The organism is Sphingopyxis sp. (assembly GCF_965279725.1).
Taxonomy (GTDB): Bacteria; Pseudomonadota; Alphaproteobacteria; order Sphingomonadales; family Sphingomonadaceae; genus Sphingopyxis.
The window spans coordinates 620103-735445 of sequence record NZ_CBDIIL010000002.1 but is presented as its reverse complement, the minus strand read 5'-3'; the positions used below and the strand labels follow the sequence as shown (position 1 = coordinate 735445).

Here is a 115343-nt window from a genome sequence, read left to right as displayed (position 1 = left end):
GTCCCGAACAATGCCTGTTCGGATCCGAATGTCCGGGGGTCGGGTCGAAAATTGCCGGCAGCGACGGGCGGACGATGGACGACATCGCCCCGACTATCGCCGGCTTCGACTGGCTGAGCGACGCGCAGAAAAAGATGATCTTCGAAGATAATGCCCGCCGGGTGTTCAACCTCGACGTCTGATATTGGAGACTGTTCATGGCTCAGATCGTGCTCGGCATGTGGACCACCCACGGTCCCACGCTCTCGACGACGCCCGAGGAGTGGTTGCTGCGATTGCCGGCCGACCACGCAAACAAGGCGCATTGGTATCAGACCGGGCGTTACGACTTCGACACCCTGGTCGAGATGCGCCGCGATGAGGGACTGGCCGAGAAGAGTTCGCTCGCCGAGCGCACCAAGCGCAATGCCGCCTGCCGCGCCGCGATCGACCGGATGGCCGACGCTTATGCAGCGGCGAAACCCGATGTTGCGGTGATCTTCGGCAACGACCAGCAGGAATTGTTCAACGACGCACTGATGCCCGCTTTCACCGTTTTTAACGGCGATGCGATATGGAATGAGCCGTCGTCGCCCGAACAGGCGGCAAAGCACCCGCCGGGCATCCACGCTGCCGAATGGGGGCACAAGCCGCCCGCTTACACCGAATATCCGGGGCACCCGGAGCTTGCCAACTACCTGATCGGCGATCTGGTCGCGAACGGCTTCGACATCACCCGCGCCAGCCAGCTGCCGCGGCTCGACAATCATTGGCACAGCGGCATCGGTCATGCCTTCGGCTTCGTCTATCGGCAGATCATGCGCGACCAGGTGGTGCCGCACGTGCCCTTCATCACCAACACCTTCTTCCCCCCCAACCAGCCGACCGCGCGTCGCTGTTTCGAGATGGGACGCGCTGTTGGGCGTGCGATCAAGGCGTGGAAACCGGACGCGCGCGTCGCCATTTTCGGGTCGGGCGGCATGTCGCATTTCGTGATCGACGAGACATTCGACCACCAGATTTTCGCGGCGCTTGCGGCGCGCGATGCGGAAGGCTTGTGCGCGATCGGTGAGGACTGGCTGCAATCCGGTTCGAGCGAACTCAAGAACTGGATCGCGGCCGCCGGCGCGCTGTTCGAGACCGAGCTGTCCGGGGATATCGTCGATTATCAGCCGTGCTACCGGTCCGAAGCGGGAACCGGCACCGCCAACGGCTTTGTTTACTGGAACTGACATGAGCGATGATTTTGCCACCCGCCTGGCGCGGCTCGACGCCTGCGCCGTTTCGGATGCGCTCGACCAGCTTGGCTTGCCGCCGTCGGTGACGGGACTGGGATCGCGCGCCGCCAAGAGGCGCGTTTCGGGATCGATCATCACGGTGAAGCTCGCTGCAGGGAAACCGCCTGAGGGAAGCACGCCGCGCCACCTGTGCACCACCGCGATCGATCGCGCCGCGCCCGGGCAAGTGATCGTCGTTGAACAGCGCACCGGTGTCGAATGCGCCGGCTGGGGCGGTATCCTGTCGAACGCGGCGCGTGGGCGGGGCATTTCCGGCGTGATCGTCGAAGGGCTGGCGCGCGACGTCGATGAAGCCGCCGAAATCGGCTTCCCCGTTTACGCGCGCGGGTCGACCGCACGCACCGCGCGCGGGCGCATATATGAGAAGGCGACGGGCGAGCCGATCACCGTCGGCGACACCCTCGTCGCCACCGGCGACTGGGTGGTCGCCGACGGCAGCGGCGCGGCGTTCATCCCCGCCGACCGGATCGCCGCCGTGCTCGCTGCCGCCGAACGCATCGCCTCGCGTGAGGCCGCCATGACCAAGGCGGTTCTTGCCGGCCATCCCGTCTCGACCGTGATGGGCGGGGATTACGAACATCTATTGGAGACGCCGAAATGAGGATGGGCGAATGACCGACGCGAATGTGAAACGCGCGAGCAAGCTCGAAACCGCGACGCTCAGCGACGCGCTCGACAAGCTCGGCATCGCCGGCCAGTGCCTCGGCATCAAGCCGCTCGATCACAAGTTCCGACTGGCGGGCCGCGCCTTCACGCTGGCCTACGCGCCGGTCGGCCATCCGCTCGGTACGGTCGGCGACTTTATCGATGACGTGCCAGAGGGGTATGTCGTGGTGATCGACAATGGCGGTCGGCCCGACGCCACGGTGTGGGGAGACATATTGACCTTCACCGCCAACAAGCGCGGCCTTGGCGGCACCGTGATCGACGGCGCGTGCCGCGACACCCATCTCGCGCTCGACCTCGGCTATCCGATGTACAGCCGCAGCTATTCGATGCGCACCGGCAAGGATCGGGTACAGCTCGACGCGACCCAGGTGATCGTCACGATCGGCGACGTGCGGGTGTCGCCCGGCGATATTGTGCGCGGGGATTCGGACGGCGTCGTGGTTATTCCCGCCGACCGTGAGGGCGAAGTACTCGACGCGGCGGAGACGATCGACGCCGCCGAAATGCGCATCCGCGATGCGATCGCCGGTGGATCAAGATTGGACGAGGCGCGCCAGCAGCAGGAGTATCATCTGCTCCAACGCCGCGACGCCCAATGACCTACACCGCCGAACAACTGACCGAGGCTGGCCTTCTCGGCGCCGCAACCTTGCACGAGGCGGCAGGGCGGATCGGCGCGCTCCCGTCTGCGATCAAGCCGGTAGCGCCCGATATGCGGGTCGTCGGCCCCGCCTTTACCGTTCACGTCCCGGCGGGTGACAATTTGTGGATTCATCGCGCCCTTTATCAGGCCGCACCCGGCGACGTTCTGGTCGTCTCGACCAGCGGCGGATTGGAATGGGGCTATTGGGGCGATATCCTCAACGAAGCAGCGTTGGCGCAGCGGCTGGGCGGCCTAGTCATCGACGGCGGCGTTCGCGACGTCGCCGGACTGGCGATCGGAAATTTCCCGGTCTTTTCCAACGGAATCTGTCTGCGCGGAACGATCAAGGGCCATGGCGCGACGGCCTGGCTTCGTCGCCCGATCCGTATCGGCGATATTGTGGTCAAACAAGGCGACATGATCGTTGGCGATCGCGACGGAGTCATTGCACTGCCGCCAGTTGATTTCGCCGTCGCTTTGGTCGCTGGGGCGGATCGCCTGCGCGACGAGGAGACCAAACTCGATCGGATTCGAGGCGGTGAACGAACCGTCGACCTTTACGGCTTGGGAGCCGGCTAGCATCTGCGTCGCTGATTTCACGCGAAGGAAAGGACGGCTGGATCGCCAGCCCATGTTGCTTGCCTCGGTTACGCAGTGCGTATATTCACGCCGCTAAGAATATCCTCGGGCATTTGCCTGGGTTTTTAGGAAGCATGAACCCCACGCCATGACCAAACCTGCGATCGTCGCAAAGACAGTATCCACGAAAAGGGGACAGGGACGCCCCGTCCCCGGCGAGAACGACGTCGGACGCGAACGGCTGCTGACCGCGACGGAAAAATTGCTGCGCATATTGCCGCCGGCCCGCGTGACGATTGCGCGCATCGCGCAGGAAGCAAATGCCGACCCGGCGCTGATCCGCTATTATTTCGGTAACCGCACCGCGCTGCTTGTCGCGGTCGTTGATCGGGTCACCGCGCACGCGTCGCGCGGCGAGCCGTCAAAGGCCGAACCGACGGCCGCTTTGGCCGACCATATTGCGCGGACGGTTCAGCTCGTGCGCCGGGCGCCGTTCATGCACCGCCTTGTCATCGACGAACTCGCCGATGCGGGAACCGTCGAATCGCGCGCCCGGGTCGGCGCGATGAACCGCGATCTCGTGGAGTTTTACCGCGATATCTTGGGCGCGGACGGGGGGAAGGAACTTGCGCCGACCGATCCGCTGTTTTTGCATCTCGCTGTGCTGGGCGCGAGCGACTTTTTTTCGTCGGCCTCGCCGCTGGTGCGCGAGCTGGTCCCCGAAGGAACCGACATGGAAGAATTGACGGCCGCCTTTCAGACCTTTCTCGTCAAGCTGGTGCTCGATGGCTTGCGCAAGCGTGGAGCCTAGCGGGACGCCGAGGTCAAATCGTCTTTCATGAAGCTGACGGCCAGCACCCGAGGCCGTTCCACCGCCAGTGTCGCCCCCTGTGGCTCCGCTTCGCTCCACCTACGCCAACACTGGCGATGAGGGCGTCAATCCACCAACAAATAATCCGGACCACGCGGTGGGCGCTGGTCAATCCCCCGCCAGCTTCTGAGCGCGGATGTCCTTCTTCAGCACCTTGCCGACCTTTGAGCGCGGCAGATCGTCCCAGATTTCGAGTTCCTTGGGCGCCTTGACGCTGCCGATCGCGGCTTTGACCGAGGCGATGATCTCTTGCGGATCGGCGCTTTGCCCGATGCGCAATTGGACCACCGCGCAAACGCGTTCACCCCATTTATCGTCAGGCAGGCCGAACACCGCGCCGTCCTGAACCGCCGGATGTGCGAGCAAGGCCTGCTCAACCTCGGCCGAATAGACGTTGAAGCCGCCGGTGATGATCATGTCCTTGGCGCGGTCGACGATGAACAGGAAATTGTCGGGGTCGAGATAGCCGATGTCGCCGGTGCGGTGCCAGCCGTCCACCGTCGCTTCGGCGGTGGCATCGGGGTTCTTGTAATAGCCGTCCATTACCAGCGAGCCTTTGACGACGATCTCGCCGCGTTCACCCTGCGCGACGATATTATTTTCGCTGTCGAGGATCGCAACCTGGACCAGCGGTCCGGGCTTGCCCGCCGAGGACAAGCGGTGGCGCGCGATCGATCCATCTGCGTGGAAGTGATCGCTGGGCGCCATCATCGAGATCATCATCGGCGCTTCGGTCTGCCCGAACAGCTGCGCCATCACCGGGCCGATCTTGCCGATCGCTTCTTCCAGCCGCGCCGCCGAAATCGGTGCCGCGCCGTACCAGAAGCATTGGAGCGCGGAGAGATCGGTTCCGGGCAAAGCCGGATGGTCGATCAGCATATAGATCAGCGTCGGCGGCAAGAAGGTGTGCGTTGCCCGGTGCTCCGACGCGAGCGACAGAAACGCTCCGATATCGGGATAGGGCATGATCACGATCTCGCCGCCATGCGCCATGATCGGGAAGGCCAGCACCCCTGCTGCGTGGGTCAGTGGCGCCATCGCGAGGTACACGGGCCGTCCCTCGAACGGATAGCCCATCAGAGTCAGGGCGGTCATTGCCTCCAGATTACGGTTCGTCAGCATCACCCCTTTCGGATGACCCGTCGTTCCGCCGGTGCCGGGGAGCATCGCAAGGTCGCTGACAGGCGCCGCCGTGAATGGCGTGTCGGGGACGCCGGCCAGCCACTGATCGAGCGAGGGTGCGAAAGACTGCTCCGCGTCGAGGCAGACGAGCAGCTCGAGCTTGGGCAGATCCTTGCGCAGCGTATCGACCAGGTCGGCGAATTTCGAATGGAAGAACAAAGCGGCGCAGTCGAAATTGTCGAGGACGAAGGCGTTTTCGGCGGCTTCGTTGCGCGGGTTGATCGGGCACCACACCGCGGCGGCGCGCGAGATGGCAAAGACGCAGGCAAAGGCGACCGGATCGTTGCCCGACAGGATCGCGACATGCTTGCCCGGGGTGATCCCCGCGCCGTTCAGTCCGCGCGCAACGCGGTGGGTCAGCGCCTGCACCTCGGCGTAGGACAAGCTGTTGCCGTCCATCGTCAGGCAGTCGACGTCGGCTCCTAGCGACGCCCCCTTGTCGAGCCAGTCAACCAGCCGCATCGCCGCCCTCCCTTCAATCGTCGACCGTGACGATCGGTTTCAGGACCAGGCCGAAAGCGCGCAGCGTGCCGAGGATTTCATGATGCCCGAACGCCTGGCAAGCCGACGCGAAGCCCACGCGGCGCGGCGGCTGCTGGAGGAGATTCATCGCCGCCCACGCCTGCATCAACCCGGTCTGCTTATAATTGCAATTGCCGTGGATCAGCACATGTGCGCGGCCGAGCGGGCCCGAGGCGTAAACCGAGTCGATGCTGGTGTTGAGCCGCGGATTTTCGCGCGGCGGCATGTCACCCTGGACCGATTCCGCCATTTTCGCGAGCGCCGCTTCCTGTTCCTTGAACGGCAGCGGTTTGATGTCGGTATCGATCATCTTGGTCATCGCGACGACATTGTCCATGACCTCGCGCGCGAACACCCCGCCATAGACCTTGACTGTCGAAACCCGCGGATCCTGTTTGAACCAGATCGGGTGCGACGTGCCGCCCCACGGCAAAGTGAGCGCGGTCGCGTGCTGGCCCGGAACCTGGCACTCGGTCGCGGTCAGCGTCGGCCACTGAACATATTGATTATTTTCAAGATAATACCAGTCAGCCTTCAGGATCGTGAAGATCGTCTGGACCGAGGCATAGGTCGGGAAACCTTTCCACAGCACCAGCATGTCGAGCGTGTCGAGGCCGGGCATCGTTTCCAGCGCGATATTCGCCGCGATCTCGCCCGTTGTGTACATCTGCGCGACGCACGGGGAAAGCAGCAGGCCCTTCTTGGCGAAGGCCTCGCCCCATTTTTCCTGCGCGAGCAGCATCCAGTCCTGCTCGCCGGTGGTGTCGAGGTAATGGCAGTCGGCCGCCAGGCACGCCTCGACCGTCTCGGGGCCGTATTTGATGAACGGGCCGACCATGTTGCACACGACCTTGGCGCCCTTGAACAGCTTGGTCAGCGCCTTGACGCTGTGCTCGACCTCGACGACTTCATAATCGGCGGTCTCGATGCCCGGGACCTTGTCCATCACTTCCTGTACGCGTTTTTTGTCGCGCCCCGCGGCGATGAACGGAACACCCAGCTCGCGCAGATATTCGCAGACAAGGCGGCCGGTGTAGCCCGATGCGCCATAGACGATGACTGGTTTCTTCTCGCTCATATCCTGTTCCCGCTCCGCTTGTTAAGATGATGAAATTCAGCTGCCCATGCCGCCATCGACCGACACGGCGGTGCCGGTGACGAACCGGGCCGCGTCGCTGCATAGAAAGACGATGACGTCGGCCATGTCGGCAATTTCGCCCAATCGCCCCAATGGCGTTTGCGCAATCACGCCGCCGACGGCTTCTTCGGCGCTCGCAAACAGCCCGATCTCGGCCATGTCGCCCGCCAGCTTGGCGCCCATCGCGGTCGGGACGAGCCCCGGACAGACGCAATTGACGCGCACGCCATAGCCAAGCTTGCCCGCTTCGGCGGCAGCGATGCGGGTCAAGCGATCGACCGCGGATTTGGTCGCCGAATAGCCGCCAATCCCGGGAAAGGCGATCGTCGCTGCAACCGATGCGATGTTGACGATCGCGCCGCCCTGGCCGGCGGCACCGCCCGGTTTCATCGCGCGAAACCCATGTTTGATGCCGAGCGCGGTGCCGACGATGTTGACGTCGCACATGCGTTTCAGGTCGTCGGCCGACTGGTCGATCAGCAGCGACGAGATTTCGATCCCGGCGTTGTTGATGACGATGTCGAGCCCGCCGATGCTGCTGATGGCCTGATCGATCGCGGCGCTCCATCCGGTGTCGGAACGGACGTCGAGTGGTACGAAGATCGCGGTCGCGCCCGATGCCTGGAGCGTTTCGGCGCAGGCGCGGCCGCCGGCCTCGTCGATATCGGCGATGACCACCGCTGCCCCGGCGTCGGCGAGCGCGCGGGCGGTACCCGCGCCGATGCCTGCGGCGGCGCCGGTAATCAGCGCCTTGCGGCCCGAAAGGTCGAACTTGTTCATGGTCGCTTCTCCGTCACGTCGCCATCAAATCGCGATATAGCCGCCGTCGACCACCAACTCGCTGCCGACCATATAGGCGGCGTCGTCGCTCGCCAGGAACAGCAGCGGGCGGGCGATTTCATAGGGGGTGGCCATGCGGCCGAGCGGGATCGCCGCGACGGTGGTCGCCGCAAAATCCGCCGCCGCATCGCCCAGCCCTTCGACGGCGTCGGCGACCAGCTTCGTTTCGCAATAACCGGGATGGAGCGAATTAATCCGCACCGGCCACCCCTGGCGCGCGCAATTGACTGCGGCGGCCTTGGTGAACATCGCGACGCCGGCCTTGGTCGCATTATAGGCCGGGAACAACGGTTCGGCGATATTGGCGGCGATCGAAGCGACATTGACGATCACCCCGCCTTTCTCCTTCATCGCAGTGATCGCGGTTCGGGTACCCAGAAAGACGCTTTCCAGGTTGATTGCCATCAACCGGCGCCAGTCATCGACGCTGGTTTCTTCTACGGTCTTCAGGAACGCCGCGCCGGCATTGTTGACCAATATGTCGAGATTCCCGCGCGCAGCGACGATCGCACCGATCACCTCGGTCCATTCGGTTTCGTCGGTCACGTCCTGGCGGCGCGCCTCGACGTCGAGCCCGGTCTGACGCAGCCGCTCTGCCGCATCGACCGCTTCGCCTTCATCGATGTCGGTGATCGTCACCGCTGCGCCTTCGCTCGCAAACTGCTCGGCCGCCGCGAGGCCGATGCCACGCGCTGCCCCAGTAATCAGGACGGTTTTGCCTTCGAAACGCTTCATGTCGTCATCCTTTCTGCCGAAGGGGGACGCGGGGATCGGCAGGCGAAAAAAATACCGCCAATCCCCGCGACCGAAGCGATCAGAACTTCGCCGTCACTTCGACGCCATAGGTGCGCGGCGTGCCGCGGTTCAGATAATCGAGGCCGAAGATATCGATGTTGAGGCCGTAGCTATAATAGAATTTGTTGGTCAGATTCTTGACCCACAGGCTCACGGCATAATTGCCATGCTCGAACGTCAGACGGCTGTTGACCAGCCAGTATCCCGGGTTGCCGCACGTGATCGCGGGACCGGCGGGGCGAACATTGCCCGGCGCACCGGCACGGTCGCAGGGGTTCTGGTCATAATCGCCGAACGGGTCGAAATAATATTTTCCGGTATAGGCCGCGTCCCCGCGCAGCGTCAGCTTGTTATTGCCATCGTCGATCACATCCCAGTCGAACCCGGCCGAGAAAGTACTCCGCGGCGCGTTGGGGAACGGGTTGCCGTTGACGTTGCGTGTCGGGCTCGACGGATCGGCAGGATCCAGCACATTGCCCTTATATTTGCTGCGCAGCAGGCTCATCGACGCATCCAAGCGAAGATTACCGGCCGCCTGCACCGTCAGTTCGGCCTCACCGCCAAATAGCCTGCCATTCGCGCTGCGGGTAAAGGTGGTGGCGCCGATGACCTGCGTCACCTGGTGGTTCTTATAATCATAATAGAAACCCGCGAGGTTCAGTTGAACGCGCCGATCGAGGAAGCGCATCTTGAGCCCGCCCTCATAGGCGTTGATCTGTTCGGGCTGGATGTAATAGACCTGATTGGTCCCCTGATAAGCAAGCCCGTTGAAACTGCCACTGCGGTAACCGCGGCTGTAGTTCAGATAGCCCATCATATCGTCGGCGAATTCATAGCTCACATTGACGCGGCCAGTCAGGCGATTGGCCTTTTCGTTTTGCGCGAGCGCCGGGGCGCTTGGATCATAGGGGAAGGTATAGGGGATGGTGCTGGCACGGATCGTTCCGCCCAGATCGTAAAGCACCGTTCGCCCATTCAGATATTTGACCTTGTCCATTGTGTAGCGCAGGCCAACGCTGACCGTCAGTGCATCGGTCAGATCATAGCTGCCGTCGAAATAGATCGCCGCCGACGGACGTTTGATTGTATAATTTTGTTCGCCGCTGATCGGGCCGAAGGGTGGCGCCCCGGCGGCGCGGCACGCCGCCGAAATCGCGCCGCCAAAACCACCGCCACCCGAATTATTGACCTGGATATCGGTCAGCAGCGCGATCAGCGACCTCGCGTCCAGAAAGCCGTTAGGATTGCCCGTCGGCACGGCAGAACAATTGGCGGGATTGGTCGGATCGAGAGCGGGATTTACCGCGAAAGCGGGAACGAAGGCGGCGGCCTGCGGCGCCGAAACCGGCGCGTTGAAGAAGGAATTGGGTACACCCGCGCCCTGCAGGATTGGTTTCAGCACGCCGAAGAAATCGATCTCGTTGCGCGTGTCAATCTTGTCGACGCCATAATAGAGACCGGCGACGAGGTTGAGCCGGTCGCCCTTGTAGTTGAAGCGTAAATCTTGATTGAAGTTCGTGCTCTCTGAATTGTAGCGCAGCGCGCAGACGGTGTTCGGCGAACCATCGCAGTCGAAGGGCGAGTTGCGATATTTGCCCCTGTCATAGCCGGTGATCGAGGTAACCGAGACGGTGTCGCTAAGCTCGACCGCGATGTTGAGCGCCACGCCTCTGGACGAAGTGAAATAGCGTCCGCCCGTGTCGGCGGCGACCTCGTTCTTACCGAGCGGCGCGCCGCCGTTCTGCGCCGGATCGAAACGCGAATAGCCGAGCACGTCGCGACCACCGTCGAGCTGGCCCAACGCATAGGGGTTCGGCGCGAGCGGATTGTCGCGCGCGAAATAGCCTTTCAGATTGATGTCGATCGTGTCGGAGGGTTTCCAGCGCAATGAGACGCGACCAGCAACCGTGTTGGTGGTGCCGACATCGCGGTCCTGAACGGGATTATACTGCCAGCCGTCGCCCTTGGCGAAGGTTCCCGCGACGCGGATGCCCAGCTTATCGGGAATCAGTGTTGCCTCGAGCGCGCCTTCAATCGTCTTGGTGTCGTAATTGGCATAGCCGACGGTCAACGTGCCAGTGCTGGCGCCGAGTTCGGGCTTGTTGCTGAAAAAGCTGATCGCGCCGCCGGTGGTGTTACGGCCATAAAGCGTGCCTTGCGGCCCGCGTAGCACTTCGACCCGTTCCAGATCGTAAAGCTGTTGCCCGTGGCTGGCGCGGAAGCTTTGATAGACTTCGTCGACATAAACGCCAACCGGCGACGCCGTGGAGGCGGAGAATTCATTGGCGACCGACACCCCGCGCAACGAGAAATTGGGTTGGGTGCGACCATAGGGCGTGGTGATCTGAAGACTGGGTACAAAGCCCTGCAAATCCGATGTTTCGCTGATCCCGCGCGATTCCAGTTCCTCGCCCGCGAGTGCCGAGATTGCAACGGGTACATCCTGAAGGTTCTGCGCACGTTTCTGTGCTGTAACGACGATCTCCGCGATCCCGCCGCTTTCGGCCTCGGGTGCCGACGCTGCGCCCGTTTCCTGCGCATAGGCGGCGCCATGCCAGCCGATCAGCATCGTGGTGGACAGGCAGGTCGCCAGATAAGCTTTCTTCGTCACATCTTCTCTCCCACGGATTGCGGCCCGGTTCTGTGCGGGGCCGTCGATGGAGCAGAGGCTATGGCGGGAGCGGCGGCCGCGACAGGCCGGACGGCGGGGGGAGCGATGGGGGGGATGGCTGCGTGACGCTTGCCGAGCGGGCTCGCGCGGCGTAGCCAGAGGGGATAAAGGAAGGGCACAGACATGACCGTCCAACCGGGATCGAGGATCGAAACAAAGGCGCTGCTCCGGGCGGTGCCGCCACCTGTTCGCCCGCGCTTTATCCCGCGCCACTATGCGCCGCCGCGCTTCCCGCCTGATCTTGTCGGCCTGGAACGGCGGCAACGCTGGCTCGGCGCGCTCGCGCGGCATGAGCTGTGCATCGTCCGGGCGCCCGCGGGTTATGGCAAGACCGCCTTTTGCGCCGCCCTGAGCGCGCAGGCGCGCGAGGAAGGCTGGTCGGCAGGCTGGATATCCTTCGATCGCGCCGACAAGGACGCCGCCGCTGTCGACCAGCTGTTCGAAGCGGTACGGCTGGCACGAGGCGCCATTATGGCCGATAATATGCCGGCGTGTGATACAGCATCGCCGGCAAGGCTGGCCGACGCGCTCGCCGAGCAAATCGACGCCGCGAGCCAGCCGTTGCTGCTGGTCCTCGACGATATCGACCGGATCGTCGACGCGCGCGCCATCGACGTGCTGAATCAGCTTCTCTGCCATCCACCGGCGCAATTGCGGCTCGTGCTCGCGAGCCGCGCCCTGCCTCCGGTCGAGATCGGAAGGCCGGAACGGCGGGGCATGATGCTTCGCATTGGCGCCGCCGAACTCGCATTGACCGATGAGGAACTGGGCACTTTCCTGGCTGGTGCCGGCGTGAAACTCGACCCGAAGCACCGCGCAGCGCTTAATGATTTTCTGCGGGGCTGGCCCGCGGGGGCGCGGCTCGCGGCGCAGCAGCCCGACGGGCTCGCCGCTGACGATGGCTGGCGCGACTTGACCAGCCGGATCGATGCGCAATTCGGCGCGCTGATCGACGATGTTTCCGACACGGCGCAAACCTTCCTCCACCGTATCGCCGTCGCGCCGAAACTCGACGTCGGCCTTGGCCGATTGCTGAGCGGGAAAGCCGATACCGACAAGCTGCTCGCCAACCTCGCCGCGCAAGGCTTGTTCATCGAAGCGTCGATGGACGGCGGCGGCTGGTACAATTTCCATCCCGCCTTTCGCGCGGCGCTATTGCGGCGCACCGACCAAGGTGAGCAGGCCCAGTTGCACCGCGCCGCCGCGCGCTATTATGCGGCGCGGGGATTGATGGCCGAAGCGGTCGATCAGGCGCTGGCCGGCGGCGATATCGATCATGCCGGCGCGTTGATCGCCGAGATCGCGATGCCGATGCTTGAACGCGGAATGAGCGGGCGCGTGGCCGGCTGGCTCGGGCAATTGCCACGCGCGCTGATCGCCGAAACCCCGGCGCTCGTCCACTCGGACGCATGGCTGGCCGTGCTGACCGGGCGCGTTGACGCGGGCAACGCGCTGGCCGCGCTCACAGTGCGTGGCACCGAAGCTGAAGCCGAAGCGGTCAAACTATTCTATCGCGCTTATGTTGGCGACCGGCTCGACGAGGTGGCCGAGGCCTGCGACCGGATTTTGGCTGCGCCAGACGGGCTTTCGGATTTTGCCGTCGCGATGGTCCGCGCGATGCGCGCGCACGGCGCGTTGCGACGCGGCCTGTTCGGGCTTGTCCATGATTCGGTCCGTCCGCTGATGTCGCGTCGTTTTCACGGCTCGCTCGACCTGCCGCTAGCGCTTGGCGTCTGCGCTCGGGCCGCCGTGTCACGGGCCCAGGGTCGGCTTGGCGAAGCGGAGCGGGTGCTGCGCGACACGCGGCGGGCGGGAGCCGAGCCGAGCCTCGCGGCGGCGCTCATCGACGCGGCGCTCGCGCGTTACTGCTACGAACGCGACGATCCGGTCGAAGCGGCGGCCTTGGCGGCCGCGGCGCTGCCGCTCCTCGAACAGGGGGTGTTTCAGGATGCGTTGATCCACGCTTTCTTTGTTGCGATCCGCGTCGCGGCAAATGCGGGAGTGGTCGACGAAGCTGCGGCGCTGATTGACCGCGCCGAATTCATCGCCTTCGACCGCGGCTGGATGCCGCTCAAGGCGCTGTGCGTTGTCGAACGCGCGCGCCTGCGTCTGCCGCAAACGATCGATCCCGAAGCGGTGGTCGCGCTGGTCGACGAGGAAGCGGCGGTCATCGATCCGCTCTCGGTGCCGGGGCGCGCCTTTGCGCTGCTCGCCGAGATGCGCGCTTATGAGGCGATCGCCAATGGGGATCGGCCGCGGTTGACGCTGGTCGCCGAGCGGTTGCTGCAACTCGCGTCGAATGCCGACGACAGCGAGTTGCGCACCGCAGCGACGCTGTTCAACATCTTGCCGCAACTCAGTGGTCGGTGCGACAAAATGGTCGACCTGGAAACGGTGCGGTTCCTCAATCATGCCGCCAGCGTTGGGTTCCGGCGTACTATCGTCGACGTGCTCGACGTTACGGGGGTTCGCGGCGTGCAGAATTTCTGCAGCGAAGCTTATGCGTCCGATTGTTTCCTTGCGCTGCTGAAACTCGCCGAAGCGTCGCGGCGCAACCCCGCGCTGGAGGGCACACACGCGTCCGCGCCAGGCGAAGCGTTTTCTTTTCTAACCGAGCGCGAGATCGAAATATTGAGCGCGCTGAACGCGGGCGAATCGAACAAGGAAATTGCCCGCACCCTGCAACTGGCGCCCGAAACGGTGAAATGGCATCTCAAGAATGTGATGCGAAAGCTGCGCGCCAACACCCGCGAAGAGGCGGTGCAAAATGCCTCGACTTTGGGTTTGAAGCTGATCGAGATTACGCCGCGCCACTGACCTCCTGCATCGCCGCATTTATTCCCAAGGCTGAGCTGTATCATCGAACATGGGAGGATATGCGCAACCGAAACGCTTTGGCAACTTAGTCAGGTTTCTCACCAGGTCCCGCGGGTTGCCCTTTGGCGTGGTCGCTATGTGGTTGCTTCCTACCTTCGTGCCCTACGCCGCTGGCAAGCTGAGTTATTGAGCTTAAATGCGAGCCCTGCTGGGTTCGACCCAGCGACCTAATGACAGAAACACAATATATATTAATTTCAATAACTTAAATTCATTCGCGGCGTATGATAAACAACAACAGATCACAATAAACGCATGCTGTTTCCAACAGGCTATGGCAGCGATCGGCCAAAAGTGGCGCGGCAAATTGTCACGTGAGATGCCGACGGTCGTCGACGGTCGCTGCCTTCCGACGGCCTAGAATTTCACGCTCAACCCGGCGGTGATCCGGCGATCCGTGAGGCCTTGAAAGCACAGGAGCGCCTTGTTGTTCACGCAATATTGGTTCTGATCGCCGCGAAGCAGGTTGATTCCTTCGACCCCGACGTTGATGTGATCGTTGATGTCGTAGTTGATGCTGGCGTTCAGCTGCCCCCTGGCGCCGTTGATCAGCGGCAATCCGAAGAAGAACGGATCGTTCGACACATAGCTTGAACGCCACGTATAGCGCAGCCGCGCATTAAGACCGTATTTGTCGTAGAACAACGTTGTATTATAAGCATATTTCGACAGGTTTGTCAGCGAAATAAGGTCTTGGGAATTGGGATTTCCCAGCTGCGTAAAGACGGTGCGAGGGCCGTCGGCGACCCGATATTCGCGCGCCGTTCCGCCCGTCTTCTGATAGGTGAAATTGCCGATGAAACCGAAACCGGAGGCAAAGCCGAGCACATCCTCCCATGCCGAAAGATCGTGCTGAAAGGCGACTTCGACGCCGGTTTGCGTCGTGGTTCCGGGAACGTTGAAGGTCGAACTGCGCGGGACGCAGATGCCGACGCCCTGGACCGGGTTGTTGATGTTCCGGTTGGCGATCGGATTGTAGATACCGCCGCCCGGACACGACGGATCGATCGAGACGTTGAGATTGCCATTGGCGTCGAGGTTCGGCGCCGGATCTTCCTGCCGCTGTGCGAACAGGTTCGTGCGGCTTTTGTGGAAGAAACCGACGCTGATCAAGCTGGACGGGGCGAAATAATATTCGCCCGACAGATCGAACGACCATACCGCCTCCGGCACCAGATCCGGATTGCCCACCGCGACCGGTGTGTTCGCGCCGGTGCCGAAGGAAAAGGACGTCGATAACGTGTCGAAGTTGGGGCGGCGAATGTCCCGCGCGATGCCGGCGCGGACCAGCAACTTGTCGGCCGGTTCGAGGACGAGACTGAAGCGGGGCAGCAGGAAATTATACGAACTGCTGGCGACGGTTTGCCCCGTCACTGTGCCATTCGCGATGTTGTTTCCCGTTGAGGAGAGTTTGGTGTGCAGCCAGCGGAAGCCAGCGTTGCCGCGTACTGGCATCCCGGCGATTTCGCCTTCCATATTCGCCTGGAAATAGGCGGCGTTCGTGGTTTCCTTGATGCTGAAGAACCCCGCAAAGGATTCGGTCGGCGTGGCGAGCGATGCGACGGCGGGACCTTGGGTTCGCGCCGCGTTGCTCGCCGCAATGGCGGCATTCAGCGATTCCAGGACCTTGGCCGGATCGCGGAACGCGAGCCCGCCGTCGATGAGGAGGAAGTCGGAGAAGGATAGTTTTCGTCCATCGGCCGCGGAAAAATTACGGGGTCCGGGGATCAGAATGTCGGAAAACAGGTCACCTGACGGCCGGTTCCAGGCGCTCGTCGTGTTGGTCAGGCTGACATTGTTCGAAAATTCGCTGTTGACCGCGGACGTCCGGTTCCAGCGGTAGCCGAAGTCGAGCGATGTCACGAACGGGTTGAGATCGGTCGTGTCGTAGGAGAAATCGAGGCGCGCAGCCTTTTCCTCATTGTCGGTCGAATTGGCGCCCTGGGTGACCTGTTGCAGCTGATAATTGGCGGGGTCGAGCAACTGCGCCGTCGTCGGCGCAAAGGGACTGGCCTGATCGATGCCGAATTGCAGCGTGCCGCCGCGCAGGTCGAATTCGATCGGTACGCCATTGTCGATGCTGCGCCCGATCACCGGTTGGGGGCCGTTAGGGTTGATGAAATCGAGCGTCGTCGAGAAGTTCGGGAAATCGGATTTGGAGGTCGACAGCGACACTTCCGCACGCACGTTCAAATTGTCGGTCGCTTGCCATTCGGTGCCAAGGTCAAAGACGCGGCTCTTGGTTACGCGCGCGCCGGTATCGCTCGACATGCGCAGGTTGGGATCGATCACGCTTCCGGTTGTGCCGCCGATCCCGATGGTGCCGGCGACTGCCGCTTGGACCGTGCCTAGATCGACGGGGCCGTTTGGTCCGTTGATCGTTCCGAAATCGACGTCCTCGAATGCCGTGTTGTTCATTGCATCCACGACCGAGGGCGTTGCGGTACCCGATACCTGCACGCGATGGCTTTGCTGGCCGCGGTTCTGGTTATTGAGCGTCGCGTCGAAATAGAATTTCAGATCGTCGTTCGGCTTCCATTCCAGCGCGGCGGTGCCGTTGTAGGTTTCATATTCATAATTCTCGAGCCCCTGCTGCAGGAACTGGATACGCAGAAACGGAAAAGCCTCGGCGCTCAGGCTCGAGCCCGGCAGGACGAGCGCGTCGCGGTCGACGCGCGGCTTGAACGCGGCGACATCCTGGCGGGCGTAGCTGCCGCTGACGACGATGCCGATTTCGCCGATGCCGGTGTCCCACCGGTTGCCGAGCGTGGCGGACAGTCGCGGCAAGGTCGATTTGGAAAGGTCGCTATTCTCCATCTGCGCGCGCGCGGCAATCAGCGGATCGCGCAGGTCGAGCGGACGGATCGTCCGGAGATTGATTGTGCCGCCCACCGACCCTTCGATCGTCTGCGCGGTCGGAACCTTGGTGACTTCGACCGAGGCGATCAGCGCGGCGGGCAGATCTTCGAAACTGATGCCCGAACGACCGGCCCCCGATCCGATGGTTGAAACGCCGTTGATTTCGGTACGATTGGCATCGGTGCCACGGATTTGCACCGCGTTGCCGACCCCGGCTTGGCGCGTGATCTGAACCCCGGTGACATTTTCCAGCACTTCGGCAAGGTTCTGATCGGGCAGTTTTCCGATGTCTTCGGCCTGGATGACCTCGACGATATTGTCGGAGGTGCGCTTTTCGCCCAGCGCGTTGGCAAGGGAACTGCGGATGCCGGTAACGACGATTGCATCATCCCCCGCCTGTTCGGTGTCAGCGCTTTCCTGCGGCGCGGCATCCTGCGCAAACGCGGGGATCGCTGGCGCCGCCATGGCGGTGGTGCCGAGCAATGCCGCTGCGAAGTTGAATTTGCCGCGCGCCACGCGACCAAGGCTGCCCCGAATCATCCCACTCTCCCTGTTCGACTTTATTTGCAGGAAGGCTCGCTTTGTCCGACCAATATGTCAACCCATGATCTATACCTTTAACGGGTTGATATTGTCCTACCTGTTATATAGACCAGTCAGCAAGAATCATAAAAAGGGTGAGGCGCTGTGCAGGTAAGAGCCGCTTTGACATTGATATTGTTGGCCTCGGCCGCAAATCCCGCGCTGGCGCGCGACATGCTCGTGACCGATCAGGCGCAGTATAAGGCGGCGGTGAAAAAGGCGCAGCCGGGGGACTCGATCATCCTCGCCGACGGCGAATGGCGCGATTTCCAGATTGTCTTTACTGGCAACGGCAGCGCCGCCAAGCCGATCATGCTGACCGCGCAGACCAAGGGCAGGGTGGTGATCACCGGCCAGTCGAACTTGCGCATGGGTGGCCGGCATCTGTTCGTGTCAGGCCTGGTCTTCAAGAATGGCGCGAGCCCGACCAGTGAAGTGATCAGTTTTCGCCGCGATTCAAAAAGCCTTGCGACCGACTCGCGGATCACCGAGGTCGTCATCGACGGCTATAGCAAGGCCGACCGCCGCGCCGACGATATCTGGGTCGCGCTCTATGGCACCGGCAACCGCGTCGATCATTCGCATTTCGAAGGCAAGACCAACAGCGGCGTGACGCTCGCGGTGATCCGCCGTGCTGGCGACCCGCTCGATAATCGCCACCGCATCGATCACAATTATTTCGGTCCGCGTCCGCCGCTAGGCTCAAACGGCGGCGAGACGATCCGGATCGGGACCAGCGAGGAGTCGCTGTCGAACTCCAGTACGACCGTCGAACGCAACATTTTTGATCGCACCAGCGGCGAGGTCGAGATCGTCTCGGTCAAATCGGGCGGCAATATCATTCGCGAAAATCTGGTGCTCGAAGCGCAGGGTGCGTTCGTGCTGCGCCACGGCAACGGCAATCTGGTCGAACGCAACATCTTCCTGGGCAAGGGGGTGCCCGACACCGGCGGCGTGCGCGTCATCAACCGCGACCAGATCGTCCGCGGCAATTATTTCGAAGGGCTCGCGGGTACCTCTTTCAAAAGCGCGATCAGCGTGATGAACGGCGTGCCGAACTCGGTGATCAACCGCTATCATCAGGTGGCGAAAGCGCGGATCGAGGGCAACAGCATCATCGACAGCGCGCGCATCACTTTGGCGGCGGGTGCCGACGCAGAACGGTCGGCAGCGCCGGTCGACAGCAAATTCGAACGCAATTTGATTGTCGGTGCCAAGGGGCAGGACCCATTCCGCGCCGAAGGCGAGATCGGTGGCATCGCGCTGGCGGGCAATGTTGAGGCGAAGGTTGCGAAGCCGCTGCTGACCGCCGGTGTCGATCAGCGTGATGTGGCCCTCGAACGCGCCGCCAACGGCCTGCTATACCCTGTCAACCCCGCGCTCGCGGCGGTCGGTGCGCCGCGCGACCTGAAGCCGGTGACACGCAACGACGTCGGTACAAGCTGGTATCGCAGCGATGCCCCCGAAGCGGCCTTCGGCAGCGGCCGCAAGCAGTCGCTTGCTGCCGGCGCGTCAGTCGCACAGGCGCTCGCCGGTGCGCAGGCGGGCGATACGCTGACGCTCGCGACCGGCACCTATGACATCGCTGCGCCGCTGTCAGTGCGGCATCGGTTGACCATCGCCGGCGCGGAGGGTGCAAAGCCCGTGCTGCGCGTCGCGTCGCGTCTGGCGCAGATCGACGGCGGCGGCGGGTTGCGGCTCGAAAATCTGGCGATCGATGCGCGTGGTGCGGTCGGCGACGGCGCGCTCGTGACCGCCGCGACCGGCGTTGCCCCCAATTATTCGATCACGCTCGACGGCGTGTCGGTGCGCGGCCCTGGAAAGGGCCGGCTCGACGGTATCGCCATGGCGACAGGCACCTTCGCCGACGATGTCATAATCACGAACAGCGACTTCGCCGAGATGGGCGTCGTCGTCGCGGGTACAGGCGAGCAGGAGCCTAAGGGCTGGTATCCGATGGAACGGCTGACGATCACCGGCAGCCGTTTCGCGCGCGTTGCGATGGTCGCCGACCTGCTGCGCAAGGGGACCGACGAAAGCACCTTCGGTCCCTGGTTCGCGATGACCGGATCGAACGTTGCGGACAGCGGGCTCGACGGCGCGTCGTTGCGGCTGTCGGGCTCCCAACATGCGGATATTACGCAGAACAGCTTTGCCAAATCGGACGGCGTGCTCGTCATCCACTCGGTCGGCGCGCCCGAAACGCGGATCGCATCGAACAGTTTTGCCGCGACGCCAGCGCCGCGGGTCGAGGAACTGGTGTGGAAAGGTCCGCCGCGCGGGCAGGTCGCGGCCAATGTTGTGGAGGCACGCCCGTGACCCGGACCATCGCGCTTTTGCTTGCCGCCGCGGCGCTGTCGGCCACCCCCGGATGGGCGCAGACGCCGCCCGCGACTTCGGCGCAGGCATATGCACCGCTGTTTGCTGCCGAGATCGCGCGTGCCAAGGCGGGCTTCGAGGCGTCGATCAAGGCGGGCATTAACGTGCCGGTGCCCAAAGACCCCGGCGGCGGCTTCACCCACGAACAGCATAAGCGCAATTATCGCACCATCTTCGAGGGCGGTCAGCTTTTCCGCCTGACCGGCGAGGCGCGCTATCGCGACCATGTCCGCGACCTGCTGCTGGCCTATGCCGATCTTTATCCGACGCTTGGGCCGCATCCGGCGGCATCGAACCAGGTTCCGGGGCGCCTGTTCTGGCAGAGCCTCAACGACAGCGTCTTTCTGGTGAATGCGGTGCAGGGCTATGCCGAGATTCGCGATGCCCTGTCCGCCGCCGATCGCACGCGCATCGACGACGATGTGATCCGTCCGATGGCGCGCTTCCTGTCCGACGGATCGCCCGAGGTCATCAACCGCATCCACAATCACGCGACCTGGGCTGCCGCTGGCGTCGGCCTGTCAGGATATCTGCTCGGCGACCGCGACCTGGTCGACAAGGCGCTGCTCGGACTCGACAAGAGCGGCAAGGCGGGCTTCCTGCGCCAGCTCGATTTGCTCTTTTCGCCCGACGGCTATTATGCCGAAGGCCCCTATTATCAACGCTATGCGTTGCAGCCCTTCGTCGTCTTTGCAGCGGCTATCGCGGCGAATGATCCCGACCGCAGGATCTTCGAATACCGCGATGGCATTGTGCTGAAGGCGATCCGCACCGCGATCGACGTGACCCACGACGGCTATTTTCTGCCGATCAACGATGCGATGCCCGACAAAAGCCTGCGCACCGAGGAACTCTATCACGCCGTGGCGATTGCCTATGGCGCAACGAAGGATCCGACCTTCCTGTCGATCGCCGACTGGCAGGGGCGTACCGTGCTGACCCCCGCGGGCCAAGCGATGGCCGCCGATCTCGCTGCGGGCAAGGCAAAGTCTTGGCCGTTCGGCTCGTGGGTGCTCTCCGATGGCCCTGACGGGAAAGGCGGCGCGCTCGTGCTGCTGCGTACCAAGGCCGATCCGCGCGGCCCGCTGCTCGTCGCCAAAAACACTGTGCAGGGCATGGGGCACGGCCATTTCGACCGGCTCGGCTGGCTTTATTATGACGAGACCGGCGCCGTCGTGACCGACTATGGCGCCGCGCGCTTCCTGAATGTCGAGGCGAAACAGGGCGGGCGCTATCTGCCCGAAAACGACAGCTGGGCGAGCGCGACGATCGCGCACAACACGCTGGTCGTCGATGAGCAAAGCCATTTCGCCGGCGACTGGAAGACGGGCGAGAAATCGCCAACGCGCCAGCTCGCCGCCGGACTTGAAGGACCGACGCGTTATGCGATCGGCGAAATCGACAGCGCGTACGACGATGTCGCCTTCCGCCGCGCGCTGTTGCTGGTCGAGGTCGATGGCCTCGCCAATCCGCTTACGCTCGATATTCTCCGAGCCACTGGCAGCGGCAAGCATCGTTATGACCTGCCGCTGCATTTTTCGGGGCAAATCATCGACAGCGACATCGTATTCGACCGCAAGCTCGCCGAGCGGCCCGTGCTGGGCAAAGCCAATGGCTATCAGCATCTGTGGGTCGATGGCGAAGGCACGAAGGCCGGCAAGGCGCGGCTGACGTGGATGCAGGGCAGCAGATTCTACAGCTATCATATGCTGCCGCCCGCTGGCGCACGTTTCATCGTCGCCGAAAGCGGCGCTAATGATCCCGAATTCAACCTGCGGCGCGAGCCCGCGCTGATCCAGCGGGTTGATGGCGCGGCGGACGCGACCTTTGTCAGCCTACTCGAACCCCACGGCGCCTATGATGCGTCGGCCGAGACCGTCGTTGCCAGCAGCGCGCGCGTCGCGGCGCTCGAACATCGTCAAGACAAGGGCGTCGATATCGTCCTGATCACCCTCGTCGACGGCCGCCGCATTGCTTTGGCGATCGCCGAGGATGTCGCGGCGCTCGCGAAGCATAGCGTCGCCGTCGACGGCCGTACCCTCGCTTGGACCGGCCCCGTCGGCCGCCTCGACCTCGCCAAAACCGGAGCGAAGAAATGAGCAATATCAAAGGCCGTTTCCGCTGGTGCGTCATTGCCCTGATCGCGCTCGCCACCGTCATCAACTATATCGACCGCAACGCCCTCGCGGTGATGTGGCCCGAGGTGTCGAAAGACATCGGCGCCACAAAAGAAGATTATGCGCTGTTGGTGACGATCTTCATGATCTTCTACGCGTTTGGCCAGTCGCTGTTCGGGCGTATCTTCGATGCGATCGGGACGCGGATGGGCTTTGCCATCTCGATCATCTTCTGGTCGCTGTCGATCGCAGCCCACGCGCTCGTTCGCTCGTTGCCGTTGCTCGGTGCCTTGCGCGCCACGCTCGGCGTCAGCGAAGCGGGCAACTGGCCGGGCGCGGCCAAGGCCAATGCGCTGTGGTTCCCGTCGCGCGAGCGTGCGCTGGCGCAGGGCATCTTCAACGCGGGTGCGTCGCTCGGCGGCATCGTTTCGGCGCCGCTGGTCGCGTTGCTCTTCGTCTATTTCGGCTGGCGCGGGACCTTCCTCGTCATTGGTGTTTTGGGCTTTTTGTGGCTCATTCCCTGGCTCTGGTTCTACAAGGCGGATCCCGAAAAGCATCCCAGCCTCAGCGAGGAAGAACGCGAGTATATCCTTACCGGTCGCACCGAGGCGGGCCGCGATGAGGGGCGCCGCATCCCGCTCGGAGAGCTGCTGCGCTATCGCCAGAGCTGGGGCGTCATCCTGTCGCGCTTTTTCCTCGATCCTGTCTGGTGGCTGTTCGTGTCGTGGCTGCCAATCTATCTGGCCGAAACCTTTGGCTTCGACGTCAAGCAGATCGGCATGTTCGCGTGGGTACCCTTCGTCGGGGCGATGTTCGGCAGCCTGTTCGGCGGCTGGCTTTCGGGGCGGATCATCACCCGGGGCGGCGGCGTCCACAAGGCGCGCACGCTGACCATCGCCATCGGCTGCGCGATCATGCTGCCGGCGTTGCTGTTTACGATTGGCGCGGACGATCCGCTGACCGCGGTGCTGCTCATCGCGTGCATCCTGTTCGGGTTCCAGATGGCGATCGGCAATATCCAGACGTTGCCCAGCGACTATTTCGGCGGCGGCGCGGTGGGCAGTCTGGCCGGGATCAGCGGCACTGCTGCGGTCGCCGGCACGCTGATCACCACCTGGCTCGTCCCGGTGCTGACCAAGACGAGCTACGCGCCGATCTTCGCGCTGAGCGCGGCGATCGTGCCGATCTCCTTCCTCTGTTTCTGGCTGATCGGCGGACGCGTCGAACCGGTCGTCACCACACCCACCAACACCCAAGAATAAGGAAATGCATCACATGAATCTCCAGGGGAAAACCGCGCTCGTCACCGGCGGCGGACGCGACATCGGCCGCTCGGTCTCGATCGCGCTCGCGCGCGCCGGCGTTCGCGTCGCGATCAATTACAACAGCGGCCGCGAAGCCGCCGAAGATACGCTGAGAATGATCAAGGATGCGGGCGGCGATGCCTTTCTGATCCAGGCCGACGTCACCGACAGCGGCGCGGTCAAGGCGATGCTCGACGAGGTCGGCATTGCGTTCAGCGGCCGCCTCGACATCCTCGTCAACCTCGCGGGTGGCATGATCGCGCGCAAGACGCTGAGCGAAATGGACGAAGCCTTTTTCGACCAGGTCATGACGCTGAACCTGAAGTCGGTGTTCCTCGTGCTGCAGGCCGCGCAGCCCTTCCTCGGCGAAGGATCGTCGGTGGTGAACGTGTCGTCGCTCGCCGGCCGCGACGGCGGCGGCCCCGGCGCGTCGGTCTATGCGACCGCGAAGGGCGCGTTGATGACCTACACCCGCTCGATGGCGAAAGAACTCGGGCCGCAGGGCATCCGCGTCAACGCCGTCTGCCCCGGCCTGATCGGCACCAGCTTTCACGACATCTTCTCGAAACCCGAAGGCCGCGCCGCGACCGCGGGTAACACGCCGCTGCGCCGCGAAGGCCATCCCGACGAGGTTGCCGACACGATCGTCTATCTCGCGTCGCCGGCGGCAAGCTTCCTCGCCGGCGTCTGCCTTGACATCAACGGCGGGCTGGGCTTCTCCTGATGCGCCGGCTCGCCCTGACCGCCATCATGGCCCTGCTCGCGAGCGGGGCGCAGGCCCAGACTCGCGAGCGGACCGATGCGCCGCCGCTCGAGCCGTACAAGATCATCCTGGTCGGCGATTCGACGATGGCGCCGCACAGCGGCTGGGGCGGCGCGTTCTGCTCACGCCACGTCAAATCGTCGGTTGCGTGCGTGAACGCGGGTCGCGGCGGGCGGAGCACGCGCAGTTATCGTCAGGAAGGCGGCTGGGATATCGCAATCGCCGAGGCGAAGGTGCCGGGTTATCGCGGCACCTGGGTGCTGATCCAGTTTGCGCATAACGACCAGTCGAGCAAATCCGAACGCTGGACCGACGAAACGACCGAATTCCCCGCCAACCTGCGTCGCTTTGTCGAAGAGGTGAGGGCGGCGGGCGCGACCCCGGTGCTCGTCACCCCGCTGACCCGCCGCGAGTTCACGGACGGTAAGCTGAAGAATACGCTCGCGAGCTGGTCCGACCAGGTACGCGGCGTTGCCAAGGCGATGGATGTGCCGCTTGTCGATCTCAACGCGCTCAGCGCCGCGCAGGCGCAAAAGATGGGCGCCGAAACGGCGACCAGCCTCGCGCAGGAGTCGCCGACGGCGCAAGAGCTTGCCGCGGCGCAGGCTGGCACCACGTTGCCCGCGGCTCCCGCCCCGGCTTCACCGCCGCCGATCGAAGGCGACGGCGCGCGCGGACAGGTGACGCGCAAGTTCGACTACACCCACCTTGGCGACGTCGGCGCCGAAGTGACCGCCAAGCTCGTTACCGAGGCGCTGGCGCGCGCCGTGCCCGGGCTGGGAAGTCAGCTCGTTCGCTGATCGAAAGTGTATGGACAATTGGTTAGTCCAATTGTCCATACATCATGGTTGACAAAAGAACGTTAAACTCTGACAATATTGGTCAGAACAGAATCGACATATGGGAGAGACGAAGTGAATTCTCGCAATCACGCGCGCCTGCTGCGCGCCGCTTTGCTGACGAGCGCAGGCTCGACGTTGCTGATCGCCGCGATGCCGGTGATGGCGCAGGATGCGCCCGCTCCGCAGGTCGAAGGCGAAGAAGACGCCATCATCGTCACCGGGATTCGCGAGACGATCCAGAATTCGATCAACACGAAGCGTGCTGAAACGGCGATCGTCGATGCGCTGTCGTCGGATGATATCGGCGATATCCCGGCGATTTCCGTCGGGCAGGCGATCCAGACGATCACGGGGGCGACGACGCACCGCGAAAAGGGCGACGCGTCGGAAATCGCGCTGCGCGGGCTTGGCCCGTTCCTGTCGAACGCGACCTTCAACGGCCGCGACGCATCGAACGGCAGCGGTGACCGCTCGGTGAACTTCAACCAATTCCCGTCTGAGTTGGTCAACAACATCAAGATTTACAAGACCCAGCAGGCGAGCCTGGTCGAAGGCGGCGTCGCGGGGACGATCGAGATCGGCACGCTGCGCCCGCTCGATTTCGGCAAGCGCCGCCTGCAGGCCGATATCAAGGCGCAGTACAATCCTTACGGCGATCGCGTGATCGGATCGGGCGGGGGCGTCGGCTGGCGCGGAACGCTGAGCTATGTCGACCAGTTCGCCAACGACACGATCGGCATCGCAATCGGCGTCCAGCGCAACGACACCAACAATCCCGAAGAAACCTTTGCCGCAAGCTCCACCTGGACCGCGTGCCAGGCATCGCCGGTCGTCGCCAACAACAATTGCAATGAATTCACCCGCGACGAATATGGGCAGAATCTACCCTTCTACCTCGTCCCCAACGCGTATACGTTCCGCCAGATCAGCGAGACCGACAAGCGCGACGCGGTGTTCGGATCGATCCAGTGGCGCCCGTCCGACCAGTTCAACATCAACCTCGATGTCCAATATTCGGACCGGACCTTTGTCGAGAGCCGCCGCGACCTTAATCTGTCGGAGGGTCGTTATGGCCTGACGAACGTCATTTATGACGAAAATGGCATCGTCCAGAGCCTGAACGGGTTGACCTCACTCGAATCGAACGGGTCCGAGCTGTCGCGGTCAGAAGAATATCTGGGCGGCGGCCTGTCGGTCGAATGGCAGCCGAGCGACCGGCTGACCGTCACGCTCGACGGCAGCTATTCGCGCACCGTCCGCACCGAGATCGAACGTAACGTCCGCCTGCGCACCGACCCCACCGACGTCAACGGCGTGCGAACGGTCTTCAACAATATGCGCATTCCCTATACCTACGCGATCACGCCGGGCAGCTTCGTCCCAACGATCACGATCGACCCGCGCTTCGACCTCAACAACCACAATCTGTTCTGGGACGACGCGCGCTTCCGCCGCGACGAGAGCAAGCGGCGCAACGAAATCTACGCCGGCCGCTTCGACGTCGCCTATGAAATGGATGGCTTCCTCAGCAAGATCTCGGCGGGCGGCCGCGGGTCGCAGCTGACCTACCGCGACTATGATATGCGCAACGGCGACTTCAACCTGAACCCGGCGATAGCCGAGGACCGCCGCATCAATAACCTGTGCCGTCAGGCTTTTCCGCAAACCGACTATCTGTCGGCCGCCGATGGCAACAGCATCAACAGCTGGGCGACGTTCGACGTCGATTGCCTGTTCCGCGAATATATGGGCGCCGAAGATCCGGGTAACTTGCCGGACACCCGATCGGTCGCCAACCGCGACGTCACCGAACGCACGTTCGCGGGCTATGTGATGGCCGAATATGATGCCGATCTGGGCAATATGCCGATCCGCGGCAATGTCGGCGTTCGCGTCGTCAATACGCGCGTCATCTCCGATGGTCTGCGCAGCGACCTCAGCATCGTCACCAATCCCGACGGCTCGATCCGTCTCGTCACCTCGGGTGAATTCGACACCGTGACGATCAAGAGCCAGAACACCCGCATCCTGCCCAGCGCCAATGCGATTTTCGAGGTCGCGCAGAACACTTTGGTGCGCGCCGCGGCTTATCGCGCGATGTCGCGCCCCAATCCCAGCGCGCTCGGTGCCGGTCGCACGATCTTGCTCGAGGATGGCACCAGCTTTACCTCGGTCGAGGACGCGATCCGCAACATCACCGCCAACGGCAGTCCGCGTCTGAAGCCGTTGATGTCATGGAACGCTGACCTGGCGGTCGAATGGTATCCGAACAAGGACAGCCTGCTGTCGGCCACGGTCTATTACAAGCAGTTCTCCGGTGGCTTCCAGCCGGTGGTGTTCGACGAGGATTTCACGATCGATGGCCAAGCGGTGTCGATCCCGGTGACGCAGACGCGTAACAGCCCCGACAAGTCGCGCGTCTATGGCCTTGAACTGACCGCCGCGACGCGCTTCAGCTTCCTGCCCAAGCCGCTCGACGGGCTGGGCGCCAAGGTCAGCTACAATTACGCCAATTCGAACTTCAAGACGCAGGATATCCGGCTTGGCGATGTCTATGATCCCGAAACCGAGACGGTGTCGTCGGGCATCATCCCGCCGGCCGGCCTCTCGGGCTATTCCAAGCATGTACTGTCGGCGCAGGCCTATTACGAGATCGGTCCGGTGTCGCTGCAGGCGATCTACAATTATCGCGGCAAATATTTCCAGGATTTCGTCGGTGGCAACAGTCAGTTGCGCTATGTGGCGCCCAGCGAAACCGTCGATTTTCGTGCGTCGCTCGACCTCATGAAGGGCGTGTCGCTGCGCTTCGAAGCGCTCAACATCTTCAACGAGCCCAAGACGACCTATATGCCGGTCTATGGCAGCAGCCGCCAATATCATTATTATGGCGCGAAATATTTCATCGGCATCCGGGCGCGAATTTAGAACTAAGTTTGGTCATGGGCTTCAAACTTGTCATACCGGATTGTATGGACTTCCTAGTACCGACGCGGGGAGATGATTGACCATGGCCGAACGCCGCCTTTTCGAAGATGTTGTCGACACGATTCGGCGCCAGATTCTCGACGGAAGCTTTCCGCCCGGAACCCGGCTGCCAGGGGAGCGCGAGCTGTCCGAACGCTTCGAGGTGAGCCGGGTGACGATCCGCGAAGCCGAGATAGCGTTGCAGGCGACGGGCTGGATTCACATCCGCACGGGGGCGGGCGCCTATGTCGAGGCGATCCTGCCCGGCGACAATGCGATCTTGCCGAAGGTCAGCGCGTTTGAACTGACTGAAGCGCGTTCGCTGTTCGAGGCCGAAGCTGCGGCGCTTGCTGCGCCGACGATATCGTCGGAAACATTGGAGAAACTCGAAGAATTGCTCGAGGCGATGGCCGACGATAGCGCGAGCGAGGAAGAGATTAGCGCGATCGACCGCGAGTTTCACATGACGATCGCCGCGGCGTCGAACAACAAGGCGATCATTCATGTTATCGAAAGCCTGTGGCGGATGCGGATGGAATTGCCCGAGGTGCGTGTCAGTCACTCGCTGGTGTGCCGCAAGGACGGCAGCGCGCGTCAGGCCGAACATGCCGACGTCGTCGAAGCGTTACGCAAGCGCGACGGCAGCGGCGCGCGGCTCGCGATGCGCCGCCATTTCAATCGCCTCATCGAATCGATGCTCGACGAAACCGAAGAGCAGGCGCTGGTCGAACTGCGTCAGCGCTCGGCGGAAAGCCGCCAACGTTATCTGCTGACCGCCAAGCTCGCCTGATGGCTAGCCGGCGTCGTCCATGAGCGCCGGTTCGCGCGCGCAGGTCGCCGCCGCAGCCCTGTTTCAGGCACGATTGTCGGGCGTCGCCCTGCCGCATTTTCCTGCGCCGGTGCCGACGACGCTCGCCGAGGCCTATGACATTCAGCGCCGCCTGCGCGCGGCGTTGGGGGGTGCAGTACTCGGCTGGAAAGTCGGGCGCATTCCTCCGGCGCTGGTCGATTACTTTGGCGCGGTGCGGCTCGCGGGGCCGGTGCTGCGCATCGACGCGCTCGATGGCTCCACCCCCGGCACCGCCTCGATTTTCGGCGGCGGCGCCGCGGCGATCGAGTCGGAAGTGATGCTGCGGCTGAACGCGGTCCCTCAGCATATCCCCGCTACCGACGACGAAGCCTTCGCCTTCATCGACGACATCCGCGCCGGGTTCGAGGTTGCGAGTTCGCCGGCGCGCGACGTCCACGATCACGCGCCCTGTGGAATCATCGCCGACATCGGCATTAATAATGGCCTCCTGCTCGGGCCATCCCTCGGTCACGCCGATTTCTCGGCACTGATGGTGGAGACGCAAATCGACGGCGTGACGGTCGGGACCGGGCGAGCGATTGATGTGCTCGACGGCCCCTGGGGATCGTTCCGCTTTCTTGTCGATCTCCATCTGCGCAGCATCATCGAACTGGCGGCCGGGCAATGGATTTCGGCAGGCGCGATCACCGGGGTTCATCCGATTGCACTCGGCCAGACGGCAACCGCTCGTTTCGGTGATGGCGTCCAAATCGCCTGCATCGCCGCGGCGGAAGCGGGATTCAAAAAATGATGGCACCCCAACGGATTATCACCTGTTTCGGCGAGGTCGTCATGCGCGTCTCGGTTCCGCACGGCGAGTTGCCGCTGCAATCGGCGCGTTTCGAGGCGCATGTCGGCGGTGCCGAGGCGAATGTCGCGGTCGCGCTTGCCGCGCTTGGCCATCGCACCGCGATGATCAGCGCGGTGCCCGAAGGACCGATCGGCGACGGCGCTCTGGGCGAATTGCGCCGTCACGGCGTCGATGTCGGCCCCGTGCTTCGTCCCAAGGGCCGCATGGGTCTCTATTACTACCTCCCCGGGGGGCCGATGCGACCGGCCGAGGTGGTGTACGACCGCGCGGGTTCGGCATTCGCCGAAACCAGGCCGTGCGACTGGGACTGGGATCATCTGCTGGGCGGCGTCGACTGGCTGCATATGTCGGGCGTCACGCCCGCGCTAGGCCCGGACAGCGCCGAAGCTGCGCTCGAAGCGGTCGTTCGCGCGCGGGCGGCGGGGGTCGGCGTGTCGTTCGACGGCAATTGGCGCGGCCGCCTGTGGGACCGCTGGCCGTCCGACCCTCCGGCAATATTGAAACCCATCGTTGCGCAGGCGACTGTGCTGTTCGGTAATCATCGCGATGCGACGCTGCTGCTGGGCCGCGAGTTTTCGGGAGACGGTGAAGACCGGCGGCGCGAGGCCGCGCTTGCTTTGCTCGATCGCTTTCCTTCGCTTGAATATGTTGCGTCCACGGCGCGCGAAATTGTCGGCCCGGACATGCACCGGCTGACGGCCCGTATCGATACGCGCGACGATTGCGGGGCGACCGATCCCACCGTCGTGACGCCGGTGATCGACCGGGTCGGAACCGGCGACGCGTTCGCGGCGGGCGTTCTCGACGGTTTATGGACCGGGAAAGGCTTGGCGGACGCGGCGAAGCACGGCCTTGCCTTGGCTGCACTCAAACACGGGGTTCACGGCGATTTTGCGCCCTTCTCGCGCCCCACGATCGACCGCGCGTCTGACGTTGCGCGGGACATCGCGCGTTAGGGTAATCGCCATGCTGAGCGGCGCAGGTATGATATTCAACGCATTTGACCAGGATCAGATCGTTCGATTTCGGCCAGTTGCCGCGTTAGCCCGCGCTGCGTTCCACCGGCAGGCGCGCAACAATAGGGTGGCAAGCGGACGTTGCGAAATGCTTGCCGACGCGATATTTGATGAGGGTGCTCAGCGAGGGTTGAAAAGATGAAAGCATTTGCTTTGGCCGCTTGTGCCCTCCTGACAATGGCGTCCGGCCCCGCGATCGCGGAAACCGCAACGGTTAACGGAATTTCGCTCCACTACACCGTCGCGGGAACGGGTGAGCCATTGCTGCTGCTGCACGGTTTTGGCTCTTGTGCGGCCGACTGGGGCAGTATCGCGGAAAAACTATCCGCAACCTACAAGGTCATTTCCATCGATGCGCGCGGACACGGGCAGTCCACCAACCCGGGCGGCGTGTTCAGCCACGGTCAGGCTGCCGAAGATGTTCGTGCACTTCTGGATATATTGGGGATCAAGCAGGCGAGGGCCATTGGGTTCAGCACTGGCGGCATAACTCTTCTCCACCTCGCAACAGCTTTTCCTGACCGCCTCTCGAGGATGGTGGTTGTCAGTGGGACAAATTATTTTCCCGATGAAGCGCGCGCGATAATGCAATCTGCAGCGATGGAGAGCCTGCCGCCGGACGTTCTTGCCCGTTATCGACAATGCGCTAGTCGGGGGGAGGAGCAGGTGCGATCACTGGTCGGTCAGTTCCGTTCCTTGGGTTTTCGCGAAGATGATACGAACATCCAGGCCGCCGATCTCGCCAAGATCAAGGCCCGAACGTTAATCGTCCATGGCGACCGCGACATGTTTTTCCCCGTATCCATTCCGGTCAACATGTATCGGTCGATCAGTGGCTCTGCCTTGTGGATCGTACCCAATGGTGACCATTCACCCACGGCAGGTGCTGATGAAACAACCTTCGTCAACGAAGTCGCGGGATTCATGGCTAATTAGCGGGTCGCTGAGCCTGCTTTGTCGTGGATTTAATCCGTTGTTTCGCTTGCCAAACATGACGTCCGCCATCGCGCGTCGGCGTCCGGTGACGCTCGCATTGTCCTTCAGGAACATTCAACCGCATCCTGCTATTTTTAACCCGCTTCCGCAAACCAACGAACGGCGCCTAGATCCGCTCGATCACGATGGCCGACTCCATACCGCCCGCCTTATCGACCATTGCCGCGCCAATCTCAGCCATCTGAAATGCCCATGCTCGTTCGATTTCGATCCGGCACTACCGCGGCACGAGACCGGCAAGCTCTACAAGCAGGCGATCCGAAAGCGCTGTTGGTCCTGACGCAGCGGACTCTTGCGAACTACGATCAAAGCCGATTTGGGGATCGGTGCCGCCAATTTGCTCGAAGTAACGCGCTATTTCGTTCCCGGTGGTTGCTACCAATCCTCGTCCGGCACGGCATTTTCAGTTCCGACCAGGATGTGCATTCTTCCGACTCCACGGGCCGAAATCCCTAGCGTTTCCGCCTCAGTCAGCGCGGACAGGATATTCCGGCTTCCGCAGGAAAGCAGCAGATTGACGCCTTTGCCGAAACCTTCGGACGCTGCAGCGCGTAGCTCCGGCAGCTCTGCCAATCGATCCCGGAAGATGGCGATGTCGGTCACGTGATATTCCTTCGAGGCGGGAGAGGCTGATCGCATCGTCCAATGAATTAGTCGGCATTGGATATCTAAGCGTCAGGACAGCATAGACGCTTTCATCTTATGGAATATCGTGCGTCAGACGCACCTATCAATTGATTCACGTCGTTGCCGCGGCAAATCGTTCGATGTCGGCGATCTCAAATTTACGGCTGAACGCGGAAGCTTCGCAATCGGCCAATTGTGGCTGGCGGATCAGAGCAGCATAGCGCGAGAAAAACAGCGATTGATCGCGCTGCGCCTGAAATGGTGTTGCGTTCATATCGCAGGAAGCCAGAATCTGCTCATCAGGGGATGATCTGCGACAAATTGTCGGGCAGTAGGGGTCGTATGAGCATTGCCAATGATCAAGGGGCGCCGCGCCCGATGACTTCGACCTTCGGCACGCGGTTGATGCACTATTTCTATCCCGTTCATTACCAGCTGGGGATGGAGATGGAGCAGGCGATGTCGCAGGGGCGCGTCGATCGCATGCAGGCAGCGATGCTATGGATTATTCACGCAAAGGGCGCAGGTGGCTGGGTGGCGCGAAAAGATGTGTTTGAGCATCTGTCGCGCTGGTTCGAACTGAGCGAGGCGAAGATTTCACGGTTGCTGCGCGCCTTGTCGAGTGCCCCGCTGAATTTCATCGAGGTCGTTGAATCACCCGAATCGGCCCGACAGAAGATAATCCAGCTTACGTGTGAAGGCGCGCAATTTGTCGAAAGCATGACGGCCGCCGCCGTCGGGTATCTCGATCAACGCTTGGCGCATCTTTCGCCAGACGAGCGCGCCGAAGCGCTGGAGTTCATGTACCGCGTATTCATTCCGCCTGAGCCATTAAGCCCTGTGTCGCCACAAAATAGATAAGGCAATATAACATTTTCATCTTGAAAAGATTATGATCGTGTATCATGATCGGTTCTGACGAGCGCCCGTGAGACTCCGCAGCAAGCGGGAAGGGCCTCTTCGGGAGGATCATCATGTTGAAGCCGTTTCTGTGCAGCCAGACTGCCATCGCCGCGCTGTTGTTGGGGGCGAGCCCTGCCTTGGCGCAGGAGCAAGCCGACGCCGTGGCCAACGACGACGATATCGTTGTCACTGCCCAGAAGCGCGAAGAGCGACTGCAAGACGTGCCGGTGTCCGTCACTGTGCTCGGCAGCCAGACCCTGACCGCCAGCCGGATCGACAGCGGTACTGAAATTGCCCGCTTGGCGCCGAATGTCCGCGTCTCCGTCCTCGGCGATGAATCTCAGCCGAAGTTCGCGATCCGCGGCATATCGACCTCCGAATTCAATCTCAACGCCATCTCGTCGACCGGGGTGTTTTTCGACGAAGTCTATGTCGGCGCTTCATATCTTGGCGGGGCGCAGATTTTCGACATATCGCGCGTTGAAATCCTGCGCGGGCCACAGGGGACGTTGTTTGGCAAGAATACGACCGCCGGGGCGGTGAATTTCATCTCGCAGGCGCCGACCTTTGAAAATCAGGGCGTCGTGTCGGCGGGCTATGGCGAATATGATTATTTCGAAGTCAAGGCCGCGGGCGAAGCGCCGCTGGTCGATGACAAACTGTCGGTTCGCTTCGCACTGAACGTCGCGCATTCGGATGGCTATATCGAAAATGTTAACCCGGCCGGGCGCGACCTGTCGAACATCGACCGCAAGGGTGGCCGGTTGACGTTGGCCTATCGCGATTCCGAAAGCGGTTTCGATGCGACCTTGCGGCTGTTCGTGATCAAGAATGACGCGTACGCGATCGGCGCGATCAATACCGGCCTCGGCCCCGGCGGCACGAACGCTTTTGGCATCAACCCCCGCATCAACCCGTTCACTGGCGATCCGCTGACGCGCCATCAGGTCGCAACCGACCGATCGGGCGTGATCGAGGTGCGCGGTCAGGGCGGTTATCTGACGCTGAACAAGGATCTGGGGGCAGTGACGCTGACCTCTATCAGCAGCTATATCACCGGTCGCTTTCTCAACACCGTCGACGGCGACGGGAGCATCGCCGACCTGCTGCATATCGATTTCGGATCGCAGAACAAGGAGATGAGCCAGGATCTGCGACTATCGACCAACGGCGATGGGCCGATCAAGCTGATTGGTGGTCTTTATTATTATAAAGACGATATCGACATTAACACCAACTACCGGCTGTTCGGTGGCCCGACCGGGCCGCTCGCCTTCCCCGAATTGCGCCAGCTTTATAACCAGCAGCGCCGATCCTATGCTGCCTATATCGACGGGACTTTCGACCTGTCGGAGGCGCTCTCCATCTATGGCGGGCTGCGCTATACCGACGATAAGGGCGAGATTAACGATTTCCAGGTGACGCCGGTTATCCCGGTCAATCCGGCCTATTCCTTCCCGCGCTATCACGACAAGGAACCGACCGGACGCGTCGGCGCGCGGTTCAAATTCGGGCCGGATGCGATGATCTATGCGCAGTTCGCGCGCGGATTTCGCTCAAGCGCCTTCAATGGCGGTGCCTTAACGAACCCGGCCGACCTCAACGTCGCGCGTCCGGAGAAACTCGACTCCTATGAAGCGGGGCTCAAGACCCAGCTGCTTGACCGAAAACTCACGTTCAACACGTCGGTTTTCCAGTATAATTTCACCAACCAGCAATTTGCCAATGTCGTCGGCATCGGCAACGTCCAGTTGGTCAACGCCGGACGATCGCGTATCCGGGGGCTGGAAATCGAGACCGCGGTGCGGCCCGTCACGGGTTTGCAGTTCAGCGCCGGTCTGGGCCTGCTCGACGCCAAATATAAACAGCTGGTGCTCAACGGCGTCGACCTGTCCGGCAATCGCTTGATCGAGGCGCCAAAATACACGCTGAACCTCGCTGGCGATTATGCGATTCCGATCGGCGCCGACGGCGCGGTCACCCTGCATGGCGATGCGACGCGCGTCGGGTCGCAATATTTTCAGGCGACCAACGCGCCCGAATTTCTCGTTAAGGGCTTTTGGGACGTCAATGCACGCATCGCTTTCCGTGAGCCGTCGGGGCAATTCGAATTTGCGGTCTATGCGAAGAACCTGACCGACAATCGCACCGAAACCGGGGTGCAGACCGACCCCAATACGCTGACCCGCTTTTCGACCGTGCCTTACCCGCGCCGGTTCGGCGCTGAAGTGACGGCGCACTTCTGATGTCGGCGCGGCAAGGCGAACACCGCTTTCCACTGCGCCCGCGCGACGGCATCGCGCTGGAGGTGCGCCGATGGAGCGACGCGGCGCAGGCCCCGCGCGCGGTGCTGGTTGTCGCGCATGGCATGGGTGAGCATGCCGACCGGTATCGCGCGCCATTGATGCCAATCATTGCCGCCGGCGTTGTCGTTTACGCGCTCGACCATCGCGGCCATGGCGAGCGGGCGCGCCTGACCGACACGCTGGGCGATTATGGGCCGGGTGGATTTGCGGGAGTCGTCTCCGACCTCGTTGCTTTGGTCGAAATGGCGCGGGGTGAAAATCCGGGAGTGCCGCTGATCCTGCTGGGCCATTCGATGGGGTCGATGATCGCGCAGGCTTTTGTGCTCGATCATGCCGATTTGATCGACGCGCTCGTGCTGTCGGGATCGGGGGCGGTCGATGTCATTGCTGCTGCGGGCGCCGCTGACCCGGCGCTCTTCGCGGCGCTGAACACCCCCTTCGAACCCGGACGTACCGGCTTCGAATGGCTGAGCCGCGACGAGCGCGAGGTGGATTTATATTGCGCCGACCCGCTTTGTGGTTTTGCGCTGGTGCCGGAAAGCTTTGGCGACCTGTTCGGTCAGGGGGTGGCGTTGGCGGATGCGTCCCGTATCGCGGCTATCCCGAAGGATCTGCCCATTTGGATCGCATCCGGCGACGAGGACCCGCTCTATTCGATGCTCGGCGCGGTCGAGCCGCTGATCGACCGCTATCGTGCGGCGGGACTGACGGTTGACGCGCATATCTATCCGGGTGCGCGGCATGAGATACTGAACGAAATCAATCGCGATGAGGTGGTCGCCGATCTTCACCGCTCGATCGACGCCGTGATCGTGCGCTAGAGCATGAGCCATTGTCGCGAATCGTCATTGCGAGCGGAGCGAAGCAATCTCCAGCGATCGACCTTGAAGTTAGGCCGATAGCTGAAGATTGCCGCATCGCTTCGCTCCTCGGAATGACGAGAATATCGAGACAAGGTACCCAAGCGTCAAAGCCGGAACACCCCATAATGCGGCGTCGGATCGATCGGTGCATTAAGCGCGGCGCTCAGTCCGATTCCCAGGGCATTACGCGTATCGACCGGATCGAGAACGCCGTCGTCCCATAGCTCGGACGTCGCATACCAAGCGCTGGCTTTTTCCTCATATTCGGCAATCACCGGATCGCGGATCGCGGCAATTTCCTCTTCGGACAGCGTCAGCCCTTCGCGCTCGAGCTGGCGGATCTTGACGTCGGTCAATACCCGTGTCGCCTGTTCCGCCCCCATAACGCCGACCTGTGCTTGCGGCCAAGAGAAGAGCAACCGGCTGTCAAAGGCGCGCCCCGCCATGCCGTATGTCCCGGCACCGAAGCTGGCGTTCACATTGACGGTGAATTTGGGCACGCTGGCGCCCGCGACCGCCATGATCATCTTGGCGCCGTCCTTGGTGATCCCGCGCCGCTCATACTCCTTGCCGACCATGAAGCCGGTGATGTTCTGAAGGAATAACAAGGGTGTGCGGTCCTTGTCGCACAGGGTGATGAAATGCGCGCCCTTCAGCGCGCTGTCGGACAACAGCACGCCGTTGTTGGCGAGGATGCCGACCTTCATTCCCCAAATCCGGGCAAAGCCGCACACCAGTGTGGTACCGAACGCCGGCTGATATTCATGGAAGCGGCTGCCATCGACCATCCGCGCGATGATTTCGCGCATGTCGAACGCGCTGCGCGGATCGCGGGGCAATATGCCATAGATTTCGGCGGGATCGTAAGCGGGCGGCTCAGCGTCGATGCTGTCGATGACAGTCTTGGTTGGGGTCGAAAGCGTCCCCATGATCTCGCGCGCGATCGCGATGCCGTGCGCTTCCGACGCCGCCGGGTAATCGGCGACCCCCGAGACCGATGTATGCATCGCCGCGCCGCCCAGCTCCTCGACGGTGACGATCTCGCCGGTCGCCGCCTTGACCAGCGGCGGACCGCCAAGGAAGATCGCGCCGGTGCCCTGCACGATCACCGAATAATCGCTAAGCGCGGGGATATAAGCGCCGCCCGCCGTGCAATGGCCGAGCACGACGGCGATCTGCGGCACGCCCATTTTGGACAAGATCGCCTGGTTGCGGAAAATCCGCCCGGCATGCTGGCGGTCGGGGAAAAATTCGGCCTGTAGCGGGAGGAAACCACCGGCGCTGTCGCACAGGTGGATGATCGGCAGACGGTTTTCGATCGCGATGTCGAGTGCGCGGACGATCTTCTTGACCGACAGCGGATACCAGGCGCCGCCCTTGACCGAAGAGTCGTCGGCATGGACGACCACTTCGCGCCCCGCAACGATGCCGATGCCGGTGAGCTGCCCCGCGCCGGGTACCTCGCCGCCATAGGCCGCATTGGCGGCGAGCGTCGAGAATTCCAGAAAGGGCGTGCCCGGATCGAGCAGCAGGTCAAGCCGCTGGCGGATGGTCAGCTTGCCCTGCCGCGCCAAGCGGTCGAGGTCGCGCTGTGGCCGATTGTTGCGGGCGACCGCCTGCCGGGTCTGCAATTCCTTGGCGAGCGCGAGGTTGTGCGCGGCATTGGCCTGGAAGGCATCGCTACCGACGCGAATAGTCGATTCCCACCTGCGCATCAGGATGCTCCCTGGATTTCAGCGAGCACCGCATCGCGATCGAAACTTTCGCCGGGGGCGAAATGGATTGCCGTGATCGTGCCGTCGATCCCCGCGACGATCGTCGTTTCCAATTTCATGCTTTCGATCACCAGCATCGGATCGCCAGCCTGAACCGAATTGCCGACTGCGGCGGCGACCGATACCACCAGCCCCGGCATCGGCGCGCGCGCTATGCCGCCCGCAAGACCGCCATCGGCGGCGTCCGCCAAATAGGCGACCGCGTCGCAAAGCTCGACCCGGTGGGTCCGCCCCGACAGCTTTACCCACAACACCGCGCCATCGCGTAAAACTGCGATATCGTGGCGCTGGTTGTCAACAATCAGCTGGCCTTCTTCAATGCCGATGCGCCGCCCGTCGGGCAGGCGCGGTCCGGGGTGGATCGTGAAAGGCTCAACCACGCCGTCGATGTCCAGAAAGCCACGCATCAGTTGCGCCACTCGCCGATGGCGGCGTGCAGCGGTGCAACGCGGGCCAGTTGGCGTTCGACGTCTGGGAGCAGGAACGCGGCGAGTGCGTGCAGCGCATCTTGGTCGGCGGGATCAATCGGTGGATCGGCGAGAAGCTCGCCGAGCTCGCCGATCAGGCCGGTGTGCAGCCGTCCCGCCGCCACTTCGGGGTGTCCCAGCAAGCGTTCGAGATAGGCCAGATTGGTGCGCAGGCCGAACAGCGTTGTGCCATCCAGCGCCGCTCGTAGCCGCGCAATCGCTTCGTCCCGTGTCGCGCCATGGGCGATCAGCTTCGCCAGCATCGGATCGAACGCGACGCCAATATCGGCACCTTCGCTCACGCCGCTGTCGAGCCGCACGCCTGCGCCGTTCGGCACGTCGAAGCGCAGCAGGCTGCCATTGGTCGGAGCGAAATCGCGTGCCGGATCCTCGGCATAAAGGCGCGCTTCCACGGCATGGCCCGACAGCTTGATATCGTCCTGCGCCCAAGGCAGCCGCTGACCCGCCGCGATGTCCAGCTGTGCCGCGACCAAGTCGATACCGGTCACCATTTCGGTGACGGGATGCTCGACCTGAAGCCGGGTGTTCATTTCAAGGAAGTAGAAATCGCCGTTGGAATAGATAAATTCGACCGTTCCGGCACCGCGATAATCGACAGCGTGTGCGATCCCCGCCGCGACGTCGCAAATCGCCGACCGCTCGTCCGCATCCAAGGTGGCCGAAGGCGCTTCCTCGATCACCTTTTGAAAGCGGCGTTGCAGCGAACATTCGCGCTCGAACAGATGAACGACGCCGCCCTGGCCATCGCCCAGCACCTGCACCTCGATATGGCGTGGATTTTCGACATATCGTTCTGCGAATAGTCGTCCGTCGCCGAAATAGCGCTGCCCTTCGGAGCGCGCGCGCTCAATCTCGGCATCGAGCAGCGCGAGGTCGCGGACGATCCGCATCCCTTTGCCGCCGCCACCCGCCGAGGGTTTTAGCAACAGCGGCGCGCCAACCGCGCGGGCGCGTTCGGCAAAGCTCCCGGGGTCGTCGTCCTCGATCGCCGAGGGCGCGACCGGGAAACCGCGATCTTCCACAAATCGCCGCGCGCGAACCTTGTCGCCCATAAGCGTGATGGTGTCAGCCTCGGGCCCGATCCAGACAATCCCGGCAGCTTCCACCGCCGCCGCAAAATCGGAATTTTCAGAGAGAAAGCCGTAGCCCGGATGTATCGCCTCGGCGCCCAGTTCCTTTGCGGACGCGATGATTTGCGCGCCGTTGAGATAGGCCGCGACCGGGGTCGGGCCGTCGATCCACGCCACGGCGTCGGCCATCGCAACGGCGGGCGAGCCGCTGTCGATACGATGCGCGACGAGCAACCCGCGCAGCCCGCGCGCCTGCACCGTGCGCAAGATGCGCACCGCAATCTCGCCGCGATTCGCGACCAAGACGCTGCCAAACGCCGTCAACGCGATGCCTCTGCCACATGGAAATTTCCAAGCCGCATCCCGCCGTCGCAATCAAGAATGGTCCCGGTCACAAAGGCCGCGGCGTCGCTGCACAGATAGGCGACGGCATCACCGATTTCGCGGCCTTCGCCCAGCCGGTGCATCGGCAAATCTTCGACGATCGCGTCGGTCAGCGCGTCGTCTGCCGCCATGCGCGCGAGTCCCTCGGTACCGGCGATCGGCCCCGGCGACACGGCGTTGACGCGAATGCCAAATTCGCCCCATTCGAGCGCGAGACAGCGGGTCAGCATGTCGATCCCCGCTTTGGCCGAGCAAGCATGCGCCTGGTTGCGCATCGCGCGCTGCGCCTGCGGCGCCGATATATTGACGACCGCCGCCCCGGGCTGGCGCAGGTGCGGAAAGGCGGCCTTGATAACGTTGAAGGTGCCGATCAGGTCGATGTCGATAATCGTCTTGAAGGCGTTGGCGGACATGTTCACTGCGGGGGCGAAAAAATTCCCGGCGGCGCCCGACACTAAGATGTCGAGCGGACCGAGCCGGTCTGCGGCCTGCCCAGTGAGTTCGGCCATTAGCTGCGGGTCGCGCACATCGCCCGCCAGCGGCATAGCATCGAGCCCTTCGCTGCAAAGCATCGCAGCGGCGGCTTCGATCTTTTCGGGCGTGCGGCTGAGGATCGCCAAGCGCGCGCCCATTTCGCCGAGACGGCGTGCGATGGCGAGATTGATCCCGCTCGACGCGCCGGTGATCAAGGCGGTTTTGCCTGCCAACATCATACTATTCATCCTGTCCATAGGGCGGCGCGCGGTGGGTCCACAGTTCACCCGACAGCGAACCGCCGCCATCGATGGTGAGCGTTGCGCCGGTGATATAACTTGCGGCGCTGCTGCCGAGGAAGGCGATCGCCTGGGCAACTTCGAATGGATCGCCGCTGCGGCGCTGCGGGTTGGCGTCGACAAAATGGGCGCGCGCCTCGTCAGGATAGCTGTCGAGCCCGGCGGTCGCGATCAGCCCGGGGGCGACGCAATTGACCCGGATGCCATGCTCTGCCCATTCGACCGCCGCAGTGCGGCTGAGGTTAATCACCCCGGCGCGCGCCGCACTCGAATGGGCGATGCCGGGCATGCCGCGCGCGTTCGCGGCGACGAGGTTGACGATGGCGCCACCGCGCTGCGCCGCGATCCAGCTTTGGGCCGCCGCCTGCATGACCAGCCACGGACCGGTGAGGTTGGTCTCGATTACCGCGCGCCAGCCCTTGGGGCGGAAGTCAGCCATCGCCTGCGCGAATTGCCCACCGGCGTTGTTCACGACGAGATCGAGCGTGCCAAATTCGGCAGCAATGCGAGCGAAGAGGGCGGCGATGGCATCTTCGTCGCGAATGTCGGCGACCATGCCAAATCCATCATGACCGGCATCGCGCAGCGCCGCTTCGGTCGCGGCCAATCGTTCGGGCGTTCGTCCGCAAAAGGCCACCCGGGCGCCGAGTCGAGCGAGCAGCCACACCGTCGCCGCGCCGATGCCGCTGCCACCGCCGGTAACCAGTACCACCTTGCCTGCATACAGGCCGTCCGCCAGCGCGTAGGGCGCGTCGGTGGGGGAGGCGTTGGCGGTCGACTGTCGGGTCATCGCAAGAGCTCGCCCGCGATGATGAGTTTGCGCACCTCGGTCGTCCCCGCGCCAATTTCCATCAGTTTGGTCGATCGGAACAGCCGGTTGATTTCGGATTCCCAGATATAGCCGGCGCCGCCATGGACCTGAACCGCATGATCGAGGACGCGATTGGCGGTTTCGGCAGCATAATGGACCGACGCTGCGGTCAGCGCGTGGATACGACCGCGGCCGCCTTCGCCGCCCGCAATCTTGGTGCATTCGGCCAGCACCTGCCAGGTGAAACCGCGCATCGTTTCGATCGCGACATACATATCGGCGATATGGGCCTGGACCAGCTGGAATTCGGCGATCGGTTTGCCGAATTGCTGGCGGGTCTTGGCATGCTCGATCGTGAGTTCCAGCGCGCGTTCGCAAATGCCGAGACAGATCGGCGCGATCATTGCGCGTTCCAGGTCGAGCCCGCTCATCACCACCGCGATCCCGTCATTCTCGCCGCGCAAGCGGTTGGCCGCGGGGACGCGGCAATCTTCGAGCACCAGCTCGGCAGTCTGGCTGCCGCGATAGCCCATCTTCACCAGCTTCTGCGCAACCTTGAAGCCCGGGCTGTTGGTGGGAACAACAAAGGCAGAGATGCCGCGTTGCCGTGCCGCCGGATCGGTCTTGGCATAAACGAGCACGACATCGGCGACGGGTCCGTTGGTGATGTAAAGCTTGGTGCCGTTGAGGATATAATCGTCGCCATCGCGCACCGCGGTCGTGCGCATCGACCCGAGCGCGTCGGACCCGGCACCGGGCTCGGTCAACCCGAGCGCGCCGATCCATTCGCCGCTGGTCAGCTTGGGGATGAAGCGCGCGCGTTGTTCATCGTCTGCATTGGCTTCAATATTGTTGAGGCACAGATTTTCATGCACCACCCAGCTGAGCGCAAAGGCGTGGTTCCAGCGCGCAAACGCTTGCGCCACCAGTCCCGCGGCGAAAATATCGAGGCCGGCGCCGCCGTAAGCCTCGGCGGCGGTCAGTCCCAGATAGCCATGCGCGGCAAGTCCCCGGAACGCGGTATCAGGCCACCATTCCTCATCGTCCATCCGGCGCGCCAGCGGCGCGAGTTCGGATCGCGCGAAACGGTCCGCCTGGTCGAGCATTTCGCGGTGCGTGGGGCCGAGCGCCGTGCTCCATCCCCCGTTCGATTCCTTGGCGTCCATGATGTGTCCGTCTCCCCAACAAGGGCTAGCAGCGTTTGATTATAGTAACAAGACCTTACGGTTTATCGGTTTACTAATCTGCTGTGCCGCTCTAGATTTACGGAGCGCAGGGAAGGGACGTTCGATGCAGGCGACGGTAGGTTTCGAGATCGATCAGCGTTTGGGCATTCTGACACTGGCGCGGCCGGCGTCGAACAATGCCTGCGACCCCGCATTTATCGATGGGCTGGCCGCGGCCGCCCTAGCCGCGACCGACGCCGACATCGGCGCTTTGCTGATCCGTGCTGACGGCGCGAACTTCTGCGTCGGTGCCGACCTCAAACATTTAGCCAGCGTGAAGGGCGATCTCGCCGACGCGCTCGACGCGATGGCAATCACTTTCCATCATGCGGTGACGTTGCTGGCGGATTTGCCTGTACCCGTGATCGGCGCGGTGCAAGGTCATGCAGTTGGCGCCGGCTTTGGTCTCGCGCTCGTGTGCGACCAATTGCTGATCGCCGACGGTGCGCGCTTCTCGACCGGTTATGCCCGGCTCGGGCTGAGTGCCGATGCGGGGGTCAGTTTTCATCTGACGCGGGCGCTCGGGGTGCGGCAGGCGCGCTCGTTGTTGATGGTGCCGCGAACGATCGGCGCGGCGGAGATGATAGCATTCGGGCTAGCTGATGCGATCGTTGCCGACACCGGACTTCAGGCCGAGGCGCTGCGCCGCGCCCATGCCCTCGCCGTCGGTCCTACCGACGCCTTTGCGGTCATTAAGCAGCTGACCGGCCGCGCATTGGATCACGATTTGGCCGCGCATCTCGACCTCGAACGCACCGAGATCGTCTCGCTCACCCGCCGACCCGACGCGCAGCAGCGGATCGCCGCGGTGCTCGGATAAGCGACGATCAAGGCTCGTTGTTTGCGAGCATGTCGGTGAGGTTGGACTTCATGCTGCGCAGGGTACGCGCGGTCGTTTCCAGATCGGCGCTGTCCAGACCCAGCAGGATTCGGGTTTCCTCCCCGGCAACCAGCTTGCGGATGGCGGCGATCGTCGATTTGCCCGCGTTGGTGATGAACAGCCGCTTGACCCTCCGGTCGACCTGATCGGGCCGCCGTTCGACGAGGCCTGCCTCCTCCAAACGCTCGATCAGCCCGCCGACTGCTACCTTGCCGATGTCCATCTGGTCCGCCAGCGCGACCTGCGACAAGCCGTCGGAGCGCGCGAGGAACACGAGCAGTAGCCATTGCGATCGCGTAAGGCCGATGGGTTTCAGCGCCCGATCAACTACCCGGCGACGCAGCCTGGCGACATCATGCACCAGGAAATTGAGCCGTAGCTCCCAGTCTAGATCATATGGCACAAATTTCCCCAGTGACCGCCCCGCACAACCGTTCGGTGCGCGAACCAAGCTGGAGCGCATCGAACGGGTCAAGTCAACAGAGTGCGGCGTGGCGTTGGCGTGGCCTAGAAGGAATAACCGACCTTGGCGCCAACGATGCGCGGCTGGCCGGGATAATCGCTGGCGGTGGAACCGAGCGCAAACACGGTGCGGCGATAATCGGTTTTCAGCACATTCGTGGCAAAGGCGGTGACGCGAAATTGCCCAAAATCGACGCTGGCGCGCAGATCGAGCAGGCCATAACCATCCTCAGCCGCCAAGCTCGACGCGCCGCCGAAGATCGGATTCGCCTCGCCGGGTTCATGGAAGAAGTCGCTGAGCAAGGCGTAATCGGCGCGCAACGACAGCTGGTTGTCGCCGAAAGGCACGCGCCATTCAGCCCCGACGTTGATCGTATGCTTTGGCGCACGGACCAGCCTTGTCCCCGAATAATCGGCGACCGCGCTGGCGACATAACGATCATATTTGGCGTCGAGATAACCATAAGCGACGCTGACGTCGAAATTGTCGCTGGGGCGCAGAACGATCTCGACGTCGACGCCCTTGACCTTCGACGAGGCGGCATTGTCGATCAGCGAGGCGGCGACGCCGCCGCCCAGATCGACGATCCGGGACACCTGCAAATTGGTATAGTCATATTTGAACGCTGCCAGATTGAACCGCACCCGCCGGTCCATGAATTCGGATTTCAGCCCGATTTCATAGGTCGTGATCTCTTCAGGACTGAACAGCACATTGGCTTGGCTGGCCGTAAAAGGCACATATTGGAACCCGCCCGATTTGAAGCCCGTCGAATAGCTCGCATAGACATTGACGTCGGGGGTGAATTTATAGGTGACGACCAAGCGCGGATCGAAAGAGGTGTAAACGGCGCTGTTGTCGACCGTGAAAGGCACCGCGATCAATGGCGCTGCATCGGTTGTCGTACCCGACTGGATCGCACGCTTTTCGTCGCGGGTATAGCGCGCGCCGGCAGTCAGATCGAGCTTGTCGCCGATATGCAGCGTGGCCTGACCGAACGCCGCATAGCTGTCGGATTCGAAGTCCGCGATGGTCACGTCGGTTGCCGGCGTTCCCGCCGCCGCGCGCACCGCGCTGTCGATCCCGAGCAAGAAGGTGTCGATGCGGAGCGATTTGTCATGGTAATAAAAGCCGCCGATGACCCAATCGAGCGCGCCGCCGAAAGACAGCGCGCCGTCGGGGTCCGATGCGAGACGAAACTCCTGGGTGAACTGCTTTGAACGTTCGCGTCCTAGCTGATCGAGCACGCTGCGTGACGACCCTTCAAGATCGCGCGATTCGTCGGTGGCGAGCTTGCGGTAACCGGTGATCGAGGTCAGCGAGGCAAAGCCAAGGTCGAATTCGCCGCGCGCGATGTAGGTTTGGGCCTCGCGGTCGAGAGTCGGGTCGCGCGAGATAAAACCGCTGTTGCCGCCCGGATTGACGATTGGCGTGCGGCCGGCGGCCCCCAGGAAGATCGCCGACGGATTGGCTGGTGTCCGGACCCCGGTCAGCGGATTGACGATCGGTCCGCTGCCCCGGTTGAAGCCGGCAAAGGCCGCTTCATCGCCGTCGGTAATATATTCGGCGGTGAGTTCGATGCGCACCGCATCGCTCGGCTCGAATGCCAGCTTGGCGCGCCCGCCCTTATTGTCGATCCCCTGAAAGGTCGTGCCAGTGGTCAGGTTGGTGAGATAGCCTTCGCGGTAATCGCGCCACGCCGCGACGCGAAACTGGACGGTGCCGTTGCTGGTTACCGGTCCGCCGACCGCACCAAAGATGTTGTAGCCGTTGTAGTTGCTCACCCCGGCCTCGACCTGCCCCTCGAAATTCGGGGTCGGTGATTTGGTGATCACGTTAATCGCGCCGCCGATCGTGTTGCGGCCATACAATGTGCCCTGCGGACCGCGCAGCACTTCGATCCGCTCGACATCGCGCAGCGACGCGAACGAACCGCTGGCGCGGCCGAGATACACATCGTCGACGAACACCCCGACCGAACTTTCCGAACCTGGATCGAACGAGCGGGTACCGATGCCGCGGATATACAGCTGCGGACGCGTTGCGCCGAAACTGCCGAAATAAAAGCTGGGGACGCGCGGCGCGACGGCGGAGATGTCGGTGATGCCCTGACGTTCCAGCTGTTCGGACCCGAATGCGCTGATCGCGACCGGAATATCCTGGATCCTTTCTTCGCGGCGTTGGGCCGTGACGAGAATTTCGTCGATGCCGCCCACTGTGCTCGGCGTTGGCGACGTTGTCTCATCCGATGGCGTTTCATCGCCGGGCGCGGCTTGTGCCTGAGCAGCGACGGGATAGACCAAAAGGACAAGCGCAGCCGATGCGAGTCGCGCGGATTTCACATGTGATTTCAAGTTACCCTCCCAAGGTACACGGTCTCAGCCGTTCCGCTTTAGTAAGGTATTAGTACGGTAATTAAGATGGATCGTCAATCAGTTTACTTATGATCGCTGCGGCGGCCATTCCGCAGGCGAGCTGCGCGACGTCACGGCGTGTGGTGGGCAAGCAGCAGCGACAAAAAATGCGCGTCGGACCATGTGCTGCGCGCGCCTGCAGATAGTGCGACGAGATCGAGTTTAGCCTGGCGCACGATGGTGAGCCGCCGTGACGGAATGACGTAAAGTCGCTGATCGCCTGCGCCGGCGGCGACAACCATGTCGGCGGGTAGGTCAGCCGCCTTTTCCGTGATGTCGGTCGAGCGTGTCACCATGTCGCGCGCGGTGGTCGGTCGCGGCAGCCACCAGGTCAGCCCATAAGCCGCGTTGGCCTTGCTTCCCTCAAATAGTTGGGCGAAGGCCTCCGGGTCGACAATTTGTTTGCCCGATACCTTGCCACCGGCGCGAACGAACTCGCCGAGCTTTGCCCATTCGTCAGCCGCGAGCACCATGCCCTGCGGCATCAGCGGCAGGCCGTCGGCGCCGTTGCGCCATTCGTCCACCTTTATGCCCGCTGGCGTGAGAATCCGGCGCTCGGCATAACGCCCCGGGTTTGCGTCCTGTCCTGCGGCTTCGAGCTTGCGCCGCAAAATCTCGCCGAAAATCTGCATCGGCGCGGGGCCATATTGGAAGGTAGCTCCCGGCGCGGCGGTCAGCGGTAATTTGGTCGATTCGGCATAGCCCAGTGGCCGCCCGATCGCGGAGGCTTGACCGCTCGTCATCGAAAGCAGCTGGCGGATGGTGATCGCGCTTTTCTGCGGGTCGCGCTGCCATTCGGTGAGCGTATCGGCGGCGCGTTCGTCAAGGGTTAGCAGCTTGTCCTGGACCGCCGCGGCGGCCATCAGCCCGACGAGGCTTTTCGTTCCAGACCACAGTTCGTGCGGCTTGTCGGTGTCGGCGGAACGGCACACCGGTTTGCCTTTGTCCAGGACGAGGACCGCGACGCCCTTGTTCGCGTCCGAATAAGCAATCGCTGCAGCGCAGCCCGGAAGCCCGTTTTCGCTTGCGCGGGCGCTGGATGGCAACAAGACGGCGCCTGCTAGAAGAGCAACGATGCCCAAGCTTTTCGCGATCATGTTCCGCTCCCATTTTCCGTTGCTTGCTAATTCCTTTATTATCGATAATAATTTCAATCGCAATCGCCGATTGCTCCGCCTCGGGTCCAGATTAGGATGCCGGGTGGGAGACGCAGATGAAAAGCCGAACGGAAACCATGGCCGCGATGACCAGCGACGAGGATAGCGCGCCGACCCAGGACCGCGTGATCGCGCGGTTGCTGACCGACGATATTGTCGAATGGCGCATCCTGCCCGGGACGTGGCTGCGCGAGCGCGAGATCGCTCAGCGTTTTGGCGTGTCGCACGCGCCGGTCCGCGAAGCTTTCCGGCATTTGTCGCGGATCGGACTGGTCAAGGTCGTGCCGTGGCGCGGCACCTTTGTGATCGACATCGACCAGCATGCCGCGACCGAAGTTTACGAGCTTTGGAAATCGCTGTTCGGTGTCGTCTGCCGCCTGGCGGCCAAGGAAATGAGCGATCGCGACGGGCGCGAACTGATGCATCGACTCGTAGAATATAAGGATGTCACGCAGCGTACCAACAACACGTTTGAGCATCTCAAGGTCTCGAACCGGATCGGGCGCTTCATTGCGACGCGGAGCAACGCACCGCTCGCGCTTGAGCTGCTCGACCGCCTCGCGCTGCTCGCGCGCTGGCAGCATAATGTTTTCACCGAATCCTTCATCGACACCCATGACCTCGACGCCGCGAAGCGATCGGCGCTGCTCTATGACCAGCTCTGCCGCCATATTTTTGCGCGCGAAGCGGACGAGGCCGATGCGGTGGCGCGGGCGTTGATCGCGGTGTCGCAGACCAGCTTTGCGGTAGCGCTCGAGGAATATCAGGCGCGCCACAGCAAGCCGAAGCCCGGCCGTCGCCGCGCAAAACCGGCATGAGCGCGGCGGGGAACGGGAGCGGTTCGGGCACCAATCGCCGAACATTGCTGAAAGCGGGTTTGACCGCGCCGCTGGCGTTGCAGGCCATGCCGGCCGGCGCGATGGCAAAGGATGACGCGGTGTTCGGTTCCGAAAAATTGGTTGCCGACGTCCGCGCCTATGCCGAAGCAGGCAACAAACAGTCGGGCGGCCCGGGTGATCGCTGGACCGCCGACTGGGCCGCAAAACGTCTTGCTGCCGCTAGTTTTGCCGTTGAGCGGCAGGGGTTCGATGTCCCTTGGTTTGAGAGTGGGCGCGCGGATTTGGCTGTCGGCGATGCGCGCATTGCGCTGACCGCCCAGCCATTGGTGGTGCAGACCGCGGCGGGGGGGCTGACCGCGCCGCTGCGGCTGGCGGAGTTACCCGGGCCACTGGATGGTGCGATTGCGGTCATCCGTTTGCCCTATCGCCGCTGGTCGACGCTCGTCGATCGCGCGGTGCGCGAGCCGCTTGCCGATGCGCTGGCGCGCGGGGCAGGGGCCGTGATCCTGGTCACGACCGGGCCGTCGGGGGAGGCGCTTTTGTTCAACGCGCCAGCGGACAAGCCGCTGTCTGATCGCCCGCTTGCCTTGTTAGGGTCGGCCAAGGCCGCGCCAATCGTCGAGGCAGCGCGTTACGGACGCGAGGCGACGCTCACGTTGACCGGTACGAGCGGGCAGCGAACCGCCGAAAATATCATAGGGCGGCGGCTGCGCGGTGATGACCGGCGCTGGTTGGCCGTGTCGACACCACGCTCGGGCTGGACCGATTGCGCGGGCGAACGCGGCCCCGGGATCGCCATCTGGCTGGCGCTCGCCGAATGGGCGCCGCGCGTGTTTCCGCAGCATAACCTGCTGTTCGTCTGCAACAGCGGGCATGAATATGAAAATCTCGGCGCAAGCCATCTCGTCGAAGCCTTTGGTCCGCCACCCGCAAAGACCGATTTCTGGCTCCATCTCGGCGCCAACGCTGCAACGCGCGATTGGCAGGAAATGCCCGGACGACTGTTGCCCTTGCCGAGTGCCGACCCCTATCGCTTCCTGATGACCTCGCCCGATCTTGTCGAGCGGGCGAGGGCGATATTCACTGGGCAGCCTGGAATCGAGATGGCCTATCCGTCGAGCGATGGTGCGGCGGGCGAGCTCACCGAAGTGGTGAAGGCGGGTTATCCGCGGCACGCCGGAATCTTTGGCGCGCACCGCCATCATCATGCCGCGGGTGACGATATGGCGACGATTGTTGCCGAGCCACTTGCCGCTACGGCGCGCGGTTTTCGTGACCTTCTCGTCGCCGCCGTTCCGGTCGCGCGCTGACCCATTCCATCGCTGCGCGACGTTTTCCGGCTTGACTCACGTGCCCATTTGCACAAAATTATCGATAATAATGACACAAAAATATTGGTGGAGGATTTTATGGTTCGCAAAGCGCATCTTTTCCTGTGTTCGGCCGCGCTCTGGGCGATCGTGCCCGCGGTCGCCTCGGCGCAAGCCTCTCCCGATGGCGCACCGCCTGTCGATGACAATGCCGAAACCTCTGACGATAGCGCGATCGTCGTCACGGCGCGGCGCCGCGAAGAACGTCTGATCGACGTTCCGACCGCAGCGTCGATCATCGATGCCCAGTCGCTCGCCGATCGCGGCGGCGCGACCGGCAGCGGCGAGCTGCTCGCCGACCAGCCGAGTGTGCGCTTCAACAACCTCAACTCGTCGGTGACCTCCGAAATCTCGATCCGCGCCTCGTCCACCGCGCGCGCCACTAATGGCGACCCCAGCGTCGGCTTGTATCGCAACGGTTCGTACATCGGGGGCGGCGCGATCGGCGGCCGCAACTTCACCCGCCTCGACTTTCTCGACATCGGCCGTGTCGAAGTGTTGCGCGGGACGCAGGGCGCGCTCTACGGTCGCAACGCGGTCGGCGGTGCGATCAACGTCCTGTCCGCCGAACCCGAGTTCAACTTCGGGGGCTGGGCAAGCGCGCGCTATAGCTTCGAGAACAACAGCTTCCAGACGCAGGGCGCGGTCAACGTGCCGCTCGGCGACGGCGCTGCCTTCCGCATCAGCGGCGACTTGGTCGAACAGGACAAGGGCTTTTTCTATAATCCCGACAACGACGTCTATTTCGACCAGCAAAAGGGTCACGGCCTGCGCGGTCAGCTCCGCCTCAAGCGCGGCCCGGTCGACGTCGTGCTGCTCGCCGAGACCCAGCGGCTGACGACGCCGACGATCCACTATCAGATATCCATCCCCGCGGGCACGCCCGGCTTTCCCGGCGGCTATAGCCAGGATCGGTTCAGCTACCCCTGGAACACTGCGCCGCGCGCGAGCCAGGATGTCGATGGGCTTCAGGCGATCATCCGGGTCGACCTCGGCGGGGCGCAACTCGCCTCGACGACCTTTTTCCGCAAGCGTCACTCCGAATATGATCTCGACAATGATGCGATCAGCCCGGCCGAGCTGGCGCGGGCGCGCGCGGCGGGTCAAATCGGGGCGCTGACCCCGCTCGACCCCAACACATCGTCCTTCGTCATCGACACAACCGACAGCTTCTCGCAGGACATTCATGTGACCGGCAGCGGTGACCAGTGGACCTGGCTCGTCGGCGGCGAGGCGTTGATCCTCGACAGCGATTTCTCGGTCGCGACCACGCGCAGCCCGACGCTCGCCAATCCGTCGCCGGGCAATATCGCCCCGGCGCGGCTCCATTTCGAAAGCTATGCCGCTTATGGCTCGCTCGGCTTCGACCTGACCGACAGCCTCAACGTCACCGGCGAACTTCGTTACACGCGCGACAGCCGCAGCATCACCGCGCGGCAATATGATCTGGCGACCAATCTGCCGATCGGCGGCGCCGCGCGCGTCATCGACGGCGATATCAGCGCCGATAACCTCTCTTATAACGCGACACTTTCTTACAAGCTTGCGCCCGACACCCTCGCCTATGGCAAGGTCGGCAGTAGCTATCGCGCCGGTGGCTTCAACACCCGCTTGTCCGACCCGCGCGCGCCGCGCCCGGTGGAAGTGTTGTTCGGCAATGAGAACAGCACCACCTATGAAGCCGGTATCAAGGGCAGCCCGATCCGCCGCGGCTATTTTGCGATCGCGGGCTATTACACCGAACTCAAGGATCTCATCGCGCAGGTCGACGATGGCTGCGCGCTGACGAACCCGGCCTGTCCCATCGCCGCCGTTGCCTATCTGACCAACGCCGGGGACGCGAAAAGCTGGGGTATTGAGGCTGAATATAGCCAGGGTTTTGATTTGGGCGCGGGAACCGGCAGGCTCGCGCTGAGCGGTTCGCGTCAGGGCGGTGAGGTCAAGAACGGGCGCTATGCAAACCTCGATCTCGCGCAGGTGCCCGACTGGCTGGCCTCGGCCAACCTCAACCTTCGCCAACCCGTGACCAACGATGTCACGTTGACCGGCAATGTCCTCGTCAACGGCCAGTGGGGCGGCAAGCAGGAGCTGACCGCGACCTCGGTCGATCTCGACGATTATGTGCTGGTGAACCTGCGCGTCGGGGTCGAGTTCGGCGATGTCAGCATTTCGGCCTTTGCCAATAATGTGTTCGACAAGGTTTATTTCGTCGCGCAGGCGCCGACAATCAACCGTTACAGCCAGCCGCGCGTGATCGGCGTCGAAGGGCGCATCACCTTCTGAACCCGACAAGCGGAGGAGCGACGGCATGCGATCTGGTTTTCGGATATTGGCGATGCTGGCGGCATGCGGACTTGGGGTCGCGGCTGCTGCGGCCAGCGACCCCACTGCTACGCCGCCTAAGGTGCGGATCGCGCAAGGGACGCTCGCCGGCGCCGCCGTTGGCGAGGTTGAGCATTTCTTCAACATCCCCTTTGCCGCCGCGCCGACCGGAAATCTCCGCTGGCGCGCGCCGGCGCCCGCGCCGCGCTGGCAGGCTGTCCGTGACGCGTCGCGGCTCGGCCCCGCCTGTCCGCAACCGCTACGCCCGGCGCTGGTGGCGGGCGGGGTCGCCGACAACCAATCGGAAGATTGCCTCCAGCTGAATATCTGGCGACCGAAGAATGCCCGCAAGCTGCCGGTGATGGTCTGGGTGCATGGCGGCGCAAACATCCTGGGATCGGGAACCTTCCCGGTCTTCGACGGCAGCGCCTTTGCGCGGCAGGACGTCATCCTCGTCACGATCAACTACCGGCTCGGGGCGCTCGGCTTTTTTGCCCACCCCGCGCTGACCGCCGAAGCGGGGCGAAATGCGCCATTCGGTAATTATGCGATGATGGACCAACTCGCGGCGCTGCGCTGGGTGAAAAAGAATATCGCAGCCTTTGGCGGCGATCCGAAGCAGGTGACGTTGTTCGGCGAATCGGCGGGCGCGATCGGCGTATCGACTTTGCTCGTCCACCCCGAAGCGAAAGGGCTGTTCGCGCGCGCGATCGTCCAGTCGGGCGTCGGCTTGCTCGACCCGCGCACCCTCGCCGAGCAGGAGGCGTTGGGTACCCAGCTGGCCGAGCGGGCAGGGGCGGGTACAGCGGCAACGCCCGCCGCCTTGCGCGCGCTATCGGTCGAGGCGCTGCTCGCAGCGCCGACCGACCGCGCGGCGGGCATGGTCGCCCCCTTTATCGACGGACGGCTGATCCGCGAAGCGCCGTGGCGCTTGCTCGCGCGCAGCGAACCGATCGACGTGCCGCTGATGGTCGGCGCGAACAGCAACGAAGCGAGCGTCATCCTGGCGATGGGCGTCCCGCCCGCCGCGGCGCGGGCTTATGTCGGCGCGGATACGACGGCGGCGACTGCGGCCTATGGCGCCGATCTGCCCGAGAATGAGTTCGCGCGGCAGGTGCTCGGCGACGCCTGGTTCGTCGCGCCCGCGCGCTGGCTGGCAGAGCGGACGCAGATGGGTGCGCCGTCCTATCTTTATCATTTCGGCTATGTCGCCGCCGCGCGGCGCGCGCGCGCCAAGGGCGCGGCGCATGGCTCCGAAATCCCTTATGTCTTTGGCACGCTCGACTATCTCGCCGCGCTCGCGCCGCCGGTCGACGCGGAGGATCGCGCGTTCAGCGATGCGCTGATTAGCTGCTGGGCCAGTTTTGCCAAGAGCGGCGCCCCGATGTGCGCGCTCGTTCCCGACTGGCCGCGTTATGAATCCGGCACCGACAATCTCGCGCTGCTCGCCCCGCAATCGCAAGTCGTTCGCGGTTTTCGTAAGCAACAGCTCGACCTTCTCCTGCGCGTTCACGCCAAGGCGTATCCGCTCAAATAGCTTCGGTCGCGCGCCGGAGCGCGGCCGTATGCGCCCGCTCCCGCTGCGATCTTTGTCGTCGATTGGTGTGGAAATCAGACTGGGAGAGACGAAATGACGAAGAAAAGAATTTTGACCGGCCTCGTGACGTGCGGCGCTTTTGGCGTGATTGCGATCGCCGCACAGGCTGGCTTCGGCGGAGGAGCGGGTGCTGATGGCGTCCCGTTGGTCACCTTGCCGCTTGCTTCCGCGTCTTCCACCAAAACGGCGGTGTCGGCGGTGTCGGCGGTGTCGGCGGTGCAGGCGCAGCCCGCGAGCCTCACCATCGCGGGCGACGGTTATGTCTATGACTGGACCGCGCTTCAGGCCGCGATCGCCGCCGACAGCGAAGTGCCGTCGGGCCATTTCATCGTCGGCAATGTGGCGAGCCCCGATTATCTCTTCAGCTATGAGAAGGGCAGTTTCGGGATCGACCGGATCACCCCGCTGGCGTCGGCTTCAAAATGGTTCGCTGGCACGCTCGCGATGCGAATGAAGCAGGCGGGTATCGTGACGCTCGACGATCCGATGCGCCCGCCGCTCGCTTTCTGGACGACCAGCGGCACCAAGAAGGACGTCAAGCTGAAGCACACGCTGTCGATGACCTCGGGCTTCAACGCCAGCCCATTGGTCGGCGGCTGTCAGCTGCTTCCCGCACAGACGCTTTACGCCTGTGCCAAGAGTATCCACGACCTGCGCTATGACAGCCTGCGCCCCGGCAACGCACCGGGCGCGCAGTATAGCTATGGTCCCCACGGACTTCAGGTCGCCGCCGCCTATCTGGAAGCAAAAGACACGAGCATCGAGCCATCGGCGACACCGGCGCGCCAGCGCAACATCCACGATCTGTTTCGCCAGCATGTCACCGTGCCGTTGGGAATGACCAACACGACCTGGTATGATCCGGCCGGCAGCGCGCCCACTAATCCGTGGATCGCGGGCGGCGCCTTTTCGACGCCGCGCGACTATGCGAAGTTGCTGCGTGCCATGCTGCAGGGCAGTTTCATCACAGACATGACCGGCTTTACCCAGCAGCGCACCGCGGGACTGCCCCGCGTGTTCGTTCCCGCCAGCGCGGCGAACTGGGAATATGCGCTCGGCAGCTTCGTCGAATGCGACACGCCAAGCGCCTGTGCGTCGTCAAAAATCAACAGCTCGCCCGGCGCCTATGGCTGGACCGGCTGGATCGACCGTCAGACCGGCTATTATGCGTTGATCGCTACCGAGATTACGACAGGCGGCGACCGCAAGGGGGTCGAGCTGGAACAGGTGATGCAGGATCTGATCGAGACGGCGATCGCGACGCGTACCGCCGCGCCCTGACACCGGCAACGGACGAGCCCGGATGGATCCGCGCGCGCGTCCGTTCGCTGCACCGCACCAAGGAAACCGTGCGATTGACACGGCGGCGACATATCCGTAAACCGATTTACGAAAATATAAATCGGGAGTTTGGGATGGGCTTTTCGTCTATACGGCTGACGGTCAGTGAAGGATTGGCCAGGCTGACCTTTATCGATGCGGAGCGGGGCAACCCTATCGACGGTCCGTTTTGCGCAGAGATGTGCGAGGCAGCGATTCAGCTGTCAGAAAATCCCGACGTCCGCTGCGTGCTGATCACGGCCGAGGGGCCGGTTTTCAGTTATGGCGCCGACATCGGCGTCTTCGTTGACGACCTTGATGGCTTGCCGAGCAATATCAAGCGCTGGACGACGACGCTGCACAGCGCGATTGCGCGGTTGCAGCGTATGGACGCCCCCATCGTTTCTGCGGTCTATGGCGTCTGCGCCGGCGGGATGTCGGCGCTGGTTGCGGGCAGCGATATCGTCGTCGCCGCCGACAATAGCTTGTTCGTGTCGGCCTATGCCGGGATCGGATATAATTGCGATGCCGGGGCATCGGTGATGTACACCCGCCGCATGGGTGTCGGGCGGGCGCGCAAATTCCTGTTGCTCAACGAAAAGATGGATGCGGCGACGGCGTTGGCTGCGGGGCTTGCTGACGAGGTTTTGCCCGTAGATGCTTTTGCTGCTCGGGCCGAAGCGATAGCGCAGCAATTGGCGGCGGGGCCGACCAAGGCGCTGGGTGAAATGCGCCGGTTGCTCACCTCGGTGACCGATCAGCCGCTAGAGGCGCAACTTGAACTCGAAGCGCAGGCACTGGCCCGCTCGGCGGGCACCGCCGACGCCCGCGAAGGGCTCACCGCTTTTGCCGAGAAGCGCAAGCCGGTTTTCCAGGGGCGCTGAGCGATGTGGGCTTATCCCGAAATCCGCACCCTCGGTGATTATCCGGCCTATTGGGCACGCCACGACGGCGAGCGGCTGGCGTTGCGGACGTTTGAGCGCCGCGTCAGCTTTGGCGAATTCGACCGTATCGCAAACCAGGTCGCGCATTTCCTGCTCGATGGCATTAGCGAACCTGGCGCGCTGGTCGGCTTCATGGGCAAGAACAGTTCCGATTTCTATTTCGCGCTGTTCGGGTGCGCGCGGACGCGTAGCGGGCTGGTGATCTACAATTGGCGGCTCGCAGCGCCGGAATTGGCGCAGCAGATCGCCGACAGCCGGGCGCGCTTTGCCATAGTCGAACGCGAATGCGAGCCACTGTGGGAGGCCGCCTGCGCATTGCTCGACGCGCCGCCGCAAGCGATCTGGATCGACGGTGAGGAAAGCCTGGAAGCCCGGGTTGCGGCTTATCCCGCCACGCGCCCCGCCGTCCATGTCGAGCTCGAAGACACGGCGTTTCAGCTCTACACCTCCGGCACCACCGGCCAGCCCAAGGGCGTTATGCTGGCGCATGGCGCGACTAACATGATGCGGCTTTGTGAGCATCTGGAGCCCGCCTATCACTGGGAGGATGGCGACAGTTTCGTCAACGGGTTGCCCAATTTTCACCTGCTTCACATCGGTATCATGCTGCAATGCCTGTATAACGGCGTCGCGATTGACATCGTCCGCCAGTTCGATCCGGCGGTCATGCTCCATACGATCAGCCGCCAGCGCCCGACCTTGCTCACGCTCACGCCGACGATGCTGCAAATGTTGCTCGATCACCCGTCATCCGCAACTAGCGATTTTTCGTCGTTGCGGCTGACGCTCTATGCCGGGTCGGCGATTTCGCTGGGCCTCATCAAGCGGGCGATCGCCGCGATGCCGTGCGAGTTCATGCAATTTTATGGCTCGACCGAGGCCGGGGGCGCCACATCGATTTTGCGGCCCAACGAGCATGATCTGAACGACGAAGCCAAGCTGCAAAGCTGTGGTCGGCCGCTGCCGCTGGTCGAATTTCGCATTCTCGATACCGACGGCAATCCGGTCGCCGAGGGCGAGCCGGGCGAGCTCTACGTTCGGCAACCGTCCATCACCAAAGGCTATTGGGGCCAACCCGAGGTCACCGCGCAGGTGATCGCCGACGGCTGGTATCGCAGCGGCGACATCGTACGCCGCGACGCAGAGGGCCTGTATTATATCGTCGATCGCGCCAAGGACATGATCGTGTCGGGCGGCGAGAATATCTATTCGGCCGAGGTCGAGAATATCCTGTCGACCCATCCGGCGGTCGCTGCGGTCGCCGTCATCGGCGTCCCCGATCCGCGCTGGGGCGAGGCGGTGAAGGCGATCGTCATCACCCGGGACGAAGGGGCCGAAGACACGCATTTGATCGCCTGGTGCCGCGAACGGCTGGCCGCCTACAAGGTACCGAAAAGCGTCGATTTCGTCAGTGAATTCCCGCTCGTCCCGTCGGGGAAGGTGTCGAAAAAGGATCTGCGCGCGCTGTATTGGGGCAATGAGGGGCGCAACGTCGGTTAGCGATAGAGTCCGCCGCCATCGACGATTGACACCTGTCCGGTGGTGTACCCCGCACGCATGAAATAGAGATAGGCCTCGGCAACTTCTGCCGGAACGCCGGGGCGGGGCAGGGGTTGCCCCGCGATCATCGCGTCGATCGCCTCTGCCGGCAGTTTGGCCCAGGCGTCGGTGGCGATCAGCCCGGGGGTGACCACATTGACCCGTATCGGCGCCAGATCGACCGCGAGCCCGCGCGCCAGATGCTCGACCCCGCCCATCATCGCAGTCGACATCGCCGACCCTTTGCTGGGACGATGCGCGAGGGTGCCCGAGGTCAGGGTGATCGAGCCGCCTGGCGCCAGCTTGGGCAAGCCGTGCTTGACCGCGAGCAGGATGCTCCAGAAGCGGATTTGATAGGCGGCCTGCGCATCGGCAAGGTCGAAGTCGGCGCCTGCAATGTTGCGCCGCCGTTTCCATTCGCCGGCGCTGTGGACGAGGTGGTCGAAGGTGGGCGCGGCAGCGAAGAACTCCGCGATGCTCGCTTCCTCGGTCAGGTCGATCGCGGCGCCGCTGGCCTGGGCGCCGAGCGTTTCGCAAGCCGCGGCGACACGGTCGGCGTTGCTGGAACCGATATGCACCTTTGCCCCTGCCGCGACCGCGGCCCGCGCGACGGCAAGGCCGATACCCGAGCTTCCGCCGAGCAGGACGATCGTCTGGTCTGCCAACATTGCTGCACCTTTCACAATTTGATGACGCGCTTGCCCTTGTTCTCACCGCGATAAAGGCCCGCAAGGGCATCGGGACAAGCGTCGATACTGTCCAATATGTCTTCGTCATAGACCAGCTGTCCCGAGCGGACCCATTCGGCTAGTTGGACGACGCTATCGCTATAGCGATCCATATGATCGAAAATCACAAACCCCTGCATTCGTGCGCGCTTGACGAGCAGATGGCGCTCGACGCGCGGGCCGGTCGGCCACGGATCCCAATTCGTAATCGAGGCCGTGCCGCACACGACGACGCGCGCGCCGATCGCGAGCTTCGGATAGACCGCGTCGCTGATCGCGCCCGCAACATTGTCGAAATAGACGTTCACGCCATCGGGGCAGGCGGCGGTCAGCGTCGCCGCGATGTCACCCGATTTATAGTCGATGGCGGCGTCATAGCGAAAACGCGACAAGCACTGAGCGACCTTGTCGGCGCCGCCCGCGATGCCGACGGTGCGGCATCCGAGCAGCTTGGCGATCTGACCCACGGCGGAACCGACGGCGCCCGCGGCGGTGGATACCAGCACCGTATCGCCCGGCCTTGGTTCGCCGATCCGCGTGAGCGCGAGATGCGCGGTGACGCCGTTGATGCCGAGCACACCAAGGCTGAGCGAGAGCGGCAGGTCGGTTTCGGTGACGCGGCGGATGATCGCCGATGCATCTGCCACGGCTTGTTCCTGCCAGCCGAACCAGCCGGTGACATATTCGCCCAGCGCATAGTCGGCGCTGCGGCTTTCGATGATCTCGCCGACCGCGATAGCACGCATCACCGATCCGATGGCGACGGGCGCGGCATAATTGCCGGCATCGGCGATCCAGCCACGCATCGCGGGTTCGACAGACAGAAAGGCGTTGCGAACGCGGATCTGGCCGTCGCCGAGCACGGCTTCGGGAGTTTCGACAATCGCGAAATTCTCCGCCTGCGCGACGCCGGTGGGGCGCGAAATCAGAATACATTGGCGGTTCAAGCGGCGATGCCCATCGCGGCGCGCGCCGCGGCATAATCGTCGGCCAGCCAGTCGATATAGTCGGCCGCTGGACCCGACTGCTTGATCGCGCCGATACCCTGACCCGCGCTCCAGATGTCGCGCCACGCCTTGTGGTTGGCGCCGCCGCCGCTGATGTTGATCTCGGCACCCGGCGGTCGGCGCAGCTCGGCGGGGTCGAGCCCATTCTCGATGATCGACGGCAACAGGAAATTGGCGTCGACGCCGGTAAAACAATTGGTGACGGTGATGTCGGCGGCGCTGCCATCGACGATCATCTGCTTGAACCCGGCCTGCGTATTCGCCTCGTCACTCGCAAGGAAGGCTGAGCCGATATAGGCGAGATCGGCGCCCAATGCTTCGGCGGCCAGCACGGACCGCCCATTTGCGATACAGCCGGACAGTATGAGCAGCCCGTCCCACCATTCACGGATTTCCTGCATCAGGGCGAAGGGCGACAGATTGCCCGTGTGGCCCCCGGCGCCCGCACCGACTGCGATCAGGCCATCGACCCCCATCTCGGCGCATTTCTGCGCGTGGCGGTTCTTGATGACATCCTGGAACACCAGGCTGCCATTCGCTTGCAGTTCGCGCACCAGCCCTGGATCGGCGGCGAGAGCGAGAACGACGATCGGCACCTTGTGGCGCAGCACGACCTGAAGGTCGGGGGCGAGGCGTTCGTTGGTCCTGTGCGCGACCAGATTGATGCACCAGGGGGTATCGCCGACTGACGCTGCGATCCGCGCGACATCCTTGTCGAGATCGGCGGTCGTGCGCGGGTTCAGCGCGGGCATCGCGCCGATGATCCCGGCTTGGCACTGCGCGATGACCAGGTCGGCGGTCGAGGCGATAAACATCGGTCCCGCCATCACTGGCAGGCGCAGTTTGGCGCGCAGGTTGGCGGCGAGGCCCGCTTCGGCCGCCCGGTTCGTCATTTCCATATAATTTGTCCCTGATCGAGGACCTTGCGGTCACCGACAAAAGCTTGAAATACGGCTGACGTGTCTCCGGTCGACCAGACCCTGACGTCCAGTGTATCGCCGGGATAGATGACGCCGGAAAAGCGGCAACCCAAGGCGCCGATCGACCCCGGATCCCTATCGCAAGCCCGCGAGACCGCGACCCCCGCCTTGGCATAGCTGGCCAGGCCGTGCAGGATCGGCCTCTCGAAACCCGCTTGTTTCGCGGCGAGCGGATCGAGATGCAGCGGATTCCAGTCGCCCGACAGGCGATAGAGCAGCGCCGCACGCGGCGATACCCGTGCCTCAGCGGTACGATCCGCTTCGACATCGGGAATGATCGAAGGCCGCACAGGCGTGGGCTCACCGCCAAAACCGCCGTCACCGCGCAGCAGCAACGTCTGGTGGAGTCGGCAATACAGCGCTTCGCTTGCGGCATCGCGGATCGTCCGTTCGAGGACGAGTATGGCGCCTTTGCCTTCGCCGCGGTCGGTCAGCGACAAAACCCTCGCATCGCCAACGATCCGGGCGCTGGCGGGCAGGGGTGCGTCAAACCACGCCATTTGTTCGAAATGGACCAGTTTGGCGAAATCGACGCCAAAGGCTGGGTCGCGGATCCACATCCCCGGGCTAGTCAGGGTCACCGCATAGGAGGGTAACACCGACAGCTGACGGTCGTCGAGAAAAGCGAGATCGTCGGCGTCGCAGGGGTTCTGACCCAAGCCGACGCCTAGCGCATAGAGGATCGCATCGCGCGCATCATAGCTCTGCGTCGCCGGAGCGAAATCATGATCCATCAACGCTCGCGGCTGGATCGGCATCGCTCAGCACGGGTCCCAGGTGAAGACGTCGGACGAGCGATGCAGCGGATAGAAGTCATTGGCGAACTGGTCGAACACGCGTTCGGCGACGGTTTCGGGCGTCCAGCCGTCTGCAGTATGCGCGGTACGGATGGGTCGCGGCTGCGAGAACAGGAAAATCTCGTTGTTACGGACCGCGAAAATTTGCCCCGTCACCTTGGCGCCCGCATCGCTGGTCAACGCAACGACGAACGGGGCGATCTTGTCGGCGTCGAGTTTTTTCAGCCCGTCGACGCGCTTTTGCTGTTCGGGGGTGTCGGTCGGAATGCTGTCGATCATCCGCGTCCAGGCAAAGGGCGCGATCGCGTTCGAGCGTACCCCGAACCGCTGCATGTCGAGCGCGATCGATTTCGACAGGCCGACGATGCCGAGCTTGGCAGCGGAATAGTTCGCCTGTCCGAAATTGCCAATCAGCCCGGAGGTTGAGGTCATGTGGACGAAGGCGCCGCCTTCCTGCTCCTTGAAGAAGGGCGCGGCGGCGCGGCTGGTGTTGAAGCTGCCTTTCAGGTGGACCGCAATCACCGCGTCGAAATCCTCTGGCGACATTTTGTGGAAATAGACGTCGCGCAAGTTTCCGGCGTTGTTCACAACCGCGTCGATGCGGCCGAACGTGTCGACCCCGGCCTTGACCATCGCGCAGGCGCCGGCCCAGTCAGCGACGCTGTCGTGATTGGCGACAGCCTTGCCCCCCATTGCGATGATTTCTGCGGCGACCTGTTCGGCGGGTGAGCCTTCGTCGGCGCCTTCGCCGCTGATCGACACACCGAGGTCGTTGACCACCACCGCCGCGCCCGCTTTTGCCAGTTCGAGCGCTATGCCGCGCCCGACCCCGCGTCCCGCGCCGGTGACCAGCGCGACCTTGCCGTCCATCATTCCCATATGTCTGTCCTCAATAGCTTTTCGGCAGCCCCAGCACCTTTTCGGCGATGAAGCATTGGATCAATTGCTCGGTGATCGGCGCGAGCCGGGTCAGCGCTGCCTCGCGATAGAGCCGCTCGACATGATATTCCTTGGCATAACCAAAGCCGCCATGCGTCGCGACCGCTTGCCACGCCGCATCATGGCAGGCGCGCGCCGCGAGGAACTTGGCGCTGTTCGCCTCGGCACCGCACGGCAGGCCGCTGTCGTACAGCCGCGCTGCCTTTTCGACCATCAGCCACGCCGATTCCAGATACATCCATTTCTCGGCCAGCGGGTGCTGGATGCCCTGGTTCATCCCGATCGGGCGGTCGAACACCGTGCGGTCCTTGGCATAGGCGACCGCGCGGTCGAGCGCGTCGCGGCCGATACCGATCGCCTCGGCGCCGATCAAGATGCGTTCGGGGTTCAGGCTATGCAGGATATAGCCGAAACCCTTGCCCTCCTCGCCGATCCGGTCCTCCTCGGGAATGAACAGCCCGTCGATGAAGATTGCGTTGGAATCCACAGCCTTGCGGCCCATCTTAGGAATTAGATGGACGTCGATCTTGCTGCGGTCGAGGTCGGTATAGAAGATGGTGATGCCGTCGGTCGGCTTGGCGCAATCCTCATATTTGGTCGTGCGGGTCAGCAGCATGATCTTGTTCGCGACCTGCGCGGTCGAGGTCCAGACTTTCTGCCCGTGGACGAGGTAGCCACCGGGGACTTTCTCCGCGAAGGTCTTGATCCGTGTCGTATTCAATCCCGCGTCGGGCTCGGTAAAACCGAAACAGCATTGATCCTCGCCCGCGACCAGCGGCGGTACCCAGCGCGCTTTCTGTTCGTCGGTGCCTTTCACCACGATCGGATGCGGGCCGAACAGGTTGATATGGATCGTCGATGCCGCGGCAAAACCGCCGCCGCACGCCGCGACCTCGTTCATCATCGTCATTGCCTCGGTGACGCCGAGGCCCGATCCGCCATATTCCTCGGGCATTGTGATCCCCAGCCAGCCGCCGTCGGCCATCGCGCGGTGGAATTCGCGCGGGAATTTGCCGTCGTCGTCGCGCGCCAGCCAATAGTCGTCGTCGAACGGCGAACAGGCAGCGCGCACGCCTTCGCGGATGGCGTCGAGATCGTCTTGGGTGGGCAGGGGGCGGGTGGCGGACATGGTCTCTCCAGTCAGGCGCTGGCCAGCGTCTTTTGCGCGGCCTTCAGATGCGGGATGTCGTACATTTTGCCGTCAATGCCGAGCGTCCCGGCATCGGGCTGCGCGGCGAACGCATCGACGATCTTTTGCGCTTCGGCGATTTCGTCGGCCGAGGGCGCGTAGCAACGGTTGATCACCGCGACCTGATCGGGATGGATCGCGATGCGCCCGGTAAAGCCGTCGCGGCGCGAACGGCGACAATCGGCCTCCAGCCCGTCGGCATCACGGAAATCGGCGTAGAGCGTGTCGAGCGGCGCGACCTCGGCGGCGGCGGCGGCATAAAGACAATGGGTGCGCGCGACCTGATAGGGAAAGGTCCAGCTGCCGTCGGCTTCCTTGTTTGCGGTCGCGCCTATTGCGGCGGCGAGATCCTCGGCGCCCCAAGTCAGCGCGATCAGGCGCGGATGCGGCGGAGTATAGCTGCCGAGGTTGAACATCGCCTTCGGAGTTTCGGTCGCGACGACCGCGATTTTGACCGAGCCGTTCGCCATGCCGGTCGCGGCCTCCAGCCTATCGAGCTCGGCGGCGATGCGGGCGATGTCGTCGGCGCCATTGGCCTTGGGGATGAGCAAACCGTCGAGTCCGGGTTTCACCACCGCGGCCATGTCGTCGAAGGTCATGCCGGTGTCGAACGGATTGACGCGGACGAAGAAAGCCCAGTCGCGCGTTCGGTTTTGCGCGATTAGCTCAGCGACCAAAGCGCGTGCCGCCACCTTCATACTCGGCGCGACCGCATCCTCCAGATCAAGGATCAGCGCGTCGGCGCCGATGGCCGCCGCCTTGGCGAACTTGCGCTCACTGTCGCCTGGCACAAAGAGCATCGAGCGCAATCTCATGCGGGCAAACGCATCATCAAGGCGCCGCGCAGGGTGCGGCAGATAATCTCGTCGCGTTGGTTGAGACCGAGATGCTCGAAGGTGACGATTCCTTGCGTCGGGCGCGATTTGCTGTCGCGCAGTTCCATCACGGTCGTCCGCGCACGGATCGTGTCGCCGGCGAACACGGGCTTGGGGAAAGTGGTGTCGGTCATGCCCAGATTGGCAATCGTCGTACCCAGCGTGGTGTCCTGCACCGACAAGCCGATCACCAGCCCCAGCGTGAAGATCGAATTCATCAGCGGTTTGCCGAATTCGGTGCGCGACGCATAATCATGGTCGATGTGGATCGCCGCCGGATTGTATGTCAGCGACGAGAACAGCATATTGTCCATGTCGGTGACGGTGCGGCGGATTTCATGGTCGAACGTCTGTCCGACGCTGAACTGTTCGAAATATAATCCCGGCATGTGATATTCCCTAGTTGAGCCGCCCGAGGATCGACACCGCCGCGACGCTGTTGAATGGCGCACCACCCAGATTGTGGGTCAGGCCATAATCGACGGTGCCGCGTTGGCGATCGCCGGCGCGGCCTTCGAGCTGTTGATATACTTCATACGCCATGCGCAGCCCCGACGCGCCGACCGGATGGCCGAAGCATTTGAGCCCGCCGTCGATCTGGCACGGGATCGCGCCGCCCGCATCATATTTGCCGTCCATGATGTCGAAAATCGCTCGGCCTTCGGCGGACAGGCCCAGATCTTCCATCGTCACCAGTTCGGTTACCGAAAAACAATCATGGACTTCGGTCAGCGAGAGTTCGGCGCTGGTGATGCCCGCCTCGGCATAGGCGCGCTTCGCGGCTTCCTGCGTGTTGCGGACCGACGCGCCGTCCCATTCGCCATATTGCATTTCCCAGCCGTGGCTCGCCGACAGCTGGATCGCTTTCACCGTCACCGGATTGGCGCGGCCCATCGCCTGGGCAATTTCGGGGGTCGTCACGATCGCGCAGGCGGCGCCGTCGGACACGCCGCAGCAATCGAACAATCCCAGCGGATCGGCGATCATCGGCGCGTTCAGGATCGTGTCCATGTCGACCGCCTTGCGCAGATGCGCTTTGGGGTTCGCCGCGCCATTCTGATGGCTCTTCCAGCTGACATGCGCCATCGCACGCTTCAGATCCTCTGCCGAGACGCCGTGGCGCGCGGTATAGGCACCGGCGAGTTGGGCGAAGGTGCCGGGGGCTGATCCATAGGGCAGCCACAGGTCGTTGGCCAAACCCTTGGTGCGCAGCGGCAGTCCGCCATAGCCGGTGTCCTTCAGCTTCTCGACACCCACTGCGACCGCAATATCGACCGCGCCCGCTGCCACCGCGTAGGTGGCGGCACGCAAAGCCTCGGTGCCGGTCGCGCACATATTCTCGACCCGCGACACGGGTGTCGTTTTCAGCCGCAGCGCATGCGCGAGCGGCAGCGCCGAATTGCCGACGTTGATATCGTCGAGCGCATTGCCGATCCACGCCGCGCCGATCTGTGCGCGATCGATCCCGGCGTCGCCCAGCGCCTCCTGAAACGCCGCGACGATCAGGTCGTCGGCGCCCTTGTCCCAATGCTCGCCAAACGCGGTGCAGCCCATGCCGATGATCGCGACGCGGTCCTTGATTCCCGATGCCATCGCCTCAGCCCTCCATCGCCGGGCGCGCGGCGGGCGCGGCCTTCCAGAAATAGGTGCGGAACCCCCGCCTTTTGTCGTGCGACTTGATCCGCAGGCGCATCGTCAGCGGCGCGCCTACGGCAAAACCCTCGGCATCGGCGTCGGTCAATTCCATCATCACTCGCGCGCCATTTTCGAACTGCACCAGCCCGAACCAGAAGGGTGGGGCAGGGGTGAAGTTCAGCCGGTCGGCGGTCACCGACACGAGCGTCGCCGTGAGATCTGCCATCCGCACATCCTCCAGCGCCTCTGGCCCGGTCGCGTCGGGATGGATCGGGATGGGGCTTTTGGGGAATTGCACATTGCCGCGGCTGTCGCGCCCGCCGATAAAGCCGATCATGTCGCGGCCATAGCGTTCGATCACCGTCGCCTGCGCCTTTTGCTCGAATTCGGACCGCACTCCCCAGTCGAGGTCGATCGCCTTGGTCAGCGACAGGAAGCGGACATAGTCGGCAAAAGCGAGGCCTTGCTTGAGCGCTGCGGCGGCGCTTGCGGCGCCCGCGACAGGACCGGTGACTTCGAGCACCAGCGCGTCGCACCCCGAACCGAAGCCCGCTACCAATATCTTGTCGCCAATGTTGGCGGCATCAAGCGCGAGGCCGAGCGCGAACAATATATGCGCGGCGCCCAGATCGCCCGCCGCCGCGGCGAGGGCGCTGGCGTGGTTGGGCGCGGTGATGCCGGTTGCCTTGGCGATGTCGCGCCACATGCCGGCCAGCGGCTCATGCACGGCGGCGTGGGTAATGTCGCCCGGCTCGACTCCCGCTCCCGCCAGCGCCGCCTTAATCGTCGGCGCAATGACCGCCTTGGTCGCGGTGTCTTTCACGAACCGTTCTTCATAGGCATAGGGTTCGGGGCGCTCGCGCGAGGCGTAGATGTCGATCAGGTCGTGCGCCAAGCTGGCATGTCCGACCAGTACGGCGCCCGTACCATCACCGACCCGCGCCGCCGCGCCGCCGTCGCCGAAAGAAAAGTGCATCGGATTACCAGCTTTGACCGCTCGCTGCTCACCGGCGGCGACAATCGCTTCACCCGTACCAAGCAGTGCGTCGAGCAAGGCCGATACCCCGCAGCGCCGCGATCCGGCGACGTCGTTGGTGCGGCATTGTGGCGCCACTGACAAGGCTTCGCTGAGCAGGGTTGCATGACTACGTTCGGTGAAGGGCGCCGAGGTGGAGGCAAAGACGATCGTGTCGGGAGCGCTGCTATGGCCCGTCAGCCGAGCGGCTTCGACCGCCAGCGTCAGCGCATCCTCGTCCCATGACGCGACCCCGCGGTATCCCGCGCCACGCCCGCCAAGTCCCGAAAAGCGCAAGGCCTTTGCCGCCGCTGCGCGGTCGAGCCGCAGCAACGGCAGATAGCCGCCCATGCCGATGATTGCCCGCGCTGCCATAGTTCCCGTCCCAATGCCCCAGATCGTGCTTTTGTGCGCAGACCTTGACAGCATATTTGTAACTTGTAAACAGGTTCACGAAAATTGCGACGGTGCGCCGGGCGCGATGTTATGGGAGCGGGTAATGGGGACAGATATTTTTCTGGGCGATGCCCTGGCTGGCAAGTCGGTCCTGGTGACCGGCGGCGGGTCGGGACTTGGCAAGGAAATTACCCGTGGGCTCGTCGCCAAGGGGGCCACCGTCCATATCTGCGGGCGCCGCGCCAATGTGCTGGAACAGACGGCAAAGGAAATCGGCGCAAACGTCCATTGGCATATCTGCGACGTGCGCGATCCCGAGTCGGTCGATGCGATGGTCGATGCAATCTGGGCGATCGCTCCGCTGACGGGGTTGGTGAACAACGCCGCCGCCAACTTTATCGCACCGACCAAGGATTTGAGCCCGCGCGGCTTTCGCGCTGTCACTTCGACGGTCATGGACGGCACATTTCATGTCACGCTGGCGCTCGGCAAACGCTGGATCGCCGAGGGTGTCAAGGCATCGGTGGTCAGCAATCTTGTCACCTGGGTGTGGAGCGGATCGGCCTTTGTCGTCCCCTCGGCAATGGCGAAGACCGCGCTGCACGCGATGACGATGTCGCTCGCGGTCGAATGGGGCAAATATGGCATCCGCCTCAACGCCACCGCGCCCGGCCCCTTTCCGACGCCCGGCGCTTGGGAAAAGCTCAATCCGATCCCTGAGGCCAAATCGAGCGCGACCGGCACGGAGACGGTGCCGCTCGGCCGCTTCGGCGAAATGCACGAGTTGCAGAATCTCATCATCTTTCTGCTCTCCGACGGCTGCGACTATCTGACCGGTCAGACGATCGCGATCGACGGCGCTCAGCATCTTGCCCAGCCCGGCACCTTCGCCGACCTCGGCCATCTCACTGACGACCAATGGCAAGCGGCGCGCGAGGCAATCGCCGCCTCGACGCAGCGCGAAAAGGCAGACCGATGATCACCCGCAGCATCTTCAGCGCCGAGCATGACATGTGGCGCGAAACCGTCCGCAAGTTCATCGAAAAGGAAATCGTCCCCTTCCACGCGCAATGGGAGCATGACGGGATCGTCCCGCGCGAGCTGTGGCTGAAAGCCGGCGAGGCCGGGCTGCTTTGCTGCACCGTCAAGGAAGAATATGGCGGTCTCGGCCTCGACTATCTGTTCGACGTCGTCGTTTACGAAGAATTGTGGCGCGTGGGCGCCAGTGGGCCGGGTTTCCTGATCCACACGGACCTTGTCGCCACGTATATCCAGTCGTTCGGGACCGAAGAGCAGAAGCTGCACTGGCTGCCGAAGATGGTGCGCGGCGAGGCGATCGGATCGCTTGGCATGACCGAACCGCATGCAGGCAGCGACCTGAAAGCCGTCCGCACGCAGGCGGTGCGCGACGGCAACGAGTTTGTCATCAACGGGCAAAAGGTGTTTATCTCGAACGGCCAACTGTGTGACGTGCTCGTGCTTGCGACCAAGACCGACACCAGCGCGGGCGCCAAGGGCGTGACTCTGTTCCTCGTCGAAGGCGACCGCGAAGGGTTCAAGCGCGGCCAGAATCTCGAAAAATTGGGAATGAAGGCGCAGGACACGTCAGAACTGTTCTTCGACAATGTCCGCATTCCGCCCAGCAACATGCTGGGCGCCGAAGGGCAGGGCTTCGTCCATATGATGACCAAGCTGCCGCAGGAGCGGCTGGCGCAGGCGGTGCGATCAGCGATGGTCACCGAAACGGTGATCGAATGGACTGCCGATTACACCGCCGAGCGCATGGCGTTCGGCCAGTCGATCGCCGAGTTTCAGAACACCCAGTTCGTCCTCGCCGACCTGAAAGCGCGAGCCCTCAGCGCGCGCGTGTTCACCGACAAATGCATCGAATTGTTCATGAACGACGAACTCGATCCGGTCGATGCCGCAATGGCCAAGATGGTCACGTCCGAACTCCATTGCGAGACGGTCGACAAGTGCCTGCAGCTGTTCGGCGGCTGGGGCTATATGTGGGAATATCCGATCGCGCGCGCCTATGCCGATGCGCGCATCGTCAAGATCGCCGGCGGATCGATCGAGATCATGAAGACGATTATCGCCCGCGACATGTTCAAGGGTCGCATCAAGCCGCGGCCAAAGGCCGGATAAAATGGATTCGGCGCTGCAAACATTGGCGGGATCGGCTATTCTTGGAGAAACTCTCTCCAAGGAAGGTAAAGCAGTGACCAAAGATCTGAACAGCAACCTGCGTTTCGGGTTCCTCATTCACGATGTGTCGCGCCTGCGCCGCATCGTCGTCGATCGCGCGCTCAAGCCGCTCGGCATTACGCGCTCGCAATGGTGGGTGCTTGCCTTTCTGTCGCGCCGCGACGGCATGACCCAGACCGCGCTCGCGGCCGACCTCGACCTCACCAAGGTGGCGATTGGCGGACTGCTCGACCGGATGGAGGCGGCGGAGTTTGTGACACGCCGCGCCGACGAAAATGACGGCCGCATTCGCCGCGTTTTTCTGACCAAGGCGGGAGCGAAATTCGTGACGACGATCCGCAAGAGCGTCGACCAGATCGAAACCGAGATTCTGACCAAGGTGACTGAAGCTGAACTCAACCAGGCGGCCGAAGTCCTGCTGACGATCAAGCACACCTTGCTCGAACTGGCGGGCGCCGACGGCGACGAGCCCGAGGGCGCCTTCATCACCATGGCCGAATAGAAGAAGCGAAAGGATCAGGATTTGCGTGGCTTAGAGGATAAGGTAGCGATTGTCACTGGCGGCGGACAAGGCATTGGCCGGGCGCTGAGCCTGCGGCTCGCCGAAGAAGGCTGCAAGGTCGCGATCTTCGATCTCAACCCGGCGGCGGGCGAAGAAACCGCCGCGCTGGCGCCGGGCAAGACGATCAAAACCTATCCTGTCGACGTGACCGATTATGATGCGGTGAAGGTCGCGGTCGATGCGGTCGAGGCCGAACTCGGGCCGATCTGGACTTTGGTCAACAACGCTGGGTGGGACCAGCCGCTTAATTTCCTGCAAACCGATAAACCGCTGTGGGACAAGATCATCGCGATCAATCTTTACGGCCCGCTCAACACGCATCATTGCGTCGCGCCCTTGATGGTCGAACGCCGCGGCGGGCGGATCATCAACATCGCTTCCGACGCGGCGCGCGTCGGAACGAGCAGCGAAGCCGTTTATTCGGCGTGCAAGGGCGGAGTGATCAGCTTCACCAAGTCGGTCGCGCGCGAACTCGCGTCGAAAGGCGTTCTGCTCAACATCGTCTGTCCCGGCCCGACCAATACCCCGATGATGGCGGCGGTGCTGGGCGAGGGCGAACAGGCGGTGAAGTGGAAGGACGCGATGGTCCGCGGCATTCCGCTGAAGCGCATGGGCGAGCCCGAGGATTATGCCGGCATCGTCGCCTTTCTGGCGTCCGAAGATGCGGGCTTCATTACCGGCCAGACCTTTTCGGTCGCCGGCGGCATGAACATGATTTGAGGAACTGACCATGATTGATCCGACGACATTCGAAGATGTGATTTACGAAAAGCGCGGCCGCGCCGCGTGGATCATCATCAACCGCCCCAAACTCTACAACGCGTTCCGCGCGCAGACGATCGAAGAGCTGATCATGGGCTTCAAGCTCGCCGCCGATGACAAGGGCGTATCGTCGGTCGTGCTGACCGGCGCGGGCGACAAGGCGTTTTGCACCGGCGGCGACCAGTCGGCGCATGAGGGCCAATATGACGGGCGCGGTATCGTCGGCCTGCCGATCGACGAATTGCAATCGATCATCCGCGATATCCCGAAACCGGTAATCGCGCGGATCAACGGCTTTGCGATCGGCGGCGGCAACGTCTTCGCCACGCTCTGCGACCTCAGCATCGCCGCCGACACCGCCAAGCTCGGGCAGGTCGGCCCGAAGGTCGGATCGGTCGACGCGGGCTGGGGCACCGCGATGCTCGCGCGCCATGTCGGTGACAAGAAAGCGCGCGAGATCTGGTATCTCAACCTGCAATATACCGCGCAGGAAGCGATGGAGATGGGGCTCGTCAACAAGGTCGTCCCCGCCGCCGAACTCGACGCCGCCGTCGATGAATGGACGACGACGCTGGGCGAGCGGTCGCCCACCGCGCTGGCGCTGGCGAAGCGCAGTTTCAACGCCGATAGCGACAATATTCGCGGCATCTCGATGCTGTCGCTCAACGCGGTGAAGCTGTTCTATGATACCGAGGAATCGAAGGAAGGCGTCCGCGCCTTCACCGAAAAGCGCAAACCCGACTTCCACAAATATGTGAAATAGCGGGGCGGGGCGACGAGAAATGGCGCCCGTGCGACTGGACCTTGCCGAAATTGCGACGTGGCTACCGCCGGGCAGTCGCATCCTGGTCGCGGGTGCCACCGGGGAGTCGCTGGTGCTGGCAGACGCCGTGATGGCGGCGGGCGGCAATCTCGGCGCGGCGACTTTCACCGGCGCGTTCATCCCCGGCGTCAATCGCCACACCTATCTCGCCAACCCCGACTGCCGCGTCGAAACCTTTTTTGTCACCCCCGAACTCAAGGATGAGGTCGGCAAGCGCGTCACCTTTCTGCCGCTGTGTTACAACGACATCCTCGACCGGCTACGCTCCAAGTCGATCGACGCGATGCTGATCATGGTCACCCCGCCCGACGAACACGGCAACTGCAGCTTCGGCCCGGCGGTCGATTTCGCCGCGGAACTCTGGCCCGGCATTCCGGTGCGGATCGCGCATATCAACCCGGCGATGCCGCGCACGCCCGGCCATGCGGGAATTCCGCTCGACCAGATCACAGCCTTCGTTGAGGCCGACCAGCCTTTCGACGGCCTCGCCGACATCGGGGACGACCCGATCGCCAACGCCATCGCGGCGCATATCGCGCCATATATTGTCGACGGGGCGACGCTACAGATGGGGGTCGGCAAGGTGCCCGGCGCGGTGCTGCGCGCGCTCACCGGTCGTCGTAATTTGCGCGTTCATAGCGGCCTGATCGTCGACGCCGTGGTCGATCTGGAAGAGGCGGGTGCGTTGGCGCCGGGCGTATCGGTCACGGCAGGCGTGGCGATCGGATCGGAGCGACTTTACCGCGCGATTGCCGGACCCGCCTACAATTTTCAGCCGGTGTCGGTGACCCACGACGCGGCGACGATCGCGGCGATCCCGAACTTTGTTGCGATCAACTCGGCGCTTGAGGTCGATTTGCTCGGCCAAGCCTATTCCGAACTCGGTCCCAAAGGTTTGATGTCCGGCCCCGGCGGCGCGTCGGATTATGCGCGCGCCGCGAAAATCGGTGGAGGGCTGCGCATCGTCGCACTCGCTGCAACTGCCGCGAAAGGTGCGATCAGCCGCGTCGCGCTCCCCGGCACACCCGTCGGCCCGGTCGCGCTCGGCCGCATGGACATCGACATCATCGTCACTGAATATGGCGCCGCCGACATCCGCGCGCTGACCTATGACGCGCGCGCCGAAGCGCTCATCGCCATCGCCGCCCCCGATCACCGCGCCGCCCTGCGCGATGGCTGGCGGGCCTATGCGTCGCAACTGTGAAGGAAACGGACATGCCATCGAACAAGGTCATCATCAGCTGCGCCATCACCGGGTCGATCCACACCCCTTCGATGTCGCCGCACCTTCCCGTCACCCCGGCCGAGATTGCTGATAGCGCGCTCGGTGCGGCGGCGGCGGGCGCGGCGATCGTCCATCTCCATGCCCGCAACCCTGACGACGGCCGCCCGGACCAGAGCCCCGAGGCGTTCGAACCTTTCCTGAAAGTCATCAAGCAGGCATCGAATGTGGTCGTCAACCTGACCACTGGCGGCTCGCCCTATATGTCGGTGGAAGAACGCGTCCAGCCCGCCAAGGTCTGGCAGCCCGAGGTGGCGAGCCTCAACATGGGGTCGATGAATTTCGGGCTGTTCCCGATGCTCAAACGTTACAAGGATTTCAAATATGACTGGGAAGAGCCGATGCTCGAAGGCTCGCACGACCTGGTCTTTCGAAACAGTTTCAAAGATATACGATACGCTCTTGATACGCTGAACGCGACCGGCGCGCGCTATGAGTTCGAATGTTACGACACCAGTCACCTCCACAATCTCCATTATTTCTGGAGCGAAGGCCTGGTTCAGGCGCCCTTGTTCATCCAGACCTGTTTCGGGCTGCTCGGCGGCATCGGCTCGCATCCCGACGAGGTGATGCACATGAAGCGGACCGCCGACCGTCTGTTCGGCGACAATTATCAATGGTCGGTCTTGGCGGCAGGCGCGGCGCAGATGAAGGTCGCGGCGATGGCGGCTTCGATGGGCGGCCACGTGCGCGTCGGCCTCGAGGATTCGCTGTGGCTTGGGCGCGGCGAGCTCGCGCAAAGCAACGCGGTACAAGTCGAGCGGGTGCGGCAGATTATCGAAGGGCTGGGGCTTGATGCGGCGACGCCGGATGAAGCGCGGCAGATATTGTCGCTCAAAGGCGGCGACAAAGTCGCCTTCTAAACCTCTCTTTTGAAAGCATCGCCACCATGACGCCCCCAGCACTAGAGCAGTTCCGTCTCGAATTTCCCGATAATGGCCTCGTTCATCTGGTCTTCGATTGCTCTGGGCGGACGATGAACGTTTTTTCCAACGCGGCGATCCACGAACTGGGCGCCTTTGCGGCGTGGCTGCCCGACGCCGATGTTACCGGCGTGCTGCTGCGCTCGGGCAAGGACAACGCTTTTTGCGCCGGGGCCGACCTCAATGAACTGGGCGTCGCCTATGGCATGATCATGCAAAGCCCGCCGCGCGCGCGTTTCGACGTCGCTTACGATCATTTCTTTCCGCTTTCCAAGGCGATCCGCGCGCTGGAGACAGCCGGTAAGCCGGTCGCCGTTGCGCTTGGCGGACTCGCGCTCGGCGGCGGTTGCGAACTCGCGCTTGGTGGCCATTATCGCGTGCTGGTCGACGATCCGAAGATCGGACTGGGCCTGCCGGAATCGCTCGTCGGGCTGTTGCCGGGGGCAGGGGGAACCCAGCGTCTGCCGCGCCTGATCGGGGTCGAAGCAGCTTTGCCAATCCTCCTCGACGGAAAGCGGCTGAACGGCGCGGCGGCATTGGCGGCGGGGCTGGTCGATGAAATCTGCGCGGCAGGCGAAGAGGTCGCGCGCGCAGAAGCCTGGCTGTTGTCAGACCCGGACGCCGTGCAACCTTGGGACCGCCCCGACTGGCGCCCCGCGCGTCCCGAGGACATTGCTCCCCATGTCGCCCCCCGACGCGCCGCCGCCGATCCGCGCTACCCGGCGCCGGTCGCGATCCTCGATTGCGTCGAACTTGGCGGCCCGCAAGGATTCGACGGCGCGATCCGCAGCGAGATGGCGATTTTTGCGCACCTGATCCAGCGCCCCGAACCGCGCAATATGATCCAGACGCTCTTCCTCGGCAAAACCGACCATGATCGCCATGTCCGCAAAGGCACGCTGCCGGCTTTTGTTGGCGAAGCTGTGGCAGCGGTGCAGGCGGTTGGGGGAGGGTTCGATAATCGCGAGACCCTGGCAAGGATCAGCAAAGCCGTGACACCCTGGGCGGGCGAACATCCCGACGACCTGCGCATCGCCGATTATGCGATCGTCGCCGCGACCAGCTATCCTGCCTTTTTGGGTGGTCCCTTTGCCTTCAGGCGTTCGGGCTTTTCCTGACCGGTTTCGGCGTAGCGGTGCAGATAGCGCAGCAGCGCCTTGGTGCGGAGCAGGCCGAAGAAGTCGATCATCAGCCGCATACCCGCCTGGAACAGCGCCGCGGCTTCCTGTTCGTCGAGCTTGCCCTCGACGCGTTCTAGAAAAAGGGTCGATTCCTGCCGCGCGACCATCTCGACCGGCTCTTTGTAAAAGGCCAGGATATCGGGCGTGAAGCCGAGCTGATCCGAATAGCCCGATGCGCGCATTTCGCCCCAGATATTGAGGATCCGGCTATCGGTCACACTCAGCGCCGGACCCTTGCGCGTTTCGATTATGTCGATCATCCCCATCGCGGCAAAGGCCGCCGCATCCTCGCGCGCCTGCGGCCACAGCTTGACCAGCGATTCGACGGTGACTTGCCGGTCGTCGACCCCGACGCGGGTGGCGACCAGCGCCTCCAGATTGTGGAAAGCGCCGGCCTCGATCCGGTGCTCGCTATGCTCGCCCTCGAGCACCGCCTTGATCTGATTGAGCGTTAGCCGACTGTCGCGCTGCAAATCGCGCACCGCAGCGATCGCGCGGACGTGACTTTCATCATAATCGGCAACATTGGGTTTTGGCCGGCTCGGTTCGGGGACCAGCCCGTGGCGCAGATAGACGCGGATCGTCTCGCGGTTCACCCCTGTGCGTGTTTCCAAATCGCGCATCTTCATATCGGCGTCCTAGGCCAGTTGGGCCATGCGGCTCAAGGGGGCAGGAAAAAGATAATCCGATTTACGGTCTTGTGGATCCGATAAAACGCGTATATGTTAAACGCAAAATATGGGATGAGAATGAGCCAGGAGGAATCCGTCATGGACTATCTGCGTTATTACACCGCCTTTGCGATCCAGCTGCTGACCGCGGCCAGCTTTGTCGCGGGCGGTGCTTGGGTTTGGGTCGGGATCGCGACGTTGCCGCTGCTCGGCCTGATCGACAGCATCCTCCCCAATGATATGCGACCGCGTCAGATGCGTGAGGGATTTGTCGCGGATCTTCCGGTCTGGCTTGCCTCGCTGTTTGCGCCCTGCCTGTTTTTCATCGCTGCTTTTTGGGTCGCGAATGCGGAAGTTATCACCATGGGCCAGGTCGTCGGCGCTGTCCTCTCGCTCGCGTGGCTCAGCGTCGTCCCGCTCGTTCCCGCCAGTCATGAACTTTATCACGCCCGGGGCAAGCTACGCCGTTTCGTCGGCCGCTATGTCCAGGTCTGCTACCTCGATGCGACGCGCGAGATCGCGCATGTCGTCGGGCATCACATCAACGTCGCGTCCGAACTCGATTTCGACACCGCGAAGCGCGGCACCAACCTCTATAGCTTTACCGCCAAGGCGGTGCTGATCAGCTTCGTCGATTCGAACAAGACCGAGGCCGATGCGCTGGAGAAAGAGGGTTATGGCCGCTGGTCGATCCGCCACCGCATCTGGAAAGCGATTTTGGCGCAGTTGGTCATGCAGGTGATCATCTTCGCGATCGGCGGCTGGACCGCTGTGGGTATTGCACTCGGCGCGATGATCATCGCGCGCTTCTGGATCGAATCCTTCAACTATTTTCAGCATTACGGCCTGACCCGCAAAGTCGGCGGCGCGATCAGTCGGCGTCATGTGTGGAATCACCTGAAACCGCTGTCGCGGCTGATGGGGTTCGAGATCACCAATCATGCCGATCATCACACCGATAGCTTCGCCAAATTCCACCAACTCGTTCCCGATCGTCAGTGGATCCCGATGCCCAGCGTTTTCGTGTGCTTCTTTGCCGCGCTGGTCCCGCCGCTGTGGCACAATATGATCATCAAACCTGCGCTGAAGCGATGGGACAATGAACTGGCAACCCCCGAAGAACGCGAAATGGCGCGCGCGCAGAACAAGGCAGCCGGCTGGCCCGACTGGTTCGACGACAAGTCGGCCGGCGGCATGGCTTACGCGTGATGGGTGGACCCATCCGCCATGGGCTTTATGTGCTGATCGCTTTCGTATCGGCAGGTCTGGCTTGGTACTACGGCATCGCGTGGATGCAGGGCGGCGGCAATATCCTCAACCTGCCGTCTTTTTTTCTCGACGCGTTCCGCTCGGGCGATGCCGCGGCATTCCTGACCGTCGATATCCTTGCGGCATGGATCGTCTATATGATCTGGGTCGTGCCCGACGCAGTGCGGATCGGGCTGGGCGCGCGGACGGGCTGGTTGTTTCTTGTCCTATCGTTCATCGGCACCTGCTTCGCCTTTCCGCTCTATCTGGTGCGGCGCGAACGGCACTTGGCAAAGGCCGGCCAGACCGGCTGAGGATTTAAACGGCGGGGAGGGACGTTAACCCGCTCCCCGCCGCCCCCCTTATCCCATGACGTAGATCGATTTGAGCTGCTGGTACGCGCCGACGGCCTCTGGGCCGAATTCGCGCCCCAGCCCGCTGCCCTTGATCCCGCCGAACGGCGCGCCGAGCGAGGGCATGTAGCCGTTGACGCCAACGGTGCCGCTTTCGACCTGCCGCGCGACGCTCAGCGCGCGCTCGGCATCGCTGCTCCACACCGATCCGCCCAGCCCGAAATCGCTGTCGTTGGCGATCCGCACCGCATCGGCGTCATTGGCGTAGGAGATGACCGACAGCACCGGTCCGAAAATCTCTTCCTGCGCGATCGTGTCGCTATTCGCGACATCGGCGAACAGCGTTGGTTCGACGAACCAGCCGCGGTTCATGTTGCGCGGCCGCCCGCCGCCGGCGACCAGCCTGGCCTCGCTTTTGCCCTTGGCGATATAGCCTTCGACGCGCTCGCGATGCGCTTCGGATGCCATCGGCCCGACATGGGTCGCGGCGTCCATCGCATCGCCGACGGTTAGCGTGCCGAGCATCCCCGCGATCGCGTCGACAACCTCGCCATAGCGGCTTGCCGGGGCAAGGATGCGCGTGCCGTTGTAACAGGCCTGGCCATTGTTAAGCATCGACGCCATGGGGATACCAGCGAGGAAGCTGCCAAGATCGGCATCCTCGAGCACGATCGCTGCCGACTTGCCGCCAAGTTCAAGCGTGACCGGGCGCAGCAGTTCGCCGCAAGTCGCACCGATCTTGCGTCCGGCCGCCGTTGAGCCGGTAAAGGCGACTTTATCGATGCCGGGGTGCGAGACGAGATAGGCGCCGACCGCGCGGTCGGCGGCGACCCAGTTGAGCACGCCCGCTGGAACGCCCGCCTCCAGCGCGGCTTCGGCCACCAGATAGCTGTCGAGGACTGTGCCTGGCGACGGCTTGATCACGACGGTGCAACCCGCCGCCATTGCAGGCGCGATCTTGTTGATCGCCAGCGTCACCGGGAAGTTCCACGGCACGATCGCCGCGACGACACCCACCGGATTGCGCTCGACCAACGTCTCTTTGCCCATCTGCGACGGGCGGACGTCGGGACCGGCGTTCTCGCCAGCGGCCAGCCCGGCATAATATTGCAGGATGCCGACCGGGAAGCCGCCTTCGAGTTGTTCGCTAAGTGCGATCGGCATCCCGTTCTGCAGGCTCACCGCCTTGGCAATGTCGCCGCCGCGCGCGGCGAGCGCGCCCATGAAGCGTTCCATGACGGCGGCGCGTTCGGATGCCTTCATCCGCGGCCAGGGGCTGTTGTCGAACGCGTCGCGCGCGGCGGCAACCGCCGCATCGACATCGGCCTCGATCGCCTCGGGTACCCGGGCGATCGCCTCGCCGGTCGATGCGTTGATCAGTTTGAACGTCCGGTCGGACGAAGGCTTGACCCATTGATTGCCGATAAAAAAGGCGTCGCGGTCCATGCTCATAAAAATTCCTCTCTCCATTTTGGGGTCTCAGCCGCGCGTGCTCGCGTCGGTGAATTTGTCGTAGTGAATATGATCGAGCGCGATCCCCGCCTCGGTCAGCGCGTGGATGCCGGCATCGATCATCGGCGGCGGGCCGCACATATAGCCATGCGCGCCGGGTCCGAGTTTTTCGAGCGCCGCCCCGACATGGCCCGTGACCATGCCGTGGCGATATTGGTCATGTCTTTCTTCGGACAGGATTGGCCAGAAGTCGAAGCCGGCGGTCCAGGCGTTGCGGATCGCGGCAATTTCGTCCTGCGCATAGATGTCGCGTGCGCCGCGCCCGCCGAACAGCAGAATGCAGTCGCGGCGCACCCGGCGCTCTGCGGCGTCTTGAAGCAGGCTGATCAGCGGGGCTAGGCCGCTGCCCCCGGCGATACAGATCAGCGGCGCCTTTTTGTCCGCAGCTCCGTCGCGGAGCCAGAAATTGCCATGCGGTCCGTCGATTTCATAGGTCGCAGCGAGCGGATCGCCGGTGAACAGCAGATCGGTGAAGGCGCCGCCCGGTACATGGCGGACAAAGGTGGTAAGTTCGGCGCTGCCATCGGCACTGGGCGCAGCGGCAAAGCTGTACGAACGATGTGCATCGCCACCGTTCCAGCGCAGGTTGAGATATTGGCCGGCACGATAACGCATCGGCTGGTCGGCCTGAAAGCGCAGCCTTTTGATGTCGTGGGTCAGATCATCGATGCCGACCAGTCTGGCCGCGCAGGTGAGGGGAGCGATCGCCGAGTCGCTGCCGATCTCGACTTCCAGTTCCAGGTCCGACTTGGGGATCGCCTGGCACGCCAGAATATAGCCTGCGTCGAGCTCGTTCTTGCTCAGCGTATAGCCGAAGGGCGTGATCGCCTCGACCCGACCCGACAGCAATTTCGTACGGCACGATCCGCAGGTGCCAACGGTGCAATCATGCGGATAAGCGAGTCCTTCTTTCAGCGCGCGCTCGAGCACTGTCTGCCCGGCGTCGACCGCAAAGTGCTCGCCTCCGGGCTGCACAACGACCTGCTTTGGTGGCGATTTCCCGAACAGCGATTTAAACAGCGACATCCTCTGGCTCCGATATTTTTTGAAGTCGTAAATCGGTTGACAAGTTTTTTTTCTAATCTATTTTACGTATCAATGCCACGCAAAAAAGCGGGCGACGGATCTGGGACGGTCCGGACCTTTTTGAGGGAGGATGACGATGAGGAAATTTACGGCAGTCAGTCTGTGTGCGTTGGCGGCGGCCAGCGTTGCGACCCCGGCTTGGGCTCAGGACGCGGCCCCTGTCGACGAGACGACCGAGCAGGTCGGCCTGGCCGATATCGTCGTGACGGCAACCAAGCGCTCCGAAAATCTTCAGGATGTTCCCGTTGCCGTCTCGGCAATCTCGTCAGAGGCGCTGCAGAACAAGGGCGTGTTCGAAACCAGCGACCTCAACAACACCATGCCCAACTTTCAGGTGTCGTCGCCTTATGGCCAGCAGCAACCGAATTTCTCGGTCCGCGGCGTCGGGGTCGGCACCGAATTCAACGCCAACGCGGCCTCGCCGATCGGCGTGTATGTCGACGAAGTTTATCAGGCATTTCGCTCGAGCCACGGCCAGCAACTTTATGATCTCAACCAGATTGAAGTTGTGCGCGGCCCGCAGGGCACCCTCTATGGCCGCAACACCACTGGCGGCGCGATCAACTTCATCACGCGAAGCCCCGAGCTAAACGGGCAGAACGGTTTCGCAACGGTCGGCTACGGCAATTATAATCGCTTCAACATGGAAGGCGCGATCGAGGTTACCCCGGTCGACGACGTCTTTGGCATCCGGCTTGCCGGGACCTACGTCAATTCCGATCCCTATATCCACAACCGCCTGCCCAAGGGGCCGAACACGACCACCGGCGGCGGCGCGTCGGGGTTGAACTTCAATACCGGGCGTGATCCGGGCGGTGCGCAAAGCTATGGCCTGCGCCTGACGATGCGCTTCAAGCCCAGCGACGCGATCGACCTCAAGCTGAAAGTCTATGCCGCCGAAGCCGAAGGCGGGGTCGAGGCCCCACTACCGACCGGATCGTCCCGGACCAGCGACGTTATCAACTATACCAACCCGAACTTCCTGCTCGGCGGGCTGTTTGCCGCGCTGGCGCCGGGCGGCCTGGTCCCCGCAAGCTACAGCCAGTCGGGTCGCGGACTGGGCCTTAACGAGGTCGAACTCGACACCGTTGGAATCGCGACATCGCGGACGCGCGGCGCCGTGTTCGATGCGCGGTTCGAACTGAGCGACCGGCTTAAGCTGATCTCGATCACCGGCTTTGATGACGGACTTTACCAGCAATCGCAGACAGATTGCGACGCGTCGCCGGTGAGGCTGTGTGCGCTCGGCTATCGTTCCAAATTCAGTGCCTTCAATCAGGATGTTCGTTTTGACTACGACGGCGGCCCGTTCAAAGTGATCGTTGGTGCCTTTTACGGCAAAGACAAGGTTGTCGCTGATAACACCCCCGACTTCTTCAACTTCCTCAGCGATGTGACCACCGCGGTCGGCTTGCCGCCGACCTATTTCAATCCGGGCGGCGCATTCAACGGCGCCGGCCTGTCGGCGGGTTCGCTGCCCACCGGTATTCGCGCCACCCAGCATTTCGCTCAGAAACGCACCTCCTACGCGGCTTATGGCGAGGCGAGTTATGAGCTGACGCCGACGCTGAAGGTTACCGCCGGGCTGCGCTATACCAAGGACAAGAACCGTTTTTATGATGGTTTGACCACCTACTACGACGACACCGGCGCGGCGCGTCTGATCACCGTGTCCAACTTCGTGCAGGGCGGGGCGCTATCTCCCTATTTTGTCCAGGCGGTGCGCGACGAAGCGGGCAATGTCGTAATTCCGTCGTTCCAAGGTCTCGGAATTCCATTGCCGACCGGTTTCGAAAACAGCGGTTCGGCGGGCCGGGTCACCGGTCGCGCGATCGTCGACTGGAAACCTGCCGATGACATATTGGTCTATGGCAGCTACAGCCGCGGTTACCGGTCGGGCACCTTCAATGGCTTGGCTTATGGCAGCGCCAATCAGGTCTATTTCGTCAAGCCCGAACAGGTTGATGCCTTTGAAGTCGGTTTCAAATCGCGCTTCTTCGACAATCGCGCCCAGCTCAACATCGCGGCCTTTTATTACAAGTATAAAGGCCAGCAGGGTCAGGTCGTCGACGCGTCGGCAACGGCGAACCTGATTTCGCTCGATGGCACGCTGAAAGGGCTGGAGGTCGAGGCGATCATCAATCCGGTCGACAGCCTGACCCTCAGCGCTTCGTTCGGACTGCTGGATTCCAGTTATAAAGGCGGCGACTGCCCCGCCAACCCAGCGAGCATCCCCAATTTTCCGGCGCAGCTCGGCAGCTGCGTCGTGTCGTCGGGCGGACCGGTCAGTGTCGGAGGCAATCCCTTCCCTTATGCCGCCAAGCAATCGGCATCCTTTTCGGCCGACTGGGTGCCGATCGACGATGGCGACAACAAGCTGACGATCCACGGCGACGTCAATTATACCGGCCAATTCTACTTCGACAGTTTCAAGGATTACAGCCGCGGACCCTTGCCGGTGGTGGCGTCGGGCAAGTTCGGCGAGGGCGAGGGCAAATATTGGATCGCCAACGCCCGCGCGACCTATACCATGGGGCGCTATTCGATTTCGGTCTGGGGTAAGAACCTGACCGACAAGGTCTATTACCCCTTCGGCATCAGCCTCGAGAATTTGTTCGGCAATGGCTATCGCGTCCGTGCTCAACCGCGCACCTATGGCGCCGAGGTCACGGTTCGTTTCTGACGCTTGAATATCGACGAGGCCCTGGCATTCCAAAAGTGTCGGGGCTTCGATCCAAAAACGATAACCCAACGGAGAGTCGCGATGTTTGACAACAAGGTGTGGGCCGAACCGGCGATGGATGTCGACGCGGTCCACGACGGCCGCCATGTCCTTCCCGATGTGGCGATGGGACGCGAGTCCATTCCCTATATCGTTGTCTTGCCCGAGCATCAGATTGCGTTTTTCACCTACACTTGGGTGTCGAAAGACAGCGTCGCTGGCGCCGCGCTCGCGGTGTTCGGCCCCGGAGTCGGCGGCGATCCGATCCAGCAGCGCTTGGCGGACCGGCCGGTGTCACCCGACATGGGGTTCGATGACTGGTCGATCGAGGGCTTCCGGATGCAGCAGGATCTGAAATTCGACCAAGCGCATATCCATTGGGAAACCCCCGAGGCCACGGTCGATTTCGATTTCACGGCTTTCCATCCGCCCTATGCCTATGCTTCGGACCCGCGCGGCTGTCCGGCGTATTGCGCGACCGACCGCATCGAACAGGCGGGCCGGGTCAAGGGAACGCTGCGTATCGGCGATCGGGTGATCGAATTCGACGCCACCGGACATCGGGACCATAGCTGGGGAACCCGCGACTGGGTGCCGTTCCAGCAATATGAATGGTTCGTCGGTCAGGTCGGCGAAGAGATTTCGGTCCATTTCTGGCGGTTCAACGCGCTGGGTAAAGAACATGTCCGCGGCTATGTGTTCAAGGACGGGTTGATGTCGCGGATCGACACGGTTGCCGTCGATGTGACCTTCGACGATCAATATTGGCAGACCGGCTACACCGCCGATATCGTGGACGAGGCCGGTCGGAGCACACGCATCGAAACCGAAGTCTTTGGTTGCTACACGCTCAAGCCCGTGCCGAATTGCAGCCTCAACGAAAGCGGCGGACGCTCGATCATCGACGGCAAGACCGGGGTTGGCTGGATGGAATGTTGCTGGCCGACCGACTATCTTGACCATATCCGCGCCAACGGCCCTTATTGAGGGGCGCGGCGATGTTGAACGATATGGAAGCCGTCCACCGCAAGATTCTCGACCGGCGCCGCAACAATCGCAGCCTGCCACCCTATCGCGCGGCACTGATCCCCGAAGTGCAGGATTTGCTCGCGAGCTATTTCGCCAAGCAGCGTCCAGGCGCGGTCGTGTCAGGCGTGCGCCGCGTCGGCGGCGGGGCGTCGAAGGAGCAGTTCTTCTTCACCCTGTCCGATGACGGACGGGACGAACAATTTCTCCTCCGCATGGACCCGCGATCGGCGATTACCGAAACCGATCGCGCGCGGGAGTTTGACCTGATCGGGGCGATGCGGGGCCGCGTTCCCGTTCCCGAACCCGTATGGATCGACAATGACGCCGAGCATTTTCCCCAGTCGGCAGCGATCCTGCGCGTGGTGTCCGGGGTCACAAAGCCAAGCGACAGCAATGGGGTGAAGGTGTCGGGGCTAGGTACCTGGCTGGGTCCGGATTTGCGCGCCAAGCTGCGCGACCAGTTTCTCGATCATCTGGTGACCATCCATGCCTATGACTGGCGCGCGAACCCGCTGCCCGGTTTCGAGGTCCCCGAAGCCGATGCCAAACAGGCCGCGCGCTGGTCGTATAATTATTGGCGTGAGCTGTGGGAGATCGACGAAGGGGAAACCCGCCCGGTCGTCGCGCTGGCGGCGCAATGGCTTGTCGATGCAATGCCCGATACCGGCGACCTCGTGATGCTGCACGGCGATTATCGCACCGGCAATTATCTGTTCGACGAAGACAAGGGCGAGATCACCGCGCTGCTCGACTGGGAACTCGCGCGCATCGGCGATTTTCACGAAGATCTCGGGTGGGTGCTGATGCAGATTTTCGGCGCCTTCGACAGCGACGGCATTTTCCGCGCCAGCGACCTGTTCGAACGCGAAACCTTTATCACCGAATATGAGCGGCGCTCGGGCCGCATCGTCAACCGCGCGACGCTCCATTATTACGACGTGATGTCGAGCTGGAAATGCAACGTTATCGTGGTCGCCAACGGCCTCGCCGCCGCGCGTTCGCAGCACAATCATCAGGACGTGTTGCTGACCTTCCTCGGCGGCACCGCGCCGATGTTTGCCGACGATCTGGTCCGCCTGCTCAGCATGGGAGATGTCGCATGACCCCGACGGTGGACGAACGGCTCGCCAGCATCATCCGCGCGCTGACCGAGGTCGTGCTTCCGCATCTGCCGCCCGAGGCCTCTCTGGCGCAAGAACAGGTGCAGTTGTCGGTTGGGCATCTGCAAATCCTGCGCGCGCAGTTCGACGCCACCCCGGCGTTCGAACGCGAGGAGTTGGACGATAACAAGGCGCTCGCGGCGGCGCTGGTGGACGCCATTGCGGGCGGGTCCGACACACAGGCCGCTGTCACAGCATTGAAAAAGCGCGTTGCAGCAACCGACGGCAGCGATGTCCGCGGTCAGACTCGCGCGATCAACGAGGGTATCGAGGCGCTCGTCAAGGCCGTCTCGGTCGATGGTGGGCAAGGGACCAAAGCCACGCTCTCGTCCCTGATCCTCGCCCACGAACGTGTCCGCGTCCTCAAGGATCGACGCTGGTTCCTGCCCTTCGGCTTCGACACGATGGAGGATGCGTCATGATTCGCGCAGAAGACGCCGATTTCCATTTCAAGCCGGACTCGCATTGGCAGTGGGTCGAGACCATCGCGCTGCCCTTCTGCATTCCCGAGGAAAATATCAACGTCATCGTCTATGTCGTCGCGCGGCCGATGCTCGGCGTGTGCATGGCCGACGTGACGATCCTCGATCGCATCACCGACCTGTGGGAAGAACAGGCGTATATCGACAACCAGCAGCATATGCCGTGTCCCGAAAAGCTCAGCGATTTCAGCTTGCCCAACGGGCTTTCGATCAAAGCAGTCGATCCGACCAGACATTATCGCGTCGAATATCAAGGTATCGACGATACCTGGTTCAAGCTCGACTATCATGCATTGCACACCGCTTACGACATCAACGATCCCGACATCGATCCGCTTGCCGCTGAGCGCAACGGGCCGGCTTGGGACAGCAGCTGGGCGGGTCATTATGAAATGACCTATCGCATCACCGGCGAACTGGTGGTGCGCGGGAAGCATTATGCGGTCGATTGCGTCGAAACCGGCGACCGCAGCTGGGGTCCGCGCCCCGAGCGCGAGAATGGCGCGGTGATCTGGTGGCACGTCAGCTTCGGCGAGGCGCTGACTTGTCACATGTTCGTCAAGCACGACATTGCGACGACCAACGAGATGGGGGCGCTGATCAGCGGCTACATCCTCGAAGATGGCGAACTGTCGGGGCTGGTCAGCGCGAGCGGGCGGCAGAATTATCGCGGCGCGATGCCGATGGTCGGCGAAGTCAGCGTCACCGACGCTCGCGGCAAAAGTTTCGACTTCACCTTCTCGACGACCAACGGTTGTTACTGGGCGCCCTATCCGTCGAACACCTATCTGCAATCGTCCATGCGCGCCGTGCACAAGGGGCTGGTGGGCACGGGGGTCCAGCAATTGGGCCTTAGCCGTGCCTATCTGACCCGCCACCGCGACGCGATCCGCGCCCGCTACTGAATTCTCCTGGAGATCCGACATGCAAGCCACCGCCGCCGTCCTCAACGGTCCGAACGAAGCCTTTTCCATCGAGAATGTCGCGGTGGCCGATCCGCAGGTCGGCGAAATCCTGGTTCGCATCGCCGCAGTCGGCGTCTGCCATACCGACCTCGTCGTTGCCACCGGCATGATGGGCAACGCCTTTCCTTCGGTCCTCGGTCATGAAGGCGCGGGCATCGTCGAGAAGGTCGGCGAGGGCGTGACCGCCGTAGCGCCGGGCGACAAGGTGCTGCTTACCTTCAACAGCTGCGGCAAATGCCCGCGGTGCAGCGAAGGCGAACCCGCCTATTGCTGGAACTTCGTGCCGCTCAACATGATCTGCGCCCGCGAAGACGGATCGAGCCGGTTGAGCAAAGACGACGGCAGCATCGTTGCCGACAATTTCTTCGGCCAGTCGTCCTTCGCCAGCTATGCGATCGCCAACGAGCGCAATGTGCTGAAGGTCGATGCCGACGCCGACCTGGCGCTGCTCGCCCCGCTCGGCTGCGGCATTCAGACGGGCGCGGGCGCCGTCATCCGCTCGCTCGGGGCACGCAGCGGCCAATCGCTGGTCGTGCTGGGCGGCGGTGCTGTCGGACTGTCGGCAGTGATGGGCGGCGTCATCGCCGGATGCAGTCCGATCATCGTCATCGAACCACAGGAAAGCCGCCGCGCGCTGGCGCTTGAACTCGGTGCCACCGACGTCATCGATCCGGCGGCGGGCGACACCGCCGAAGCGGTTCGCGCGATCGTCGCCACTGGCGCCGACCTCGCGGTCGATACCAGCGGCAATGCCGCCGCGCTCGAACGTGCCATTGCGATGATGGCGGTGCGCGGCAAGCTGGCGCTTGTCGGCGTACCGGGCGCGCCCGATGCGATGCTGTCGGTGCCGATCATCCAGTGGATCACCATCGGCGGCACCGTGCGCGGGGTCATCGAAGGGGATAGCGATATCGAGACTTTCCTCCCCGACCTGATCGCTCATGCCAACGCGGGCCGCCTGCCGCTTGAAAAATTCGTCAAAACCTATCCTTTCGATCAGATCAACCAGGCGATCGAAGACGCGCACAGTGGCAGGTGCGTGAAAGTCGTGCTGACATTTTAAAGGGGCGCGCGGCGTGACCGACCTCGGCGATCCGGGCCTTTATGAACAGGGAATCCCGCATGACCTGTTCGCGGCGCTGCGCCGCGACGACCCGGTTCATTGGAACCCCGAAAGCGATGGTCCCGGCTATTGGGCGATCCTGCGCCACGCCGACATTGTCCATGTGTCGCGAAACCCCGGTATTTTCTCGTCGGCGCACGAACATGGCGGCCACCGGATTTTCAACGAGAATGAGGTCGGGCTAACTGGCGCAGGCGAGGCGGCGGTTGGGATCCCTTTTATCTCGCGCGATCCGCCGATTCACACGCGCTATCGGAAATTCATCATGCCTGCGCTGGCGCCTGTGCGGCTCGACGGCATCGAATCGCGGATCGAGGAACGCGCCGAAGCCTTGCTGGCCAAGATGCCTATGGGACAGGCGATCGACATCGTGCCCTTGCTGTCGGGGCCATTGCCGCTGCTCACGCTCGCCGAACTGCTTGGCGTTGCGCCCGAGACGTGGGAAAAGCTCTATCATTGGACCAACGCCTTTGTCGGCGAGGATGATCCAGAATTCCGCACCTCGTCCGAAGCGATGGCCGCGATCATGGGCGAATTCTTCGCCTTCTCGCAGGAACTGTTCGAAGCGCGCCGCGCCGAACCCGGCGGCGACATAGCCTCGCTGCTCGCCAATGCCGAAATCGACGGTCGGCCGGTGCCGTTCGCCGATTTCGTCGCCAATCTCATCCTCGTTCTGGTCGGTGGGAACGAGACGACGCGCAATTCGATCAGCCATTCGATCATCAATTTTGCAGCGAACCCCGATCAGTGGGATGCGTTGCGCGCCGAACCCGACCTGATGAAGACCGCGCCCGCTGAAATGGTCCGCCACGCCACCCCGGTCATCCACATGCGCCGGACCGCGACCACCGACACCGAAATCGGCGGCGTCCGTATCGCTGCAGGGGATAAGGTCGTGATGTTCTATTCGTCGGGGAACCGCGACGAGGCCGTATTCGACGATCCCGACCGTTTCGACATTGCGCGCAAGGGACCGGTCCATGTCGGCTTTGGCGCCGGGCAACATGTTTGCGTGGGGTCGCGCCTGGCGGAAATGCAGCTGCGCGTCGTCTTCCGGCTGTTGGCGCGGCGCGTGACAGCGTTTCAAGTCGAAGATCGTCCCCGCCGCTTTCGATCGAATTTCATCAACGGGCTCAAAAGCGTGCATATGACGATGGTTGCGTGATCAAGCGGTCATATTCTCGGTCAGCGGCGGCTGCTAGCGCGGCGGCGCGATTCGTTCGATCGGGAGCCGGATCGTCTTTGGGGCGTCATCCATCATGAACCAGGTTTTGAATTTCCGCGATTTCGGCGGCGCCTCGGCTGCCAATGGCCGATCGGTGGCGAACGGGATGTTGTTCCGTTGCGGTCAACCCGGCCCGCTTGGCACGACGCCTTTCGATGCCTTGGTCGCTCGCAATTTTTCTACCGTCGTCGATCTGCGATTTCCCGACGAGGTGCGCACCGCCGTGATGCCCTGGCCGGCATCAGGCGGGCCGGAATTGCTGATCCTCGAACAGAGCGACCGTGGCGACGCGCCGCACCATGCGTTTTTCCAGTCGACCGTCACCGACGTAATCGCGGTGCATGGCATGTACCGCAATTTCTATCGCAATCTTCCCGCCGACCCTCGCTATCAGGCGCTGGTTGGCAAGGCGCTACGGCGGATGGCCGGTGCGGGCGGCCCTGTCCTCATCCATTGTTCGGCGGGCAAGGATCGCACCGGATTTGCCGGCGCGCTGGTCCTGTGTCTGCTCGGGGTCTCGCGGCAGGACATTATCGCCGACTATATGCTTTCGAACCTGCCCGCCGTGAAAGCGGCGCTGCGGCCCGAAATCGAACGCCGCTTTGCCGCCCACGGGCGCCCGCTGCCCGACGAAACGACGCTCGATGCAATTTTGGGCGTCGCGCCCGACTACCTCGATGCGTCTTTCGACGCGATGCTGGCCGAGGACGGTTCGATGTTGCCCTACCTCGATGCGATCGGCGTTGACCGCGACGTCGTGACGCAACTGAGCGACCGATTTCTTGTCTGACAGTCCGAGAGCCGCGTTACACGGCGCGTTGCGGACGCGGCGCAATCGCGGCGGGACCTTGTCGCCCGCTTGGCATCAGGCGCCGCTCCGGCGTCATAGGGAGAAACGCGATGGACCTGGATCCCGAAGGCTATTGCCCGGCGAACGACCATCCCGACTGGAATCAGAGTTTCTATTTCAATTTTTATGATCCGGTCGCTGATACCGGCGGATTCATCCGCATCGGCATATTGGAAAACCGGCGCGAGACCAATGTGTGGTTCGTCATTTTCCGGCATGGCAAACCCCTGTTCACCCGGCTCAACATGAACCTACCATACACCGATCAGCGGTTGACCGGCGGGGTCACTGTAGCCGGCGTGACGATGGAGGCGATCGAGCCGCTCAAACATGCCCGTGTCAGCTTCGACGAACACCATTTCAAACTCGCGCTCGACTGGACAGCGATCCTGCCGATGACCGACAGCATCGAACTCAGCGCCGCGGGCGCCGACGACGGCTTTGCGAAAGAGATTTCGCATTATCATCCCGAGGGGACGTGCCACGTCCGCGGGGCGATCACGCTCGGCGACGGCGAGGTCGTCGATATCGACGCAAAGGGCTTTCGCGATCTGTCGGTCGGGCCGCGCAACTGGGATTATATGCGGCATTACCGGCTGGCTTGGCCAATCTTCGATAATGGCCTGTCGATCGTCGCGGTCCACGGCATCGCGACGACGGGGGCGGACGCCTACATGCGGATGGTCGGACAGAATGGTCGCTGGACGGCGGTCAGCGCCATGGAAGACCGCAACGTCTTTGAAGATGATGAGATGACGATCAAGTCGATGCACTGGAAAGTCACAGATGCCGAAGGCGGGGTCCATGAATTCACCGGGAAGCCGCTGTTCCGCTGGTTTTTTCCCTTCGATACGTTCGTGCTTTCCGAACATATGATGGAATATACCCTGGCCGACGGCACGAAGGGCTATGGTCTGGCGGAATGCGGCTTTCGGTTTCCATGGGCGGGGAATGGGGAAAACTGACTACGCAACAATACGCCCTCATTTCAGGTTCTGATTCCAAAGGTCTTTAACCCCTTTAAGAAATGATTTGACATACCGTAAATAGGTTCACTAATATTGCCCCACCAGGTCGATATGGACTCTGGAAAAAAGCTGCGTCGCGACGCTATCCACCGAAGGCGAGAGACGGCTGATACTGGGAGACACACGATGAACCACATTAGCAAATGGGGACTTTTCCTGTCTTGCGCGTCGACCATCGTCGGGGCGCAGTCGGCCTTTGCGCAGGACGCGCCCGCGGCCGATGCGCCAGCCGAAGACCGGGCCACCGAAGCTGCGGGTTATGGCGACATTCTTGTGACGGCGCAGCGGCGCCAAGAGCGTATTCAGGATATTCCGATCGCGATCACCGCGCTGGGCGGTGACGAATTGTCAGCTGCCGGTCTGGTTAGTCTCGATTCCATCGCACCGCGCGTACCGAGTGTCTATTTCGGCAGCTTTGGCGCGTTGCGCCCGCAGCTTTACATTCGCGGCATCGGCACCCGCTCGTTCGACCCCGGCTCGGAAAGCTCGGTCGGGGTGTTCGCCGACGAAGTCTATCTCGGCCGGTCAAGCGGGTCGTTCGGATCGCTGAAAGACATCGAGCGCGTCGAGGTGCTGCGCGGTCCGCAGGGTACGCTCTATGGCCGCAACACGATCGGCGGCGCGATCAACGTCATCACCAAGGCACCGACGGCGACCTTCGAAGCGGTGGCCGAGGCAGGGATTAGCAACTATAACGGCTGGGAAGTGTTCGGCGCCGCGGGCGGCCCGATCACCGCCGACGGGTCGGTGCAGTTCCGCGTCGCGGGCTGGCATACCGAACGCGATGGTTACGTCACCAATCTGGCCACCGGGACCAAGTTCCAAGGGGTCGACAACACCGGCGGGCGCATTCGGTTGGCAATCGAGCCCACCGACGGCTGGCGCATCGACCTGACGGGCGAATATCTGCATGATGGCGACAAGGCGGGGTTCGGCGGAATCAACCAGGGCACCGGACGGACGGCTGGCGGTGCCCCGGCCAACCCCGGCTCGGTTTTCTTTGCCGCTCCCGCACGCTTGCCGAACCTGATCCGCCCGACCAGCCTGCGCGCCGGATTCCTCAATTTCGATCCAACCCTCGATCGCGACAGCTATAGCGGCGTTGTCCGTATCGAGGGCGATCTGGGCTTTGCGACCCTGACCTCGATCAGCGCGTATAAAAAGCTGAAGGTTCGCGACAGCCGCGACCTCGATGGCTCGTCACTCGATACGCTCAGCCAGATCGGTATCGAACGGTCGAACCAGTACACGCAGGAATTCCGCCTGACGTCGAACCCCGACGGCGCGACATCGTTCGACGGCAAGCTCGACTGGATCATCGGCGCTTTTTATTACAAGGATAAAAGTTCGCGCGACGACATTTTCCGGGTCGGTGTCGACAGCGCGCCGCGGGTCGCCTTTGCGGGTGCGCAAGTGCCGCCGGTCGCATCGACTCCGGCAACCGACATTGTTTCGGCCGACTATAACATCAAAAGCTTTGCCGTATTCGGTCAGGCGACCATTCACTTTACAGACGCGCTCGAGCTGACCCTCGGCGGCCGCTACACCGAAGATAAAAAACGTATCGCCTTCGTCGATACGACGACCGATGCGCTGCCGATCATTGCGGCGGGTTTCAGCGTTAATGTCGCACGCAAATATACGAGTTTCGACCCGCGCGCCGTGCTCAGCTATAAATTCTCGCCCGATCTCAGCGTCTATGCGAGCTACTCGACCGGGTTCAAATCGGGCGGCTTCCAATATGCTCCGTTCAACGCCGCAGCGGCGGGCACCGTTTTTGCGCCCGAAGACATCAAGACCTATGAAATCGGCGTGAAATCCGACTGGCTCGATCGGCGGTTGCGGATCAACCTGTCGGCCTTCCATTACGACTATGCGAACCTTCAGGTATCGCGCATCATCGACACGGTGTCGGGGCCGCAAACGCTGATCACCAATGCGGCGGGCAGCAAGGTCGACGGGGTCGAGGCCGAGATTTCGATCCATCCGTCGGACAATCTCGATTTCGGTTTCAACTATGGCTATCTCGATGCCCGCTATGACAATTATGTCTTCAACCTCGGTCAGAATCTGACCTTCGACGGCACCACTTTGGTGCGTGCGCCCAAGCATACGGTCAGCGTTAACGGCGAATGGCGGATCCCGCTGGGGGATAACAAGGTAACGCTGGCAGCCAATTATTCGCTGCTTGGCGACTTCTTCCACGAACCCGGTGAAGGCAATCCGATCTTCGGTTCGGGTATCCCGCTGACTGCCGAAGATGGCTATGGCCTGCTTGACCTGCGCGCCTCGATCGATTTTTCGCGGTTCCGCTTGACCGCCTATGCCAGCAACGTCCTCAACACCGATTATCGGCGCACCGTCAACGCGCTGGGCGCAACGGTGGTCGGCTTTGCCGGACAGCCGCGGATCATCGGGGTTCGCGGGACTTTTACCTACTGATAAGGGGGACCGGGGCGCGGCGATCCGTCGCCGTGTCCCGGCAAATACGCCTCAGAGTTGGAAGGTTGATGGAATGCGTGGAGCAGAGCGGCTGGCGGCAGTGGACAAGAGCGTGGCGCCGATGGCCGCTGCGCTCCCCGACCTGCCGATGGACGAGACGATCATGGTGCGGTTGTTGCGCATTTGCGTCGTCGGTCTGGGGCAGTATTTCGAACCAGTGTTCCGCCAGATGGGCCTGTCCGAAAGCTCGTTTCACGCGCTCTGCCTGCTGATGGCGGAGCAAGGCGGTGAAGCGTCGCCCGCCAAGCTGAGCGAACTGATCGGGGCAAGTCGCGCACATATGAGCCAGATCGTCGATGCGCTGTCGCGCGACGCCCTCGTCGAACGGATCAGCGATCCCAACGATGCGCGCCGCCACAGTGTGCGGATTACAACCGGCGGGCGAGCGCATGTGCAAAGCGGACTGCACGATTTTGTCGGACCGATGGAGCAGGCCTTTGCCGGACTGAACCCCGATGAATTTGCCCAGCTTGCGGCCTTGCTGCGCAAAGCGATCCTGTCCTTCGACCGCGACGCCTTCGAACCCAGACCCAGTGCATGAGAGAATCTGACGCATGATGTTCACCGACGACCAACTGGCTCTGCAGGACGCAGCCCGGCGCTTCGCCCGCGAACGGCTGTTGCCGCGCTATCTGCAGCGCGAGATCGACGCCGCTTTCGAACCGGGGCTGGTACAGGAAATGGGCGCGATGGGGCTGATCGGCATCGACCTGCCCGAGCAATATGGCGGGATGGGCGCCAGCGCGGTGACGGCCGGGATTATCGCCGAGGAACTGGCCTATGGCGATTTCAACGTATCGGCGCTCGCGGTCGTCCAGTCGCTGTGCGGCACGATCGTCGCACGCAACGGGGCAGAGGAGCTGAAAGCCGACTGGCTGCCCCGCGTTTGCCGCGGCGAGGCGACTTTTGCCTTGTCGATCACCGAACCGCGCGCAGGCTCCGACGCCACCGCGCTGCGGCTGCGCGCGCGCAAGGATGGCGACGATTATGTTCTCGACGGTGAAAAGGCGTCGACCAGCTTTGCCGGGCAGGCCAGCGCCTACATCGTATTCGCGCGGCTGGGCGAGGGGACGGGGTCGAGCGGCGTCACTGCTTTTCTGGTCCCTGCGACCGCCGACGGCCTGTCGACCACCCGCTATCGCGATGTCGGCAGCCATGCCTCGGGTCGCGGGTCGGTGTTCTTTGACGGCGTCCGCATCTCCGCGTCACATCGGCTCGGCGCCGAAGGGCGCGGCTTTACCGAGGTCATGGCCGGGTTCGATTTCAGCCGCGCCCTGATCGCGCTGCAATGCATCGGCGCGGCGCAGGCGTCGATCGACGAGGCCTGGGCCTACTCCGCTGAGCGCGAAGCATTCGGCGGGCCGATCGCGCAATATCAGGGCGTGACTTTTCCGCTCGTCGAAGGCGAGACCCAGATCGCGGCGGCGCGCCAGCTTGCCTACCACGCTCTCGCGCTGCGCGATGCGGGACAGCCGCATACGGTCGAGGCGGCGATGATCAAATGGTTCGGGCCGCGCACCGCGTTCGATGTCATTCACCAGTGCTTGCTGACCTTTGGCCATTATGGCTGGTCGATGGACCTGCCGCACCAGCAACGCATGCGCGATGTGATGGGGCTGGAGATCGGCGACGGCACCGCCCAGATTATGAAACTGATCGTCGCGCGAGCCCGCGTCGGCCGCGCTGCCGATCCCAAGCGGCAGGCGGCAGCGGCATGAACTACGCATCGGTCTTCCGCTCCGGTTTGTTCGACGGCCAGGTCGTCGTCGTCACTGGCGGCGGCAGCGGCATCGGGCGCTGTACCGCACACGAACTCGCATCGCTCGGCGCCACCGTCGCGCTCGTCGGGCGAAAGGCGGAGAAGCTCGATGCCGTGCAGGCTGAGATCATCGCCGATGGGGGCAAAGCCTCGACCCATGTCTGCGACATCCGCGAAGAGGATCAGGTGATCGCGATGGTCGACACGGTTCTTGCCGCGCACGGCAAGATCGACGGATTGTTCAACAATGCCGGCGGCCAGTATCGCGCGCCGCTGCGCGACATCACGACGCGCGGGTTCGAGGCAGTGGTGCGCACCAACCTGACCGGCGGTTTCATCGTCATGCGCGAAGCCTATGTGCGCTGGATGGAGGCGCATGGCGGGGCGATCGTCAATATGATCGCCGACATCGAAAACGGCTGGCCGAACTACGCGCATTCGGGCGCGTCGCGCGGCGGGATGCTGACCCTGAGCGAAAGCGCGGCCAGCGAATGGGCGGCGGCCAATGTCCGCGTCAACTGCATCGCGCCCGGCGCCATCGCATCAAGTGGGCTCGACACCTATGACGACGCCGACACCCCCTATATCCAGAACGATATCGCGCGCGAAATTCCGCTTCAGCGCTTTGGGTCCGAAGCTGAAGTGTCGGCGGCGATCGTCTTTCTGCTGTCGCCCGCCGCGGCGTTCATCACCGGCACGACGATCCGCGTCGACGGCGGCGCGCCCAATGCGCGGCGCGTCTGGGGCCCGCTCGCGCCTTCGGACAAGAACCAGCCGTTCGACGGTTTTCACCGCGCTGCGCCGCCCGCCATCCTCGCTGCCAAGGACAAGCCATGACCCAGAAAGTCTTATACGAAAAGCGCGGCCCAATCGCCTATATCACCCTCAACCGGCCCGAGGTGAAGAACGCTATCGACGTCGATGTGCATGTGCTGCTGCGCGAAATCTGGACCGATTTTCGCGACGATGACGATCTGCGCGTCGCGATCATCACCGGCGCGGGCGATGCCTTTTCGGCGGGCGCCGACCTGCGCACCCATGTGCCGGAATGGGATGGGGTTGGGCCGTCGCTGGGGCGCGACAAGCTCGACGATGGTTTCGCCGGCGGCATCACGCGCGGGCTGCACCGCATCTACAAACCGATCATCGCGGCGTGCAACGGCTGGGTGCTCGGCGGCGGGCTCGAACTCGCGATGGCGTGCGACATCCGCATCGCTTCCGAGCGTGCACAGTTCGGATCGTTCGAACTGCGGCGCGGCATGCACCCCGCAGACGGCGGCATCGTTCGGCTGGTCAATGTCTGCGGCGTCGGCATCGCGCTCGAGATGGAGCTGACCGGCGAACCGATCGACGCGCAGCGCGCGCTGGCGTGCAACATGGTGTCGAAGGTCGTGCCGCACGACGAATTGATGGCGGCGGCCGAGGATATGGCGGCGCGGATATTGCGCAACGATCGCCGCGCGGTAGAGTCGGCGAAGGAAACGATCTTCGAGGTGATCGGGCGCACGCTCGATGAACAGCTCAAGGTCGAATGTCTGTTCGGCTATGCGCTTTGCGGCGGAAATCCCGAGCTGGTTCGCCGATCGGAGGAGTTTCTGGCGAAACAGGATCGCGGCCGGGTCGGCAAGAATGCCTCCGCGCTGTGACGGGCGCGGTGCCTGACGGGTTCGAACTGCTGGTGCTCGATTGCGGGCATAACGACAGCTTCGGCCCGGCCTATGTCAACTTGCCCGAACACAAGATCGGGTTCCGGGTCGGGCCGCAGCATCTGAACCCGGTCGGCGGGCTGCATGGCGGCGCGATGGCGACCTTTGCCGACATGCAGATCAGCGCGGTCGGCCCCGAAGCTTATGACGCGCACCGCGCGACGATCAGCCTGACGGTCGATTTCATGGCGCCGGTCGGGCCGGGTACGTGGGTCGAGGCCGAGGTGGTCTGTCCCAAGCAGACTCGCACCCTGGTGTTCACCCAAGCCATCATCACCGCCGACGGTGCGCCGGTTGCGCGCACGTCGGGCATCTATCGCAATGCGAGCAAAACGGCGTGATGGAAAAGCCGCTCTCGGAATGCGGCGTCGCCATCCTCGGCGGGACGGCGGGCGTCGGGTTTGAAGCCGCCGCGCAGTTTGCCGAAGCTGGATCACGGGTGGTCATATTGGGCCGCGACGACGCGCGGGGCGCAGCCGCTTGCGCCCGGCTGCTAGCGCGCGTTCCCGGGGCGTCGGTTTCCTTCGTTCGCGTCGACGCCGCCGACGCCGATGATGCCGTCCGCGCCGAAGCCGACGTGCGCGCCACCCTTGGCGCGATCGACGTGCTGATGTGCACCACCGGCCCCAGCCATGCACCGCAATTGCTGCACGAAATCCCCATCGTCGAAATCATGCCGCGGATCGATGAGATCGCCCGGCCGCCGCTGCACATGATGACCGCCGTCTTGCCCGCAATGCGCGCGGCGGGCGGCGGCACGATCATCACCGTCGCATCGGACGCCGCGAAGGTCGCGACCCCGGGCGAAACCCTTGTCGGCGCGGCAATGGGATGTATCATTCAGTTCGCCCGGGCGGCCGCGCTGGAGGAAAAGCGGTGCGGCATCCGCATCAACCTGCTCACCCCGTCGCTGATCGCCGACACCCCTGGCGCGGCGCTGATCGACAGCAGCCCCTTTGCCGCCAAACTGTTCCAGAAAGCCGCGTCGCAAGCGCATCTCGGCGTCGCCGACGCCGGCGATCTTGCGGCGATGGCGCTCTTCCTCGCCAGCCCGGCCGCACGCCGCATCACGGGCCAGGCGATCAGTATCAACGGCGGCATATCGGTGGCCTGAAATGGAAAATCCCAGCCTCTCCGACCCTCAGCTCGCCAGCTGGCGTTTCGACGCGATCCGCAACATCGCCGACATCGCGCCGCATTGGGCTCGCGAAACCCCTGATGCCATCGCGCTGATCGACGGTGACCGGCGGCGCACTTATGCTGCACTCGACGAGCGCAGCAATCGCATCGCGAACCAGCTCGCCGCGCAGGGCGCGGGGCCGGGTTCGCTGGTCGGTTATTTCGGCAAGAATGCGCTCGAATTCTGGGAACTGTGGCTCGGCGCCAGCAAGGCCGGATGCGCCCTTGCGCCGTTCAACTGGCGTTGTGCGGTCGCCGAACTCGTCCAGATCGTTGGTAATGCCACGCCCGCGCTAGTCGTCGTCAGCGCCGAATTTGCCGACATCTTTGCGCAGGTCCGCGCCGGTTGCGCGGATGCCTTCCCGCTCGTGGTGTTCGGCGGCGTGCCCGACGCTTATGAAGCCTGGCTCGCCGACGGCGACCCGGCGCCTGTCGTGCGTCAGGTTTCGCCCGACGAAATCGCGCTCGTTTCGTTCACCTCGGGTACCACCGGTCTGCCGAAGGGGGTCGCGACATCGCAGGGCAATTTCGGCTGGTCCTTCCTGTGCACCGCGCTCGAACCCGCGCTGACTTGGACGGCGGGCGACGTCATGCTGATGGCGATGCCGAATTTCCATCTGGGCGGCAGCTGGCTGTGTCTTTACGCGCTGGTCAATGGGACGGCGATCAGCACGGTGCCGCAGTTCGACCCCGACCTGTGCATCGACGCAATCGCACGCGACCGTGTTAGCGTCGCCCCCATGGTCCCCGCGGCGATCCAGTTGTTGCTCGACCATCCGCGCGCCTCGCCAGAGGCCTTCGCGGCGCTGCGTTCGATCATCTATTTTGGTTCGCCGATTGGCGCGAATTTGCTGCTGCGCGCGCGGCAAGAAATCGGCTGCGCGCTGTCGCAGGCCTATGGAACGACCGAGGCGAACTTCGTCACTCTGCTGCGCCCCGAGGATCATTTCACCGATGACGCGTCGATCCTGGCCTCGTGCGGCCGCGCGCTGCCGTTATGCGTACTGCGCATCGTCGATGGTGACGCCAATGTCTTGCCCGCCGGTACGGTCGGTGAAGTCGAGGCGCGCACGCCGATGGCCTTTGCGGGCTATCTCGGCCGCCCCGACGCCACCGCCGAAACGTGGCGCGACGGTTGGTACCGCACCGGCGATCTCGGGCGGATGGACGCGGCGGGCTATCTGACCATCGTCGACCGGGCCAAGGACATGATCATCAGCGGCGGCGAGAATATCTATTCGGCCGAGGTAGAGGGCGCACTCGGCAAGCTGCCGGGTATCCGTCAGTGCGGCGTCGTCGGCCTGCCCGATCCGAAATGGGGCGAGCGGGTGACGGCGGCGGTGATCGTCGATCCAGCGGCGGCGCTGACCGAAGCCGCGATCATCGCGCACTGCCGGACGTTGATTGCTGGCTACAAGGTGCCGAAACAAGTGCTGTTCCTCGATGCGCTGCCGCAAACGCCGACCGGCAAGGTGCAAAAAGCGGCGCTGCGCAAGCTGCTGGCGGAGAGCGAGGATTGAGCGTTGCATCAGCCACTGAATTGCCCGCGCTGCTCGAACGCTGGTTTTCCAGGCAGGGCATCGCCGCGCCGCGTGTCGGCGATATGGTCCAGTTTCCATCGGGCTTTTCATGGATCACCTATGCCTTCACGCTGCAATCGGCGGGGACGGTGCAAGAGCTGATCCTGCGCATCGGCCCGAGCAACGGCCTCTACGCGCCCTATAGCGCCGAACCCGAATATGCCGCGCTCGCCGCAGTGCAGGGCTCGGCGGTTGCGGCACCACGACCGCATTACTGGTCTGACGATAGCGGCATATTGGGCGGCCCCTTTCTGATCGTCGACAAAGCGCGCGGATCGACACCGATCCCTTGGGGCGATGACGATGGCTTGTCCGCAAACGCCCGTGCTACGCTGGGTGCACAGTTCGCCGACGCCTTGGGCGCACTCCACGCGATCGACTGGCAGGGAGGCCCGCTCGCGCGCTTTGGCGAGGGGCTGACGATGAACAACGCCGCACTGCGCGAGGTTGATCGCTGGGAGGCGGGCTATCGCCGCTGGGCGTTACGGCCGCATCCGATGCTGCACAAGCTGATCGGCTGGCTGCGTGCCAATCCGCCGGTCGCGCCGCGCCTCAGCATCATCCATGGCGATTATCGGCTCGGCAATTTCCTTGAGGTCGATGGCCAGATTACCGCGATCCTCGACTGGGAGCTCGTCCATCTTGGCGATCCGCATGAGGATCTGGCGTGGACCTGCCTGCCGCAATATCGCGGCGGCACCGCGCTGATGTCCAAACTCGTATCGCGCGAAGACCTTTATGCGCGGCATGAGACGAAGACCGGCGCCAAGGTCGATCCGGCGAGCATCCATTATTACACCCTCTTTTCGCTGCTGAAGCTCGCGGTCACCCATATCGCCGCCGCCTACGCCTTTGAGCGCAACGGCTTTCGCGACATGCGGATGCCCGCGATGGCGACGCAGATCGCGCCGACCTTGCGCCAGATCGAAAAATTGCTGGTGGCGGCATGAACAACAGCTTTGCCCGGCTGATCGACGGCATGGTCGAGGTGCTGCGCCGCGATGTCATCCCCGCGATGGACGGCGAATTCGCGCGCGGACAGGCGTATGGCGTGATTTTCATGCTGGAGAGCCTGAAACTACGCGGCGACTGGTCATCGGCGTTTCTAGGCGAGCAGGTCGCGGCTTTGCAGGCGTTGCACAATGCCATTGCGGCCGCTCCCGACCTTCCCGCTGCCATGCCGATCGTGTCCGCACCAGCGGCGCCCGACATCGCCTCGCGCGATCTGGGTGACAGCCAGGTGGCGGACCTGATCGACTGGCTCGCCGCTCAGCCGTCGCCCCATCCCGCAATCCAGTCCGCCATCGACGCCTATCTCACCCGCCAGATCCGGCACGAGCTGACGACCAGTGCGCGGCCGATGTTCGCCGAAATTTCGCTCGGCCGCGAAACCGACAAGGACCACTGACATGCTGACCCCGCAGGACGATCTGATCGGGCATCAGACGACGACCACCTTCGATCATGTTCAATCGAGCGATCCGGCATGGATGGAGCGGCTGTGGTACACCGGCCATCCGATCCCCGGCGGCGATGTGATTTTTGACATCGGGCTCGGCTATCATCCCAACCGCAATGTGATGGATGCCTTTGCGGGCATCACGCGCGGCGGCGAGCAGATCGATTTTCGCGTCAGCCGCCAGGCGCGGCCCAATCCGCTGGAGACGACGCTCGGCCCGCTGGCGATCGAAGTTGTCGAGGGTCTGCGCCATCATCATATCTCGCTTGCGGAGAATGCGTCGGGCCTGACTTTCGACCTCGATTTTCTGGCGAGCATGAACGCGCACGAGGAAGAAGCGCATTTCCGCCGTCGCAAGGGCCGAGTGACCGAAGATATGGCGCGGGTGCAGCAACTCGGGCGTTACCGCGGCTGGATCGCGCTCGACGGTGAGCGGTGGGATGTGACGCCCGAGAGCTGGTGGGGCCAGCGCGACCATAGCTGGGGCATTCGCGCCGAAATGCGCACCGATCCGGACCATCTGCCGATGACATTCTACCCGCCGTTCCTGTTCCTGTGGATCACCGTCCAGTTTGAGGGCTATGGGCTGCAATTATTCCTGAAGGAACGTGCGCCGGGCGACACCATCTATATCACGGGCGAGGAAGTGCGGCCGGTCGGCGAGCGTTCTGGCGGCACCAGGCGGCTGGTCGCGATGACGCACGACATCGACTGGGCCAATGATGGGATGGGCCAGACGGTAGCAAGCGCGACGCTCGAACCGATTTTCAGCGACGGCAGTCGGCGCAAGCTTGAAGTGCGCGCCTTGCCCGCGCGGTATTTCCTCAAGGGCGGCCTCTACGGAGGGCTCGACGGCTGGTTCCATGGCGATGACAAGGGCAAGTTGTTCGCCGATCACAGCCGATGGAAACTCGACAAGGCCGCAGACCGCACGGCGCTGCGTACGCTGTCGGACCATGTCATCGAAGTGCGCGACGGCGACAACATCGGCTGGGGGATCATGGAATATGGAGTGGGTGAGGGCTATGCACGCTACCCCGAGGTGCAGGCGTTTCCACCGATTTGAACGCTCTTCCTAAGCGACGCGCGTCAGCGCCGCGACTTGCCAATCTTCGATCAAGCGATCCGAAATCGCATCGTGCGGCGCCCATAGCTTGCGGACGGCCAAACCCGAAATGAGTGCCGCCGCCGACCGCACCATTTCCTCGACTGACCCGCGCTGCCAGCCAGCCGACGCCAGTTTTTCGGCCCATGCGGCATAAATCGGTCGCCGCAGTTCGCCGACATCTTCGCCTATTTGCGCCGCCAGATCGGGATTGCGGTTCGCGTCGAGGGTGATCCCTAGCGCGACCCAGAAATAGTCTCCGAAAAAGAATGACCGAAAATCGGCAATCATCATGTCCAGCAACTTGGTCGGATCGGTCGGCGCCTTGGCGAGCGCACGCTCGCTATCGACCCCCGCCATTGCCAGCGCATGATGGATCGCCGCCTTGGTAAGGGCATTCTTGTCGGGAAAATGATGCAGCAACGCGCCCTGCGACACGCCCGCCTCCTCGGCCACTGCCGCCATGCGCAGCGCGGTGTGACCGCGCGCGGCGATTACCGCATAGGCCGCCTGCGCCAGCTTGGCTTGTGTGCCGTGCGATCGTTCGGCTTGGGTGCGGCGCGGGGTCGCGGTCATTTCAGCGCGTCGGCGTGGCGGTCGCGGATGACCTTTTTGTCGATCTTGCCCGTCGCGGTCAGCGGCACACTTTCGAAAAAGATGCGGTCGGGCATCCACCATTTGGCGACATGCCCCGCCAGATGGGCGCGGATCGTTTCCTCGCCGACATCGGCGCCGTCGTGCCGCTCGATCAGCATGATGGGTCGCTCTTCCCATTTGGGATGATAAACCCCGGCGACCGCGGCGACCTTGACCCCGGGACAGCCCGCGGCGGCATTTTCCAGGTCGATCGAGCTGATCCATTCGCCGCCCGACTTGATCACGTCCTTCTTGCGGTCGGTGATCCGCATGAAGCCATAGGGATCGATCGTGCAGATGTCGCCGGTGTCGAACCAGCCGTCGGCGTCAATCGCGGGCGCTTCGGCGCGGTAATAGCGCTTGAGAACCCATGGACCGCGCACCAGCAGCGCCCCCGATTGCTCGCCATCGTGGGGCAGGGGTTTGCCTGCATCGTCGATGATGCGCAGCTCGATGCCGAACTGCATCCGCCCCTGCCGCGTCCAGATGATTTCATTCTCCTCGCCCTGCCCCAGTGCGGCGACGGCTGGCGTCGGGGTCGAGATGACGCCGAGCGGGCTGGTTTCGGTCATGCCCCAGATTTGCTGGACTTTGACGCCCAGCGTCTCGAACGCCTCGGCCATATCGCGCGGCACTGCCGACCCGCCGATAACGACGCGTTTCAAGGAGCCGGGCGTGCCGCCCGTGCGCGCGAGATGGTCGAGGTACATCGTCCAGATCGTCGGCACCCCGCCGGAGAAGGTGACGGACTCGTCGCGGATCAACTCCTGCAGGCTGGCCCCGTCGAACTTGTCGCACGGGAACACAAACTTCACGCCGTTCATCGCCCCGGCAAAGGGCAGACCCCAGGCGGTGGCGTGATAAAGCGACTGGCACGGCATCACGACGTCGAAAGCGCTGAATCCCAGGGCACCGCTCAGTCCGGCAGCGAAGCCGTGCAGCACGACCGACCGGTGCGAATAAAGCACCCCCTTGGGGTCTCCGGTCGTACCCGACGTGTAACAGAGGAACGCCCCGCCATTCTCGTCGGGCACCGGCCAGTCATAGTTGGTCGGCTGGTCGGCGATCGCTGCCTCATAACCTATCCATTCGGGCAGGGTGCGCTCGGCATCGGTCAGCAGCACGACATGCTCGACGCTCGTCAGCTGCGGCCGAATCCGTTCGACGATCTCGACCATATTGCGGTCGAGCAGCAACACCCGGCTGCCCGCATGGTTGATCGTGAAGATCAGATGTTCGTCGGGCAGGCGCGGGTTGGCGGTGTGGAGCACCGCGCCGATGCCTGGCACCGCGAAGAACAGCTCGAAATGGCGGTGGGTGTTCCACGCCAGTGAACTGATGCGGTCGCCCGCGACGATGCCCAGCCCGGTCAGCCAATGCGCCGCTTGCGCTGTGCGATCGAGCGCTGAGGTATAGTCATAACGCCACAGCGGCTCGTCGACGTTGCGCGACACGATCTCCTGCCGCGCATGCGCGACGGCGGCGTAACGCAGGATGTCGATGATGCTGAGCGGCGCGTCCTGCATCAGGCCGGGGAGCATGGGCATGGCTTGGGTCTTCCTTTGGTGGCTCAGCTCGATTGCAGGAAGGGGACGACCAATTCAACAAAAGCCTCGCGCTTTTCGATCTGTGTCCAATGGCCGCAACCGCCGAAGACATGCAAATCGCTGTTCGGGATCAGTTCGTGGAAGCGCACCGAGCGGCTGAACGGCACGATCACATCCTCGCGGCCGTGGATGATGAGGGTGCGGTGCGGCATCGCGGCGAGATTGTCCTCGCCCGCCGCGAGTTCGGCCAGCCAGCGCTGGCGCGGTTCGGGGAACAGGCGACCGAAACTTTCCTGGGCGCCCGGCCGCATGCTCGCCTCGTACCGCGAGCGCACGATTTCCTCGGTCACAAGGTTCGGATTATGCGCGAATATCCGCATCAGGTCGCGCATATTGTCGAGCGAGGGCGTGTAGCCCCACACCTGGTCGAGCCCGTCGCTCATCGGGAAATCGAGCCCTGCCGACCCCATCAGCACAATATGGTCGACGCGCCCCGGATGCCGCGTTGCAAGCGCCAGTGTCAACGCACCGCCATAGCTGTTGCCGACGAAATGCGCCTTTTCGATACCGAGCGCATCCATGAACCCGATCAGATGCGCCACCCAGCGGTCCATCTGGAAATGCGGGATATCGTCGGGAAAATCGGTGTAGCCGAACCCCAGCGTATCGGGGGCATAGCAATGGAACTGCTTGGCCAATTCCGGAATCACCCCGCGCCAATTGGCATAGGCGGTAACCCCAGGCCCCGACCCATGGATCAGGATCAGCGGTGGCCCGTCGCCGGCCTCGATATAATTGGTCGCGATGCCGTCGACGTGGATATTTTTGCCGATCTCGGGATTGTCGGTCATTCCTTCAAGCCTCTCATAACATGGTGGTGCCGCCGTTGACGCTGATCACCTGGCCGGTCACGAACGCCGCTTCGTCGGTCGCAAGATAAGCGGTCATCGAGGCGATTTCGGCCTCGCTGGCGAAGCGGCCCATCGGGATGATCGCCAGTGCTTCATCGATCATCGCCGGACTGACGGCGCGGACGTCTTCGAGTTGCTGCGTCTGCACCGCGCAAGGCGCGACAGTGTTGACGGTGATCCCGTCGCGCGCGAAATCACGCGCGAGCCCGGTGGTCATCCCGTGCATCCCGCCCTTGGCGGCGTTGTAGCCGGCATGATCGACCAGCCCGTTGCGCACCGAATCGGCGCCGATATTGATGACGCGCCCGAAACCCGCCGCCTTCATATGCGGCAGCGCGTGCCAACTGCACCAGATCGCGGTCCACAGATTGCGGTCGATGGTCTCGACCAATGTTTCGGGGGTATGATCAAGAAAGGGGCGCAGAATGCCGCCGCCGGCATTGTTGACCAAAATGTCGATCTTGCCGAAGCGCGCCAGCGTTTCGGCGATCAGGCGGGCTGCCTCGCCTTCCTTCGCCAGATTGCCGCCGAAGGCCATCGTCCGTTCGTCGGCGCCTGCGCTGGCGCGGACGCTTTCGGCCGTTTCGGCGGTCAGGTCGCAAAATACCACCCTTGCGCCATCGTCGAGAAAGCGCTGCGCTATGGCCGTGCCGATGCCGCGCCCGGCACCGGTTACAATTGCGACGCGGCAGGCAAGTTTACCCTCAGCCATCGGCACGCAAAATCCTCCCGGTCTTGCCAAAGCGCGGGTCGGCAATGCTGCCCCAGGTGTCGAGAACTTCGGGTTTCGGCTCCAACGCGCGCGGCGGCCGCGCGTCTTCTTCGTCGAACAGCTCCATCCCGAAACTATATTCGGTGGTCATTCCGTCGGGGTCGAGGAAATAGAGGAAAATGCTGGTCGACGGCAGGTGGCGGCCCGGGCCGAAGACGATCGGCACATCGGCTTTTTTCAGCCGGTTGGTCGCGCGCCCGATATCGTCGATGTCGGTGACCATGAAATTAAGATGATTGAGCCCGTCCTCCGGCCCCTCCAGCAACGCAAGGCTGTGATGCAGCGGGTTGGGCCAGCAGCGTAGAAAGGCGATCCGCCCCGGGACATGATCCGAAATCTCGAACCCCAAGTCCTCGACCCAGAATTTATGCGCCTTGGCATAGCTCGCGACGTTCATCACGACATGCCCCATGCGGACGATATCGGCGACACTCGCTTCGAACGGAGCGGCGACATGCTGGCCGCAATAATAGTCCAGCATCAGCCCGGTGTCGGGATTGCGGAAGCGAAAGGCTGCGATGACCTGCTGGGCAGGGGCAGCGTCGGAGGACGTCCACGCGGGCGCATAGCCGCACGCCGCGACGTGGGCGAAGGCGCGATCGAGTTCGGCGGCGCTTTCGACTTCGAAGCCGATCGCGGCGAGACCTGGTTCGGCGCCCTGTTCGAGGATCAGCTCATAGGGCTTGTCGCTGCATCGCAGCCACACTTCGCCATCGGCTCCCCCGCCTTCGCTGAGGCCGACGATGTCGCGATAATAGGTCAAGCTGGCAGCCAAATCACTGACGTGCAGCTTGGCATAGCCAAGCCGGGCATAGCGGATCGGATGGGTCATGCGGCCGCTCCCTTCACAGGATGATACTGATGCGGGCATGGGGGCGCAGCGCCTCCATATCGAGGACGCAGGTTTTCTTGGCGATCTTCAGCCCGCCGTCTGCAACTTCGACCAGCTCGTGCAGATAATGGCCGATAAACATATCGGCGGTCACATCCTTGGCGCGCGAGACGAAGAAGGAGGAGCGGGCATGGACGCGGTCGACCCCGTTAACTTGGGCGCGTCTGACCCGGACGTTGCCGACGATGTGGCGCACCTTCGATCGCGGCTGTTCGCTGTGTGCGCCGACCTTGGCGAGGCGGATGACGCGCTCTTCCATCCGCTTGCGGTCATCCATCACATAGAAGAGCGAGGTCGCCGGGTCGGCCGTGTCGCCGTCGATGTCGCTTGGCGGTACCAGATATTCGGCGTCTTCGGTGAACAAGGTCAGCCATTTTTCGAGCTGCCAGCTATCGATCAGGTCGGCCTCTTCGAACAACAATTCCTCGACCCGCAGGCGGAGCATCAGCGCATCATCCATCGCTTAGTCCTCCGCTTCCGCCAGGCGCCGGTCCCACTCGGTCCAGAACGCGCGCATCTGCATCTCGTCGTCGAACGACGGCGCGTCGGCGCGCACCATACCCTTGCTGATGTCGTTGAAGCCGCCGCCGGCTGACGCCGCATAGCCCTGCTGGCAGCGCTCGATCGCCTCGACATCGTCGGGGGTCGCGAAACCGCCGGGGCCGAGGAATTCGGTGAAGTTGAATGAGCGATATTTTTTCAGCCACTCGCTTTCCTCGCGCGGGCCGAGCGACCAGGCGTTGACCTCCATATAATCGGGCGCGGTCGGGTAAAAGGTGCGGATGGTGATCGCCATGATGTCGTTCACGACCAGGTTGGGAAAGATCACCATATTACGATTCATCGCCGCGAGCCGTTTCGCGCGCTCGGCGCCCAGCCGTGCCTCCAGCTGCGCATAGATCGCGTCGATCTCGGCCTTGCCCTCTTCACCCCACAAAGGCACCCAGCTCGCGATCGGGCGGCCCCATGGCGCGCTATATTCGATCACCGCATGGCCGTTCTTCAGGTCATAGCCGGTGCCGGCGAGCGGCGTCGCGCCGAGCGCGCCATTGGCGCTCTTTAGATATTCCAGATAGGTCGAATGGGTGCAGGCGGCGTGATAGCCGTCGAAGCTGTTTTCGGCGAGCAGCTTCCAGTTGCCGCGCACCGCATATTCCTGCGTCCCGCCAACCACTGCCATACCCGACTCGCTGTGCTGCGAGACCAGGTCGAGATAGTCGCCCGAGTCCGCCAGATAGGTGTCGAGATCCTCGCCAGCTTCGGCAAAGCTCACGAAGAAGAAGTCGCCGCGCCGCGCCAGGCGCGGGACATGGACCATCTGTTTCTGCGGGTCGTTCTTGAAATCTTCGGGATAGCCCGATCCGCCGGGCAGGCTCATCAAATGACCGTCGGAACCAAAGGTCCAGCCATGGTACATGCACATGAAGGCGGGCGATTTGCCGCGCCGTTCGCGGCACACCATCGCGCCGCGATGCGGGCAGGCGTTATACATCGCATGGAATTCGCCGCTGCGGTCGCGCGTAAAGAGCAGGGGGCGGCGAGCGACGCGGCGGGTCAGGAAATTGCCCGGCTGTGGCAGTTCGGACGCATGCCCCAGATACAGCCAGCAGCGGTCGAAAATGGCGCGATACTCGCGCTCGAACACCCCCTGATCGGTAAACGCTCGGCGGGGGACCAGAAACTGGTGCCGCGAAGCGTCCTGCACGATTCGTTCGTTAAAGCCCATCATCCCGTCCCTTCGCCGTTCAATGCGGCTGATTTTATAAACCGTGTAGATGGTATGTAAGTTGACAAAGGGCAGTTTGTCAAATAGCCGTTTGGACGGGAACAGAGGATCGCCGAAAAGGGGAACGACTATCGTTACGCATGACGATCTCGCCGCGCGCCTTCGCGCTGCCTATGCAGGCGGTGCAATTTCGCCTCTGCGCGATGGTCTGGAGCCGACGGATGTCGATGGCTCTTATGCGGTGCAGACGATCAACACGCACTATTGGGAAGCGCAGGGTCGGCGGATCGTCGGACGCAAGGCGGGGCTGACCGCGAAGGCGGTGCAGGTGCAGCTTGGCGTCGATCAGCCCGACTTTGGGGCTCTGTTCGATGATATGCAGGTGGCGGACGGCGGCAGGCTCGACCCGGCCCGGACGTTGCAGCCGAAGGCGGAGGCGGAGATCGCGTTTGTATTGGGCGCCGACCTGCCCGATCCGGGGACAACGATTGAACAGGTCGCTGCAGCGGTAGCAAGCGTCCACGCTGCGATCGAGATCGTCGACAGCCGCATCGCCGACTGGAAGATCACGTTCGCCGACACTGTCGCCGACAATGGCTCGTCGGCGTTCTTCGTGCTCGCCGACGCCGGGTTGGCTTTGGAAGGCCTCGACCTTGAAGGCGCGGCTATGGAAATGCTGATCAACGGCGCGGTCGTCTCGACCGGTATCGGCGCGGCGGCGCTCGGCAATCCGCTCAACGCCGCCGCGTGGCTGGCGCAGACGCTGGCGGGACGCGGCGAGCCGCTCAAGGCCGGCGACATCCTGCTTGCAGGCGCCTTGGGGCCGATGGTCGCGCTAACCCCCGGCGATCATGTCGTGGCCAGCATTGCGGGCATTGGCACGACCAGCTTCACCTATGGCGGGCGCTGATCTTATGACGAAGACCAAAGTCGCGATCATCGGGTCGGGCAATATCGGGACCGACCTGATGATCAAGGTGATGCGCCTGTCCGATACGCTGGACATGGCGGCGTTCGTCGGCATTGATCCCGAGTCCGATGGGCTGAAACGCGCCGAACGGATGGGCATTCCGGTCACCGCCGACGGTCTCTTCGGGCTGATCGCGATGCCGGGCTTTGCCGACATCGCCATCGTCTTCGATGCGACCTCGGCAAGGGCGCATAAGCGCCACAGTGAGGTGCTGATCGCGCACGGCAAGCGCGTGATCGACCTGACCCCGGCGGCGATCGGTCCCTATACGATCCCGCCGGTCAACGGCGATGCGCACCTCGACGCGCCGAACGTCAATATGGTGACCTGCGGCGGGCAGGCGACGATCCCGATCGTCGCGGCGGTGAACCGCGTCGCCAAGGTGCATTATGGCGAGATCGTCGCATCAATTGCGTCGAAAAGCGCGGGTCCCGGCACCCGCGCCAATATCGACGAGTTTACCGAGACGACGAGCGAGGCGATCGTGAAGGTTGGCGGGGCGACGCGCGGCAAGGCGATCATCGTGCTCAACCCTGCCGAGCCGCCGCTGATCATGCGCGATACCGTCTATTGCCTGTGCGACGACGGCGACCGCGAGGAAATTCGGGCGAGCATCGAGACGATGGTGGCGGAGGTCCAGACCTATGTCCCCGGCTACCGGCTCAAGCAGGCGGTGCAGTTCGAGAGCATCGGAAGCAACGCGCCGCTGCGCATCCCCGAGATGGGCGGCAGCTTTACGGGCCTGAAGGTCAGCGTCTTTTTGGAGGTCGAGGGCGCGGCGCATTATCTACCCGCTTATGCCGGCAATCTCGACATCATGACGTCGGCGGCGCTGACGACCGCCGAGAAGATCGCGGCGCGCATGCACGCAGGAGTGGCCGCATGAGCCTCGATCCAACGACGACCAAGCTCTACATCCAGGACGTCACCCTGCGCGACGGCATGCACGCGATCCGCCACCAATATGGTCTCGATCATGTACAGGCGATCGCCCGCGCACTCGACAAAGCGAAGGTCGATGCGATCGAGGTGGCGCATGGCGACGGGCTGCAAGGGTCGAGCTTCAACTATGGCTTTGGCGCCAACACCGACTGGGACTGGATCGGCGCGGTCGCCGAGGTGCTCGAACACAGCATCCTCACGACCTTGCTCCTCCCCGGCATCGGCACCGTCCACGACCTGAAGCGCGCCTACGACCTCGGGGTGCGCTCGGTCCGTATCGCGACGCATTGTACCGAGGCCGATGTGTCGAAGCAGCATATCGAGGCCGCCCGCAATCTGGGCATGGACGTGTCGGGGTTCCTGATGATGAGCCATATGTCGGCGCCTGATGCGCTCGCGCAGCAGGCCAAGCTCATGGAAAGCTATGGCGCCCACTGCGTTTATGTCACCGACAGCGGCGGCGCGATGACGATGGACGCCGTCGCTGCGCGCTTCGCTGCCTATGACAAGGTGCTCAAACCCGAGACGCAGCGCGGTATCCACGCGCACCACAACCTCAGCCTCGGCGTCGCCAATAGCATCGTCGCGGTGCAGAATGGTGCGATCCGTGTCGATGCCAGCCTTGCCGGCATGGGCGCCGGCGCGGGCAATGCGCCGCTCGAAGTGTTCATCGCCGCCGCCGACGTCCATGGCTGGAACCATGGCTGCGACCTGTTCGCGCTGATGGATGCCGCCGAGGATCTCGTCCGCCCGCTGCAGGACCGCCCGGTGCGCGTCGACCGCGAGACGCTGACGCTCGGCTATGCCGGGGTTTATTCCAGCTTCTTGCGCCATGCCGAAAAAGCTGCCGCCGACCACGGGCTCGACACTCGCGCCATCCTCGTCGAACTGGGCAAACGCAAAATGGTCGGCGGACAGGAAGACATGATCACCGATGTCGCGCTTGATATGGTCGCCGCGAAAGCCAGCGCATGACGCCCACCGACGATCAGCAACGGCTGGTGCAACAGGCTGCCCGAGCGCTCGGCGATGCGGGCCTGGTCCACGCCTATGGCCATTGCAGCGTGCGTCTGGACGATCGATACTTTCTGGTCTGCGCCGCGATGCCGATGGGGCTGATTGCCGACGAACCGGGTACCGTCGTTGCGATCGATGGTCCGTTACCCGACGGCGTGCTGGGCGAAGTGCGCATCCACCAGTGCCTTTATCGCCGCCGGTCCGACATCAACGCCATCTGCCGGATCATGTCGCCCGCCGTCATGGCGTTGTCGACGCAGGGCATCGTCCCCAGGCCGCGCCACGGCATTGGGGCGTATTTCAGCCCGCCGCCGCCGCTGTGGGACGATCCGCGCCTGCTCCGCGACGATGCCGCCGCCGACCGGCTGGCCGCGATGATGGGCGATGAACCCGCGATCATCATGCGCGGCAATGGCGCGGTGGTCGCGGCTGACGCAATGGAAAAAGCGGTGACCCTTGCCTGGTTTCTAGAGGACAGCGCCCGGGTCGAACGCGATGTTCGCATGATGAACTTCTCGCCCGGCCAAGGGCTGCTCGACGCCGAAGAAATTACGGCGCGACAAGTGTTTGCCGGCGGCGTGGTCGAGCGTATGTGGGCTTGGCTTAGCAGGTCTGACCCACGCTAAGACTGGCGTGAAGGGATTTCTGTGACGCCGTCGGTTTTGCAGACCGCGCTTTACGCGAATGTTCAGCCGTGGCTTGGTTAGGATCGGCAGCAAGGAACCAGGCATTTCTGTGAACCATTCGGTGATATACTCAATTCTTCGCAAATTGCCGCCTAAGTCATTTCGGAAACCAGTTTCAGCACCCTGTCGGCCCAATCGGGGCGGCAGATCAAGAGGTCGGGCATATACACATCGGGCTGGTTATAGATCAGCGGCCTGCCATCGACCCGGCTGACGTGCAGGCCGTGGGCGGCGGCGACCGCGGCGGGTGCGCAGCTGTCCCATTCATATTGCCCACCGGTGTGCAGATAGATTTCGGCCTCGCCGCGGACGATCGCCATCGCCTTGGCTCCGGCGCTGCCCATCGGCAGCAGCTCGGCCCCGATCTTTTCCGCTACGGCGACCGCTTCCCTGGCAGGGCGGGTACGGCTGACGACCATCCGCGGGGGGGTGGCCGCCGCGGGAAGGGGTCGGGGTTGGTCCGTCCGCAAAACAAGGTCGAGATCGGGCAGGGCGACCGCACCGATGATCGGCTTGCCGTCGATGGCGAGGGCGATGTGGACCGCCCAATCGGCACGTGCTTCGCCATATTCGCGGGTGCCGTCGACGGGGTCGATAATCCAGACGCGCGATTTGGACAGCCGTTCGGGATTGTCCTTTTCCTCTTCGGACAACAGCCCGTCGTCCGGGCGTTGCGCGCGGATGGCGTGGCACAGAAACTGGTTTGCGGTCTGGTCGCCGGCCTTGCCCAACGCCTTGTCCGCCAACAGCCCCGAGGCGCGGACGTCGAGGAGCAGTTTTCCGGCCACTTGCGCCAGATGCGCGGCGAGTTCGGTGTCGTTCATTTCGCGCATCACTTGAGCGGCATGATCTGACGGACGATATGTTCGGCGGCCTCGGCCGGCGTCATTTCGACCGTGTTGACGCGGATTTCCGGATTTTGTGGCGCCTCATAAGGACTGTCGATCCCGGTGAAGTTTTTGAGCGCCCCCGATCGGGCTTTTTTATACAAGCCCTTCACGTCACGAGACTCGGCAACTTCCAGCGGCGTGTCGACGAAAATCTCGATAAACTCGCCCTCCGGCAGCATTTTTCGCACCATGTCGCGTTCGGCGCGGAATGGCGAGATGAAGGCCGTCAGCACGATCAGGCCCGCGTCGGCCATGAGTTTTGCCACCTCGCCAACGCGGCGGATATTTTCGATGCGGTCGGCTTCGGTGAAGCCGAGATCCTTGTTCAACCCGTGGCGGACATTATCGCCGTCGAGCAGGAAGGTATGGCGGTTCATCATGTTCAGCGACTTTTCGACCTCGTTGGCGATGGTCGATTTGCCGGATCCCGACAGCCCGGTAAACCATAGCACGCGGGGGCGTTGATTTTTCAGGCTCGCGTGTTCGTCGCGATCGATGTCGGTCGCCTGCCAGTGGACATTCTGCGCCCGGCGGAGCGAGAAGTGCAGCATACCGGCACCGACGGTGCGGTTCGTGATCTTGTCGATCAGGATGAATCCACCCAGTGTCCGGCTTTCGGCATAGGGTTCAAAGACAATGGGCTTGTCGGTCGCAAGTTCTGCTACGCCGATCGCATTGAGTTCGAGTGTTTTCGCAGCGAGATGCTCCATCGTGTTGACGTTGATGGTATATTTGGGCTGCTGCACGATCGCGGACACCATCTGCGTGCCCAGTTTCAACCAATAGGACCGGCCGACGTGAAGCGCATCGTCGTCCATCCAGACGATCGTCGCTTCAAACTGGTCCGACACTTCGGGTGGGTTGTCGGCCGCCGCAATGACGTTGCCGCGCGAGCAATCGACTTCATCGGCAAAACAGATTGTCACCGACTGCCCGGCCACCGCTTCGTCGATGTCGCCATCCAGCGTCACGACTTTGGTCACCGTCGATGTCTTGCCCGAAGGCAGCACCCGGACAGCGTCGCCGGGTTTGATCGTTCCGGTCGCGATTAGGCCCGAAAAACCCCGGAAATCGAGATTGGGACGGTTGACCCATTGCACCGGCAGGCGGAACGGCTTGGCCTGATCGGACATATTGTCGATTGCGACCGTCTCCAGATGCTCGATCAGCGGCTTTGCCCCAGCGGCCTCGCCATACCAAGGCGTGTTGGCGCTCAGCGTGGTGATATTGTCGCCCTTGAAGCCCGAAATCGGCATCGCGACAAAATTCTTGATCCCGATTTCGGCGGCAAAAGCGCTGTAATCGGCGACGATCTTGTCGAACACCTCTTGGCTGTAATCGACCAGATCCATCTTGTTGACGGCCAGAACGATATTCTTGATGCCGATCAGATTGCACAAATAGCTGTGCCGCCGCGTCTGCACGAGCACGCCTTTGCGCGCGTCGACCATCATGATTGCCAGGTCGGCGGTCGACGCGCCGGTGAACATATTGCGCGTATATTGTTCATGCCCCGGGCAGTCGGCGACGATGAATTTGCGCTTTTCGGTCGCGAAAAAGCGGTAGGCGACGTCGATCGTGATGCCTTGCTCGCGTTCGGCGGCGAGGCCGTCGACGAGCAGCGCAAAGTCGATGTCCTGGCCCTGCGTGCCGACGCGCTTGCTGTCGGCCTGCAAGGCTTCGAGTTGATCCTCGAAGATCATCTTGGAATCATAGAGCAGTCGCCCGATCAGGGTCGATTTGCCGTCATCGACCGAACCGCAAGTGATGAAGCGCAGCAGGCTTTTGTGCTGGTGGGTGTCCAGATAGGCGTCGATGTCCTCGGCAATGAGGGCGTCGGTCCGATAGATGGTGTCGGCGGCACCTTCGATGTCATTTGGCATCAGAAATAGCCCTCCTGCTTCTTTTTCTCCATGCTCGCGTCACCGCCGTCCTTGTCAATGATGCGGCCTTGCCGTTCCGATGTGGTCGTCAGCAGCATTTCCTGGATGACTTGCGGCAGCGTCGTCGCCTCGCTCTCGACAGCGCCGGTCAACGGATAGCAACCGAGGGTGCGGAACCGGATCGAGCGCATGACCGGCTCTTCGCCGTCCCTGAGCGGAAAGCGGTCGTCATCGACCATCAGCAGCATCCCGTCGCGTATCACCGTCGGCCGCATCGCGCTCAAATAGAGCGGGACGATCGGGATGTCGTTTAGGTGGATATATTGCCAGATGTCGAGTTCGGTCCAATTCGAGATCGGAAAGACGCGGATGCTTTCGTTCTTCGCTTTTCGGGCGTTATAGAGGTTCCACAATTCGGGCCGCTGGTTTTTGGGATCCCAGCCGTGTGTGGCGGTGCGGAAGGAAAAAATCCGCTCCTTTGCCCGCGATTTTTCCTCGTCGCGCCGTGCTCCGCCAAAGGCGACGTCGAACCCATATTTGTCCAGCGCCTGTTTCAGGCCTTCGGTCTTCCACATGTCGGTGTGCAGCGGCCCGTGGTCGAACGGGTTGATGCCGCGGTCCATCGCCTCCTGATTGTGATGGACGAGCAATTCCATGCCAGATTCCTGCGCCATACGGTCGCGCAGCCGGTACATTTCCTGGAATTTCCAGGTGGTATCGACATGGAGCAGCGGAAAGGGCGGGGGCGAGGGATAGAAGGCCTTGCGCGCGAGATGCAACATCACCGCGCTGTCCTTGCCGACGCTA

At 63.0% G+C, this 115343-nt stretch carries 103 protein-coding genes (2 of these 103 cut by a window edge); 63 read left to right on the top strand and 40 right to left on the bottom strand.

Annotated features, from left to right (window positions below; all coding sequences use genetic code 11):
- The 6 genes from ACQY6T_RS08010 to ACQY6T_RS07985 form a co-directional block, all read left to right on the top strand.
- Positions 1 to 182, top strand: partial view of an amidohydrolase family protein gene (locus tag ACQY6T_RS08010; RefSeq protein WP_428630142.1) — the end only. Its footprint begins 823 nt before the window's first position; 182 of the gene's 1005 nt are visible here — the last part of the coding sequence; the start codon falls outside the window, past its left edge; it ends in the stop codon at positions 180 to 182.
- A gap of 15 nt (positions 183 to 197) precedes the next feature.
- Positions 198 to 1211 carry a protocatechuate 3,4-dioxygenase gene (locus ACQY6T_RS08005; protein WP_428630140.1) on the top strand — a complete coding sequence of 338 codons (1014 nt, stop codon included), beginning with the start codon at positions 198 to 200 and terminating at the stop codon, positions 1209 to 1211.
- Between the two features lies 1 nt (position 1212).
- The gene (locus ACQY6T_RS08000; protein ID WP_428630138.1) at positions 1213 to 1878 is read left to right on the top strand and encodes an RraA family protein; all 666 of its coding nucleotides are present in this window, start codon (positions 1213 to 1215) and stop codon (positions 1876 to 1878) included.
- Positions 1879 to 1888: 10 nt separating this feature from the next.
- The gene (locus ACQY6T_RS07995) at positions 1889 to 2545 is read left to right on the top strand and encodes an RraA family protein (RefSeq protein ID WP_428630137.1); all 657 of its coding nucleotides are present in this window, start codon (positions 1889 to 1891) and stop codon (positions 2543 to 2545) included.
- A complete protein-coding gene (locus tag ACQY6T_RS07990; RefSeq protein WP_428630136.1) occupies positions 2542 to 3168 on the top strand; it encodes an RraA family protein in 627 nt (208 codons plus the stop codon). Before ACQY6T_RS07995 ends, ACQY6T_RS07990 begins: the two co-directional genes overlap by 4 nt.
- A 148-nt stretch (positions 3169 to 3316) precedes the next feature.
- Positions 3317 to 3979 (top strand): TetR/AcrR family transcriptional regulator, encoded by a 663-nt coding sequence (locus ACQY6T_RS07985; protein WP_428630134.1) that lies wholly within the window; start codon positions 3317 to 3319, stop codon positions 3977 to 3979.
- 168 nt (positions 3980 to 4147) lie between these two features.
- Here the strand turns inward: ACQY6T_RS07985 and ACQY6T_RS07980 are convergent, their stop codons facing one another.
- The 5 genes from ACQY6T_RS07980 to ACQY6T_RS07960 form a co-directional block, all read right to left on the bottom strand.
- Positions 4148 to 5683, bottom strand: a complete 1536-nt coding sequence (locus tag ACQY6T_RS07980; RefSeq protein WP_428630132.1) for an AMP-binding protein — start codon at positions 5681 to 5683, stop codon at positions 4148 to 4150.
- Between the two features lie 13 nt (positions 5684 to 5696).
- Positions 5697 to 6821 (bottom strand): DUF5938 domain-containing protein, encoded by a 1125-nt coding sequence (locus ACQY6T_RS07975; RefSeq protein WP_428630130.1) that lies wholly within the window; start codon positions 6819 to 6821, stop codon positions 5697 to 5699.
- A gap of 36 nt (positions 6822 to 6857) precedes the next feature.
- On the bottom strand, positions 6858 to 7661 hold the full coding sequence (locus ACQY6T_RS07970) for an SDR family NAD(P)-dependent oxidoreductase (RefSeq protein WP_428630128.1): 804 nt from the start codon (positions 7659 to 7661) through the stop codon (positions 6858 to 6860).
- Positions 7662 to 7685: 24 nt separating this feature from the next.
- Entirely contained in the window at positions 7686 to 8456 is a 771-nt protein-coding gene (locus tag ACQY6T_RS07965) for a glucose 1-dehydrogenase (RefSeq protein ID WP_428630126.1), read from the bottom strand.
- Between the two features lie 79 nt (positions 8457 to 8535).
- Positions 8536 to 11127, bottom strand: coding sequence for a TonB-dependent receptor (locus ACQY6T_RS07960; RefSeq protein ID WP_428630124.1), 2592 nt, complete (start codon positions 11125 to 11127; stop codon positions 8536 to 8538).
- Between the two features lie 183 nt (positions 11128 to 11310).
- Here ACQY6T_RS07960 and ACQY6T_RS07955 point away from each other — a divergent pair, with 183 nt between their 5' ends.
- Positions 11311 to 14004, top strand: a complete 2694-nt coding sequence (locus tag ACQY6T_RS07955; RefSeq protein WP_428630122.1) for a LuxR C-terminal-related transcriptional regulator — start codon at positions 11311 to 11313, stop codon at positions 14002 to 14004.
- Positions 14005 to 14421: 417 nt separating this feature from the next.
- Here the strand turns inward: ACQY6T_RS07955 and ACQY6T_RS07950 are convergent, their stop codons facing one another.
- Positions 14422 to 17463: a TonB-dependent receptor gene (locus ACQY6T_RS07950; RefSeq protein WP_428630120.1), complete on the bottom strand. Its 3042-nt coding sequence runs from the start codon at positions 17461 to 17463 to the stop codon at positions 14422 to 14424.
- A gap of 216 nt (positions 17464 to 17679) precedes the next feature.
- Here ACQY6T_RS07950 and ACQY6T_RS07945 point away from each other — a divergent pair, with 216 nt between their 5' ends.
- The 11 genes from ACQY6T_RS07945 to ACQY6T_RS07895 all read left to right on the top strand — a co-directional run bounded on the left by ACQY6T_RS07945 (position 17680) and on the right by ACQY6T_RS07895 (position 31827).
- Positions 17680 to 19824: a polysaccharide lyase 6 family protein gene (locus ACQY6T_RS07945; RefSeq protein WP_428630119.1), complete on the top strand. Its 2145-nt coding sequence runs from the start codon at positions 17680 to 17682 to the stop codon at positions 19822 to 19824.
- Positions 19821 to 21983 carry a heparinase II/III domain-containing protein gene (locus ACQY6T_RS07940; protein WP_428630117.1) on the top strand — a complete coding sequence of 721 codons (2163 nt, stop codon included), beginning with the start codon at positions 19821 to 19823 and terminating at the stop codon, positions 21981 to 21983. The genes ACQY6T_RS07945 and ACQY6T_RS07940 overlap by 4 nt, the downstream gene beginning before the upstream one ends.
- Positions 21980 to 23263 (top strand): MFS transporter, encoded by a 1284-nt coding sequence (locus ACQY6T_RS07935; RefSeq protein ID WP_428630115.1) that lies wholly within the window; start codon positions 21980 to 21982, stop codon positions 23261 to 23263. The genes ACQY6T_RS07940 and ACQY6T_RS07935 overlap by 4 nt, the downstream gene beginning before the upstream one ends.
- Positions 23264 to 23276: 13 nt before the next feature.
- Complete coding sequence (locus ACQY6T_RS07930; RefSeq protein WP_428630113.1) at positions 23277 to 24029, top strand: SDR family NAD(P)-dependent oxidoreductase; 753 nt, start codon at positions 23277 to 23279, stop codon at positions 24027 to 24029.
- Entirely contained in the window at positions 24029 to 24868 is an 840-nt protein-coding gene (locus tag ACQY6T_RS07925) for a rhamnogalacturonan acetylesterase (RefSeq protein ID WP_428630111.1), read from the top strand. The genes ACQY6T_RS07930 and ACQY6T_RS07925 overlap by 1 nt, the downstream gene beginning before the upstream one ends.
- Before the next feature lie 114 nt (positions 24869 to 24982).
- Positions 24983 to 27835 carry a TonB-dependent receptor gene (locus ACQY6T_RS07920; RefSeq protein WP_428630109.1) on the top strand — a complete coding sequence of 951 codons (2853 nt, stop codon included), beginning with the start codon at positions 24983 to 24985 and terminating at the stop codon, positions 27833 to 27835.
- An 82-nt stretch (positions 27836 to 27917) separates the two neighbouring features.
- Positions 27918 to 28664, top strand: coding sequence for a FadR/GntR family transcriptional regulator (locus ACQY6T_RS07915; RefSeq protein WP_428630107.1), 747 nt, complete (start codon positions 27918 to 27920; stop codon positions 28662 to 28664).
- A gap of 19 nt (positions 28665 to 28683) precedes the next feature.
- On the top strand, positions 28684 to 29475 hold the full coding sequence (locus ACQY6T_RS07910) for a 2-keto-4-pentenoate hydratase (protein ID WP_428630105.1): 792 nt from the start codon (positions 28684 to 28686) through the stop codon (positions 29473 to 29475).
- Positions 29472 to 30491, top strand: a complete 1020-nt coding sequence (locus ACQY6T_RS07905; RefSeq protein WP_428630103.1) for a sugar kinase — start codon at positions 29472 to 29474, stop codon at positions 30489 to 30491. Before ACQY6T_RS07910 ends, ACQY6T_RS07905 begins: the two co-directional genes overlap by 4 nt.
- A gap of 198 nt (positions 30492 to 30689) precedes the next feature.
- On the top strand, positions 30690 to 31487 hold the full coding sequence (locus ACQY6T_RS07900; protein ID WP_428630101.1) for an alpha/beta fold hydrolase: 798 nt from the start codon (positions 30690 to 30692) through the stop codon (positions 31485 to 31487).
- A 55-nt stretch (positions 31488 to 31542) separates the two neighbouring features.
- Entirely contained in the window at positions 31543 to 31827 is a 285-nt protein-coding gene (locus ACQY6T_RS07895; protein ID WP_428630100.1) for a hypothetical protein, read from the top strand.
- 95 nt (positions 31828 to 31922) lie between these two features.
- On the opposite strand, the gene ACQY6T_RS07890 is transcribed toward ACQY6T_RS07895, so the two are convergent.
- Together ACQY6T_RS07890 and ACQY6T_RS07885 are read right to left on the bottom strand one after the other, a co-directional pair.
- Positions 31923 to 32150 (bottom strand): hypothetical protein, encoded by a 228-nt coding sequence (locus ACQY6T_RS07890; RefSeq protein ID WP_428630098.1) that lies wholly within the window; start codon positions 32148 to 32150, stop codon positions 31923 to 31925.
- Between the two features lie 136 nt (positions 32151 to 32286).
- The gene (locus tag ACQY6T_RS07885; protein WP_428630096.1) at positions 32287 to 32448 is read right to left on the bottom strand and encodes a hypothetical protein; all 162 of its coding nucleotides are present in this window, start codon (positions 32446 to 32448) and stop codon (positions 32287 to 32289) included.
- A gap of 68 nt (positions 32449 to 32516) precedes the next feature.
- Here ACQY6T_RS07885 and ACQY6T_RS07880 point away from each other — a divergent pair, with 68 nt between their 5' ends.
- The 3 genes from ACQY6T_RS07880 to ACQY6T_RS07870 all read left to right on the top strand — a co-directional run bounded on the left by ACQY6T_RS07880 (position 32517) and on the right by ACQY6T_RS07870 (position 36204).
- Positions 32517 to 33035 (top strand): MarR family winged helix-turn-helix transcriptional regulator, encoded by a 519-nt coding sequence (locus tag ACQY6T_RS07880; RefSeq protein WP_428630094.1) that lies wholly within the window; start codon positions 32517 to 32519, stop codon positions 33033 to 33035.
- A 113-nt stretch (positions 33036 to 33148) separates the two neighbouring features.
- Entirely contained in the window at positions 33149 to 35323 is a 2175-nt protein-coding gene (locus ACQY6T_RS07875; protein ID WP_428630092.1) for a TonB-dependent receptor, read from the top strand.
- Positions 35323 to 36204 (top strand): alpha/beta fold hydrolase, encoded by an 882-nt coding sequence (locus ACQY6T_RS07870; RefSeq protein WP_428630090.1) that lies wholly within the window; start codon positions 35323 to 35325, stop codon positions 36202 to 36204. Before ACQY6T_RS07875 ends, ACQY6T_RS07870 begins: the two co-directional genes overlap by 1 nt.
- 146 nt (positions 36205 to 36350) lie before the next feature.
- Here the strand turns inward: ACQY6T_RS07870 and ACQY6T_RS07865 are convergent, their stop codons facing one another.
- Genes ACQY6T_RS07865 through ACQY6T_RS07840 form a run of 6 tightly spaced genes read right to left on the bottom strand, consistent with a single transcriptional unit; the run spans position 36351 to position 42713 of the window.
- Positions 36351 to 37961 (bottom strand): acyl-CoA carboxylase subunit beta, encoded by a 1611-nt coding sequence (locus ACQY6T_RS07865; protein ID WP_428630089.1) that lies wholly within the window; start codon positions 37959 to 37961, stop codon positions 36351 to 36353.
- Positions 37961 to 38428 carry an acetyl-CoA carboxylase biotin carboxyl carrier protein subunit gene (locus ACQY6T_RS07860; protein ID WP_428630087.1) on the bottom strand — a complete coding sequence of 156 codons (468 nt, stop codon included), beginning with the start codon at positions 38426 to 38428 and terminating at the stop codon, positions 37961 to 37963. The genes ACQY6T_RS07865 and ACQY6T_RS07860 overlap by 1 nt, the downstream gene beginning before the upstream one ends.
- Entirely contained in the window at positions 38428 to 39882 is a 1455-nt protein-coding gene (locus tag ACQY6T_RS07855; protein WP_428630086.1) for an acetyl-CoA carboxylase biotin carboxylase subunit, read from the bottom strand. Before ACQY6T_RS07855 ends, ACQY6T_RS07860 begins: the two co-directional genes overlap by 1 nt.
- A gap of 17 nt (positions 39883 to 39899) precedes the next feature.
- Positions 39900 to 40676: an SDR family oxidoreductase gene (locus ACQY6T_RS07850; protein ID WP_428630084.1), complete on the bottom strand. Its 777-nt coding sequence runs from the start codon at positions 40674 to 40676 to the stop codon at positions 39900 to 39902.
- Position 40677: 1 nt separating this feature from the next.
- The gene (locus ACQY6T_RS07845) at positions 40678 to 41526 is read right to left on the bottom strand and encodes an SDR family NAD(P)-dependent oxidoreductase (RefSeq protein ID WP_428630082.1); all 849 of its coding nucleotides are present in this window, start codon (positions 41524 to 41526) and stop codon (positions 40678 to 40680) included.
- The gene (locus ACQY6T_RS07840; protein ID WP_428630080.1) at positions 41523 to 42713 is read right to left on the bottom strand and encodes an acyl-CoA dehydrogenase family protein; all 1191 of its coding nucleotides are present in this window, start codon (positions 42711 to 42713) and stop codon (positions 41523 to 41525) included. Before ACQY6T_RS07840 ends, ACQY6T_RS07845 begins: the two co-directional genes overlap by 4 nt.
- A gap of 124 nt (positions 42714 to 42837) precedes the next feature.
- On the opposite strand from ACQY6T_RS07840, the gene ACQY6T_RS07835 reads away from it, so the two are divergent.
- Positions 42838 to 43593 carry an enoyl-CoA hydratase/isomerase family protein gene (locus ACQY6T_RS07835; RefSeq protein ID WP_428630078.1) on the top strand — a complete coding sequence of 252 codons (756 nt, stop codon included), beginning with the start codon at positions 42838 to 42840 and terminating at the stop codon, positions 43591 to 43593.
- A gap of 7 nt (positions 43594 to 43600) precedes the next feature.
- Here the strand turns inward: ACQY6T_RS07835 and ACQY6T_RS07830 are convergent, their stop codons facing one another.
- The 3 genes from ACQY6T_RS07830 to ACQY6T_RS07820 form a co-directional block, all read right to left on the bottom strand.
- Positions 43601 to 44056: a MarR family winged helix-turn-helix transcriptional regulator gene (locus ACQY6T_RS07830; RefSeq protein ID WP_428630077.1), complete on the bottom strand. Its 456-nt coding sequence runs from the start codon at positions 44054 to 44056 to the stop codon at positions 43601 to 43603.
- 104 nt (positions 44057 to 44160) lie between these two features.
- Positions 44161 to 46458, bottom strand: a complete 2298-nt coding sequence (locus ACQY6T_RS07825; RefSeq protein WP_428630075.1) for a TonB-dependent receptor — start codon at positions 46456 to 46458, stop codon at positions 44161 to 44163.
- A 143-nt stretch (positions 46459 to 46601) separates the two neighbouring features.
- Positions 46602 to 47627 carry a serine hydrolase domain-containing protein gene (locus ACQY6T_RS07820; protein ID WP_428630074.1) on the bottom strand — a complete coding sequence of 342 codons (1026 nt, stop codon included), beginning with the start codon at positions 47625 to 47627 and terminating at the stop codon, positions 46602 to 46604.
- A gap of 116 nt (positions 47628 to 47743) precedes the next feature.
- Here ACQY6T_RS07820 and ACQY6T_RS07815 point away from each other — a divergent pair, with 116 nt between their 5' ends.
- From ACQY6T_RS07815 to ACQY6T_RS07785, 7 genes are all read left to right on the top strand, one after another.
- Complete coding sequence (locus tag ACQY6T_RS07815) at positions 47744 to 48505, top strand: GntR family transcriptional regulator (RefSeq protein WP_428630072.1); 762 nt, start codon at positions 47744 to 47746, stop codon at positions 48503 to 48505.
- Positions 48502 to 49836: a hypothetical protein gene (locus tag ACQY6T_RS07810; protein ID WP_428630070.1), complete on the top strand. Its 1335-nt coding sequence runs from the start codon at positions 48502 to 48504 to the stop codon at positions 49834 to 49836. Before ACQY6T_RS07815 ends, ACQY6T_RS07810 begins: the two co-directional genes overlap by 4 nt.
- Before the next feature lie 99 nt (positions 49837 to 49935).
- Entirely contained in the window at positions 49936 to 52179 is a 2244-nt protein-coding gene (locus ACQY6T_RS07805) for a TonB-dependent receptor (RefSeq protein ID WP_428630068.1), read from the top strand.
- A gap of 25 nt (positions 52180 to 52204) precedes the next feature.
- Complete coding sequence (locus tag ACQY6T_RS07800) at positions 52205 to 53755, top strand: carboxylesterase/lipase family protein (protein ID WP_428630066.1); 1551 nt, start codon at positions 52205 to 52207, stop codon at positions 53753 to 53755.
- 93 nt (positions 53756 to 53848) lie between these two features.
- Positions 53849 to 55096: a serine hydrolase domain-containing protein gene (locus ACQY6T_RS07795; protein WP_428630064.1), complete on the top strand. Its 1248-nt coding sequence runs from the start codon at positions 53849 to 53851 to the stop codon at positions 55094 to 55096.
- 134 nt (positions 55097 to 55230) lie between these two features.
- Complete coding sequence (locus ACQY6T_RS07790; RefSeq protein ID WP_428630062.1) at positions 55231 to 56019, top strand: enoyl-CoA hydratase/isomerase family protein; 789 nt, start codon at positions 55231 to 55233, stop codon at positions 56017 to 56019.
- Positions 56020 to 56022: 3 nt separating this feature from the next.
- Positions 56023 to 57579 carry an AMP-binding protein gene (locus tag ACQY6T_RS07785; protein ID WP_428630061.1) on the top strand — a complete coding sequence of 519 codons (1557 nt, stop codon included), beginning with the start codon at positions 56023 to 56025 and terminating at the stop codon, positions 57577 to 57579.
- Here ACQY6T_RS07785 and ACQY6T_RS07780 read toward each other — a convergent pair.
- Genes ACQY6T_RS07780 through ACQY6T_RS07735 form a run of 10 tightly spaced genes read right to left on the bottom strand, consistent with a single transcriptional unit; the run spans position 57576 to position 67158 of the window.
- Positions 57576 to 58286, bottom strand: coding sequence for an SDR family oxidoreductase (locus ACQY6T_RS07780; protein WP_428630059.1), 711 nt, complete (start codon positions 58284 to 58286; stop codon positions 57576 to 57578). The genes ACQY6T_RS07785 and ACQY6T_RS07780 overlap by 4 nt on opposite strands.
- An 11-nt stretch (positions 58287 to 58297) precedes the next feature.
- Positions 58298 to 59293, bottom strand: coding sequence for an NADP-dependent oxidoreductase (locus tag ACQY6T_RS07775; protein WP_428630057.1), 996 nt, complete (start codon positions 59291 to 59293; stop codon positions 58298 to 58300).
- On the bottom strand, positions 59290 to 60252 hold the full coding sequence (locus tag ACQY6T_RS07770) for an NAD(P)H-dependent flavin oxidoreductase (protein WP_428630056.1): 963 nt from the start codon (positions 60250 to 60252) through the stop codon (positions 59290 to 59292). The genes ACQY6T_RS07775 and ACQY6T_RS07770 overlap by 4 nt, the downstream gene beginning before the upstream one ends.
- On the bottom strand, positions 60243 to 61091 hold the full coding sequence (locus tag ACQY6T_RS07765; protein ID WP_428630055.1) for a MaoC/PaaZ C-terminal domain-containing protein: 849 nt from the start codon (positions 61089 to 61091) through the stop codon (positions 60243 to 60245). Before ACQY6T_RS07765 ends, ACQY6T_RS07770 begins: the two co-directional genes overlap by 10 nt.
- 3 nt (positions 61092 to 61094) lie before the next feature.
- Entirely contained in the window at positions 61095 to 62009 is a 915-nt protein-coding gene (locus ACQY6T_RS07760; protein ID WP_428630054.1) for an SDR family NAD(P)-dependent oxidoreductase, read from the bottom strand.
- A 10-nt stretch (positions 62010 to 62019) separates the two neighbouring features.
- Complete coding sequence (locus tag ACQY6T_RS07755; RefSeq protein WP_428630053.1) at positions 62020 to 63198, bottom strand: acyl-CoA dehydrogenase family protein; 1179 nt, start codon at positions 63196 to 63198, stop codon at positions 62020 to 62022.
- An 11-nt stretch (positions 63199 to 63209) separates the two neighbouring features.
- Complete coding sequence (locus ACQY6T_RS07750; protein WP_428630051.1) at positions 63210 to 64058, bottom strand: HpcH/HpaI aldolase/citrate lyase family protein; 849 nt, start codon at positions 64056 to 64058, stop codon at positions 63210 to 63212.
- Positions 64059 to 64069: 11 nt separating this feature from the next.
- Entirely contained in the window at positions 64070 to 64522 is a 453-nt protein-coding gene (locus ACQY6T_RS07745; protein ID WP_428630050.1) for a MaoC family dehydratase, read from the bottom strand.
- 10 nt (positions 64523 to 64532) lie between these two features.
- Positions 64533 to 65726 carry an acetyl-CoA acetyltransferase gene (locus tag ACQY6T_RS07740; RefSeq protein WP_428630049.1) on the bottom strand — a complete coding sequence of 398 codons (1194 nt, stop codon included), beginning with the start codon at positions 65724 to 65726 and terminating at the stop codon, positions 64533 to 64535.
- A gap of 4 nt (positions 65727 to 65730) precedes the next feature.
- A complete protein-coding gene (locus ACQY6T_RS07735) occupies positions 65731 to 67158 on the bottom strand; it encodes an OB-fold domain-containing protein (protein WP_428630047.1) in 1428 nt (475 codons plus the stop codon).
- A gap of 124 nt (positions 67159 to 67282) precedes the next feature.
- On the opposite strand from ACQY6T_RS07735, the gene ACQY6T_RS07730 reads away from it, so the two are divergent.
- The 8 genes from ACQY6T_RS07730 (at position 67283) to ACQY6T_RS07695 (ending at position 74857) form a co-directional block, all read left to right on the top strand.
- On the top strand, positions 67283 to 68158 hold the full coding sequence (locus tag ACQY6T_RS07730; RefSeq protein ID WP_428630045.1) for an SDR family oxidoreductase: 876 nt from the start codon (positions 67283 to 67285) through the stop codon (positions 68156 to 68158).
- A complete protein-coding gene (locus ACQY6T_RS07725) occupies positions 68155 to 69327 on the top strand; it encodes an acyl-CoA dehydrogenase family protein (RefSeq protein ID WP_428630043.1) in 1173 nt (390 codons plus the stop codon). Before ACQY6T_RS07730 ends, ACQY6T_RS07725 begins: the two co-directional genes overlap by 4 nt.
- A 73-nt stretch (positions 69328 to 69400) precedes the next feature.
- Positions 69401 to 69889 (top strand): MarR family winged helix-turn-helix transcriptional regulator, encoded by a 489-nt coding sequence (locus ACQY6T_RS07720; RefSeq protein WP_428630042.1) that lies wholly within the window; start codon positions 69401 to 69403, stop codon positions 69887 to 69889.
- Positions 69890 to 69910: 21 nt separating this feature from the next.
- Complete coding sequence (locus ACQY6T_RS07715; RefSeq protein WP_428630040.1) at positions 69911 to 70669, top strand: SDR family oxidoreductase; 759 nt, start codon at positions 69911 to 69913, stop codon at positions 70667 to 70669.
- A 10-nt stretch (positions 70670 to 70679) separates the two neighbouring features.
- On the top strand, positions 70680 to 71474 hold the full coding sequence (locus ACQY6T_RS07710) for an enoyl-CoA hydratase-related protein (protein WP_428630038.1): 795 nt from the start codon (positions 70680 to 70682) through the stop codon (positions 71472 to 71474).
- A 19-nt stretch (positions 71475 to 71493) separates the two neighbouring features.
- Positions 71494 to 72738 (top strand): acetyl-CoA hydrolase/transferase C-terminal domain-containing protein, encoded by a 1245-nt coding sequence (locus tag ACQY6T_RS07705; protein ID WP_428630036.1) that lies wholly within the window; start codon positions 71494 to 71496, stop codon positions 72736 to 72738.
- Between the two features lie 11 nt (positions 72739 to 72749).
- Complete coding sequence (locus ACQY6T_RS07700) at positions 72750 to 73679, top strand: 3-keto-5-aminohexanoate cleavage protein (protein WP_428630034.1); 930 nt, start codon at positions 72750 to 72752, stop codon at positions 73677 to 73679.
- 113 nt (positions 73680 to 73792) lie between these two features.
- A complete protein-coding gene (locus ACQY6T_RS07695; protein ID WP_428630033.1) occupies positions 73793 to 74857 on the top strand; it encodes an enoyl-CoA hydratase-related protein in 1065 nt (354 codons plus the stop codon).
- Here the strand turns inward: ACQY6T_RS07695 and ACQY6T_RS07690 are convergent.
- Entirely contained in the window at positions 74803 to 75549 is a 747-nt protein-coding gene (locus ACQY6T_RS07690; RefSeq protein WP_428630032.1) for a MerR family transcriptional regulator, read from the bottom strand. The genes ACQY6T_RS07695 and ACQY6T_RS07690 overlap by 55 nt on opposite strands.
- A gap of 141 nt (positions 75550 to 75690) precedes the next feature.
- Between ACQY6T_RS07690 and ACQY6T_RS07685 the strand changes: the two genes are divergently transcribed.
- Positions 75691 to 76800: an alkane 1-monooxygenase gene (locus ACQY6T_RS07685; RefSeq protein WP_428630030.1), complete on the top strand. Its 1110-nt coding sequence runs from the start codon at positions 75691 to 75693 to the stop codon at positions 76798 to 76800.
- Entirely contained in the window at positions 76800 to 77153 is a 354-nt protein-coding gene (locus ACQY6T_RS07680) for a DUF2834 domain-containing protein (protein WP_428630029.1), read from the top strand. The genes ACQY6T_RS07685 and ACQY6T_RS07680 overlap by 1 nt, the downstream gene beginning before the upstream one ends.
- Before the next feature lie 48 nt (positions 77154 to 77201).
- On the opposite strand, the gene ACQY6T_RS07675 is transcribed toward ACQY6T_RS07680, so the two are convergent.
- Positions 77202 to 78644, bottom strand: coding sequence for an aldehyde dehydrogenase (locus ACQY6T_RS07675; protein WP_428630027.1), 1443 nt, complete (start codon positions 78642 to 78644; stop codon positions 77202 to 77204).
- A 27-nt stretch (positions 78645 to 78671) separates the two neighbouring features.
- Positions 78672 to 79730 (bottom strand): 2Fe-2S iron-sulfur cluster-binding protein, encoded by a 1059-nt coding sequence (locus ACQY6T_RS07670; RefSeq protein WP_428630025.1) that lies wholly within the window; start codon positions 79728 to 79730, stop codon positions 78672 to 78674.
- 136 nt (positions 79731 to 79866) lie between these two features.
- Between ACQY6T_RS07670 and ACQY6T_RS07665 the strand changes: the two genes are divergently transcribed.
- The 20 genes from ACQY6T_RS07665 to ACQY6T_RS07570 all read left to right on the top strand — a co-directional run bounded on the left by ACQY6T_RS07665 (position 79867) and on the right by ACQY6T_RS07570 (position 101625).
- Positions 79867 to 82473: a TonB-dependent receptor gene (locus tag ACQY6T_RS07665; protein ID WP_428630024.1), complete on the top strand. Its 2607-nt coding sequence runs from the start codon at positions 79867 to 79869 to the stop codon at positions 82471 to 82473.
- Between the two features lie 81 nt (positions 82474 to 82554).
- Positions 82555 to 83499: a DUF7064 domain-containing protein gene (locus ACQY6T_RS07660; RefSeq protein WP_428630023.1), complete on the top strand. Its 945-nt coding sequence runs from the start codon at positions 82555 to 82557 to the stop codon at positions 83497 to 83499.
- 11 nt (positions 83500 to 83510) lie between these two features.
- Positions 83511 to 84644, top strand: a complete 1134-nt coding sequence (locus tag ACQY6T_RS07655; RefSeq protein ID WP_428630021.1) for a phosphotransferase family protein — start codon at positions 83511 to 83513, stop codon at positions 84642 to 84644.
- Positions 84641 to 85123, top strand: coding sequence for a hypothetical protein (locus ACQY6T_RS07650; RefSeq protein WP_428630019.1), 483 nt, complete (start codon positions 84641 to 84643; stop codon positions 85121 to 85123). The genes ACQY6T_RS07655 and ACQY6T_RS07650 overlap by 4 nt, the downstream gene beginning before the upstream one ends.
- The gene (locus tag ACQY6T_RS07645) at positions 85120 to 86088 is read left to right on the top strand and encodes a DUF7064 domain-containing protein (protein WP_428630017.1); all 969 of its coding nucleotides are present in this window, start codon (positions 85120 to 85122) and stop codon (positions 86086 to 86088) included. Before ACQY6T_RS07650 ends, ACQY6T_RS07645 begins: the two co-directional genes overlap by 4 nt.
- 19 nt (positions 86089 to 86107) lie before the next feature.
- Positions 86108 to 87211: an NAD(P)-dependent alcohol dehydrogenase gene (locus ACQY6T_RS07640; RefSeq protein WP_428630015.1), complete on the top strand. Its 1104-nt coding sequence runs from the start codon at positions 86108 to 86110 to the stop codon at positions 87209 to 87211.
- Positions 87212 to 87224: 13 nt separating this feature from the next.
- Positions 87225 to 88436 (top strand): cytochrome P450, encoded by a 1212-nt coding sequence (locus ACQY6T_RS07635; RefSeq protein ID WP_428630014.1) that lies wholly within the window; start codon positions 87225 to 87227, stop codon positions 88434 to 88436.
- A 94-nt stretch (positions 88437 to 88530) separates the two neighbouring features.
- The gene (locus ACQY6T_RS07630; RefSeq protein WP_428630012.1) at positions 88531 to 89286 is read left to right on the top strand and encodes a tyrosine-protein phosphatase; all 756 of its coding nucleotides are present in this window, start codon (positions 88531 to 88533) and stop codon (positions 89284 to 89286) included.
- 110 nt (positions 89287 to 89396) lie between these two features.
- Positions 89397 to 90311 (top strand): DUF7064 domain-containing protein, encoded by a 915-nt coding sequence (locus ACQY6T_RS07625; protein ID WP_428630010.1) that lies wholly within the window; start codon positions 89397 to 89399, stop codon positions 90309 to 90311.
- Positions 90312 to 90500: 189 nt separating this feature from the next.
- Entirely contained in the window at positions 90501 to 92816 is a 2316-nt protein-coding gene (locus ACQY6T_RS07620) for a TonB-dependent receptor (protein ID WP_428630008.1), read from the top strand.
- Between the two features lie 73 nt (positions 92817 to 92889).
- On the top strand, positions 92890 to 93417 hold the full coding sequence (locus ACQY6T_RS07615; protein WP_428630006.1) for a MarR family winged helix-turn-helix transcriptional regulator: 528 nt from the start codon (positions 92890 to 92892) through the stop codon (positions 93415 to 93417).
- Between the two features lie 13 nt (positions 93418 to 93430).
- Positions 93431 to 94594, top strand: a complete 1164-nt coding sequence (locus ACQY6T_RS07610; RefSeq protein WP_428630005.1) for an acyl-CoA dehydrogenase family protein — start codon at positions 93431 to 93433, stop codon at positions 94592 to 94594.
- The gene (locus ACQY6T_RS07605) at positions 94591 to 95472 is read left to right on the top strand and encodes an SDR family oxidoreductase (RefSeq protein WP_428630003.1); all 882 of its coding nucleotides are present in this window, start codon (positions 94591 to 94593) and stop codon (positions 95470 to 95472) included. Before ACQY6T_RS07610 ends, ACQY6T_RS07605 begins: the two co-directional genes overlap by 4 nt.
- Positions 95469 to 96281, top strand: coding sequence for an enoyl-CoA hydratase/isomerase family protein (locus ACQY6T_RS07600; protein WP_428630001.1), 813 nt, complete (start codon positions 95469 to 95471; stop codon positions 96279 to 96281). Before ACQY6T_RS07605 ends, ACQY6T_RS07600 begins: the two co-directional genes overlap by 4 nt.
- Complete coding sequence (locus ACQY6T_RS07595) at positions 96278 to 96682, top strand: PaaI family thioesterase (protein WP_428629999.1); 405 nt, start codon at positions 96278 to 96280, stop codon at positions 96680 to 96682. Before ACQY6T_RS07600 ends, ACQY6T_RS07595 begins: the two co-directional genes overlap by 4 nt.
- Complete coding sequence (locus ACQY6T_RS07590; protein WP_428629997.1) at positions 96682 to 97455, top strand: SDR family NAD(P)-dependent oxidoreductase; 774 nt, start codon at positions 96682 to 96684, stop codon at positions 97453 to 97455. Before ACQY6T_RS07595 ends, ACQY6T_RS07590 begins: the two co-directional genes overlap by 1 nt.
- A 1-nt stretch (position 97456) precedes the next feature.
- Positions 97457 to 99040 (top strand): AMP-binding protein, encoded by a 1584-nt coding sequence (locus tag ACQY6T_RS07585; protein WP_428629995.1) that lies wholly within the window; start codon positions 97457 to 97459, stop codon positions 99038 to 99040.
- On the top strand, positions 99037 to 100050 hold the full coding sequence (locus ACQY6T_RS07580) for a phosphotransferase family protein (RefSeq protein WP_428629993.1): 1014 nt from the start codon (positions 99037 to 99039) through the stop codon (positions 100048 to 100050). The genes ACQY6T_RS07585 and ACQY6T_RS07580 overlap by 4 nt, the downstream gene beginning before the upstream one ends.
- Positions 100047 to 100508 (top strand): hypothetical protein, encoded by a 462-nt coding sequence (locus tag ACQY6T_RS07575; protein ID WP_428629991.1) that lies wholly within the window; start codon positions 100047 to 100049, stop codon positions 100506 to 100508. The genes ACQY6T_RS07580 and ACQY6T_RS07575 overlap by 4 nt, the downstream gene beginning before the upstream one ends.
- Position 100509: 1 nt before the next feature.
- Positions 100510 to 101625 (top strand): hypothetical protein, encoded by a 1116-nt coding sequence (locus tag ACQY6T_RS07570; RefSeq protein WP_428629989.1) that lies wholly within the window; start codon positions 100510 to 100512, stop codon positions 101623 to 101625.
- 9 nt (positions 101626 to 101634) lie between these two features.
- Here ACQY6T_RS07570 and ACQY6T_RS07565 read toward each other — a convergent pair whose 3' ends face one another.
- The 7 genes from ACQY6T_RS07565 to ACQY6T_RS07535 are packed head-to-tail and all read right to left on the bottom strand — an operon-like array spanning position 101635 to position 108151.
- On the bottom strand, positions 101635 to 102240 hold the full coding sequence (locus tag ACQY6T_RS07565; protein ID WP_428629987.1) for a TetR/AcrR family transcriptional regulator: 606 nt from the start codon (positions 102238 to 102240) through the stop codon (positions 101635 to 101637).
- Positions 102237 to 103847, bottom strand: a complete 1611-nt coding sequence (locus ACQY6T_RS07560) for a long-chain fatty acid--CoA ligase (RefSeq protein ID WP_428629985.1) — start codon at positions 103845 to 103847, stop codon at positions 102237 to 102239. The genes ACQY6T_RS07565 and ACQY6T_RS07560 overlap by 4 nt, the downstream gene beginning before the upstream one ends.
- A 23-nt stretch (positions 103848 to 103870) precedes the next feature.
- Positions 103871 to 104698, bottom strand: coding sequence for an alpha/beta fold hydrolase (locus ACQY6T_RS07555; protein WP_428629983.1), 828 nt, complete (start codon positions 104696 to 104698; stop codon positions 103871 to 103873).
- Between the two features lie 13 nt (positions 104699 to 104711).
- A complete protein-coding gene (locus ACQY6T_RS07550; RefSeq protein ID WP_428629981.1) occupies positions 104712 to 105470 on the bottom strand; it encodes an SDR family NAD(P)-dependent oxidoreductase in 759 nt (252 codons plus the stop codon).
- Entirely contained in the window at positions 105463 to 106362 is a 900-nt protein-coding gene (locus ACQY6T_RS07545; RefSeq protein ID WP_428629979.1) for a VOC family protein, read from the bottom strand. The genes ACQY6T_RS07550 and ACQY6T_RS07545 overlap by 8 nt, the downstream gene beginning before the upstream one ends.
- Positions 106363 to 106375: 13 nt before the next feature.
- Positions 106376 to 106882 (bottom strand): aromatic-ring-hydroxylating dioxygenase subunit beta, encoded by a 507-nt coding sequence (locus tag ACQY6T_RS07540; protein ID WP_428629977.1) that lies wholly within the window; start codon positions 106880 to 106882, stop codon positions 106376 to 106378.
- A gap of 3 nt (positions 106883 to 106885) precedes the next feature.
- Positions 106886 to 108151 carry an aromatic ring-hydroxylating oxygenase subunit alpha gene (locus ACQY6T_RS07535; protein ID WP_428629976.1) on the bottom strand — a complete coding sequence of 422 codons (1266 nt, stop codon included), beginning with the start codon at positions 108149 to 108151 and terminating at the stop codon, positions 106886 to 106888.
- 238 nt (positions 108152 to 108389) lie between these two features.
- Here ACQY6T_RS07535 and ACQY6T_RS07530 point away from each other — a divergent pair, with 238 nt between their 5' ends.
- From ACQY6T_RS07530 to ACQY6T_RS07515, 4 genes are read left to right on the top strand one after another with little or no spacing between them, the layout of a single operon-like run.
- The gene (locus ACQY6T_RS07530) at positions 108390 to 109058 is read left to right on the top strand and encodes a 2-keto-4-pentenoate hydratase (RefSeq protein WP_428629975.1); all 669 of its coding nucleotides are present in this window, start codon (positions 108390 to 108392) and stop codon (positions 109056 to 109058) included.
- A gap of 4 nt (positions 109059 to 109062) precedes the next feature.
- Positions 109063 to 110004: an acetaldehyde dehydrogenase (acetylating) gene (locus ACQY6T_RS07525; protein ID WP_428629973.1), complete on the top strand. Its 942-nt coding sequence runs from the start codon at positions 109063 to 109065 to the stop codon at positions 110002 to 110004.
- Positions 110001 to 111035, top strand: coding sequence for a 4-hydroxy-2-oxovalerate aldolase (dmpG, locus tag ACQY6T_RS07520; RefSeq protein ID WP_428629972.1), 1035 nt, complete (start codon positions 110001 to 110003; stop codon positions 111033 to 111035). Before ACQY6T_RS07525 ends, dmpG begins: the two co-directional genes overlap by 4 nt.
- Positions 111032 to 111703 carry a class II aldolase/adducin family protein gene (locus tag ACQY6T_RS07515; protein ID WP_428629971.1) on the top strand — a complete coding sequence of 224 codons (672 nt, stop codon included), beginning with the start codon at positions 111032 to 111034 and terminating at the stop codon, positions 111701 to 111703. Before dmpG ends, ACQY6T_RS07515 begins: the two co-directional genes overlap by 4 nt.
- 152 nt (positions 111704 to 111855) lie before the next feature.
- On the opposite strand, the gene ACQY6T_RS07510 is transcribed toward ACQY6T_RS07515, so the two are convergent.
- The 3 genes in view from ACQY6T_RS07510 to cysD are tightly spaced (at most 8 nt apart) and all read right to left on the bottom strand, a layout consistent with a single transcriptional unit that may run on beyond the window.
- A complete protein-coding gene (locus ACQY6T_RS07510; protein ID WP_428629969.1) occupies positions 111856 to 112587 on the bottom strand; it encodes a 3'(2'),5'-bisphosphate nucleotidase CysQ in 732 nt (243 codons plus the stop codon).
- A gap of 8 nt (positions 112588 to 112595) precedes the next feature.
- The gene (gene cysN, locus ACQY6T_RS07505; protein WP_428629967.1) at positions 112596 to 114536 is read right to left on the bottom strand and encodes a sulfate adenylyltransferase subunit CysN; all 1941 of its coding nucleotides are present in this window, start codon (positions 114534 to 114536) and stop codon (positions 112596 to 112598) included.
- On the bottom strand, positions 114536 to 115343 hold the 3' portion of the coding sequence (gene cysD, locus ACQY6T_RS07500; RefSeq protein ID WP_428629966.1) for a sulfate adenylyltransferase subunit CysD. The gene runs 146 nt beyond the window's last position; 808 of the gene's 954 nt are visible here — the last part of the coding sequence; its start codon lies off the right edge, out of view; the stop codon is at positions 114536 to 114538. The genes cysN and cysD overlap by 1 nt, the downstream gene beginning before the upstream one ends.

Excerpts from the sequence above, each read along its gene's own strand:
- ACQY6T_RS08005 (WP_428630140.1), top strand. The coding sequence starts at position 198 with ATGGCTCAGATCGTGCTCGGCATGTGGACCACCCACGGTCCCACGCTC.
- ACQY6T_RS08000 (WP_428630138.1), top strand. The coding sequence starts at position 1,213 with ATGAGCGATGATTTTGCCACCCGCCTGGCGCGGCTCGACGCCTGCGCC.
- ACQY6T_RS07995 (WP_428630137.1), top strand. The coding sequence starts at position 1,889 with ATGACCGACGCGAATGTGAAACGCGCGAGCAAGCTCGAAACCGCGACG.
- ACQY6T_RS07990 (WP_428630136.1), top strand. The coding sequence starts at position 2,542 with ATGACCTACACCGCCGAACAACTGACCGAGGCTGGCCTTCTCGGCGCC.
- ACQY6T_RS07985 (WP_428630134.1), top strand. The coding sequence starts at position 3,317 with ATGACCAAACCTGCGATCGTCGCAAAGACAGTATCCACGAAAAGGGGA.
- ACQY6T_RS07980 (WP_428630132.1), bottom strand. The coding sequence starts at position 5,683 with ATGCGGCTGGTTGACTGGCTCGACAAGGGGGCGTCGCTAGGAGCCGAC.
- ACQY6T_RS07975 (WP_428630130.1), bottom strand. The coding sequence starts at position 6,821 with ATGAGCGAGAAGAAACCAGTCATCGTCTATGGCGCATCGGGCTACACC.
- ACQY6T_RS07970 (WP_428630128.1), bottom strand. The coding sequence starts at position 7,661 with ATGAACAAGTTCGACCTTTCGGGCCGCAAGGCGCTGATTACCGGCGCC.
- ACQY6T_RS07965 (WP_428630126.1), bottom strand. The coding sequence starts at position 8,456 with ATGAAGCGTTTCGAAGGCAAAACCGTCCTGATTACTGGGGCAGCGCGT.
- ACQY6T_RS07955 (WP_428630122.1), top strand. The coding sequence starts at position 11,311 with ATGACCGTCCAACCGGGATCGAGGATCGAAACAAAGGCGCTGCTCCGG.
- ACQY6T_RS07950 (WP_428630120.1), bottom strand. The coding sequence starts at position 17,463 with ATGATTCGGGGCAGCCTTGGTCGCGTGGCGCGCGGCAAATTCAACTTC.
- ACQY6T_RS07945 (WP_428630119.1), top strand. The coding sequence starts at position 17,680 with ATGCTCGTGACCGATCAGGCGCAGTATAAGGCGGCGGTGAAAAAGGCG.
- ACQY6T_RS07935 (WP_428630115.1), top strand. The coding sequence starts at position 21,980 with ATGAGCAATATCAAAGGCCGTTTCCGCTGGTGCGTCATTGCCCTGATC.
- ACQY6T_RS07930 (WP_428630113.1), top strand. The coding sequence starts at position 23,277 with ATGAATCTCCAGGGGAAAACCGCGCTCGTCACCGGCGGCGGACGCGAC.
- ACQY6T_RS07925 (WP_428630111.1), top strand. The coding sequence starts at position 24,029 with ATGCGCCGGCTCGCCCTGACCGCCATCATGGCCCTGCTCGCGAGCGGG.
- ACQY6T_RS07915 (WP_428630107.1), top strand. The coding sequence starts at position 27,918 with ATGGCCGAACGCCGCCTTTTCGAAGATGTTGTCGACACGATTCGGCGC.
- ACQY6T_RS07910 (WP_428630105.1), top strand. The coding sequence starts at position 28,684 with ATGAGCGCCGGTTCGCGCGCGCAGGTCGCCGCCGCAGCCCTGTTTCAG.
- ACQY6T_RS07905 (WP_428630103.1), top strand. The coding sequence starts at position 29,472 with ATGATGGCACCCCAACGGATTATCACCTGTTTCGGCGAGGTCGTCATG.
- ACQY6T_RS07900 (WP_428630101.1), top strand. The coding sequence starts at position 30,690 with ATGAAAGCATTTGCTTTGGCCGCTTGTGCCCTCCTGACAATGGCGTCC.
- ACQY6T_RS07895 (WP_428630100.1), top strand. The coding sequence starts at position 31,543 with ATGACGTCCGCCATCGCGCGTCGGCGTCCGGTGACGCTCGCATTGTCC.
- ACQY6T_RS07885 (WP_428630096.1), bottom strand. The coding sequence starts at position 32,448 with ATGAACGCAACACCATTTCAGGCGCAGCGCGATCAATCGCTGTTTTTC.
- ACQY6T_RS07880 (WP_428630094.1), top strand. The coding sequence starts at position 32,517 with ATGAGCATTGCCAATGATCAAGGGGCGCCGCGCCCGATGACTTCGACC.
- ACQY6T_RS07875 (WP_428630092.1), top strand. The coding sequence starts at position 33,149 with ATGTTGAAGCCGTTTCTGTGCAGCCAGACTGCCATCGCCGCGCTGTTG.
- ACQY6T_RS07870 (WP_428630090.1), top strand. The coding sequence starts at position 35,323 with ATGTCGGCGCGGCAAGGCGAACACCGCTTTCCACTGCGCCCGCGCGAC.
- ACQY6T_RS07865 (WP_428630089.1), bottom strand. The coding sequence starts at position 37,961 with ATGCGCAGGTGGGAATCGACTATTCGCGTCGGTAGCGATGCCTTCCAG.
- ACQY6T_RS07860 (WP_428630087.1), bottom strand. The coding sequence starts at position 38,428 with ATGCGTGGCTTTCTGGACATCGACGGCGTGGTTGAGCCTTTCACGATC.
- ACQY6T_RS07850 (WP_428630084.1), bottom strand. The coding sequence starts at position 40,676 with ATGATGTTGGCAGGCAAAACCGCCTTGATCACCGGCGCGTCGAGCGGG.
- ACQY6T_RS07845 (WP_428630082.1), bottom strand. The coding sequence starts at position 41,526 with ATGACCCGACAGTCGACCGCCAACGCCTCCCCCACCGACGCGCCCTAC.
- ACQY6T_RS07840 (WP_428630080.1), bottom strand. The coding sequence starts at position 42,713 with ATGGACGCCAAGGAATCGAACGGGGGATGGAGCACGGCGCTCGGCCCC.
- ACQY6T_RS07835 (WP_428630078.1), top strand. The coding sequence starts at position 42,838 with ATGCAGGCGACGGTAGGTTTCGAGATCGATCAGCGTTTGGGCATTCTG.
- ACQY6T_RS07820 (WP_428630074.1), bottom strand. The coding sequence starts at position 47,627 with ATGATCGCGAAAAGCTTGGGCATCGTTGCTCTTCTAGCAGGCGCCGTC.
- ACQY6T_RS07815 (WP_428630072.1), top strand. The coding sequence starts at position 47,744 with ATGAAAAGCCGAACGGAAACCATGGCCGCGATGACCAGCGACGAGGAT.
- ACQY6T_RS07810 (WP_428630070.1), top strand. The coding sequence starts at position 48,502 with ATGAGCGCGGCGGGGAACGGGAGCGGTTCGGGCACCAATCGCCGAACA.
- ACQY6T_RS07805 (WP_428630068.1), top strand. The coding sequence starts at position 49,936 with ATGGTTCGCAAAGCGCATCTTTTCCTGTGTTCGGCCGCGCTCTGGGCG.
- ACQY6T_RS07800 (WP_428630066.1), top strand. The coding sequence starts at position 52,205 with ATGCGATCTGGTTTTCGGATATTGGCGATGCTGGCGGCATGCGGACTT.
- ACQY6T_RS07795 (WP_428630064.1), top strand. The coding sequence starts at position 53,849 with ATGACGAAGAAAAGAATTTTGACCGGCCTCGTGACGTGCGGCGCTTTT.
- ACQY6T_RS07790 (WP_428630062.1), top strand. The coding sequence starts at position 55,231 with ATGGGCTTTTCGTCTATACGGCTGACGGTCAGTGAAGGATTGGCCAGG.
- ACQY6T_RS07785 (WP_428630061.1), top strand. The coding sequence starts at position 56,023 with ATGTGGGCTTATCCCGAAATCCGCACCCTCGGTGATTATCCGGCCTAT.
- ACQY6T_RS07780 (WP_428630059.1), bottom strand. The coding sequence starts at position 58,286 with ATGTTGGCAGACCAGACGATCGTCCTGCTCGGCGGAAGCTCGGGTATC.
- ACQY6T_RS07770 (WP_428630056.1), bottom strand. The coding sequence starts at position 60,252 with ATGGAAATGACGAACCGGGCGGCCGAAGCGGGCCTCGCCGCCAACCTG.
- ACQY6T_RS07765 (WP_428630055.1), bottom strand. The coding sequence starts at position 61,091 with ATGCCGATCCAGCCGCGAGCGTTGATGGATCATGATTTCGCTCCGGCG.
- ACQY6T_RS07760 (WP_428630054.1), bottom strand. The coding sequence starts at position 62,009 with ATGGGAATGATGGACGGCAAGGTCGCGCTGGTCACCGGCGCGGGACGC.
- ACQY6T_RS07755 (WP_428630053.1), bottom strand. The coding sequence starts at position 63,198 with ATGTCCGCCACCCGCCCCCTGCCCACCCAAGACGATCTCGACGCCATC.
- ACQY6T_RS07750 (WP_428630051.1), bottom strand. The coding sequence starts at position 64,058 with ATGCTCTTTGTGCCAGGCGACAGTGAGCGCAAGTTCGCCAAGGCGGCG.
- ACQY6T_RS07745 (WP_428630050.1), bottom strand. The coding sequence starts at position 64,522 with ATGCCGGGATTATATTTCGAACAGTTCAGCGTCGGACAGACGTTCGAC.
- ACQY6T_RS07740 (WP_428630049.1), bottom strand. The coding sequence starts at position 65,726 with ATGGCATCGGGAATCAAGGACCGCGTCGCGATCATCGGCATGGGCTGC.
- ACQY6T_RS07735 (WP_428630047.1), bottom strand. The coding sequence starts at position 67,158 with ATGGCAGCGCGGGCAATCATCGGCATGGGCGGCTATCTGCCGTTGCTG.
- ACQY6T_RS07730 (WP_428630045.1), top strand. The coding sequence starts at position 67,283 with ATGGGGACAGATATTTTTCTGGGCGATGCCCTGGCTGGCAAGTCGGTC.
- ACQY6T_RS07725 (WP_428630043.1), top strand. The coding sequence starts at position 68,155 with ATGATCACCCGCAGCATCTTCAGCGCCGAGCATGACATGTGGCGCGAA.
- ACQY6T_RS07710 (WP_428630038.1), top strand. The coding sequence starts at position 70,680 with ATGATTGATCCGACGACATTCGAAGATGTGATTTACGAAAAGCGCGGC.
- ACQY6T_RS07705 (WP_428630036.1), top strand. The coding sequence starts at position 71,494 with ATGGCGCCCGTGCGACTGGACCTTGCCGAAATTGCGACGTGGCTACCG.
- ACQY6T_RS07700 (WP_428630034.1), top strand. The coding sequence starts at position 72,750 with ATGCCATCGAACAAGGTCATCATCAGCTGCGCCATCACCGGGTCGATC.
- ACQY6T_RS07695 (WP_428630033.1), top strand. The coding sequence starts at position 73,793 with ATGAACGTTTTTTCCAACGCGGCGATCCACGAACTGGGCGCCTTTGCG.
- ACQY6T_RS07690 (WP_428630032.1), bottom strand. The coding sequence starts at position 75,549 with ATGAAGATGCGCGATTTGGAAACACGCACAGGGGTGAACCGCGAGACG.
- ACQY6T_RS07685 (WP_428630030.1), top strand. The coding sequence starts at position 75,691 with ATGGACTATCTGCGTTATTACACCGCCTTTGCGATCCAGCTGCTGACC.
- ACQY6T_RS07680 (WP_428630029.1), top strand. The coding sequence starts at position 76,800 with ATGGGTGGACCCATCCGCCATGGGCTTTATGTGCTGATCGCTTTCGTA.
- ACQY6T_RS07675 (WP_428630027.1), bottom strand. The coding sequence starts at position 78,644 with ATGAGCATGGACCGCGACGCCTTTTTTATCGGCAATCAATGGGTCAAG.
- ACQY6T_RS07670 (WP_428630025.1), bottom strand. The coding sequence starts at position 79,730 with ATGTCGCTGTTTAAATCGCTGTTCGGGAAATCGCCACCAAAGCAGGTC.
- ACQY6T_RS07665 (WP_428630024.1), top strand. The coding sequence starts at position 79,867 with ATGAGGAAATTTACGGCAGTCAGTCTGTGTGCGTTGGCGGCGGCCAGC.
- ACQY6T_RS07660 (WP_428630023.1), top strand. The coding sequence starts at position 82,555 with ATGTTTGACAACAAGGTGTGGGCCGAACCGGCGATGGATGTCGACGCG.
- ACQY6T_RS07655 (WP_428630021.1), top strand. The coding sequence starts at position 83,511 with ATGTTGAACGATATGGAAGCCGTCCACCGCAAGATTCTCGACCGGCGC.
- ACQY6T_RS07650 (WP_428630019.1), top strand. The coding sequence starts at position 84,641 with ATGACCCCGACGGTGGACGAACGGCTCGCCAGCATCATCCGCGCGCTG.
- ACQY6T_RS07645 (WP_428630017.1), top strand. The coding sequence starts at position 85,120 with ATGATTCGCGCAGAAGACGCCGATTTCCATTTCAAGCCGGACTCGCAT.
- ACQY6T_RS07640 (WP_428630015.1), top strand. The coding sequence starts at position 86,108 with ATGCAAGCCACCGCCGCCGTCCTCAACGGTCCGAACGAAGCCTTTTCC.
- ACQY6T_RS07630 (WP_428630012.1), top strand. The coding sequence starts at position 88,531 with ATGAACCAGGTTTTGAATTTCCGCGATTTCGGCGGCGCCTCGGCTGCC.
- ACQY6T_RS07625 (WP_428630010.1), top strand. The coding sequence starts at position 89,397 with ATGGACCTGGATCCCGAAGGCTATTGCCCGGCGAACGACCATCCCGAC.
- ACQY6T_RS07620 (WP_428630008.1), top strand. The coding sequence starts at position 90,501 with ATGAACCACATTAGCAAATGGGGACTTTTCCTGTCTTGCGCGTCGACC.
- ACQY6T_RS07615 (WP_428630006.1), top strand. The coding sequence starts at position 92,890 with ATGCGTGGAGCAGAGCGGCTGGCGGCAGTGGACAAGAGCGTGGCGCCG.
- ACQY6T_RS07610 (WP_428630005.1), top strand. The coding sequence starts at position 93,431 with ATGATGTTCACCGACGACCAACTGGCTCTGCAGGACGCAGCCCGGCGC.
- ACQY6T_RS07605 (WP_428630003.1), top strand. The coding sequence starts at position 94,591 with ATGAACTACGCATCGGTCTTCCGCTCCGGTTTGTTCGACGGCCAGGTC.
- ACQY6T_RS07600 (WP_428630001.1), top strand. The coding sequence starts at position 95,469 with ATGACCCAGAAAGTCTTATACGAAAAGCGCGGCCCAATCGCCTATATC.
- ACQY6T_RS07590 (WP_428629997.1), top strand. The coding sequence starts at position 96,682 with ATGGAAAAGCCGCTCTCGGAATGCGGCGTCGCCATCCTCGGCGGGACG.
- ACQY6T_RS07585 (WP_428629995.1), top strand. The coding sequence starts at position 97,457 with ATGGAAAATCCCAGCCTCTCCGACCCTCAGCTCGCCAGCTGGCGTTTC.
- ACQY6T_RS07575 (WP_428629991.1), top strand. The coding sequence starts at position 100,047 with ATGAACAACAGCTTTGCCCGGCTGATCGACGGCATGGTCGAGGTGCTG.
- ACQY6T_RS07570 (WP_428629989.1), top strand. The coding sequence starts at position 100,510 with ATGCTGACCCCGCAGGACGATCTGATCGGGCATCAGACGACGACCACC.
- ACQY6T_RS07565 (WP_428629987.1), bottom strand. The coding sequence starts at position 102,240 with ATGACCGCGACCCCGCGCCGCACCCAAGCCGAACGATCGCACGGCACA.
- ACQY6T_RS07560 (WP_428629985.1), bottom strand. The coding sequence starts at position 103,847 with ATGCCCATGCTCCCCGGCCTGATGCAGGACGCGCCGCTCAGCATCATC.
- ACQY6T_RS07555 (WP_428629983.1), bottom strand. The coding sequence starts at position 104,698 with ATGACCGACAATCCCGAGATCGGCAAAAATATCCACGTCGACGGCATC.
- ACQY6T_RS07550 (WP_428629981.1), bottom strand. The coding sequence starts at position 105,470 with ATGGCTGAGGGTAAACTTGCCTGCCGCGTCGCAATTGTAACCGGTGCC.
- ACQY6T_RS07545 (WP_428629979.1), bottom strand. The coding sequence starts at position 106,362 with ATGACCCATCCGATCCGCTATGCCCGGCTTGGCTATGCCAAGCTGCAC.
- ACQY6T_RS07540 (WP_428629977.1), bottom strand. The coding sequence starts at position 106,882 with ATGGATGATGCGCTGATGCTCCGCCTGCGGGTCGAGGAATTGTTGTTC.
- ACQY6T_RS07535 (WP_428629976.1), bottom strand. The coding sequence starts at position 108,151 with ATGATGGGCTTTAACGAACGAATCGTGCAGGACGCTTCGCGGCACCAG.
- ACQY6T_RS07525 (WP_428629973.1), top strand. The coding sequence starts at position 109,063 with ATGACGAAGACCAAAGTCGCGATCATCGGGTCGGGCAATATCGGGACC.
- dmpG (WP_428629972.1), top strand. The coding sequence starts at position 110,001 with ATGAGCCTCGATCCAACGACGACCAAGCTCTACATCCAGGACGTCACC.
- ACQY6T_RS07515 (WP_428629971.1), top strand. The coding sequence starts at position 111,032 with ATGACGCCCACCGACGATCAGCAACGGCTGGTGCAACAGGCTGCCCGA.
- ACQY6T_RS07510 (WP_428629969.1), bottom strand. The coding sequence starts at position 112,587 with ATGAACGACACCGAACTCGCCGCGCATCTGGCGCAAGTGGCCGGAAAA.
- cysN (WP_428629967.1), bottom strand. The coding sequence starts at position 114,536 with ATGCCAAATGACATCGAAGGTGCCGCCGACACCATCTATCGGACCGAC.